We start from the raw sequence: 115,343 nt of genomic DNA on the forward strand, positions 1-115,343 counted from the left end.
TCTTCCAACGCCTGAAACTCGACCCGACCCGCTGGCTCGACGCCCTCGAAGCCATCCAGCGCCCGCGTCCCCCCTCGCGCCTGGGCCGACCTCGCCCCAAGCCCCCGCGACGACTCGCGAGGGCTGCGCGATCTTTTCAACAGGCCTCTCCAGCAGCATTTGTCGCTCAGGCCTGATTCTCCCGTCGGGGCCGCCGTGGATCGGCCTGAGACGCGTCGAGGCGTCTTCCGCCCGGGAAATCGTCCTGATTGCTGCAGGTGGTTTTTCGCCCATAAATGGCGTTCCATTGCCATTCTATTAAGTAGAGGCTTCGAGGTCGTCCGCAGTCGGCGGCAGGCTGAGATGCGAATCAGACGAGTCGACGTTACGTGGGGAGAGGAGGCGGAAAATGGTCGATCGAAGCCAATGGCGCACGCCTTCTCAGCGACACAATTATCGACTCATAAACGACTTGCGCATCACAACCAGCAGTAGCGCACCATGCGGACGAACCCAAACGGAGCCATTGGTTCAGATGGGGTGCGGTCGTCGTAGGGGCGTGGCCGCCGATGGCCCTTCTACGGCGGGATGTGGGCGGCGTTCCAAGCAGAGAGGCGACGGCTCAGGGCGTGCGAAAACGGTCGAACGAAGCCATTCCAAAGGACCAAATATAACCCATACGCCATTACACAAAAACCAGTTGCGTCACCTGAATGGCCATCGAAAGGGAGACGTTCGAAGCCAAACGGAGCCGCCCCGAGGGGTTGTCGTGAAACGGGGGGGTCCGACCGTGGAGACGGGGCGGGCTTCGCGGAGGGTCGAGGAAATTGGGGTTAGGAGAACGCCTAAAGTCGTGTTGACCCTATGGGAGCTTCCTGGTAGGTTCCGCGACCGTCTCCAACCGACGACATCCAACAACGTCGGCGGGACTGCGGTCAGCCATCTGATAGACACCGAGGGAATCGCGACACGGCTCACCGACACGATTCCCCCCGACCCGTATCGACCCCACGGTGGCGCGCGGGTACCGCCCGGGGACGTTCCTCGGACGGCGAGTTATGGATCGACTCGCACGGGGCCTCTCGTGATGCGACGAGCGGCCCGGATCAACCCTGGAAGATCGACTCGAATGAACAAGATCTCGTACGCTCTCGCTTTGGGGGTCAGCCTCGCGCTGGCCTCGGCCGCCTCGGCCGCCCCGATCGTGCAGCAGCTCGACGCCCCTGAGCTCTCGGCCGCGACGTTCAGCAGCCTGTTCAAGCCGATCGACGACGCTCCGGCGATCACGTCGAACTACCAGTTCATGAACACGCCGGTCACCGGCGTGGTTCAGTCGCAGGTGTTCGAGGGGACCGGCGCCTACGCCGGCCTGTACGCCTACGCCTACCAGTTCGGCGTCAATGACGTGTCGGACTCCGCGGGCCAGGCGACCTCGGTCAACAGCGCCTCGCTCCAGTTCAACGCCACGCCGGTTCGGGCCGACCTGCTCGGCACGGGCGGTGCCGGCAGCGCCGTGTACGTCGTCAAGGACGGCACGGTCGGCAGCCTGAATCTGCCTTCGGCCGCCTCGGGCGGAATCATCGCGACGCCGTCGTCGGTCGCCTGGATGCCCGGCGACAAGACCGGCGCCCTGACGTTCCAGTACCTGGACGCCAGCAAGAACACCGGCCCGGTCGACGCCGGCTCCACCACCGGCACGATCGTCGTGCTGACGACGGAGCCCTGGACCAACAAGCCGGTCAGCCTCCAGAACGCCAACCCCCAGATCGCCTACCCCTCGGCCTACTCGGCCGACGGCGGCGACATCCAGGAAGTCCCGGTCCCCGAGCCGGCGACCGTCCTGTCCTGGGCCGGCATGATCGTCGCCGCCGGCGTCATGCACCACCGCCGTTCCCGCCGCGCCGCCTGAGGCTCGCGGAATCGGCTGAAACTCAAGGCCCCTCGGCGACGACGTCGTCGCCGAGGGCCTCGTCGTTTCGAAAGCCGTCGACGGCGCGCGTACAATGACCTATGAGGGGCCCGAGGACGGGCCTCGTCCCTCAAGGTCCGCCTTCCATGAACTTCCCGCCGATCGCCCGAGTCCGACGAACCTTCGACCAGCCCGAGGTGGCGGACGTCGCCGCTGAGGTCTCCCGCGCCGTCCTGAGCAGTCGGCTCGTCGACCGTGCGCCGGCCGGCGGGTCGATCGCGATCACGGTCGGCAGTCGGGGAATCGCCAACCTTCCGGAGATCGTCCGGACGACCGTTGACGCCGTCCGCTCGCTGGGCTTTCGTCCCTTCGTCGTCGCCGCGATGGGAAGCCACGGCGGAGGAACGGCCGACGGCCAGCGAGCCCTCCTCGCGGAGTTGGGCGTCACCGAACAAACGGCCGGCTGTCCCGTCCGCTGCGAGATGGACACCGTCGTCCTGGGGACCAACGCCTTCGGCCTCCCGATCCACTTCGACCGCAACGCCTTCGAGGCCGACGGGATCGTCCTGCTCAATCGGATCAAGCCGCACACCTCGTTCTCGGGCCGATACGAGAGCGGGCTGCTCAAGATGCTGGCAATCGGCCTGGGCAAGCGCGAGGGGGCGGCGCAGGTCCACAAGCTGGGCCTGCCGGGGCTCGTCAAAATGCTCCCGGAAGTCGGCGAGTTCCTGCTGACGCGAACGCCCGTCGCGCTGGGGTTGGCGATCCTGGAGAACGCCGCCGATCACGTCGCGCGGGTGGTCGCCGTCGAGCCCGACGAGATCCTGGACGTCGAGCCCACGCTGCTCGCGGAGGCGCGAGCCCTGATGCCGGGGCTGCCGTTCCGGGAGTTGGACGTTCTGATCGTCGGCGAGTTGGGCAAGAACTTCAGCGGCACCGGCATGGACCCGAACGTCATCGGCCGCCTCCGCGTGGAGACGACCCGCGATCATCCCTCGCCGGTGATCACGCGACTGGCCGTGCTGGACGTCTCCGAGGAGTCGTGCGGCAACGCCCTCGGCGTGGGCTTCGCCGACCTGACGACCGAGCGATTCGTCCGCGCCATCGACCCGACGCCGGTCCAGGTCAACAGTTTCACCAGCAACTTCCTGGCGAGAGCCCGCGTCCCGCTCGCCCTCCCCGACGACCGCGCGGTCATCGCCGCCTGCCTCGACACCTGCTGGCGGATCGACCCGGCCGAGGCGCGCATGGCCCTGATCCCCAACACGCTGGAGCTGACGACGCTCTGGGTCACCCAACCGCTCGCTGAGGAGGTCGAGGCCCACCCCGAGCTTTCCTTCGAGACCGACTTCCGGCCGATTCCGTTCAAAGTGGGGAATCGGCTGGACCAGAACCGCTTGTTTCCCGAAGGCCACCGCGCCCGCAAGAACCTGCGGTCGGAATTGACGGCTGAGGCCCCCGAGTGATGTCTATGACAGGACGACGTCGTAGGCATCTTGGCGAGGTCAGCGGAAATCGGCCGATGAGTCATCGGCGATCCTCTTCCTCGGCGAGACGTGGCCCTCATAGGCAGCGAGCCCTCCGAGGATAGTCCCCACCGGTGCAATCACGAAAAGGCCGACGAAAATCCCTGCCTTCGGGCCGCCATGGTTCCCCCCCGCGAGCAATCCAAGCAGAAAACCGAGGGCCACGCCGACGACCGTTCCCACCAGCATTCCCTTGATCGTCGTGGCCTTTCGCCCTCGGATCTCCACTCCTCCCCAGACCATCGCCATAAGCGCGAACGCGGCGATCACCGCTCCGAGGGCCATATGAAACCGCTTGAGCCCCACTCGCGAATCTCGGTCGAGCCTGAGTATCGCGAAGGCGATGAGCAAGGCGATGCCGCCAAAGAACAGTCCAGCGAAGGCCCCGACCAGGCCGCGGCCCACGAGTACGACGAGGGTCCAAGCGAGTTCGCCCCACCTTCGTCGATCACCCATGGGCCGCTCCTGATCGGTGACTCGTCAGCTCGTCGCCTGCATCTTGACCGGATCCCAGCCGATCAACCGGCTCTCATACAAGCTGGTGTTGCACAGGAGGGCCGGGGCGGCGGCGCGGAAGCCGAAGACGGCGTCCTCGTAGACCGGGTCGCCCTTGCGGACGGACGAGAAGAACTTGACGAAGTGGTCGAAGCGAGGGTCGTAGCCCGCGGGGGGCTTGAAGGTCTCGGCGCCGGTGTAGGCCGAGGACTTGGGGCCCTTGCGAGGCTCGCGAGCCAGCTTCTCGGCGATGGCGTCGCGCTGGGCCTGCGAGAAGGTCTGGACGGAGTTGTAGCCCTTGACCTCCTGATCGGCGGTCGGCCAGGAGATGCCCTTGCGCTCGAGCTTGAGCGAGGCCAGGTCGGTGGAGATGACGCCCTCGTCGCCGACGAACCGGAACGAGGTCGCGTCGCCGCCGCCGTCTTCGAAGTCGCACTGGAGCGAGACCGTGAAGGCCGGGTGGGCCTGCGTGGCCGGGTAGTCGAGCAGGCTGAGGATGACGTCGTAGACGTCGCGGCCGTCGTCCCAGTAGCGGAGCCCGCCCATCGCGGCGACCTTGTTCGGCCCCGTCGATCCGGTCGCGTGGTGGATGGCGGTCAGCAGGTGGACGAACAGGTCGCCGGCGACGGCCGTACCGTAGTCCTGGTAGTTCCGCCAGCGGAAGAAGCGGGTCGCGTCATACGGCCGCTTGGGGGCCTTGCCGAGGAAGCGGTCCCAGTCGACGGTCTCGGGCGAGGCGTCCAGCGGCAGGGTGTACTGCCAGGCGCCCAGCGAGGAGTTCCGGTTGTACCGGGCCTCGACCACGTTCACCTTGCCGATCGCCCCGGCGGAGATCATCTCGCGGAGCTTGTCGATGACGATCGAGCTGGCGAACTGGCTGCCGACCTGGAAGACGGCCTTCCGCTCCTGCTGGACGGCGATGACGCCCGGGCCCTCGGCCAGGGTCTGAACCATCGGCTTCTCGCAGTAGACGGGCTTGCCCGCCTTCATCGCCTCGATCGACATGGCCGCGTGCCAGTGGTCGGGGACGCACAGCAAGACCGCGTCCACGTCCTTGCGGTCGAGGATCTCGCGGTAGTCGACGTGCGTCGAGACCTGATCGCCGTACTTCTCCTTCGCCCGGACGCGACGCCCCTCGTAGAGGTCGGCGGCGGCGACCAGCTCGACGCCCGGGACCTTCAGGGCGCAGTCGGTGTCGATGAAGCCGATGATCCCCATGCCGATCGTCGCGATCCGCACCTTGTCGTTCGGCCCCGGCGCGGCCGCGGCGAGCGCCTCGGCGGCGGCCCCGATCTCGGGGTTCAGGGGCAGGATGGTGGCGGCGGTCGAGGCCGCAGCGGCCGTCTTCAGGAATCCTCGGCGCGAATTCAGGTCGCGACGTCGCATCTTCAGGCTCCGTTGACTGAATGGGTAGTCGCAATCGGTCTCGTCCCCGACTGCATTCGTTCTCCAGCATAACCTTCTTGGCCGTCGTGGGCGACTCCTCCTCGACGCCGTCTGCCGGTCTGTTCAGTCGCGTCTGAGGGCCTGTTACCATGGCCCGCGGACTCGACCTCGGATCGTGCGAGGCCTGCCCCGTCAGCGGGAGACTCTCCATGAAAGCGACTGCCAATCTCACAGCGTCCTTCCTCCTGATCCTATCAATCGCCAGTCCGCGAGCGATCGCGCAGGCGGAAGCCCCGGCTGCGACCGTGGCGCCGGCCGACGACGCGCGGTTCTCCTGGAAGAAATCCGACCTCCAGGTCGAAGGCGTCTTCCCTCACATGGCGATCATGACCCCGGGGACGGGGAGCAAGTCCGAGACCGGCATCGGCGGGCTCATCGCCTGGGGGGATCGGCTCTGGGCCGTCGGCTACGTCGCCCACATCTCGGGGTCGGGCCTGGGCCTGTACGAGATCCGCGAGGACATGGCGTTCCGGATGCACCCCGAGTCGGTCACCGGGACGTTCGCCAACCGCATGATCCACTGGGAATCGAACCAGGCGATCATCGGCCCCCACTTCATCGACGAAACGGGGAACGTCCGCACCAGCAAGGAACTGTCCAAGCATCGGCTCACCGCGACCGCGCGGCACCTGACCGACCCGAAGAACAAGGTCTACTTCATGACCATGGAAGGCCTTCTCTTCGAGACCGACGTCCACAGCCTCGAATCCAAGCTCCTGTATGATCTGATCAAGGAGCTGAAGATCGACGGCTACAAGCACTTCAAGGGGGCGTACACGTCGCAGGGCCGGCTGGTCGTCGCCAACAACTCATACGATGAGAAGGAGTTCCTGGAGACCCGTAAGGCCGGCCGGCTCGCCGAATGGGACGGCAAGACGTGGACGGTCCTGGAGAACAACCCGTTCGTGGAGGTCTCCGGCCACTCAGGGCAGGCGCTCTACGCGGTCGGCTGGGACAAGCGGTCGGTCATCCTGCGCGTGCTCGACGACGGCAAGTGGACGCGTTACCGCCTCCCCAAGGGGAGCCAGACGTTCGAACACCAGTGGTGCACCGAGTGGATGCGCATCCGCGAGGCTTCCACCGAGCGCTACCTCATGGACGCCTTCGGCCTCTTCTACGAGATGCCGCTCTTCAATTACGACGGCAAGATCTGGGGCGTCCGGCCGATCGCATCGCACCTGCGGGTGATCCCCGACTTCGTCCACTGGCGGGGTTTCTTCGTCATGGGGAGCGATCAGGGGGACAACGCCGTCGGCCAGCCGCAGTCGGGCCTCAAATTCGGCAGCATCGACGACCTCTGGAAGATGGGCAAGCCCACCGGCTGGGGAGGTCCCTGGTGGAACGATGCCGTCAAGGCCGGCGAGGTCTCCGACCCGTTCCTGATGACGGGCTTCGACAAGAAGGTCGTCCACCTCTCCCACGAATCCGACCAGCCCGTAAGCTTCAAAATCGAGGTCGACTTCCTCGGCGACGGTTCGTGGAAGACCTACCAGACGGTGATCGTCGGACCAAAGGGATACTTCCCTCTCTCATTCCCAGACGCCTTCTCCGCGCACTGGGTGCGCGTGACGGTCGACCGCGACTGCACGGCGACGGCCCATTTCATGTACAACTGAGGCGGCGACCACAGGTCGCCCGCCCAAACCCGAGGCTTGTGCGGGCGACAGAGTCGACCTGAATCTCGAACAAGGCTCGAAGAGGTGGGACCGCACACCCGAGGGGCTTCCGATGACAGGAGTGGATCCTTGCGAGGCGGTGGGAGAGCCGATTCGTATCTCGACTGTTCGGTTATTGTTCATCGCGTCGATGTGCATGACGGTTGCGCTGATGAGCGCGAACGTCACGCTCGTGAGCGGCGACTACCGAGGCGCCCTCGCGATCGCCCTCGTCGGCATCATCGCCGCGGACCTGTGCTGCGCGGTCGCCTTCGCTCGCGGGGGCTGGGCGAGTTGGGTGTCCGTCGTCCTGGCTGCTCCGTCGCTCTGGATCTTCGCCGACCTCGCGCGTCGCGGCCCTCACGTCTGGTGACGCGCCCGTCCTCGCCCTCAACGGCGGCCGACGGGTCGGTCCGTCACGGCGAAGCCGGCTCCGCCTCCTGGACCAGGCGATCGAGCGTCGCCAGTCGCAAATCTCGGGTCTGAGCGACGAGCGCATAAACCATCGCTTCGCGGAAGAGGCGCTGAGCCGGGTGCTCGATGCCATTGGCGGCACCGCCGCTGGCGGCCACCGACCCGTAGGAGGCTCGCACGCCGAGGTCGATGCAACCGGCCCTCAGCTTGGTGGCATCGCCGCGCTGGTCTGCCGGGGTCTCTGGATCGTCCCAGCGGTTGACCGCCGTCCGCATCGAGTCGACCTCTTGTTCGAAGACGTTCGCCGCATTCGCCAGGCGTTCGTCGCGGCCGTCCGACCGTAGCAGTCTGACGGCGGCGCGGGCGACTCCGAGGGACAAAGCCGTGAAGAAGATGTTCGCTCGATCGGTATCCGCCGCCAGTTCGATCGGGGTCATCGTCTTCACGTGGCGCTCGGGCTCGACTCGCAAACCCCGACACTCCAGGGCGACGGTGGCCGAGGCGTTCATCGCACAGAACCGCGCAGGAGGACTCGCGCGGAGGCTCTCGCTTTCGACCAACGGAGCGACCACCCAGGCCGAATGTCCATCAGGCAGCACGCCGGCCAGCAGGACCTCGTCGGCCAGGCCCCAGCCGGTCATCCATGGCGCTGCACCGTCGAAGACCCACGCCTCACCGTCCGATCGGACGCGAAGCGGCGGCGGCCCTGGACGTCGAAGGTGCGAGAAGGCCAGCGAGCAGAACCGCCTGCCGGCCGCGAAGTCCGGCAAAAGCCGCTCTTTCAGGTCTCCGTTGGAGCAGCCGCCCAGATGCCGGCAGCCCACGATATGCTGAAAGTAGACGAATGCCGTTACGCCGCATCCGGAGGCCACGGCGGCGAGGCAATCGCGGACGACGCTCGGCGGCGCGCCCTTGCCGCCGAACTCCGCAGGCGTCGTCAAGCCAAGCAGGCCGGCTCCCGCGAGAGTGCGGATCTGCTCAACGGGCGGCGTCGTCGCCAGGTCGGCCTGGGCGGCGCGGGGCAAGAGATACTCATCGGCTATGGTCTGCGCTTGCTCGACGATCGGGTCGTTCGGCATGACCTGTCCCCGGACGCGGGTCGTACAGGAAGCGTGTCCGCGGGGATTGTAGCACCAACAGCCTCAACGATCCTCTAGCCTGCGAAGTTCGATTCGTTGCAAGCCCGAGTGCAGCGCCTTCCGAATCGCTCAAGGACGAGGCTCGCTCGCCGGCCGCTCGATGATCGCGCGGGCGATGGCCCCAGCCATGATCTCAATCCCCTGCTGATTGAAGTGGCAGCAATCGTCGACGTAGAGCGATTCGGGGTGGTCGCGGAAGAGGCCGGTGAGGTCGGTGAAGGCGACGCCCCGGTCGCCTAGAGCCTTGCCGTTCCGGACCAGCAGCGGATAGCCCTTTTCGACGCCCCGGCGGTAGGGGTGCTCTTCCTTGTACGACAGCCGCTTCTCGGCGGCGTCCATCGGCTTGGAATCGGCGACGTACTGGTTGGGCTGGAGGAAGTGGAAGTAGCGGGCCCCGTTGCGACGGCAGAGGGCGTCGATCGACAGGGAGGCGTTCGACCAGATCGAGGCCAGATACTCGTACAACTCGCCGCGATCGTCGAACTTGCGCAGAGGGCCGGTCGCGACGTACGGGCCGGGCTTGTCCTGGAGATCCTGATGCCGCATGACGATCTGGTAGCGCTCCCAGTCCAGGCGGCGGTCGCGGAGCTTCCAGAAAACGTTGCAGAGGATCGACCACCGCCAGGGGGGTCGAGACACCCAGCGAGCCAGGGCGTTGCGGCTCTCCTCGATCTCGTTGAGCTTGGTCCTGATGACGCCCAGGAACGGATCGTCGCCGCCAACGCGGGCATACCAGCTCCGGGGGAAGGCGGGGAAGACCTGATGCGGCTCGTTTTCCAACTCGTAGAGGGCGACCTCATTGAAACCGTCGATGTTGACCACGAGGTCGAACTCGGCCCCCAGCGCCATCAGGTAGGCGAGCGTCGCCAACTGCTGCGGCTCCTTGTAACCGCCCAGGGCGAGGTTCACAAAGACGAACGTCTTGTCCGCGTACTCGGGCGACTCCTTCAGAGCCTCCTCCAGCCGCTTCGTCCCGTTGAGGCCGAAGTAGCAGGCGACGGAGCCTCCCGTCACGCCGACGATCACCTTGCCCGGCTCGCGCTTCTGGATGGGCTCCTTATCGTCGAGATATCCATAAGCGGAGGCCGACGCCTGCCGCCCGTCGGACGCCCGCACGAACCCGCTCGGGACGCTGGGGTTCTGGACGTAGCCGACATACGGATGGACGTCGGAGACGATCGACGTGCCGACGCTCTCAGGGCGGTTGGCGCGCTCGCGGCGTTCCTCCTGCATCCCAGCCCACGAGAAGGGCTGGCGAGTGGCCGCGGAATACATCAGCCCGGCGAGGACCTCGCAGGCCAGCCAGGTCAGCAGCAGCAGAATCGCCCCGAACGCCAGTCTCTTGCCCATTCCCAGGCGTTTCCGCCGGCGCGGAGCGGCCGCAGCGGGCTCATCGCCGATCCTGAACACGTCGTCGGTCGCCACCGGCGGGCCCTCCCTGGTCCTGATCTCCGGCCATAATCGCCCGCACCATACCCGCAAGCCGGCAATCCGGGCAACGTCGATCGGGCCGCCCCTGGACTCGCCCTCGACCGCCGGTTATACAGGCGTTGAACAATCTTCAACGCCTCGAGGACAGCTCATGGACCCGTTCGAGCCCGCCCCCGCGACGTTCACCCGACGCGCCGCGATCGGCGCGATGGCCGCCGGCGCGATCGCCGCTCCGCACCTCCACGCCGAGGAGCCGCCCAACTCCCCAAGCCCGCCCAAACGCCCCCGAATCGCCGCCGTCGTCACCTGCTACTGGAAGACCTCCCACGGCCAGGGGATCATCGACCGCTTCCTCGACGGCTACGGCTGGCAGGGCTCGCACCATCGGCCGGCGCTCGACATCGTCTCCCTCTACGTCGATCAGCGGCCCGACAACGACCTGACCGACGAGCGGCTGGCTCGCCATCCGGGATTGAAGCTCTACCCGACAATCGCGGAAGCCCTCACCCGGGGCGGAAACACCCTCGACGTCGACGGCGTGGTCCTGATCGGCGAACACGGCAAGTACGCCCGCGACGACCTGGGACGCGTCCACTACCCGAGATACGAGTTCTTCAGCCAGGTCGTCGACGTCTTCCGCAAGACGGGCCGGACGGTTCCCGTGTTCAACGACAAGCACCTCTCCTGGAACTGGGAATGGGCCAAGGCGATGGTCGCCGCCTCTCGCGAGTTGAACTTCCCGTTCCTCGCGGGCTCGTCGCTCCCCGTAACCTGGCGGATCCCCGAGTATGAGACGCCCCCCGACGCCGTCATCGAGGAAGCCGTCTGCGTCGGCTACGGCGGTGTGGACAGCTATGACTTCCACGGCCTGGAGTCGCTCCAGTGCTTCACCGAGCGCCGTCGCGGCGGTGAGACGGGGGTCAAGGCCGTCGAAATCCTCCGAGGCGCAGACGTCTGGAAGGCGATCGACCCGGCCTCCGGCGGCTCGGCCCAACTCCGATCGCTGTTCGACGCCTGCCTCTGCCGGAGCTTCCGCCTGACCTCCCCCCTGCCCACCTACGGCAACGCCTTCCCGACGCTCGAACAGGCCGCGAAGGTCGTCCCCGACCCGATCCTCTACCGCCTGCACTACAACGACGGCCTCGTCGGCAGCCTGTTCATGATGTCGGGCCTGGTGCAGGATTTCACCGTCGCGCTCAAGCTGGCAGGCGATCCCGCGATCCGGTCGACGCAGCTCTACCTTTGCGGGATCTCGCCCAACCAGACCCTCCCCAACTTCTTCAGCCCGCTGGCCAACCACATCGAGGCGATGTTCCTCACCGGCAAGGCGCCGTACCCCGTGGAACGAACGCTGCTGACGTCGGGCGTGATCTGCACGGCGGTCGAGTTGATGGCCGAAAAGCGACGCCAGATCGACACCCCCGACCTGGCGGCAATCTCCTACCGCGTGCCTCGCGAATCCCAGTACATGAGGAGCTGACGCCCCGATGCGGAACCCCAAGACGACCGACGAGGCCGCCCAGCCCTCCCCCTCGCCTGCCCCCGGCCGCAAGCGACTTGCGATCATCACGACCGTCTGGAAGTACCTGACCCACGCGCAACACATGGGCGACCGCTTCCTCGTCGGCTATCCCCTGGACGGCGCCTGGAAACGACCGGCGATCGACGTGGTCTCGGTCTACGTCGACCAGCGCACGGCCGGCGATCTGTCGGGAGAGCGCGCGGCCGCTCACGGCTTCACGGTCTATCCCAAGATCGCCCAGGCCCTCCGCTGCGGGGGGGACAAACTGGCCGTCGACGCCGTGCTCATCATCGGCGAGCATGGCGATTATCCCCACAACGCCAAGGGGCAGATCCTCTATCCCCGATACGAATTCTTCGAGGTTGTCGCCTCCGTGTTCGAGGCCGACGGCCGTTCCGTGCCGGTCTTCAATGACAAGCACCTCTCGTACAGCTTCACCAAGGCGAAGGCGATGGTCGACGCCTCGAAGCGGCTGAAGTTCCCGTTTCTCGCGGGCTCGTCGTTGCCGGTGACCTGGCGGCTTCCGTCGGTGGACCTTCCGTTCGGCGCGGTGGTCGAGGACGCCCTGATGGTGGGCGTCGGCGGTTCGGACGCGATGGACTTCCACGCGCTGGAGGCCATGCAAAGCGTCCTGGAACGCCGCAAGGGGGGCGAAACCGGCGTGCGACGGGTCGACATGATCCAGGGGGACGCCGTCTGGCGGGCTCGCGACGCCGGCAAGTGGTCGCGCGAGTTGCTCGGCGCGGCGCTCTCGCGATCGGACTCGCTTCAGGGGCTCTCGGTCCAGGACGGTCGACCGCAGGCGCTCGCCGAAGGGGACGAGATCGCCCGGATCGCCGAGAAACCGGCCGCGTACTTCATCGAGTATCGCGACGGCACGAAGGCGACGTTGCTTATGCTCAACGGCGTGTTGCGAGATTACAACCTCGCCGTGAAGGTTCAGGGCCGTCCCGAGCCCCTCTCGATGCAGTTTCTGTTGCCGCCAGACCCGAACGTCGCGTACTCGGCGCAGTTGATGAACCACGTCGTGACGATGATCGAATCGGGCCGCGCTCCCTATCCCGTTGAACGCACTCTGCTGGTCTGCGGCGTGCTGGACGCCTGCCTGGACGCTCGAATGAACAACCTGGGGCCCATCGAAACACCCCAACTGGCCCTTCGCTACGAGCCCCCTCGCGAGTCGCTGTTCGCCAGGACCTGAAAGGAACGGCTCGCCCCGATTGCGCCTGTTGTCGACTTCCCCTCGTCTTCCCCGCCCTTTCTTTCGAAAGCCTGACCTAGGCTTTCAATAGAGACCGGGACTGGGACCCGGCGACCCAAAATGGGAAGAGTCGCACGAACCGGACGAGCCGCCGATGTTTAGACCTTCGCGACAGCACTTCCGGGGGGACGCCCCCCAGCTCAACACCCGCGTTTTCGACCGTCGATGCGCTCCGCGACGAGAGGTGCGTTCTCCAGGCGGCTGGCTCTGCTGGTCGTCGCGGCTGGACGACGAGGCGGTCGAAGCCCACATCGTCAACCTGAGCCGGGGCGGAGCCGGCCTGCTAGTGAAGAAGGTCCCGCCGGAGGACTCAATCCTCCGGCTGGTCCTCACCGGAGCCGGCGGTTCGGTCGTCGAGGGCTGGGCGGTCGGGTCCCGCGAAAGCTCGATCGAGGGCTGGACCTTCCTGCACATGCGGTTCTCACACCCCTGCCCTCAGTCGGCCCTGGAGCGGCTGTTGAATCAGACCGCGACGAGCGAGTGACCTTCCTCGCTTAGCCCGCCTGCGACTCCGAGGACGCGCCGTCATCGCCCCAGATGACGGGCCAAAAAGGCGACGAGCTCGCCAGGCACCGCGTCTTCGGGGTCGCCGTAGTCGTCGTTGTGAAGCAGGATGCACTCGACCCCCAGCGGGTCGAGTCGTTCCTTGAGCGCGACGCCGAACTCAGGGTGATGGATCCCCCATCCGCGAGCGGCGTCCGGGGGGATCGGCTTCCTCGGTTCGGAGTACGCCATGACGACCGGCGGCGCGCCCGGCGCGACGTGCGTCAGCGGCGAGGCGTCCTCGTACTTCGCCGCCATCGACGGGTCATCGAGCTTTGCGTCTTCAGGCAAGCCGAAGAACGGCCGGATGGCCACGTGCTCGTGCGCCCGGCCGCCGATTCGCGACCGGATGAACCGCGGGTCGTACGAGGTCTGCGCGCCGATCACCGCCAGACAGGACAGCCGAGACGACCTGCGACCGAGCGGATCGGGAGCCTCCGGCCTGGCAAGGTCCGTGTGGAACCCCAACCAGAGCGCGATCCCCGCGCCGGCTGAATCTCCACATCCGGCGATCCGGTCGCCGTCGAGCCCGAATTCCGCGGCGTGCTCGCGCAGATACTGAACGGCACGGGCCCCGTCGAGCATCGGCGCGGGATACGGAGCCTGCTTCGAAAGCCGGTAGTTCGCCGAGGCCACCGCGATCCCCCGTTCGCGACAGCGCCGAATGAGCCAGGCCGGAACGCTCGACTTGTCTCCCCCCATGAAGCCGCCGCCATGGAAGAAGACCACCACGGGCGCCAATTCCGGAGGACCGACCGCGGGCCCCGAGGGGAGCCAGAGGTCCAGCACGTTGCGATCAAAAGGGCCGTAGCGGAGGTTCCCTCGATCGGGCCTGCGCGAGACGGCCGCCGCCGCGGCCAGCCGGTCGCGCAGGCGCGCCAGGACGTCTCCGGCCAGGGGGAGCAGAGCCAGCGAAAGCGCAATCGCGCCGGGCGCGAATTGTCGAAGGGTCCGGAACATGGAGCAGCCTCAAGGGTGTTCGTCAGGCCGGGACGGGCCGACTCCGCACGCTCCCCGTTAGAGCACGCCGCGTTCCAAACGGCTCGGGCGTTCAAATCGCCTTGACCGTCTCGTCGGGCCTGCTAAAAGAGCGGCGTCCGCCCGCACCTCCAGCATCGCGCTCCGGCCGCATCGGCAATTCTTGCCGGCCCGGAGGCGGAAGTTTGTCGAAATTACAACGGACGGCCGCCCCGTCGCGATAGGAAGTCGCGCGGGATTTCAGCAACCAGGGACGGGGGCTCCTTTCGTGAGCAAGTCGAAGAAGACTCATCGGTCGACGGCCGAGAAGAAACCGCTGCTTCGCCGAATCATCTATTTCGTGGTCATGATCATGACCGGCGGCGGGGCGGGGATCGGCGGCTGGCTCTGCAAGGATTATCCCCAACTGCAGCCGATCGTCACGATGCTCCTGGGCAAGCCCGGAGAAGAAGGCGACGGATCCGGCGAGGGGCTCCCGAACATCAAGGCGGCCGTGAAATCGGCCGTCGCCGGCGCGTTCTCAGCCTCGGAGAATCGACCGGGCGTCTATCAGGTGACGATCGACACCGTCCAGCTCGACCCCAAGTCCTTCACCCCCGGACGGACGGTCGACATCCAGGCCCGCGTCCGCAAGATCGACGCCGACGGCATCGAGTCGCTCGTCTGGGAAAGCAAGACCTTCGGCGAGAACCTGGCCGTCGTCGGCCGCGACGAACTCTCGGCGCACTGGACGAACCGGCCGTTCGAGGTCGAGTGGCGAAGCGGCGACCGCTTCATGGTCGAGGTCTACGACCGGAAAGCCGGCTTCTTCTCAAACCAGGAATTCCGGATGGCCCGCCGGGACGCGAACGTCTTCCCGCTCTCCGCCGGCGAATTCGCCCTCGAAGCCGACGGCCGTCCCAAGCCGGGGACCGACCCCTCGCGCAACCGCGTGGTCCTCGCCTCCCGGCGCACCGGCGATTCAGCGACCCGCCCCAGCCAACCCGCGCGAGACTCCGCCCCCGCACGCCGGGGCCCTGACCAGCCTACCGACGTGGCCGAGCGCCCCATCATCATTCGCTGACTTTTTGACCTGATGGAGGTCTCGCCGTGCCCGTCCAGCTCTCGGTCGATCGTTTCGAAGGCGACCTCGCCGTCCTCGCCACGGAGGACGGCGCGTCGATCGACGTCCCCCGCGCCTGGCTGCCGGAAGGGGCCAAGCCCGGAGACGTCCTGACGCTCTCCCTCCAGCGCGACGACGCGGCGACGGCGAAGCTCGCCGCCGACACGAAGAAAGTCCAGGACGAACTCAAGGCGACCGATCCGGGGGGGGACATCACGCTGTGACGGCCCTCCACGTCCTCCGCCGCCGGTTCCTCGCGTTCGTCGCCATGGCCGCGGCCGTCGCGACGTTCTCCGCGCCGGCTCGTCCCGAAGGGCCCGGCGGCCGCGCGACCTCAACCGGGCGGCTCGTTATCGACGTCCTCGACGTCGGTCAGGGGGACGCGATCCTGATCCGATCGCCCGAGGGGAAGGCCGTCCTCGTCGACGCCGGCCCGACTCGCGAAGGGGCCATGAAAGCCCTTCGCGCCCGGGGCGTCGAGGCGATCGACCTGGTGGTCGTCACTCACCATCATCTGGATCACCACGGCGGGATGGAGTCCGTGATCCGAGAGTTCCACCCGCGATACTTCCTGGCCACCAACTCGCCGCACACCACGAAGAGCTGGCTCAGCCTGCTGGAGACCGTCAAGGCGGAGGGGATCACGGCCGTCGCGCCGACGGAAAAGGCGCGCCGGATCGAGCTGGGCTCGACGACGATCACGATCCTGCCGCAGGCCCCCTACGACGACAAGGACGAGAACGACAACTCGATCGGCCTCCGCGTACAACACGGTGGGTTCTCGATGCTGATGACCGGCGACAGCGAACCGCTATCGCGGAAATGGTGGCAGAGCAACTGCCCCGACCTGCTCCGCGACTGTTCGGTGCTGAAACTGGCCCATCACGGCAGCCACAACGGGACCGACGTCGCCTGGCTGGACATCGTCCGCCCCGAGCTGGCCGTGGTCAGCGTGGGAACGGGAAACAGCTACGGGCACCCCCACGCCGAAACCCTCGATCTCCTCAAGCGGACCCGGATCCCCCTGGTTCGGACCGATCAGTGGGGGACGATCACGATGGTCAGCAACGGCGAGACGTGGAATCTCGTCTCCTCGGGGCTCGCCCGACGCAACGCGGAACGCAAGGGATCGGCGGTCGCCGCCGGCGACTCCGGGCGGTCCTCGTCGCGTTCGGCTTCGCGTCGACGATGATCGCCCTTCCCCGATTGGGGTCGTCCGTGTAGGATTCCCCACCCGCCCCATGGAAGGGCCGGGGCGATCCGGCGTCGCAGACGGAGGGAGCCGGCGATGTCACTCTCGATGCACCCCGCTCAACCGGCGCCGAGACCGGACGACCGCCGATTCGGCGCGCTCCGCGATCCGCGGGCCTTCGTCCGCGTCTTTCTCGGCGTCTTCTTCCGCGACGTCGAGTCGTTCTATCCCGCCTGCCGTATCGAGGCCGTCACGGCCCCGACGATCGGCCTCGACGAGTCGTCGGTCCGTTCGCGACCCAGCGGCGGCATGGATTTCCGACTGGTCGAGGAAACCTCCGACGCCCGCTCGGGAGGCGTGGCGGTCTCACTCTTCGGGTCATGGTACCGGATCATCCCAGAAGGCCCGATGGGGCTGGGGGACGAAGACGTTCAGATGCTCCGCGCGATGGGCGCCGTGCTGGATCTGAACTACCAGATCCTCTTCCGTCGCTCGCGGATGTCGATCCTCCAACTGCTGCGAGGCATGCCCGAGGATCATTACATCGCCGCCCGGCTTGAACCCTCCGCCTACGGTCCCTCGGCGGACGCCCCCAGTCGAGTCGCCGAAGCGATCCTGACCCTGCGCACGATGGCCCTGGCCACCTACGAGAACCGGCGCGTCACCACCGGCGTCCTGATCCTCGGCGCTGAGAGCGACGAGCCGGAGCCAGGTTCTCGCCCCGCACCCGTCGACGCGCCGGGGTTCGGCGTGGACCTGACCAGCCTGAAGAGTCTGCACCGGCTCTGCGACGGCCGCCGCACTCTGTTCCTCGTCGATCGCGACGGCCGGCTCTCGGACGTCGTCGACGTGCGTCAGTGGGTGAGGAGGCATCGAGTCGACAAGGGCGAGGAATCGGGCCTCGACGTCCCGTGCGCCCGCATGTACGAGGCCCACGCCAGAGCCACGCGCGAGTGGGGCCACGTCTGCCTGGTCCTCAGCCCGCATCAGGAAATCAAGGTCTTCGCCGGCGGCGCCCAGACGTTCGCCTTCGGCCACGGCCGCTGGCGGGTCCTCGACCCCGCCTCCAAATTCGCCCTCTGGCGCGACGCCGTGGCCGACGAGAGGCTGGCCAGAGTCCTCTTCCAGACGGCTCTGGAACTGTCCGAGGAACGGCAGGGAGGCCTCCTCGTCGTCGTCCCCGATCCCGATCTGGTGACCGGTCGGCTGATCGCGCCGGAAGACGTCCTGGATTTCGAAAGCGAGGAAGTCCCCGCGCCGGTCGTCTCGACCTCGCCTTCGCTCCACGACCTCGACGACGATTGGACCGCGATCCTGGGCGCCGGACGCCGAGGCGAGCCTCTCTCCAAACGGACGATCCACTACCTGGCCGCCGGTCGATCGCTCCTGACGATGGACCCTTCGGTCGTCGAGGCCCTCGCGTCGCTCGACGGCGCCCTGGCGGTCGACGGCGAGGGGCGGCTCCTCGCCTTCGGCGCGATTCTCCGCCACGACGTTCCGGCCTCCGGCGCCGGCCCACGCGTCCCTTCGCGCGACGTGGCGGAAGGCGCCCGGACGACCGCCGCGATGGTCGCCAGCCGCTTCGGGCCCGTCCTCAAGATCAGCGAGGACGGCGTCGTCTCCTGCTTCCTCGACGGCGACCGCGTCTGGGATTTGTGACTTGCCGCCGCCCGCCGACTTCCCCGAAAATAGAGCCGATGCGACAAGGCGATTTCGGAAGCAGGCGGGAGACGCGATGACGGACGCGAAGGATTACGGGAAAGAACTCGAATTGGCGAAGAACCTGGCGCGCGAGGCCGCGGAACTGGCCCTGAAACGCTCCCACTCCGTGACGCCCGTCGAGAAGGCCAACCTCAGCTACGTGACCGACCTCGACCGCGACCTTGAACAGCTTATCCGCCGTCGACTCGCGGAGGCCTTCCCCGACGACCGGATCACCGGCGAGGAATACGCCCCCCAGGGCGCCGAGGGCCCCCGGCGCTGGTCGATCGACCCAATCGACGGCACGGGCAACCTCGTCCACGGACTGCCGCTCTGGGCCGTCAGCATCGGCCTCATCGACGACGGCGTCCCGGCGGTCGGCGTGATCATCGTCCCGCCGCTGAACGAGCTGTACTGGGCCGTCCAAGGCCACGGCGCCTGGCGCGACGGCGAGCGACTCCACGTCCGCGACGCCGACGCCTTCCACGAGCAGGACAACGTCTGCCTGGGGACCAACGCCATGCGCAAGGTCGACCCGCGCACGATGCCTGGCCGGCTCCGCGACCTGGGGAGCGCCTGCTGCGAGCAGATCTTCGTCGCCGCCGGCAGGCTCCAGGCGTGCGTCTTCCTGGGCGAGCAGACTCACGACGTCGCCGCGGGCGTGGTGATCTCGTCGGAGGCCGGCTGCGCTTACGGGACCCTTGATGGAGAGAAGCTCACGCCGGCCGACGTCGTCGCGCGGACGCCGATTGCTACGCCGACGTTCGTCGCCCCGCCTCGGCGACTGGAAGCCCTCCTGAAGACCGCGCGGGCCTACCCCGCGCCGAAGCTCTCCTGAACCGAACACCGCGAGAGAACGACGACGATGGGAAGCTGGGGCGTTAAGAGCTACGAGAACGACGACGCGCACGAAGCGCTCGACCGCGGGTTCGAGCGCGTCCACGGGGACGTCTACGACGACCTCATGGACGACCGCAATCCGATGACGTTGGAACAGGTCCAGAAGAAGCTGGCGAACGCCGAGACGCTGGCCGCGGCCCTTGACCTCTTTGAGTTCGAGGCCGGCTCCAATCGCGCCCACTGGGACGACCTGGATCGGCTGGGCTATGCGGGGATCGTCGTGCGCCACGTGGAACTCGGCGTGCCGACCCCGGCCGACGTGCTGGCGTCGGCGATCGCCTTCCTCGAAGGCGAAGACATGGACTGGGACGACGACGAAACCACCCGCAAACTCCGCCGCGAAAAGGAGCTTGCGCTGCTCCGGCGCGGGGCCGAAGGCTGACCGTCGCGGATTCTCCGACGGCCCTCGATCTGTACGTTATATTACATCCAACAGCCGGCTTCCCCACCGTGGGCGGCCTGCCGTCGGTTTCTTCGGGGCTCGCCTCGGGGACAGGCTGGACATGATCTTTTAGGACCTTGCCGCGTTGCGGCGGCAGCGATTGCACCTGCGAACGACCACGAACCGCAGCCGGCGGGAAACAGCCGGGATTTTCACTCTCGATCGTCAGTCCGGTTTTTCAGGAGCCTGCGACCGGGCCTCTTGATCTCGACTTCCCGGGGCGGCCACGCTATGGGAAAATCGGGCGAGGGAGGCCCGGGCCGACGTTTTTGGAACATTCATCGCCCGCCCTCGCGCCTCTTCCTTCTCCGAGAGAGCGGACCGATCCCGAACGTGACGCACCTTCACAACTCCGTGGAGCTTGAACCCTCCACCGCGTCGGCCCCTGGCGACCACCTCGCGGCTGCCTGGCGGCGCGAGTCGATGTTGGTCCTCCTGATGCTGGCGCCGACGCTGGCGGCGATCTGGACCGTCCCCTGGTTCACCACCCAGGACGGCCTGGCCCACCTCTACAACGCCACGATCCTCGTCGACTCCCTCCGGGGCGGCCCCGTCTTCGGCGACTCCTACGAGGTCCGCTGGGATCCGCTCCCGAACTGGGGAGGCCACCTGACGCTCATCGGCCTGCTGGCGATCGTTCCCCCCCGAACGGCCGACCGCATCATGACCAGCCTCACGCTCATCGGCGTGGCCCTGGCCGTGGCCTGGCTCCGGCGTCGGACGGTCTCGGATGCCGAGCCTCCCTCCAGGATCGCGACCGCTCTCGCGGCCCTGTCAGCCCTGAGTTTCTCCTGGCTGATGGGGTTCGCCAGCTTCCAGCTCGGCGTCTGCCTCTTCGCCGTCACGCTGGGCGTCTGGTGGCCGTACCGCGACGAACTGCGGCCCGGGCGGATTGCGGCGCTCGCCGGACTGCTGACGATCGGCTACTTCTGTCATCTTGTCAGCGCGGGGCTGACCGTCTTCGCGATGGGGTTCCTGGCAGTATCGGCCCCCGCGCCCGATCGCACCGTATTCTGGCGGATGCGCGTCCGTCGGCTGGCGGTCTGCTTCGCTCCGCTGACCGTACTCGTGCTCGTCTATCTCCGATTAGCCCAACGCGGCGGAACGATGGCGCCGAGGTTCGCCAAGCCCGGGGATCTGCTGACCCTCTCCGGCTGGATGGGACGCATCGGGTGGGTCGACCCCGTCTCGTTCGCGGTCAAGAACATTCTCCCCTTCACCGAACGCGCGGGTGCGGCGTTCCTCGCGTTCAGCCCCCTGGTCTGGTTGACGGGAGCGGCGGTGCTGCTGATGCTGGCCGCGATCTGGTCACGCATCGGCGACGGGACGCACGTCGGCGAGCGCCGGGCTTGGCTGGGACTGTCAGCCGCTCTGCTCGCGGCCGGGATCTTCGGTCCCGACTCGATGGGGGCCGGCCACGGCGACTATCTGCCCCAGCGGATCACGCTCCTTGCGCTGGTCTCGGCCGTCCCCACGATCGGCCCGTACTCACGGTCGCTGCTCGGCCGGCTCGGCGGCGGCGCGATCTTCGTCGCCCTGGCGATGCAGGCCGTGAGCGTCTGGGACTATGCCGTCCATGCCCAGAAAACCGTCGCCCCGATCACGGAGTCGGCCCCCCAGGTCGGCCGCGGCGTCCGCATCGCGGCGCTGCTCGGCGATCTTCGAACGCGGTTCCGGGTTAATCCCGTGCTGCACGCCCCCGACTGGCTGGGAGTCGTCGGCGGCAACGTGGTCTGGAACAACTACGAAACGCGCCACTACTACTTCCCCGTCCAGTTCAAGCCGGGCCTCGTCCGACCGGACTCGATCCAGTTGGAGGAGATTGCGCTGGCCGTCCCACCGCGTCGGCAAGAGGGCGTGTCGCTCTGGGATGGGGAGTTGAGCCGCGCCCATGACGCAGTCGACGTCGTCGTCGCCTGGCGCAGCTATCCTGAGTTGGACGCCGTCACGGCCCGCTGGTTCGAGCCCGCCGAACGTCTCGGCGACGTGACGATCTGGCGTCGCCGAGACGTTCGCTGATCGAGCATGCCGGATTACTTCGAGTCCTTCTGCTTCGTCAGCTCGAACAGGTAGATGTCCGAGCCGTACGGGTTGAAGTCCACCGGACGGTCCTGCCCCGGCGCACCGATGTTGACGGTGAGCTTCTCGCCCTCCAGCTTGTAGACCCCCTTGGCGGACTTCCCCTTGGCCTCGCCGGGGCCGTCGTTGATCTCGATGGTGAGGGCCGGGTGGGGCTTCGCGGCGGCGTCGACGACGACCTTGCCCTTGTACTCTTCACCGTTGACGTTGACGTTGATCGACTCGCCCTTGATGATCCATTTCGCCTGGATCTGGGCGTCGTCGCGGGCCGACCAGACGCCCTGAACCGACTTGAGCGCCGGCGGGAGCGGAGCGTCGTCGCCGCGCGTTACGACGACCGCCGAGGCCGCAATGGTCGTGAGCACGGCGAGCCGAAGGGACTTCGTAATCGAGAGCATTTGCTGAATCTCTCCGAGGGTCGGGAGGGGAAATGCACGGCGCGCTGCGCCGAGGGGGGATTGGACCACGTCGCGCGGGATGTTGACAAGCCCGCACTCCGATGTGGCCTCGGGTGGACGGGTCTCGCCAGTCCGGGCAATGACGGAGTATCCTTGGAGAAGATCCCGAAGGGCGGACCTACGCCCGGCGCCCCTCGTTTGCGAGTCTCCTGGGAGCGGCCGACCATGCGGCGAACCGAATGCGTTCGACGAATCCTGGTCGTCGCGGCGGTCCTCATCGCCGGGACCGCAGGAGCGCGCCGCGTCGAAGCCCAGACGCAACGACGCTCCGGTCGCAACGACCCCCGCGTCGGCGCAGCCCGCGCCACGCCCTCGTCGCGACCTCCCGCGACCGCCGCGGAGCCAACGCAGCGCGACCCCGTCCGACCCGGAGACGACGACACCTTCCGACCCACGGTGATCGTCCGACGCGGTCATTCCCAGGGGACCGGAACGATCATCGCTTCCGAGGCCGGCCAGAGCCTGGTTCTAACCGCAGCCCACGTCCTCCGCGACGAGGGCCCGATCTCGGTCGAGCTGCACCGTTACAACATCGGCCTTGAGAAGACCACGGGAGGAGCCTGGCCGCTGGTCGCCGCCGCCGAGGAGGCCGCTTCCGACCCGGCCGCGGATATCGCCCTGCTCCGCTTCCGGGAGCACTCGCCGGTCCCCTTCGTCGCGCGGCTCTACGACGGCGATCCCGAGAGAATTCCTCCCGAGTCGCTCGCCACGTCGTTGGGGGTCGACCTGGGCGCCCGGCTCTCAAGTTGGAACACGAAGATCGTCAAGTCGACCCGGCTTCAAATGGAAGGCGAGGGCTGGGGGCGGCCGTTCCTGATCACCCTGAAGATCCCCGAGCACGGCCGATCCGGAGGCGGTCTCTACCTGGAAGGGGGGCGACTCGTCGGCGTCTGCGTTGGCCACGCCGAACTGGTCGAGGGCCGGCGAATGGGGATCTTCTCCTCCATCGAGAACATCCGCCGACTGATCCGCGAGAATAAGCTGGACGCCCTTGTCGACCGTTCACAATCACGGCTCGCAGCCCCGCCAGCTCAAGAAGGCGAGGACAAACGGCCGCCGACCGACCCAGCCGGCGCGACGGCCCTCAACGGCCGCCAATAGCGATCCGAACGACGAACATGATCAGAGCGGCCACCGCCGCCAACGAGGAAACGGTCGAATTCTGGTCGAGATAGCCGACCAGCATGATGAACAGGGCGCTAGCCAGGCCCACACTCGCAGCCGACCGGATCGGTTTCCACCGAACCTCCTCCGTCGACCTGCGTCGAACCTGCTCCAGCTCCCTCGACCATCGCGGTTGCTCGTCGCCGTCGACGCTGCGGGAACCGTCCCAGGCCTGCGGCTTCAGCTCGGCCGTGTTGATCGGCGAGGGTTGGAGCCCCGGCATCACGAGCCTGGGCGCCGGCGGCCGACCGGGTTTGCCGCACGAGGGGCAGAGCACCCACCCGCGCCAGGCTCCGGGGGTCCAGGCCAGCGCGGCACGGCAGAATGGGCAGTCGTAGCGTACGACCGTCTCCCACTGCATGTAAGCCATGCGTGGTCTCCCGACTGAAATCGACATCCAGCATTCATCCGCACGACATCAATCACGATACCCGGTTCTCGCCTTGATAGGAAGGTCCCGACGAGCCTCTTTCGAAGCAGTCGCCGCCGCGCGTACGATGGACGCTCCCCCAAACTCAGGAGACGACCATGCGCAGACCTCTCGTCGCCGCGGCCCTGGCCGCTGTCGCCCTCGCGTCCGCCGCGCGTGGGGCGGAGTTCCCCCGTTTCGAGACCCAGGAGATCGACCCTCACGTCGGCCAGGTCTGCTACGCCCTGGCCGTCGCGGATGTGGACGGCGACGGAAAGCCCGACGTCGTCGCGGCCTCCGAAGACGCCGTGGTCTGGTACCGCAATCCCACCTGGGAGAAGCACACCGTCATCCGCGACCAGACGCGTCGCGACAACGTCTGCATTCAGCCCCACGACATCGACGGCGACGGCCGGGTCGACTTCGCGCTGGGAGCCGGCTGGAAGCCGTCCGACACGACCCACGCCGGGACCTTGCAGTGGCTCGGCCGCAACGCCTCGGGCGAGTGGCAGGTCCACCCCATCGAGTGCGACGAGCCCACGATCCATCGGATCCGCTGGGGCGACCTCAAGGGAAACGGCAAGGAGCAGCTCGTCGTTCTACCGCTTCAGGGACGAGGAACGAAAGGGCCGAACTGGGGAGCCGGGACTGGCGTGAACGTGCAGGTCTACGATGTTCCTGGCGACCCGACCCATCCGCACTGGATGTCGGAGGTCGCCGAGCACCGGCTGCACACCGTCCACAACGCCCAGGTCGTCGATCTGCTCGGCAAGGGCGGCAACCAAATCGTCGCCGCCGCCTGGGAAGGGGTCTTCGTTCTCGACCGCGACGCGCAGAGGACCTGGACCCACACGCGGATCGGGACGGGCGATGAGGCGGGGGAACCGTTCAAGGGCGCCAGCGAAGTCAAGGTCGGCCGCCTGGCCGATGGTTCGCGGTACGTCGCCACGATCGAGCCCTGGCACGGTAATCAGGTGGTCGTCTACACGCCTCCCAAACAGGCCGACGCTTTGTGGACCCGCAAGGTGGTCGCCGCCCCTGTGACCTGGGGCCACGCGATCTGGTGCGCCGATCTCGACGGCGACAAGAACGAAGACGTCGTGGTCGGTCAGCGCGACCCGAACCCGGCGGGCTCTTCGACCCCGAAGGGGCCGGGCGTGTTCGTCCTGTCGCCGCGCGTCGGTGCCGAGGGCCTCGCCTTCGACCGCCACGCGATCGACGACGGCGGCATGGCCTGCGAGGACGCACTCGCCGCGGATCTCAACGGCGACGGCCGCCCCGACCTGATCGCCGGCGGACGAGCCACCCACAACGTGAGGATCTACTGGAACCGTCCGTGACGTTCCTGTGAACCGACCCCTCGGACGGTTGAATTCGGGGGAGGATCCGCGACAATCAAGCCCTTCGGAAGATCCTCCCCCAGACACAACCCGAGGCGAACGCGGATGGCCTACTTACCCAGCTTGCTGGTGATGCTGACGATGGCGACCACCTCCCAGACCCAAAGCGCGCACCCGACCGTGGAATTCGTCGCGCACCGCGGCGAATCGGCCGACGCGCCCGAGAACACCCTGGCCGCGTTCAACCTGGCCTGGAGCCGGGGCGTCAAGGCCATCGAACTCGACGTTCACCTCTCGCGCGACGGCGTCCTCGTCGTCACCCACGACCCCGACGTCAAGCGCGTCACCGGTCTTCAGCGCAAGATCAAGGAAGCCGACTGGAGCGAGTTGAAGGACCTCGACGCCGGCCGCTGGAAGGACCCCAAGTTCGCCGGCGAGAAGCTGCCGACGCTCGAACAGGCGCTGGCCACCATCCCTGACGACGCCCGCTGCTACATCGAGGTCAAGACCGGCCCTGAGTCCGTCCCCGCCCTCGTGAAAGCCGTCCGCAAATCCGGCAAGAGGCCCGAGCAACTGCCGGTCATCACCTTCCACGCCGACACGCTCGCCGAGGCCAAGAAGCAGCTCCCCGAGCTGAAGATGTACTACCTCGCCAGCTTCAAGACCGATCCCAAGACCAAGGCCGTCACTCCCACCCTCGACGAGCTCATCGCCAAGGCGAAGGAGATCAAGGCCGACGGACTCGACCTCGACTTCAAGGGCCCGATCGACAAGGCCTACGTCGATCGCGTCAAGGCGGAGGGCCTGGGCTTCCTCGTCTGGACCGTCGACGACCCCGCCGTCGCCCGCCGAATGATCGAGGCCGGCGTCGAAGGGATCACGACCAACAAGGCCCAGTGGCTCAAGGACCAGGTCAAGTCCGACTGAATCCTGGAACGAGGCCACTCCGCCGACCGTTGGGCGGAGGAGAACAGGGACGGGCGTTCGGCCGCCGTCGTCCCCCCATCGTCGTAGGGGCGCCCCTCGTGGGCGCCCGATCGCCATCAGATGTCTGGCTGCCGTTGGATGTCGCCGACGATCAGGGCACCCACGAGGGGTGCCCTACGAATTGGGACCACCCGATCGGTTGGTACCCTGTACCCTAGACACCCGCCCTGGGCTCGGCCTTCCAGCCGTAGCCGTGCCACTGGAAGTCGTGCGAGCCGTCGTCGTACAGGTCGTAGACGCCGTACCCTTCGCCGAAGCCCTGGTAGGCTCCCCACCACCACGCGGCGCAGACTGCGGCGTTGCAGTAAAAGTCCACGTTGCGGATGCGGCAGGAATCCATCAGGTGGAGATGCCCGCTGAGGCAGACCTTGACATTCGGGTGCGACGACAACAGGTCGAGCAGTTCCGTGCCGTCGGTGTGCATGTCGCCACAGTTGACGAAGCCTCCCGTCGTTGCGTCCTTGCGTCGCTTGTAGAGAGCCATCGCCGAGAAAATCGGCACGTGCGACATGTACAGGATCGGCGTCGTTGGGGGCGTGTCTCTGAGCTCGCGCTTCAGCCAATCGAGCTGGGCCTCATCAAGAAAGGCGGCGAAGCTGACGGGCGTCGGTCCCGGCTGGATGCTGTCGATGACGAGGAACTTCCAGCCCGCCTTCGTGAAGCTGTAATACCGGTCGGGCATGCCGGCCGCGTCGATCGTCCACTTCTTGCCGAAAAGCGGTTCGTCCCCCCGGGTTTCCGCCTTCCCCTTATCCCATCCCCAAACGTCGTGGTTGCCGACGCATGAATAGACGGGGATGGAACACTCCGCCTTGAGAACGCTGCCGTAAAGGTCCCAGATGACCTTCGTCCGGTCGTATTTCTGCTTGAAGCAGTCCATCACATGGTCGCCGCCGAGCAGGATGAAGTCCGGTTTCGGATTCAGATCCTGGACGTGGTGAAGACAGGCGGCCATCCCCTCCGCGCCTCGATCTTCCGGCTTGACGTGGACGTCCGTCAGATGGGCGACTCGCAACACGCGTTTGCGGTCCGGGCCGGGTGGCGCTGCGATCAACGCTGATCCGCCCAGGATCCCCGCCGCCCCCAGTCCGCCCGACGCCGCCAGGAAGCCACGTCGCGTCTTCGCTTCGCCGGGCCGAATGATCTCGTTCGCCATCAAACCGGATCTCCTCTCCCGAGAGCCAGGGCCCAACTGAGCCACTGTCGCGGAGACGATGTTAAACCTCCCCTGCCCGCCTCCACGAGAAAAAACCGGAGATCTGCCTGGCGGCCAATCAAAAGGTGCGATCTTGGACCACGTTATGAGTAGAGGGCGCGTGCGGCCGCCCCTCGATCGGAGATTCAGGAGACATCCGATGTCTGGGCTACCCCAGCACTCCTCGCTCAACTCCATCGAAGCAAGACGGCGCTGGGCGCCATCGCCACGCTGGCGTGGCCATGAACCGACATGGGAGACTGCGCGACCGTCGCCGAGTGCATGGCCACGCCAGCGTGGCTATGGCCCCCGAGTCCAACCTTCGATCCAGAAACGGCGTCTGGCGGGTGCTGCCGGTGTTGAGCAAGCAGCATCCCTTTTCCTGGCGAACGAAGCCGTCGAGCGATGCGTGGCAATCCCTGACGAGGAAACCCTTTACGGGCCTGCGGCATCGCCGGCGAGGTTGAAAACGAAGCCATTTCGGCTTCGCCCCCACCGTCCTTGCATCTTCGAAAGGGCGGCAACGGCTGAGGCGACCATCCTCCATCCGAAGACGGGTTCAGCGAGCCGGAGCCTGGTCGCGCGGCGTCGACTCCAACGATCTGTCGCTCGGAGTCAGCGGGAGACCGGCGAAATCGTAAAGATGTGTGGAGTTGCGTCGGAATTGGTCGATCGAAGCCAATCCCACGAGGCGGAAATTACGGCTCAGATCGCTTCCGCGAAAGGGTTTGCGTCGATCGGGTTCGTCCCGTCGTCCGGTGAAACGAACCCGATCGCGAGGGCCGGGTCAATGCTTGCCGTGAAAACCCCGGCGGCGTTGAGCGCTGTAGCGCTGAAGCGCGTCCTCAATGACGTTCCGGGTGCAGTCGGCGGACTGGATCTCGTCGACTTCAACGCTCTTGCCTTCGAGGTACTTGTAGTCCTGGAAGAAGCGGCGGAGCATCATCAGGCGGTGGGGGGGGAGCTCAGCGGCTTCGTGGAAGCTGTTGAATTCCGGGTCGCCGACCGCGACGGCGAGGATCTTATGGTCCTTCTTGCCGGCGTCGACCATCGTCATCAGGCCGATCGCCCGAGCCGTGACGAGGGTCATGGGTGCGACGGCTTCCTGACAGAGGACCAGGACGTCGAGCGGGTCGTCGTCCTCGGCGTAGGTCTGGGGGATGAAGCCGTAGTTGGCCGGGTAGTAGACCGCCGAGTAGAGCACCCGGTCGAGGCGGAGCAGACCAGTCTGCTTGTCCAGCTCGTACTTGACGCTCGATCCCATGGGGATCTCGATCAGGGCGTTGAACTCCAGCGGCAGGTGCTCGCCGGGTGTGACGTCGTGCCAGGGATGCAGCATGAGACGGGAATCCGGATTGTGGGTAGAACGTTATTCGAGCGTGGGGTCGGTTCAGTGGCGTTCGTCGAGGGCTTCGGCCTGGTGACGAGGGTTGAAGGCGTCGTCCTCGGGAAGATACCCGAGAATCTCGGCGGCGTCGGCGAGATCCCAGAGTCCGCCGTGATTGCGCGAGACGCCGTTGACGACCAGAAACAGGCGGTCCTCGATCTCGGCCTCGACGGCGGCGTCGAAGAGGCGGACGAGGTCGCCGTTGGAGAGCCAGAGCTTCTTCTCCCAGTCGTCCTTGAGCCCCTCGGGCCGGTTCGCCCCGTGCTGGACCCATCCCAGACGAAGGGCGATGAAGGTGACGTCAAAGGCCTGGGCCAGGCTCTTGCCGAACCGCTCGCCGGCGTACTTCATCGCTCCGTAGATCCCCGAAGGGCGAGGCGGCTCCTCGGCCGTGATCACCTCGGGTTCCTCTTCGCGAAGTCCCGTCATGACATGGACCGAACTGGCGTAGACCAGCCGCTCGACGCCGGCCAGTGCGGCGGCGTTGAAGACGTTCGCCAGGGCGTCGAGGTTGGACTCGCTCAGCTCGGCGAGGGAGGCGTGTTCGTCGGGGTTCGCGGCCAGGTGGACGACGGTGTCGACGCCGTGGAAGTGGGTGATCCATTCCTCGTCGAAGACGCTCAGGTCGACCTTGAAAACCTCGGCGTCGTCCTCTCCGGGCTCGGCGTCCAGGAGGATCAGGTCGTAGACGTCCTCCCAGGCGGCGCGGAGTTTCCGGCCGATGTTGCCGCAGGCCCCCGTGATGAGGACGGTCCTCGGTTCGTCGTCGATGTCGAACTCTTCGAGTTCTTCCTCGGGGTTGAAGCCTTCCTCGTCGTCGAGCAGGTCTTCGGGGTCGATGATCGGCAGACCGCCGTGGAGCGGGGGCATGAACCGCGGGCTTCCGGGCTCGGGGCCCCGGGTCGGGTCATCCATGGGGTCGGGCTGCATGGTCCGCTCCTCATCTCGGCCCGGGGCGCGGCGGCCCCCCGCCGCGGGGGCGCTCCGCCCGGTCGGGGCGAAAAGCCTAATCTACCATCTTCCCGCCCCCTCCGCACCCGACCGGCGAAGTTTCGGCTTCGGATCCAACCCCACGGCGGCCCCTTCCGCCGGTGGTGGTCAAATGTTATCATTCATGGAACGACCTCGGCCGGAAGCGGTCGTCTCCAGCGAATCCGCTCGATCCGAACTAATAACGGCGTGCGGCGATCGAAAGGCATGTCGAGGAGGTATCCTGATCATGTCATACGGCGGAACGAGCGATCCCTCGGGCGTGCAGGTGACGTTCTTGGACCAGACCGGCGCGAAATCGGTGAAGGCGGTGATCGCATTCAGCGTGCCCGTCAGTCGGATCATCCCGAACATCATCACCAAGATGAACCTGCCGGCCACCAGTCCCGACGGCCAACCGATGAGTTACGCGCTCGATCATAAGGAAGGCGGCCGGCGGCTGCTGGAAAACTGGACCCTCGTGGACGCCGGCATCCGTGACGGCGATCACCTGATCGTCTATCCCGAGGTGGTGGCGGGTTAGTCCGCCTCGGCGGCTCAACGCGACGAAGGCGGAGGGAGCAGGCGACCCAGCCCAGCCGATACGGACCCACGACCATGCACGACTCGCCGCGACTGCGACGGCTTCGCAACGACCTGGCAGCCCTCGAAAGGCTGAAGGCCGAGAGTTCGGTCTTTGAGTTCAAGGCTCAGGGCGACCCGCCCCACGCCTACCGAATCCGATTCAAGGGAAGAGGCCTGCACCGCGAGGGGGGCCGCGTTCGGCCCCAGACGATGCACGAGGTCGAGATCAAGCTCGGCTCCTCGTATCCTCGAACGATCCCCGAAATCCGCTGGCTCTCGCCCATCTACCATCCGAACATCTCCGAGATCGGGATGGTCTGCCTGGGGGGCTACGGCACTCACTGGGTCCCCAGCGTGCAGCTCGATGAGCTCTGCACGATGCTCTGGGACATGGTCCGGTACCACAACTTCGACGTCCGCAGCCCGTACAACCGCGACGCCGCCCTCTGGGCCGGCAACCAGACGGCCGTCCCCTTCCCGACGGACCCACGGCCCATCCGCGACCTTCGCGAGGCCATGGGCCGGATCGAAGGGACCTCCGGCGGTCCTCAGCGGTTCGCAACCCCTGTGCAAGCGCGTGGACTCCTCGGCGCTGCGGCCGCCGCCGGAGAGGCCGTCGACCGGGTCCGGCGATTCCTTGAACGTCGCAACCGACCGGCCGACGACGAACAGGCTCCGACCTCGCTCGCGTCGATGACGCAGCCGCTCGACGACGGCGTCCTGATCCTGGAGTCGACCGTCGACGAGGCCGTCGCCCCCATCCCGCCGGCCCCGGAGCCCGAGGCCGACATCCTCTTCATCGAGTGAGCCGGCCGGCCGGACCAACAGACCCATGACGACGCAGCCGCCCCTCGACGAAGCCCCCCTGCGCATCGACGACGACGACCGCTACAGCCGGCTCCGCCTGATCCCCTGGTGGCGTCAGGAACGGCTCGCCGCGGCGAAGGTTCTCGTCGTCGGCGCGGGAGCGCTCGGCAACGAGGTCCTGAAGAACCTCGCCCTCGTCGGCGTCGGAACGACCTACGTCATCGACCTGGACTCGGTCGAACCGTCGAACCTGTCGCGGTCGGTTCTCTTCCGGGCCGAGGACGGCGGGCTTCCCAAGGCCGTCGTCGCCGCTCGTCGGGCCGGCGAGTTGAACCCGGAAGTCGCCTTCATCCCGATGCATGGCGACGTCATCACGGATCTCGGGCTCGGTCTGTTCGCCCATGTCGACCTGGTCATCGGCTGCCTGGATAACCGCGAAGCCCGGCTCTGGGTCAACCGCCAGTGCTGGAAGGTCGGCCGGCCCTGGATCGACGCCGGCATCCAGGAGATCCAGGGGGTCGTGAAGGTCTTCACGCCCCCGGCCTCGGCCTGCTACGAATGCACGATGACCGAGCGCGACTACCAGCTTCTGAACCTCCGCTATAGCTGCCCCCTGCTCCGTCGGGACGACATTTTGGCCGGCAAGGTTCCGACCGCGCCGACGATCGCCTCGATGATGGCCTCGCTCCAGGTGCAGGAGGCCCTCAAGCTGCTGCACGGGATGGCCGTCGCGGGGGGGACGGCGATGGTCTTCAACGGCGTCGGCAACCAGTTCTACACGACCAAGCTCCCCTTCCGCGAAGACTGCCTCAGCCACGAGACCTACCCCCAGCCGATCGAGCTGGCGATTGGAAACGACGCCACCGTCCGCGACCTGTTCAACGCGGCGGCCGACGAAGGGCTCGAAGGGCCGGCCTCGCTGGCCCTCGATCGTGAGTTGGTGGAGGCCGTGGAATGCCCGCGCTGCGGCGGCCGCCGCGAGCTGATGCGGCCCCGGACCACCGTCCGTCAGGCCGAGGCTGAGTGCCCAGACTGCCGTCAGCCGGGTCGGCCCGTGGTCGTCAGCGCGATCGGCGAGGATTCTCCGCTGGCCTCGCGGACGCTGGCCCAGGTCGGCGTCCCCCGGTTCGACGTCGTTCGGGTCGACGGCGGCGGCTCGTCGCGGTTCTTCCTGCTGGCCGGCGACCGCGACGGCCTGGGCTCAGGATGGGGGGAACGCCCTTGAGCCAGGACGGCGGCGACGAAATGGTCTTCGGCGAGGTCCGGTTCCGCGAGCCGGCCAAGATGCGCCGGCCCGACCGCGATCCCAGGCTCGCCTGCGTCGCCTGCCAGACCCCCGGCCCCGGCGACCTGCCTGTCTTCCTCGACCTCGCTCCAGCCGACGCCATCGAACGCCACGCCCTCTCCGACACGACCGTCGAACTGGGCGGCGTGCTGCTGGGCAAGGAGTGCGTCGACCCGACCGACGGCGCCCCCTTCGTCTGGATCACCCAGGCGCTGGAGGCCAAGCATTACGCCAACACTCAGGCCAGCTTCACCTACACTCACGACTCCTGGGAAGAGATCACCCGCGAGCGCGACCGGCTCCACCCTGACCTCGACGTCGTCGGCTGGTATCACACGCACCCGAACTTCGGGATTTTCCTGTCGCATCACGATCTGTTCATTCACAAGAACTTTTTCGACCAGCCCCTTCAGACCGCGTACGTCGTCGACCCCATTCAGGGGACGCGCGGCTTCTTCCAGTGGTCGGACGGGGGCATGGTGCAGGTGGGCGGCTTCCACCTCTGCGCCGAGCGTCACGAGCGGGCGGCGCTCTCGCGGTTGGCGGACCAGTTGGAGAACCTCCCCGGTTCGCCGGCCGGAGGCATCGGCGCGTCCCTATCTCCTCGCCTTGAGGCGGAGCTGATCAAGATGCTGAATCGACCCGCCCCCTCCCGCGTCGCGCCCGGCGACGGACTGGCGTTGGCCGCGTTCCTCGGGTTCCTCGGAACGATGGGCCTGCTCATGCTCGCGGGGCTGGGGCTCTGGCTCCACTACGTGGACACTCGCCTGAGCGAGCAGTCGCACGCCCTGACCGTTCTGGCTCGGGAAGTCGAAGAATCGTCGGCTGGCCGCCGGGCTGCGCACGACCTGATGCTGGAGAAGATCGGCGACGCGAACCCCGAGACGTTCCTGGCACGCTTTGAGAAACTCGCCCAGGCCCGTGATGAGGCCCGCAAGCAACTGGCCGATCAACGTTCCGCCACCGAGGTTCTCGGCGCCCGGCTGAAGGAACTCTCCGAGAAGGCCGGCGGCCTCGAGGCCGAATTGGCGGCGACCCTGAAATCGCGAGAGGTCTTCGAGTCCGAGGCCAAGGAGGCTCCCAAGCTGCGGGATGAGGTCGAGGAGCTGAAACAGGCCCTCGACGACGACAAGCGTGAACTCACCGATCAGCGCGCGATCCTCAAGTCGGCCGAAGGCGAGCAAGCCGCCAAAACGTATAAAGACCTCAAGTTCTATACGCTGACCACCTGGATCGGAGCCCTGACCTCGGCCTTGCTCGCGGTGACGGCCGTCTGGCTTTATGTTCGTCCCCAGCTCTCGACGTCGGTCGACAATGCCGACGCCGCCCGGCGTGCGCTCTGACGACGGCCGACTGGAATCAACCGGCGAGAGCGGACTCGGTCTCGTGGATCAGCTCGTCGAGGACGGGATCGCTCGCCCCTTGGTCATCACGCCAGCGGACGGCCTGCGCCAGCCAGGGTGCGGCGTCGGCCTTCCGTCCCAGCCGGGCGTCGGTCAGGGCGAGCACGACGAGGTCGAATCCGTTCCAGGCTTCGTCCAGTTCCATCGACCGCCGAGCCGCCGCCTGGGCGTCCTCGAAGGCGCCTACCCGACAGAGGGAGAGCCCGAGAGTATTCCAGTAAGTCGGGCTGTTAGGATCGCCCTCGGTCGCCATCCGGGCCAGGTCGACGGCCTCCTCCCGATCGCTCGGCGCGGGGTCGGGACGAACCGCGAGCAGCCAGGCGAGATCGTTGGCGCAGTCGAGTCTGCGGCGGCGCCCCGAGGGCGTTTCCCGCCCTGAGTCGGCCAGGCCCGCGAGCAAGTCGTAGGCGTGTCGACGGGCGCCGGCGGCGCTCTCGAAGTCCCCGCTCTGCCGAAACCCTCGCGCCAGGTCGATGTAGCGCGCCGCCATCTTCTCCTCAGCCGGCGCGAGCTCCAGAGGCGTCGTTCCGGGAAGGTCTCGGCTGAACGCATCGGTGAAATCCGCCCCGTCGCTGAAATAGACCGTGGGCAGCCGGAGAACCGAGCTCAACGCCCCAGCGCCGACGAGAATCGGCATGATCGAGAAGCCGTTGAACATAATGTCGCCGAGATAGAGCGTAATCGAGCCGACCAGCGCTGCGAGACTTCCGACGTCTGGCTCGAACCATCGCCGCGCAGGGAACTTTCGTATGAAGACAAGGCACGGCAGCACGCTGATCATGAGAAAGGACAACACGCCAACGGTGCCGAACACCCCGAACATGATGATCCAAAGGCCGTCGGTGATGGAGATGTCTCTTCCGTACTCGTCCATCACGCGCGACCGCCCGAATCCCCCCCAACCGAAAACGGGCCTCTGAACGGCCTTGGCGATCAAGATGTCCTCGTTCTGGAATCGGAATTCCAGCGACTGCGCCCTGTCTTCGCTGAAGTTCTTCGCGAGAAAGGTGATCAGGCCGTTGTAATCCCAGTAGTTCCCCACGCGGACGCCGATATATGCGAAACACGCCAGGGTCCAGAGAACCATCAAGACCCGTCGATTCATCCGGGCGCTCAACCACAAGATGGAGAGCGTGAATCCCAGGAGAAAGGTCGCACCGCTCGAACGGCAGAGGAGGGTCGTCACGATCAGGATCGGGAGGAGGATGGACCCGAAGGGAATCCCCATCACACGCTTCAGAACTCCCACCCGCCAGAGCCAGATCGAAATGAAGCAGGCGATCGCCATCCAGAGGCCCAGTTCCAGGCCGGTGTTCAAGAAGACGCGGGGTCGGAATCCCCCCAAACGGACCTCGGTATGGGCGTAGATCGTGTAGATCTTGACGGACAGGAATGGGCCGACGGCCATCTCCAGAAGACACAAGGGGACGTAGATGAGCCCCCCGACGGCGATCGCCACGCCGAGATTTCGTATATCCCGGGCCGAGTCGAAACACGCCCGCCCGATCAGGTAAGGAAGCCCTATATAGGTCAAGTTCCCATTCGCTGATGCGACGCCGTCGTAGAGACCGAGATCGTTGGCCAGCGAAGTGACGATTGGACAAAGCACGAAGATCGACGTCGGCAGATCCATCCAACTCGGCTTGAGGCGGGCGAATCGGTCCGGGACGAGAATCATCAGCGACAGGATGATCCCGTAGGAGAAGGCTGAGGTTTTCGTGTAATCCGGCAAACCGGAGATATTCAAGCCTGCCGAAGGAAGGAAAAGCCAGGACACGATGATCGCGATCTGCAGCGCCCGCCGCCACGGGAACAGCAAGAACAAGACGAGGCAAGCGGGTATCCAACCGATCAGGGCGAGGGGGATGAATATTTGCACGGTCGATCGATCCTGCTTCCCGCGGAAGGGAGCCTTGAGCCGGCGCGTTCCACAAAGTCGACGCCTCGTCCGACTCAAGCCTAGTTTCTCAAGTCGCTACTTGTGAAGCACGTCGTAGGTCGTCCCCCGCGAAAAGCCAGATGTCGCCCCCGTTGCGGCCGTCCACGCCTTCAATTGCCTGGTCGCCGAACCGATGCTATCTTTGGAATGAGACGGTTTTATCGATTCGGCGACCTCCCATTGCGACCGTTTTCAAGCCGTCGGCCGCCCTGCGTTGCTCGCATCGCCGGCCCCCCCGCCCCCCCTCGTCTGGAGGTTTGATGCAGCCGACGCGTGACAGCGGACGTTGGCCCGAGTTGGATGTTCTGCGAACTCTGGCCGTCGTCCTGATGGTCGGCAACCACACTGCGACCCGCGTGGCCGCATCCCCTCCCCCTTGGCTCGTCGACGCAGCCGATTTGGTCGGAAGCATGGCGCCCGTCGCCTTTTTCTTCCTGACGGGATTCGGCAACGGCATCCAATCGATCGGAAAACAGCCCGGAAACCGACTGCACCAGTTGATCAAGGTCGGGCTACTTCTGTTCGCCGACGTCTTCCTGTGGGTGTCGCCGTCGACCCATCTGGGACTCGACTTCCTCGCCTTCATCGGCCTCAGCGTTCTGCTCCTCAAGGAGCTTTCCAGACTGCCTTACAGCGGCCGCATTGCAGCGGCGGCGGCCGTCGCGGTGGGACTCGCGAGGTTTCTCCTGGGTCCGCTCGCTCGGCCGATGCTGCCCGATACGATGCTCGGCCACTCGGCGGGAGCTCTTTTGGGCGTTTCAGGACTCGCGGGACTGTCTTACCCGCCGGCCCCCTGGTTGTGTTATCCCTTGCTGGGCTATGCCTTGGGTCGTCTGGCGGCGCGATGGAGAACCCGGTTCGTCGATCACTGGAAAGGGGTCGCGTTGCTTGCCTCGGCGATCGGGATCGTCTCGACGGCTGCCGCGATGCTCCTGGCCTCGCGCGGGCTCATCATTTTCCGATGGGGGACCGTTTCGCTCACCTTCTTCATCGCCAGCCTGGCGGCCATCGGATTCCTCGCGGCGATCGCGATCGTCGCTGGCCGATCACCGGCGGCGAAGTTCCTGTCGACTGAGGCGCAGGCCAGTTTCGCCGTGGTCCCGCTGCACTATATGCTCCTGCACCTGCTGGACGCCGCTCTCGGTCCGGCGACAGGGTCGGCCTCCTACCTCGTGCGGTTCTTGACCGTCCTCGCGCTGAGCCTGATCGGAGCGTCGCTGGCGTCTCAGTTCAGTGCTCTGCTGAGAAGGCGAGGGGACGCCGCCGTCCAGACGGCCTGGCTGACGGTACTCGCAGCCTGTGCAGCCACGGCGATTCTCCTTGCCGTTCACCCCATGTCGGAGGCGTCCTCGACGGCGCTCCGCTTCGTGGCGCAGTCGATGCTATGCATCCTGCTGGGGCTTCCGATTCCCTCTCTGTCACCCAGTCGTCCAGAGCCACGCGTCTACGCCGAAACCGCCAGCCGCCACAATCCGGACAACCAGTAGAGCCGCCCTCGCCCCGACATCGCGCATTCCTTGGACCGGATTGTAAACTTGTTATGATGAAGCTGAGCGGCCCTGGCATGAAGCCGCGGTGGTTCACCGGGGCCCCGTCGAGCATCAACAGAGGAATACAACGATGCGATCCCGCGGCTACTGGTCGCCCTTGCTGGCGGCGGCGCTCCTGGCGATAGGAGCCGGACGCGAGGCCTCGGCGTATGACGTCTGGGTCGAGACCGTCGACTGGGTGCCGACGTCGAGCGTCGTGAGCGTCCCTTCGTACCTCGCGACCTCCTACGTCGTGCCGACGTCCTTCTCCGTGCCGACCTACTACGCAACGGCCTACGTGACCGAAACGGCGGCCGACGTCATCGTCCCCACGAGCTACGTCGCCAGCAGCTACGTCGTGCCGACCTATTACGAAACCCGCTTCCGTCGCAGCCTCTTCGGCCGACGTTGGATCCCAACCGGGACGCGGGCCGTTTACCCGACGACCTACACCACCTCCAGCTACTTCCCGACGACGCTGTATTACCCGTCGTCCTACGTCGTGCCGACGACGTTTTCCTCCGCGCCGGTGGTCGTCGACCGCGGCGTGGTTGCGACGGCTTACACGGCGCCCAGCACCTGCTGCGCCGACTCCGTGATCGCCTCGCCCACGTCGGTCCGCGTGGTCGCCCCCGAGTCGCCCTCAATCCGTCGGCCGGCCCCGTCGGCGAGCGCCGAGGACGATCTGAACGAAGCGCCCGCCCTCCCCTCGAACGTTCAGCCGCCTCCGGCTGCTCCGAAGTCGAACCGGCCGGCTCCCGTGCAGTCGCAGCCGAAGGCCGTCTTGCCCGAACCAGGCGAGATCAAAGGCGGCGAGCCCCCAACCCCGCCGGCCGCTGAGCGCCAGCAGTCGACGGTCCGCCCCAGCGCCGAAGAGCCGCCGGCTCCGACCACCCCGGCCAACTCCGAAGAGGTCTCCCCCGCCCCCGGCGATCTTGGGCTGAACACCCGTCGCGAGGCCATGCGGCCGGTCTACGATCCGGCTCGGAGTGTCGACCCGGCGCGTCGGAACGTCCTGTTCGGTCGGGTCCGTTCTCGCGACACGGGCGAGGTGGAAGAAGGCGTCCGCATCGTGGTCAGCAGCCGCACGGGCGTCTTCGAGGATCGGCCCGCGCACACGGACGCCTTCGGCCGCTTCGCCGTTCGCGTCCCCGACGGCGATTGGACCGTCCGCGTCACGATGCCGAGCGGTCGCATCTACGCGGTCAGCGAGATCACCGTCGACAAGGGCCTGATCGTCGACGCCGAGGGCCGGGACGTCCCGAGCCTGACCATCACGCGCTGACCGATCCCACCGTCGCCGATTCAGGCGGCCGACGCCCCCGTTAATGCGGGGCCGTCGGCCGTCAGGCTTCTCTCTCCGAGGTGCAGGATGTCCGACGAACTCGACATCGAGCCGGTCCGCCTCTGCGTGGCTTCCAGCGAGGCCGAGGCGACCTTGATCGTCAATCTTCTTCAGGACGACGGTATACCCGCGCGCTCCGACGCGACGCCGGCCAGCGGCGTCTTCGGCGGCCTCCCTTTCGAGTCCGGCCACAGCGTCTACGTTATGCCCTCCAACGCGCGCAGGGCTCGGGAAGTCCTCTCCAACTACCCTCACTTCCAGGACCTGAAGAACGTCCACGAACCGACCAGCGACTGACCTCGATCGCCCCCTCCGCGTCGGACTGGTCGTCAGCTACTTCCACCCCTTCGCCAGCGGAGCCGAGCGCCAGGCGCTGGCGCAGGGGGTCGAGTTGGTTCGTCGGGGGCACTCCGTCCGCGTCATCACGCGGTCGGTCCCCGGCTATCCAATCGATGACGAGGAGTACCGAGGTCTCCAGATCCACCGTTGGATCCGGACGTCGAATCGAGGGCCTCTCTTCGGCCTCTCGTTCGTCGCGGGGTTTGTCCGCGCGCTGCGGAGCCTCCGCGGCGAGTTGGACGTCGTCCACACTCACCAGGCGCTCTGGGAGGCGGTCTCGACGGGCCTGGCCCGACCGTTTCTGCGCGGGATTCCAACGCTCGTCCAGCCCGCCGCCTCGGGATACTACGGCGAGGCCCAGGAGTTGATGCGGACTCGCGGAGCCCCGTTGCTCCGACGCCTGATCCTGCGGAACACCCACTTCGCGGCGATTTCCGACGACATCGCCGGAGAGTGGTCCGCCCTGGGTGTTCCGTCGGACCGGATGACCCGAACGGCCAGCGGCGTCGACACCGAGGTCTTCCACCCCGGCCCGAGCGCCGTCGAGGCCGACCTGCTGCCGCGACCGCGAATCGTCTTCACAGGCCGGCTGCATCCGCAGAAGAACCTGCCGCTGTTGCTGAACGCCTGGGTCGAGGTTGCCCGACGCACGCCGGCGAACCTGATCCTCGTCGGCCCCGGCCCCGACCGCCAGCCGCTGACCGAGCTGGCCGAGTCCCTCGGCATCGCCGACCGCGTTCAGTTCGCGGGAGCCGTCCCCAGCCCCGCCGAGCATCTCCGCGCCGCCGACCTGTTCGTCCTCCCCAGCCTGGCCGAGGGGATGAGCAACTCGCTCCTGGAAGCGATGGCGACCGCCCTCCCCTGCGTCGTCTCGGGCGTCGGCGGCAACACTGATCTCGTCACCCCCGGCTCAACCGGCGTCCTCGTCCCTGCCCCCACCCCCGAAGCCTGGTCCTCCGCCCTGATCCGCCTGCTCGAAGCCCCAGAAGAGGCCCAACGCCTTGGCGCGAACGCCCTCACCCGCGTCGAGTCCGAATACTCGCTGCGGGCGGTGGTGGATCGTTACTTGGGGCTGTACCGTCGGCTGATTGCAGAGGCTCACTGATTGGGAAGGGCCATGTCTGGCAGCGAAGCGTTTGCGGGGAGTTTTTCGACGCGACACGCGGGCGACGACCTCAGAAACCCTTTCAATCTCCTTGTCGATCTGAGCTCGTTTGGATTTCAGAGCTTCCAGAGCCACCTGAGTCTTGGCCAGTTCGGCCTCCACCTGGGTTATGCAGCCGACTGCTCGCGCGATCCCGAAATCTCCGAATCCCGTATTCGCCGAAGCCCCTCTATCCAGCCGCAGCCCCCTCAAACCGTATGACCGGCACTTCTAGAATCTGGATTGGAGATTCTTCTCCTTCACCTCAAGATCCGTCTTCTACAATCTCCTTAACAGACACGCGCGGCGGTCCGGCGAGCATCGCCGCTCGCCTGCATGAGATTGCACCCTGATTGGCCGCAAGGCGCAACGAGATCAAACCTGCCATGATCGGGCGGCTGAAAGCTCCCATCGTCCTGGCCCACGGACTGTTCGGGTTCTCGCGGATAGGGTTCGGGCCGGTGACGCTGACCTCCTACTTCCGCGGCATCCCGGACGTGCTGCGCGCGGCGGGGAACCGCGTCCTGACGACGCGCGTCCATCCCATCGCGTCCATCGACTTCCGAGGTCGTCGCCTTGGGTACCGAATCGACACCTACTTCCCAGACGAGCCGGTCCACATCATCGGCCACAGCATGGGCGGGCTGGACGCGCGTCGGCTCCTCGCCGAGCCAGGCTGGCGAGACCGGATCCTGAGCCTGACGACCGTCGCCACGCCCCACATGGGGTCGATCCTCGCCGACTTCGCCAAGCTTCGGGCGGGACGGATCTATCGTCTCTTGAATGCACTCGGGATCGACTATCGCGGCTTCCTCGACGTCACCCGGCTGTCCATGCACCGTTTCGCCCGGAAATACGGGGCGATCGACGGCGTCCCCTGCTTCTGCGTCGCGGGCGAGCCCGAGGCGACCGACGTCTCCTGGCCGCTGCGAAGGCTCTACGAAGCGCTCGGCGAGATGGAGGGGCCCAACGACGGTCTCGTCCCGGCCGCGTCGGCCCTGGCCTTCGGGGAACCGCTGCCGGCGTGGCCGCTGGATCACCTTCGCCAGATGAACTGGCTGACCCACGCCCGCGAAGAATCGGACGCGGCCTACGTGCCGGCATACTACGGCCGGATCATCGCCAACCTGATCGACCTGGGCTACGGCGCCGATGAAGACGTCGAGGCTGTCGGAGCAGTCCCAGCCGCTCGAACCTCAGCCTGAGGCAGATCATCGGGAACGAGGAGAAAATGCGAACCCCCATCGCCTCGACCTCAGGTCGCGACGATGGGGGTTCGGTGATTTCTCGCGCTGAGCCGATCAGTTCGAGCCAGCGGCCCAGAAACCGAGCGCCGAGGACGACCGGCCGACTTTCCTGGTCGTGGCCGTGGAGGCGAACGCCTCGGCCATCGCCAGCGAGTTGATCGACGTGCTCGACGAAGTCCCAGTCGTCGGCGCGATCGTCGAGGTCTTGACGGCGATGGAAGCGGTCGCCGACTGCGCGGGGGTGACATTCAAGGTGTAGACCCCGCTGCTGGCTGCGTAGAGTTCGGGATTCCCGAGGAAGACGAACTGGAACTGGTGGGTCATCGCGGACAGGGTCGACGTCGTGTAGGTCGCCGTCGTCACGCCGTTCGACGTGGTCAACTGCGGGAAGGCGATCGGGATGCCGTTGTCCAGGATCATGACGCCGCCGGCGTTGTTCGAGATGTTCCCGGTCGCAGTTAACGTCGCGGTGAGCGTCACCGACTGGCCGAGGGTCGCCGACGTGGGGACGCTGGCAGTCAACGCGGACGCCCCGCGAACGACGACCTGCTTCGTGGTGGCCGTCGCCGAGCCGAAGTAGGGATCGTTCGTCCCGTCGTAGGTCGCCGTGACGACGTAGGTCCCCAGCGGCACGGGGGGGATGTTGTTGAAGACGGCGAGCCCATTGACCATCGTACCGCTGTAATTCACCGTCCCGATGTTGATCGAGACCTTACCCCCGTTGGGGACGGGAAGCCCAGCCATCGACGAGGCGGCGTTCACCGTAATCTTCAAAGCACCGCCGATCGCCCGCGGGTTGACGCTCGTCGAGACGGTCAGGACCGGCAACGCCTTGGCGACGCTCAAGGTCGTCGGCGTCGTGATCGAGTATCCGCCCGTGTAATTCGTGAACACGGCTCGATACTGGTAGCCGGACAGATTGAGCGTGGGGGTGAAGGTGTACCAGGTCTGGTTGGCGTTGTAGATATCGGCCCAGTTGGTTCCATCGCTGCTGAGCTGCCACTGCACGCCGCTGCCGACGATGGCGGTCGGGAGGGAGGCGGTCAGCGTCAACGGCACTCCGACGTAGGCGTTGGTGGTCGTCGCCGCCGCGGATTGGTTCGTCCCGCTGGTGGTGGCGCCGCTTCCGGCGGGCGTCGTCGTGGTCTTGGAAATCGAAGCGGAAGACGTCGCACCGGCGGCGTTAACGACGAGCTGGTAGACGGTGGAGCTGGCCGCGAAGAGCTCTGGGTTGCCCAGGAAGACGAACTGGAACCAGTGCGACCCAGCCGTCAGAGCCGACGTGGTGTAACTGGCGGTCGTGACGCCGTTCTGCGTGCTGAACTGCGGGAAAGCGATCGGCACCCCCGTGTCGAGGACGACGACGCCGCCTTCCATGTTCGAGATATTGCCCACGGCGGCCAAAGTGACCGTCAAGGTGACGGCCTGGCCGACCGTCGATTGGGCGGGGACCGAGGCTGTGATCGCGGACGTCCCTCGGACGACGACCTGGCTCGTCGTTGTGATCGCCGAAGCGAAATTCGCGTCGTTCGTCCCGTCGTAGGTGGCGGTGACCACGTACGTCCCCAGGGCGAGGGTCGGGATGTTGCTGAAGACGGCCTGGCCGTTCGTCAACGGCTGCGACAGGTTGTTCCCGCCGAAGTTCAGCGTCACGGTCCCGCCGTTGGGCGATCCGACTCCGGAGGCCGAGGCGGCCGTGACGGTGATGGTCAGCGGATCGCCGATGCGGCGGGGCTGGGCGCTGGTAGCGATGGTCAGCTTCGTCACGGCCTTGACCACCGTAAGCGTCGCGGCCGTCGAGGTCGCCGTGCCGCCCGAGCCGTCCGAGAAGACGACGCGGTATTGCTTGCCGGAGTCGGCCATCGTCGGGACGAGGGTGTACCAGGCGTTCGTCGCGCCGCTGATGTTCGACCAGTTGGAACCGTCGGTGCTGACCTGCCACTGGGCGCCGAGATTGAGCGCCGCGGTCGAGGAGGCCGTGAACGTGGTCGACTGGCCGACCGTCGCGGTGCGACTCGTCGGGTTGGCGGTCACCTGGAGCACGGGGGCTTCATAGAAGAAGTAGGCCGCCCCCTGGTAGGGCTGCAGCGGGTTGACCGTCGCCAACGGCGCGCCGGCGAGGACCGTGGTCGCCGAGACCGCCACGCCCTGGCCCAGATGATCGCTGGCGGCGCCGTCGGAAGCCGTCAAGCGCGCCGTCTGCGTCCAGGTCACGCCCGAAAGGTGGTCGAACACATAGACGACCCCCTGATGGGAGTTCGAGCCCACCGCGGCCTGGGCGGCCCCCACCGCGGCGCGACGACCGTCGGGCGAGAGGCTCACATCCAGGCCGAACTCGTCGCCGGCCTGACCGTCGGAAGCGGTGATTTTCGCGATCTGAGTCCAGTTGGAGAGCGAGCGGAAGAAGACGTAGGCCGCTCCCTGGTTCGCATTGCCGCCAACGTCGACCAGAGGGGCGCCCACCAGCAGGGTCGAACCGTCGTCGTTGAGCGCCACCGCGGCTCCGAGGCCGCTGTCGGCGGCGGCGTCCGAGGCCGTCAAGACCTTGATGACCCCGTTGTAGTAGGCGTAGACCAGCCCTTGCGTGGTGTTCGTCCCCACGTTCGCATTGGGCGCGCCGACGGCGAGCGTCGTCCCGCTCGCGCTGAGGGCCACGGCGTATCCGTAGTACGACGAAGCCGAGAGCGTGCTCTGCGTGAGCTTGGAAGCCTGAGTCCAGGTCGAACCCGACTTGCCGAAGTAATACACGGCCCCCAGGTCGGTCTTGCCGGCCGAATCGGCGTAGGGCGTCCCAACCACGAAGACGGACCCGCTGGCGTTGGCCGACACGGAGAAACCGAACATGTCGCCGGCGGCGCCGTCGGAAGAGGTCACCTTGGCAGCCTGCGACCAGGTCGACCCGCTCAGCGTGAAGACGTAGGCCGCCCCCTTCTGAACGTTGCCGACGGTCGCGTCAGGCTGGCCGACGACGAGCGTCGAACCATCAGCGCTGAGGGCCACCGAGTAGCCGAAGCCGAAGTCATCGGCGGGCGGGCTGGAATCGACGGTCAGGCGGCTCGTCTCCCCCCATGACGCTCCGTTGGAGCTGAAGATGTAGACCGCGCCGGGAACCGAAGCGACGGAAGAGCTCCGGGCGCCGATCGCCGCGGTCTTGCCGTCCGCGGAGAGTGAGACCGCGTTCCCGAAATACACCGCCGTCCCGCCGACCGAGGGGTTCACCTTCGACTGCTGCACGAAGGGGTCGATGGTCAGCGGGTACTGCGCCTTGGCGTCGTCGACGACGATCGAAACCTCTTGTCGGCCGTCGGTCGACGTGGTGACCACCATCCGCGCCGGGACCGTCGCGCCGGTGGCGTCGTAGGCGATCAGACCGCCGTAGACCATCGACGAGGAGCCGTCAGCGCTGGCCAGCGTGACGCTGGTGCCATCGGACGAGGCGGCGGCCTTGTAGTCGCCGCCGAGGGCCAGGTCGATCGTCAAGAGTCCGCTCGAAGCCCCTCCCGCCGGCCGCGCGTCCAGCGTGAAGCCCTGCTGCAACCCCAGCGGGCCGTTGACGAACCACTGCGAGATCGCGCCGTAGTCGTATTCCACCCGGTTGGACGAGGCGACGGTCGTGGCGGCTCCCAGGGACGTCTGATTGTCGCCGTAACCGATCCCAACCACGTCGAGCGACCAGGACGATCCGGCGCCTGCGACCTGGAAACCGCCGGCGTCCACGTAAGCCGTGTAGGAGTTGGCCCCGTTCGAAAGCGAGTAGCCCCCGGTCCCCGTCGCCGAAACCGCGTACGACGCCTCCCCGGCGCCCAGAGCCGCCGACGCCGCGTACTGAAGCCCCAACGGAAGCTGCTGGGTCTCGGCGGACGCCGATGAGGAGACCGAATCCGCCCCGATCGCCGCCGACCAGGCGCCCGTCGCCGGTGCCAGTCGGTCTTCCAGCAGCTCGCGTTCCGGACGCCAATCTCGGCGTCGTCGCATGGAAGAGCTCCGGCCGGACTTACTCGCAGGGGCCGAACGGCGATGCGGATCTCGGTTGCGGTCGACGAACATGTGGCGATTCCCGTGGTTGCTGTTGCTCGTGGCGGTGGAAGCCGTTGTTAGGCGCAGCGCCGGCCCGGCCGCCTCAGGAACGCCTCTCAGGGCCTCCTATGAACGACGGCTTCCAGGGAGGGGCTTTTTCTTGCCCAGGCAATCTAGCACCCTTCATCCTCCAGTTTCCACCCATTTGATTCGTTGACGCGCCGCGGCCGCCCGTCGATCGTCGATCTGGCACGAATCCGTACGTGAACTCCCTTGGTTTTCCTGAACTTGAGGACTTAATCGCGCTTAAATACGCACCAACGGTGTCGCTTGCTGTCAACAACCTCTGTGGCACGGACGCGACGATCGCGACCAGCGAAGGACTTGCGAGTCCTGTCCGGTCGATACATAGTAGTGGTCGCCCCTCCCTCGCCGACATCCCCCCCATGGCAGGAGCCCTCCGCGATGACGCGCCCCCCCGGCTGGAATCGACGCGACTGGATGAAAACAGCGACGGCCGCCGGCCTGGCCTCGGGACTCCCCGCGGCGCGGGCCGCGACCCCCGCCGATCCCGACCGTATCCGCGCCGAAAACGCCAAGCCCGGAAGCCGCGACTGGATCAACACCAAGGTTCGGGTCGATCCGAAGACCAAATTTCGGAGCCCCGGGATCGAGGGTTATCTTTCGCGCAGCAGCGTCCGGCCCGGCGAATCGCTGACGCTCCACGTCAGCACCAACCCGGCCTCTCGATTCACCGTCGAGTTGTATCGGATGGGCTTCTACCAGGGCCATGGCGCCCGGTTGATGGAGAAGCTCGGCTCGTTCCCCGGCCAGGTCCAACCCGACCCCGAGATCGGCCCGATGCGGCTCCGCGAGTGCAAGTGGGAGCCCTGCGTCACGATCACCATCCCCGAAGACTGGGTGAGCGGCGTTTATATCGGCAAGCTCAAGGCCGAGCGCGAGGGGCTGGAGAGTTACGTCGTGTTCGTCGTCCGCGACGACCGCAAGGCCGACTACCTGTTGCAGGTCTCCGACCACACCTGGAACGCCTATAACCGCTGGCCGTCGAACTTCGCCCTCTACGACGACGGCAAGAAAAGCTGGTACTGGGGACCGGACGTCCAGACGAGCTTCGACCGGCCCTACGGCAAATACTGCCAGATCTTCGATGCGCCGCTCTCGGTGGGCTCGGGCGAATGGCTCCTCTGGGAGTTCCCCTTGGCCTTCTGGATGGAAGAACAAGGCTACGACGTCACCTACATCTCCAACTTCGACACCCACTTCGACCCCGAAGGGCTCCGCCGCGCGAAGGGGTGGATCTCGATCGGCCACGACGAATACTGGTCGCTGGAGATGTTCGAGACGATGAAGAAAGCCCGCGACGAGGGGCTCAACATCGCCTTTCTCTCCGGCAACGCCATCTGCGGCGTGGTCGACCTGCACCCCTCCAGCGACGGTCGACCGGGACGGATCATCGAGCGCGTCGGCCGATTCGGCTCGCCCCGCCAGGGGGAGTTGGAACACGGCTTCCCGGAGGAGGCCCTGTTCAAGAAGAACGGCCCCAACGAGGCCACCCTCATCGGCGCGCAGAGCACCTATCCCGTCACCGGCGGCGGCGATTGGATCTGCCGACAACCGGCCCACTGGCTCTTCGCCGGCTCCGGGATGAAGGAAGGCGACGCGATCGGCGGCCTGGTCGGCTGGGAATGGCACGGTGAGCCCTGGCAGATCCCTGGGCTGGAAGTCGTCGCCAGCGGCCCAACCACGAGCCCGCGCGGGGAGGGGCTCTACACGGCCACGATCTATCCCGGGCCCAAGGGGAACATCGTCTTCAACGCTGCGACCATCTGGTGGGCGACTGGCCTTTCGGCCCCGCCGGGCTTCATCATGCCCAACGTCTACACCCAGCCCAAAGGCGTCGACCCTCGCGTCCAGAAGATTACGGCCAACCTCCTCGAACGCCTCCGGAGCACCGCGTGAAGCGTCTCATCGCCTCGTCCCTGGTACTCGCTCTCTACCTTGCGGCTTCGGTCCACGCCGAGGAGTGGACCAAGCCGCAGCCGCTCCGCACCGGCGATCTCATCCGGTTCGTCGCCCCGGCCGGCCCGGTCGACAAGGAACTCGTCGACCACGCCCGGACGCTTTTCGAGTCGATGGGCTACAAGGTGTACGTCCCCGAGGGGATCGAGCGGAAGTGGATGTACCTTGCGGGGACCGACGACCAGCGCGTGAACGAACTCAACGAGGCGCTCCGCGACCCCAACGCCCGCGCGGTCTTCTCCTGCCGAGGCGGCTACGGGCTCACCCGCATCCTCGACCGGGTCGACTATGAGGCGCTGCGGAAGCATCCCAAGATCGTCGCGGGGTATTCCGACCTGACGGCTCTCCATCTGGCGATCGGCCTGAAGTGCCGGCTCGTGACGATCCACGGGCCGATGCCGATGTACTCGCTGGCGAAATCAGGCGAGGAACACCGGTACGCCAACGACCTCTTCTGGAGGCTGCTGCGCACGGGCAAGTACTCGGACGACCCGGCCGCCGCCCTGACCGTTCCTCTCCCTTCGCCGTCCGAGCGGCCGAAGGCCCTCGTTTCCGGCAAGGCGACGGGGAGGCTCACCGGCGGGAACCTGACGTTGCTCGCGGCCACGGCGGGCACGCCCTACCAGATGGAGACCAAGGGACGCATCCTCTTCATCGAGGACACGCACGAGGAAGGCTACAGCGTCGACCGGATGCTCAGCCAACTGCGGCTGGCCGGCCTGCTCGACGGCCTCACGGGAGTCGTCCTGGGGAGCTTCGACGGCGCCGACGAGGCCGAGCTGGCCCAGGTCTTTCGCGACTACTTCGTCGGCAAGGGATATCCCGTGGTGACCGGCTTCCCGGTCGGTCACCTGCCGCCCAACGCCGTACTCCCTTACGGCGTGCAGGCGGAACTCGACGCCGACGCCGGGACGCTCCGCCTGCTGGAATCGCCGTTCGCCGCCGATTGAACACGGGGCCCGTTACGGGCCCCGGATCACATCAGACCTGCGCCTCGACAGGCTCCGGCGTCGGCGGAGTGAGCTTGTCGAGGAGCACGGCCACCGTCATGTCGCCCAGGACGTTGGACGTCGTCCGGCAGCGGTCGAGGAACCAGTCGATCGTCAGCAGGATGGGGATCTTGTCCGCCGGCAGCCGGACCGCGGCGAAGATCAGGGGCATGGTGACGAAGCTGCCTGAAGGGATGCCGCCAGCGCCCACGCTGGCAACAAGCGTCGTCAGCATGATGATCACCTGATCGGTGAGGCTCAGCGAGTACCCCAGCGCCTGAGCCATGAACAGCGCCGCCGTCGCCTGGTAGAGCGCGGTGCCGTCGTTGTTGAAGTTGGTGCCGATGCAGGCGCAAAGCTGGCTCGACTGACGGGTCACTCCCAACCGCCCCAGCGACTTGAGCGTAATCGGGATCGTGGCCGCAGTGCTCGCCGTGCTGAAGGTGTTGGCCATCACGTCGGCCGCCCCCTTCAAGAACCGGACGGGAGACATCCGGGCGAGAAACGCCATCTGGAGCAAGTACCAGGTCACCTGGCAGCAAAGCCCCAGAACGACGACGCCAATGAGCTTGACGAGCGAGCCGAGGATCCTCATCCCCTCCGCATGACCGACCTGCGCGGCGACGATCCCCAGGACCGCCAGCGGCACCAGGGCCACCACCCAGAGCAAGACCTTCATCATCAGCTCGAAGGCGATCGAGAGCAGGTCGACGACAGTCTGGAACGACTCCTTGCCCTGGGCGCGGTGGGCGTCTCGGATCTTGACCAACCCGATCCCCAGCGCGATCGTCAGGACGACGAGTTGGGCGATGTTGTTGGTGGCGAACGCCTCGCCGATGCTCTTGGGGACAAGCTCCGTGACCAGCTCGGAGACGGTCTTCTTCGCGATCGTCCGGACTTCGCCGGGCTCCTTCAACTCCGCGCCGGCGCCCGGCTGGATGAGGTTCGACAACCCGAGGCCGATCATCATGGCGACCAGCGTGTTGATCAGGTAGAGGAACATCATCATCGCCCCCTGCCGTCCGCGAATGTCGTTGGCGACAATCGCGTGCAGGATCGCCAGCACGACCAGTGGAGCCGCCAGCGCTGTCAGGGCCCGCATGATCAGGTTGGGGATGATTTCGAGCGACTTGGCCCCCTCTCCCCAGAACCAGCCGAGGGGAATCGCGATCAAGACGGCGATGATCACCCAGACGTAGAGGGGCAGTCCGCCCAGTGAACTCTCAGGTTCGTCCTCCACGGGCGGGGCGCCGATCGTTGGATCGAGTTCCGAGTTCAACAGGTTTGTGGCGTCGTCGCGGTCGTACTCGCTCGGCGGCATCGCGGTCTCCGGGTCTCGTCGGGGCGGCGCAGGGGCGATCCGAGGGGATTCGCCGTCCAAGGAGAGGACCCACGATTATGCCGACCCGCCGCCTCGACTGCGAGAGCGCGACGCTCGGTGGGTGTGCCTTTGGATTTTGGCCGAGTTCTGGGCAAGGACGGTCTTCCCCTCTGGCGGGGGAAGACAGATCGCGCAGCGATCAGATGAGGGGGACGACCGGCGCTGGATACGCATTCGGCGGCTGGTTCAAGATCCGCCGCCGATCCCCCCTCATCCGGCCCTGCGGGCCACCTTCCCCCGCGAGGGGGGAAGGCCGTTACGGCACCAATCCAGGGCGAGCCGACGCCCCGGTCACTTCTTCTCGGCCAGGGCGGGCTTGCCGTCCTCGTCGACGTAATGGACGGCGGCCCCGTCGGGGAGTTTCTTCAACTCGGGCTCGATCGCCGCGCGGTCGCCGACGATCAGGGTCGTCATCGTTTCGGGCTTCAGGTAGACGCCCGCGAGCTTCTGGAGCGTCTCACGGTCGACCGCCTCAATCCGCCGGATCGTGTTGGCCAGATAATCATCGGGCAACTCATATGCGGAGATGATCGAGAGTTGATCGGCCACGTCGAAGGTCGTCTCGAACCGGCCCGGGAAACCGTAGATCGAGCGACGGCGGGCGAACTCGACCTCGTCGTCGGTCAGCGGCTTCGGGCCCTGGAGGATGGACAGCTCGCGATGGACCTCTGCCACCGACTGGCGCGTCACGTCAGTCTGGACCGAGCCCTGGATCTCGAACCACCCCGGCGCGCGGAGCGGGCGGAATTCGGAGCCGATCCCATAGCTGTAGCCTTTCTCCTCGCGCAGGTTCATGTTCAACCGGCTGGAGAACTGGCCGCCGACGATCGCGTTGAGCAGGCTGAGCGCCGGGACCTCGGGCGACTTCCGCTCGATGCCCAGCCGGCCGACCGCCAGCACCGACTGCGCGGCCCCCGGCTTGTCGACCACGTACACGCCCTTCTCCGCGGGGTCTTGCGGAGCACCCGGCACGACCTTGCCGGGTGCAGGAGTCGCCTTCCACTCGCCGAACCGGGCTTCGAGGGTCTTCGCGATCGCGTCGGGCTCAACGTCGCCGACGACGATCAGGGTCGCCGCCGAGGGAGTGAAATGGGCCTTATGGTAGGCGGCCACGTCTTCCCGCGTGATCGATTCAACCGTCGCTTTCGTCCCAAGCTGCGGCCTTCCGTAGGGGTGCTTGCGACCGAAAACGAGCGTGCGGAAGAGGTCTTCCGCCACCTCGTCGGCCGAGTCCCGGCGCGACTCCAGGCTGGCCAGGCGGAGGATCTTGCGGCGGTCGACCTCGTCCTGAGGGAAAGTCGAGTTCCGCACCACGTCGGCGTAGACGTCGAGCGCGCGGTCGAGGTGGCGGAGCAGCGTCGTGAGGGTCGCCGCGCTCCATTCCAGGCTGCAGGTCAGGCCGAGCTCCGCCCCCATCTCCGAGAGTTCACCTGCGATCTGGAGCGAGGTCCGCTTCGACGTGCCGGCGTCCAGCAGGCCCACGGCGAGCGAGGAGAGCCCCTCCTTGCCGTCGGGCGCGGAGGTTTCACCAGTGGGGAGGACGAGCCGGAAGCTGACGATCGGCAATTCCCGGCGCGGGACGATCCAGACCGTCAGGCCGTTGGAGAGCGTCCGCCGCACGAAGCTGGGGGGCGTGAAGGCCGGCGGCGGGCCGACGGCTGGAATCTTGGCCGAGGTCTCGGTGTCGGCCGCCTGCTGAGTGGGCTCGAACGGCGAGGGCGCGGGTCTGGCGACTTCGACCTCGGCGGGACGCGTCGGCGGCGGGCCGGGGACGACGTCGAGCCGGATGAAGGCGTCGGTCAAATACTGGTTCGCAACCCGCTTCACGTCGGCCGGCGTGACGGCGAAGAGGCGGTCCAGCTCGCCGCGATACGCAAGCGGGTCGCCGCCGATGGCCTCGTACGAACTGAAGGTCTCGGCCTTGGTGAGCACCGATTGAAGGCCGAGGATCAGCCCGCTCTCGCGGCCGTTCTGGCTCTTGGCGACCTCATCGGCGGTCGGCCCCTCGCGCTTGAGGCGGTCGATCTCCGCCAGGGCGATCTTGACGATCGCGTCCAGGTCCCCGCCCGGAGGGGCGAGCAGGTCGACCTCGAAGGTCCCGGAGAGCTTCATCGTCGGGTGCTGGGCGCTGACGTGGGCGGCCAACTGGCGGTCGTGCATCAGGGTGCGGTAGAGCCGGTTCTCCTTGTCGAGACCGCCCAGGACCGACGCCAGCACGTCGAGCGCCGGCTCGTCGGGGTGGAAGCTCTGGACGGTCGGCCAGACGAGCTGGGCGCGAGGGAGCGAGACGCGGTCGGTCTGGCTGATCTTCACCGGGCCTTCGAGCTTCGGCACCCAGACCTTGGGCCGCTCGATCGCTGGGCCCTTCGGGATCGGACCGAACGCCTTCTCGATCCAGCCTTTCACCTGGGCCTTATCGATGTCGCCGGCCACGCAGAGGATGGCGTCGTCGGGGGCGTAGTAGGTCCGGAAGAACGCGGAGACGTCGTCGAGGCTGGCGGCGGAGAGGTCGGCCATCGAGCCGATGACCTCGTGGCGGTAGGGGTGGCCTTCCGGGTAGAGGGCCCGCCGCAGGGCCTCGTCGGCCATGCCGTACGGGACGTTCTCCACGCTCTGCCGGCGCTCGTTCTTGACCACGTCGCGCTGGTTGTCCAGCTTCTCCTGGGTCATCGCCGGAATCAGGAAGCCCATGCGGTCGGCCTCCAGCCAGAGCGACAGCTCTGTGGCGTTGGAGGGGACCGACTCGAAGTAGACCGTGCGGTCCTCGGTCGTATTGCCGTTGATCTCCGCGCCGAGCTTCTCCAGCGGCTCGAAGTAGTCCTTGTCGTGGTGCTTCGACCCCTGGAACATCATGTGCTCGAAGAGGTGCGCGAAGCCCGTCCGTCCCTTCTTCTCGTCCTTCGACCCGACCTTGTAGAGCACGTGGACGGCCGCCACGGGCGTCTTGTGGTCCTCGTGCAGCAGCACGGTCAGCCCGTTGGGTAGCGTGTACTTCTCCACGTCGAGCGAGGGGACCGCGTGGGTCCTCGCCGGAGCGGGCTGCTGGCCGAACGCGGGGTGAGTCAGCACGAGAAGCGCGAGGGACGAGACGGCGGCAAGTCGCATGCGGGGGATCCTTCCTGTCGGCATGAGTCCTGGGCTTCAGAATATTCGTGGCAATCTTCCTTCTCCCCTTGTGGGAGAAGGTGCCGCGTAGCGGCGGAAGAGGGGTGGGATCGCCGGGAGCTTGGCGGCCCCGAGAGCTTCCTTTGCATTCTTTACCGGTCGTTTTCTCCATCCGCCCTCGGGAGACGATGAAGATCGCCAGAGGCCGGCACGATCTCCCATCTTGAGAAACTGGCGAATCCGAGAAAATCGCCGAAAGGGATCCGAGGCGCTCCAGATTGCGCACCGATCGCATTCAACGTGCAGGATGCCAACCTTTGTAGGATCGCCCAGGAAGTGTCGTACGGTCCCTGTACCAAGGACACGTTCTTATCGATTGCCCAGTGATATTCTGATGACAGATCCAACATCATTAAAATTAACGATTGGATCTCGACAGCGAGTTTTTTGACCGAATCGTCTTCGATCCGATGGAACATTTCGTGGATCAGCGATGCGCAGGTGATGGCGACGGCCTTCGACGGTATCGGGATGTCCTCGTAGAATCCGTCCTCATCTACACGCCGATAGAGGATGCTTTCCTCATATCGGGGGCAATAGGATCTCAGGCCATCCGCTGATTGCGCCAGAACCCTGAAGGCTTCCGTCAATTCGGCGGGGATCAAGATCTCGGCCCTTCGTAATTCACGCGGCAACGGATGACGTCCCGAGGTCTGACGGCGTCATGGCGAGCTGCCGGGGAGCGTGTAGCCGTCGGCGACCGCCCCCCTCATCTGACCGCTTCGCGGTCTGTCTTCCCCCGCGAGGGGGGAAGACGTCGGACAACCCGCGCTCAGAAGCCTGGTCAATCGGCCGGCCGGGTCCCTGCCGGGACTCCCGTCACCGACGAGCGCTGGAGGACGTTGACCCACAGGTCGTTTTCGACGCGGATCTGGCACGAGAGGCGGACGTTCTCCGGGAGGTCGGGGATCGTGATCAGCTTGGCGGCCTCGTCACCCTCGGGCGGGGGGACTTCGCCGGCGACGATCTCGACGCGGCAGGTGGTGCAACGGGCGTTGCCGCCGCATTTGTGCATGATGTCGATCCCCGCGTCCTCGATCGCCAGCACGAGCTTCTTGCCCGCTTCGACCTCGAACGCCTTCTCCCCTTCGACCGTCACCATGGGCATGGACTGGCTCCCGTAAGCGTCGCCGATGTGATAACTCCCTCTGCGGCCCCGATCATCCCACACGGCCGACCGGTGCGGCAAGGGTGCCGGGGGCTTGCGTCGGCGGGCCTGGTGTGCCATAGTTCACCCTCCATCAACGCCCCCTGAACGGACCCGAACCCGCCGCCGCAGCGCTACGAAGGACGTCTGAAAATGCCCTGGCAGGTGGGTCTCTACGCCGCCGCCGTCTTGATCCCCCTGGCGGCCTTTCTCGTCGAGATCCTGTTCATCCGACAGCTCGGCCGACGCAACGCCTGGATCGCCACCGGCGCGATCGCCGCCTCATGCCTCCTGAGCGCGATCGGATTCCTCGACTACTTCCTGATCGAGAACCGCGCCGCACTCGCGGAACCGGCTCATCATGAGGCCGCCGAGGCCCACCACGAACCGCTCGCCTGGCGGGGGAGCTTCGACTGGGTGCTGCTGGACGCCCCCCAGGAAGGGCGTCGGCTGTCGATCCCGCTGGGGGTCCACATCGACAACCTCGCGGTTGTCATGTTCCTGATGGTGACGTTCGTCGCGACGCTCGTCCACGTCTACTCGATGGGCTACATGGCCGAGGACGCGCGATACCCGCGGTTCTTCGCGTTTCTGTCGCTCTTCTGCTTCTCGATGCTCGGGCTGATCGCCGCGCCAAACCTCTTCATGATCTTCGTGTTCTGGGAGCTGGTCGGCGTCTGCTCGTATCTGCTGATCGGCTTCTGGTATGTGGAGAAGGCCAACGCCGACGCCGCCAACAAGGCGTTCATCGTCAACCGCGTGGGCGACGTCGGCATGCTGATCGGGCTGGGGATTCTCTGGTCGGCGCTGGGCACGTTCGACTTCCAGGAGATCGCGGCGAGAGCCGGGACGATCTCCCCTGGTCTGCTGACGCTGGCCGGACTGGGCGTGTTCGCGGGGTGCGCCGGCAAGAGCGCCCAGTTCCCGCTGCACGTCTGGCTCCCCGACGCCATGGCCGGGCCGACACCCGTCTCGGCGTTGATCCACGCGGCGACGATGGTCGCGGCCGGCGTGTATCTCGTCGCCCGGTTCTTCCCGGTCTTCACGCCCGAGGTCTTGCTGGTCATCGCCTACACCGGCGGCGCGACGCTCCTCATCGCGGCGACGATCGCGATGGTTCAGACCGACTACAAGAAGGTGCTGGCGTATTCGACGGTCAGCCAACTCGGCTTCATGATGCTGGGGCTGGGGGTCGGCGGCTGGTCGGCGGGGGTGTTCCACCTGCTGACGCACGCCTTTTTCAAGGCCCTGCTCTTTCTGGGGGCCGGCAGCGTCTACCACGGGGTGCACACGTACGACATGGCGGAACTCGGCGGCCTGCGGAAGAAGATGCCCGTCACCGCCGTGACGATGCTCGTCGGCGTGCTGGCGATCTCCGGCGTCCCCTTCTTCAGCGGGTTCTACTCCAAGGACGCCATCCTGGCCGCCGCGCTGGCTCGCGTCTGGCAGAGCCCGCAACACGCCTTGCTCTTCGCCCTGTCCGTCGTGGGGGCGGTGCTGACGACCTTCTACATGTTCCGCATGTGGTTCCTGGTCTTCGCCGGCGAGCCCCGGGGCTTCTCCGACCCCTTCACGGCCCGCGTCGTCCACGCTCACGACGAGGAGCACGTTTTGGCCGAGGAGGAAGCCGTGCACGGCGTCGGGGCCCCGCAGTACGCCCTGAACCCGGCCGCCCGCGCCCATGAGAGCGAGCCGATCATGACCTGGCCGCTGGTCGTCCTGGCGGCGCTCAGCGTCTTCGCCGGCTGGACGGTCTGGCTGGGCCTGCCGTTCGGGACGCCGCTGCTGGAGCGGATGCTGGCCCACGGCGAGCCCGCCGGCGCGATCGACTCGCACGCGGCCCACTGGTGGGCGGTGGTCGACTCCCTGGCCGTCACGACCATCGGCTTCCTCTTCGCCGCCCTGTATTACGCTCCGACCGGAGTGCGCGGGCTTCGCCTGAGCCCGGCCCGGACTGCGGCGCGGTTTCGGCCGCTCCACACGCTTTTCACCAACAAGTGGTATTTCGACGACCTTTACGCCCTGGCCTTCGTTCGTCCCTGCCTGCGGCTGGCGAAGGCCTGCTCGACGTTCGACAAGGTCCTGATCGACGCCCTCGTCGACGGCTCGGCTCGGTCCGTGGAGTGGCTCAGTCGGGCGGGCGGCCTGTTCGATCGCGTCGGAGTCGACGGCCTGGTCAACGGGTTCGCGCAGGCCTTGTACCTCCTCGGCGATCGCGCCCGGTCGATTCAGACGGGGCGGATTCGCAGCTACCTGATGTTCCTGGTCCTGGGCCTGCTCGGCCTGTTCGCCGGGCTTTACGCCTGGGTGGGTTGAAACAAATAGACATCGCCATGAGTGACCTCTTCCTGCTGACCTCCCTCTGGCTCGTCCCGCTCCTCGGCGCGGGGGTCGTGCTGCTCTTGCCGAAGGGGGCGGAGCGCCACGCCAGGTACGTCGCCACGGCGTTCACCGGGCTCGCCTTCCTGCTGACGCTCGTCGCGCTGGCGGCCTACGTCTCGGGCGGCTCGGCGTCGGCGCCTCTGGCGGAGCGGGCCGGGCGGAACGTGTTGACCCATGAAATCGGCGTGGTCGGCGTCGATGAGTCTCGGGGGCTGGGCGACCTGGTGGTCCGTCGGGCCTGGATGCCGGCGTTCAACATCGAGTACTACCTGGGGCTCGACGGCGTCAGCGTCTCGCTGGTGGTGCTGACGGGGCTGATCAGCCTGCTGGCCTGCCTGGCGTCCTGGGGGATCGAGAAGCAGCCCAGAGGCTATTACGCGCTCTTCCTGCTGCTGGTCGCCAGCATGACGGGGGTCTTCCTGGCGCTCGACCTGGTGCTGTTCTACGTCTTCTTCGAGGTCATGCTGCTGCCGATGTACTTCCTGATCGCCCTCTGGGGGGGCGAGGACCGGGAGTACGCGGCGATCAAGTTTTTGCTCTACACGCTATTCGGCTCGGTCTTCATCCTGGTCGCGATCCTGATCCTCTACTTCTGGAGTCCCGGCGACGCTCCCGTCGCGGGCTTCCAGGCCGGGACGTTCGACCTGGTGACGCTGACCTCGATCGCCTCGACGACGGGCTATTACGGGCGCTGGATCCAGGACTGGGTGTTCGTGCTGTTCCTGATCGGCTTCCTGGTCAAGCTCCCTTCGTTCCCGTTCCACACCTGGCTGCCCGACGCCCACGTCCAGGCGCCGACGCCCATCAGCATGATCCTGGCCGGCGTGCTGCTGAAGGTCGGCGGCTATGGGCTGATCCGGCTGGCCTGGCCGCTCGCGCCGGCGGGGGCCCTCGACTGGTCTTACGCCACGGCCGCGGTGGGGGTCTTCAGCATCATTTACGGCGCCCTGGCGGCGATGGCGCAGACCGACTTCAAGAAGCTGGTGGCCTATAGCTCGATCAGCCACATGGGCTACGTGACGCTGGGGATGGCCGCGATGAACCTGGCGGGCGGGGCCGGCTATTACGCGTACGGCGTCAACGGGGCGATGTACATGATGCTGGCCCACGGGATCACGTCGGCCGCGATGTTCTTCCTCGTCGGCGTGATCTACGACCGGGCCCACACCCGAGACCTCGACAAGCTGGGGGGGCTCAACGACGTGATGCCGGTGTACGGGGCGGTCTCGTACGTGATCTTCTTCGGCTCGATGGGACTGCCGGGCCTCTGCGGCTTCGTCGCCGAGATCTTCGTGGTCCTGGCCGCGTTCCACTACAACGTCTGGCTGGGCGTCCTGGCCGCCGCCGCCGTGGTGCTGACGGCCGGCTACATCCTCTGGACCATCCAGCGCGTCTTTCTCGGCCGCAACGACCGCTGGCAGGGCCTACCCGACCTGACCCCCCGCGAGGTCGTCATCGCCGCCCCGCTGGTCGTGCTGACGGTCCTGATGGGCGTCCTCCCCCAGGCCCTCGTCCTGAGCTGGATGAGCCCGTCCGTCGACCGGACCGTCGCCGGCATCGCCTCCGGCACCCGAACGGCCGGCGGACCGATGGCGAAGCAAGACGACGGCGTTCCGCCGCTGGTCGTCGAGGCGCGATAAACCCTTGGAGCCCGGAGGTCGGGTCGAGCCCCAGCCTTCCTGGCTGCCGGGAGTGCGGGGTCGGCGCCGGGAGACGATTTATCGTCTACCAGCACACTTAAGCCCCATGACGCCAGCACTTTAAGACCAACTGCCGGGAGTTATGAGTCATTCCCCCCCTCGTTGGGGGAAATGAATTTACTCTCCGAGAGAGCCTGAACGCCCTCCCCCTCCCCCCCAGCGGCCTGATTTTGACCCGGCGTCTACCAGCACTCCCGGCGCCTGCCTGAGAGTTATGGGGCTCATGACGGTCATTCGGCGGCCTGGCGTCCGTCGGATGGGCGAGGCCCACCCGACGAAAGCCTCGGTCAGGAACTCACTCCTTGACGTCCACCCAACCCTTCGCCTTGGCGGAATCGGCGATGGCTTCGCAGATGCGGACTTCGCGGTCGCCGTCGGCGAAGGTGGGGAAGTTCGGGGTGCCTTTGCAGCCGTTCTGGATGAACGTGTAGAAGGCCAGGTCGAGCTGCTTGAAGGCGTCGGGGAAGCCTTCGGCGTGGCCGCCGGGGTAGTGGCTGAAGTTGCCGGCTTCGGCCGAGAGGATGGCCGGGTCGCGGTTCATGATCTGGTTGGGAGCGCCTCGGCGGCCGAGCCAGAGCAGCTCGGGGGACTCGCTGTCCCACACCATGGAGCCCTCGGTCCCGCAGACTTCCAGGTACAGGCGGTTCTTGCGGCCGCCGTGCATCTGGTTGACGTGGAAGACGCCGCGAGCCCCCTGCGACAGGTGCAGCAGCACCGCGCCGTAGTCCTCGGTCTCGATCTTGACGGCCTCGGACGCCTTCTTGGTCGAGTTGGGGCCGGTGAAGGTCTCGGCGCCGCCGACGGGGCGGTTGCGCTCGGGGTGGAACGTCGCCAGGTCGGCGTTGACCTTCTCGATGTGCCGGCCGGTGATGAACTGGGCCAGGTCCATCCAGTGGGTGCCGATGTCGGCGATGGCCCGCAGGTTGGTGTGGCCGTCGGGCTCGACCCGCCAGTTGTAGTCGTCGACCATCAGGAGCCAGTCCTGCGTGTACGACCCGGTGACCGTCAGGATGCGGCCGAGATCCCCCCGGGCGACGCGGGCGTGCATCTCCTGGGCGAGCGGGTAAAACCGCAGGTTGTAATTGACGCCGGCCGCCTGCATCGGGTGCTTGGCCGCCAGCTTCACCAGCTCGGACGTCTCCTTGGAGCTGACCGCCAGAGGCTTCTCGCAGAGGACGTGCTTGCCGGCCTCGAGCGCCGCCTTGGCGTGCTCGAAGTGGATGTTGTTCGGCGAGGCCAGGTGAACCGCGCCGATCTCGGGGTCGGCGAGCACCTCCTCGATCGTGCTGTAGACCCTGGGGATGCCCAACCGCTCGGCCTGGGGCCTGGCCTTCTCCGGGGTGATGTCGAGCAGGCCGGCCACCTGCACGCCGATCCGGCGCAGAGCCTCGGCATGGACGGGACCGATGAAGCCGCCGCCGATCAGGGCGACCTTGGGGGGGTTGGTAAGGACGTAGGGAGCGCCCATCGCAGGATACCTCTCGCTTCGCTTCAGAACTGGGAGTGCATACGGCAAGGCTGCCGACGACCTCCCTTCTCCCCTGGTGGGAGAAGGTGCCGCGCAGCGGCGGATGAGGGGGGTCGTCACCGTCAGCCGGTCGGGGTCCCCCTCAACCGGCCTTCGGCCACCTTCTCCCACCAGGGGAGAAGGGAGGAGTTTCGGACGTTGTTGCTTATCAGAGGGTCGATATTCACTTCACCTCGTCGATCGTCACCGGGCGGCGTTCGACGGCGGAGATCATGGCGGCCTCCAGCACGCGCTGGGTCTGGTAGGCGTCTTCAAAGTCGGGGATCGGGACGATCGGCTCCTGGCCGCCGAGGACGCGGAGGATGTCGAAGGCCTGGTTGGTGAATCCGTGCTCGTAGCCCAGGACGTGGGCGTCGGGCCACCAGTGGGCGGCGTAGGGGTGGTCGCCGCCGTGGGTGCACATGATGGTGGTCCAGCCCTGGACGGCCCTGGGGCGGGTGGCGTCGTAGAACTGCAGCTCGTTCATGCGCTCGAAGTCGAACTTGATGGCGCCCTTGGAGCCGTTGATCTCAAAGCCGTTGCGGTTCTGGTTGCCGGTGGCCTGGCGAGCGGCCTCAAAGTAAGCCACGCCGCCGCCGGAGAGCCTCGACAGGAAGAGCACGGCGTCGTCCACGGTGACCGGGCCGGTCGCCGCCTCGGAGCCTCCCACGCCGGCCGCGATGCCGCCGGCGGTGGGGCCCGTCATGAGCTTGCGTTCCTTGATGAAGGTCTCGGCGATGGCCCCGGCGATCTCGGTGACCTCCTCGCCGGTGACGAAGCGGACCATGTCGATGATGTGGGCGTTGAGGTCGCCGTGCGACCCCGCCCCGGCGCCTTCCTTCTGGAACCGCCAGATCAGCGGGATCGACTCGTCGGCCCAGTCCTGGAGGTAGAACGCGCGGGCGTGGCGGACCTTGCCGATCGCCCCTTCCTTCACGAGCTTGTAGGCGAAGGCCACCGCCGGGCATCGGCGGTAGTTGTACCAGATGAACGTCTTGCCCTTGGACTCCTTGGCCGCGGCCACCATCAGCCGGGCCTCCTCGATCGTCCGGGCGATCGGCTTCTCGCAGGCGACGTGCTTGCCCGCCTTGAGCGCGGCGAGCGAGACCTCGGCGTGCATGTTGTTGGGCGTGACGACGTCGACCAGGTCGACGGCCGGGTCGGCGACAGTCGCCTTCCAGTCGGTCGAGGAGTGGGCCCAGCCCCAGACCTTGGCGAATTCCTGCGAAGCGGCGGCGTCGCGGCCGAAGACCGTGTGCATCACCGGCGCGACGGGGGGCTTGAAGAACCGCGGCACCTGCGACCACGCGTTCGAATGCGTCCGTCCCATGAACCCCTGGCCGATCATGGCCACGTTGATCACACTCATGATCCACCCTCGACGAACGGGAAGTGGGCCGACGCTCACGCATGTGGCGGTCGGCGGGCACGATCGCAATCCAGACCGGCGGAACCGGGAGGCGGGCGGACGGCGGCCTCGCTCTCTGGGTCGTCCGCGCAACGACGCAGGCCACTATAGCCGTGCCCCAAACCCCATCCAAGGGCCGACCGCCCCTTGCGAGGGTTCCCGCCGCCCCGCTACGCTCGACGATCGTCGCACGTCGGATCAGAGTCGAATTCGCCCTCGTCGATCGGAAGGCCGTCGCCGATGAAACGAAGAAAGCTGCGCGTGGGGATGGTCGGTGGTGGCGGGTCCAGCAGCTTCTTCGGGGCGCCGCATCGCCGGGCGATCCTGATGGACAATACGTCCGAGCTGACCGCCGGCGCCCTGCGGAGCAAGCCGGCGGAGGCCCTCGCCGCGGCCGAGGATCTGTTCTTCACCCGGGGCTACGGCCACTGGAAGGATCTCGTCGACGGCGAGGCCGCCCTCCCGGATGCCGACCGGATCGACTACCTGACCATCGTCACCCCCAACGACGCCCACGCCGGCCCCGCCGAGGCCGCCGCGGAGGCCGGAATCGCCGTCCTCTGCGAGAAGCCGCTGACCACGAACCTCGACGAGGCCCGCCGGCTGCACGCGGCCGTCCAGGCGGCGGAGGTCCCGTTCGTCGTCGCGCACACGTACACGGGTTATCCCATGGTCATGTTCGCCCGCGAGCTTGTGCGCGACGGACTCATCGGCGAGATCCGCAAGGTCGAGGCCTGGTACCCCCAGGGCTGGCTGGCCACCAAGCGCGAGGACGAGGGGAGCAAGCAGGCGTCGTGGCGGACCGACCCCGCTCAGGCGGGCGCCTCCGGCTGCGGCGGCGACATCGGCTCGCACGCCTACGAGTTCATCCGATTCGTCGCCGGCCTGCGGGCCGTGAAGCTCTCCGCACGGATGAAGTGCATCGTCCCCGGACGCTCGCTCGACGACGACTTCTCCGTCTTCGCCGAGCTGGACAACGGCGCCATCGCCACCGTGACGGCCTCGCAGATCACCGTCGGGGCCGAGAACGACAACGGCTTCCGGATCATCGGCACCGCCGGCACCCTCCAGTGGCGGCACACTCACTTCGCCCAGCTTGAACACTACGTCGCCGACAAACCGGTCTCGATCTACCGAGCGGGGATCGACTACGGCTACATGCCGGCCTCGATCAAGCCCTACCTGCGAATGCCCAGCGGCCACCCGGAGGGCTTCCACGAGGCCCTCGCCAACCTCCACCGAACGCTCGAATGGACGATCCGAGGCCGGCGCGGGGAGACCGTCCCGAAGCCCTTCGACCACCCCGGCATCGTCGACGGCGTGGCCGTCATGGCGTTCCTGGAGACGGCCGTCGCCAGCGCTCGCCAGGACGGGGCCTGGGTCGAAATCCCCTTCCACGCTTGACGAGCGAGCGAGGTCCGACCGTGAAGGAAACGCTTGTCCGCTTCAGCGTGGCCATCGGCGGCGAGTTGCTCCGGCTGTTCGACGACTACCGCGAGCGCCACCGATACCCCAACCGCTCCGAGGCCGTCCGCGGCCTGATGCGCTCCGCGCTGATCGACGAGGCCGTCTGCGACGAGGAGACCGACGCCATGGGCGTCGTGACCCTCATCTACGACCACCACTCCTCGCGAATCTCCAAGCGGCTGACCGACATCCAGCACGAGCACCTGGAGATGGTCGTCACAACCACCCACGTCCACCTGGACGCCGCCCGCTGCCTGGAGGTGATCCTCCTGCGCGGCAAGGCCGCCGCCGTCCGCAACCTCTCCGACGACCTCATCGGCACCAAGGGCGTCGAGACCGGCCGCCTCGTCCTCGCCGCCGCCTCCGCCGTCGTCGACGGACAGGGGCACGCCCACGGGCATGGGCATGCTCATCCGCATCCTCATTGAGGCTCGAGTTCTTGATGCCTGAAGAAGAGTCGACCGAGGCACCAAGGCTTCACGCGAAGCTATTCCCGTCGGAGCCGATCATCGGCGGCCCGTTTCTGAATGCCTTCCACAAGGTCTTGAAGGCGACCTTGCCGGAATGGACCTCTCGCCTGACTGTCCGCGAGGGCGGCGTCGATCGTTGCGTAGTCGGGCCCGACGACGATCTCGCCGCGGCCATCCCGATCGTGCCGAGGATCTCGCCGAGGGGCAGGCAAGGTGCCCACCTTTACGGAGCCTATCGGGGCCTTAGCTTCCTCCTGATTTCCTCGCCCGACAGCCTGCCGCCCAGCCATAACGTGATCAACATCTGCTCGGACGGCCGTCCCGAGATCGAAGGACGGTCTACCCACGAGTGGATCCGAACTTTCTTCGAAGCCGTCGTCGCCGCGATTCCGATCCGGTACGGCCTCGCCTGCGACGGCGAGGAATTTAGCGCGCAGAACAGCATCGCCGACGAATGGAGCGTGGAATTGGTCGGCCGGGACATGACGAAGTCGCTTCCGGGGCTGTACTGGCTCAACTACTTCGGCGAGCCCTACGTCGACTTCATCGGCGAGACTCGCCTGACGACCGCACCTGGCCCGATCGTCCGCAAGGTCGACCACGGCGTGTTCATCGAACTCGCCGAATCCCCCTGGGACTGGCGATCCCCGGCGTACCAGTCGCTCCGGGAGGATGTTCTGAGCCATCTCGGCCCCGAATACTTTTACTCCCTCCAGAACCCCGACCGCCCCACGATCGCCCCGACCTTCACCAGGAGCCAGTCGGCGTTGCCTTGAATCCAACAAGCGACCGGTACAACTCTTCAGCGCCGACAATCCTTTTCCCCACCTGACCGCACACCCGCGAGCATTTCGACGTACAGACTCTTGGATTCGGCCGTCGATCCTTCACATCTCACGACAGATCAGTCGGATCTCGCTTCGATCGTACAACTTGCGAGGACACGTTATGGGCCTCACGTCTCAAGCGGCTTCTTCCATGCGCCGATGCTTCCGTCCCGGCCTCTTCGTCGCGGCGTTCGTGAGCATCCCGGTAGGATGCGGTCAGGGCGAGCAGGCGGGGGAAAAAGCAGCCGCCCTGGCCGAACCGGCAGCCGCCCCCACTGGGCACATGGTTTCCCAGGATGCTTTCATCGCGCCAGATCCAGCGCCCCAGAGTTCCTTTAAGGCAGCAGCCAAGGTTGAGCCTGTCGTCAACGCCGAGAGCTACGCGAAGATCGTCGACAACGGATTCCTTCGCGCCGATCAGCAGCCGCTCTCCACGTTCTCGATCGACGTGGACACCGCATCTTACGCCAACGTGCGCCGCTTCCTGACCCAGGGGATGAGGCCGCCGAAGGACGCCGTGCGGATCGAGGAGTTGATCAACTACTTCCCCTACAACTATCCTCCGCCGAGCGGGGACAACGCCTTCGCGGCTAACGTCGAATTCACCGGGTGCCCCTGGAACGCCGACCATCGCCTCGCGCGGATCGGGCTGAAGGGCAAGGAGATCAAATCCGAGAAGCGTCCGCTCGCGAACCTCGTCTTCCTGCTGGACGTCTCGGGCTCGATGAACAGCCCTAAGAAGCTGCCGCTCTTGAAGTCGGCCCTGAGCATGCTCGTCGAGCAACTCGGCGAGAACGACCGGGTGGCCGTCGTCGTCTATGCCGGCGCCGAGGGCCTCGCGCTGCCGTCGACCTCGTGCGAGAATAAGCAGGCGATCCTCTCGGCGCTCGAGGGCCTGGCGGCCGGCGGATCGACCAACGGCGGTGCGGGGATCGTCCTGGCGTACGAAACGGCCGTCCGCAACTTTATCCCGGGCGGCACGAACCGCGTGATCCTCTGCACCGACGGCGACTTCAACGTCGGCGTCACCAGCCGTGAGGCGCTGACGAGCCTCATCCGGGAGAAGGCCCGCAGCAAGGTCTTCCTCAGCGTCCTCGGCTTCGGCGACGGGAACCTCAAGGACGCGACGATGGAGCAACTCGCCGACCTGGGCAACGGCAATTACGGCTACATCGACTCCCTGGCCGAGGCGAAAAAAGTGCTCGTCGAGCAGATGAGCGGCACCCTCGTCACGATCGCCAAGGACGTCAAGATCCAGGTCGAATTCAACCCCTCGAAGGTCGGCTCGTATCGCCTGATCGGCTACGAGAACCGCGTCATGGCCGCCGAGGACTTCAACAACGACGCCAAGGACGCCGGCGAGATCGGCGCAGGCCACACGGTCACGGCCCTCTACGAAATCGTCCCGCCCGGCGCGCCCGTCGATCCGAGCGTCGACCCGCTCAAGTACGCGAAGCCCGACGTATCGGCCGTCTCGCTCGGATCGCCGGAGACGCTCACGGTGAAGGTCCGCTTCAAGGCCCCTGAGGGGGACGAGAGCAAGAAGATCGAGCAAGGGTTCGTCGACGAGGGGCGCGGTCTCCCCGAGGCTTCGGCCGACTTCCGATTCGCCGCCGCCGTGGCCTCGTTCGGGATGTTGCTCCGCGACTCGCCCCACAAGGGGGCCGCCACCTTCGGCAAGGTCGCGGAGTTGGCGGAGACGGGGCTGGGGGACGACCCCTCGGGATATCGCAGGGAATTCCTCGGCCTGGTTCGGACAGCGTCCGACCACCCCGATCGATCCGGGCCGCACTGAGGCATCCCCGCGCCGAAGGGTTCGACCCGCCGGGACTCGCGTGGTATACTGAACGTGGACGCCCGTGCACGCGCAACCGGCGTCATCGCTGCCACGGGAGCAATCGGGAATGTCGAGCCGACCGTTCTGCCATCTTCACTGCCACAGCCACTACAGCCTGCTCGACGGGGCCAACAAGCTCCCCGACCTGGTGAAGCATGTGAAGTCGAGCGGCATGTCGGCGGTTGCGGTGACGGACCACGGCAACCTCTTCGGCGCAGTGGAGTTTCTCCGCGAGGCCAAGTACGCGGGCGTGAAGCCGATCGTCGGCATCGAGGCCTACGTCGCGCCGGGCAAGCGGACGGACCGTTCGAACAGCGGCTCGGGCGAGGAGAAGTTCGCCTACCACCTGACGCTGCTGGCGAAGAACGGCACGGGCTTTCGCAACCTGCTGCGGCTGTCGTCGCGGTCGTACCAGGAGGGCTACTACTACAAGCCCCGCATCGACAAGGAGTTGCTGGCCCGCTACAGCGACGGGCTGATCTGCCTGTCGGGCTGCGTGGGGTCGGAGTTCTCCCAGCACCTGCTGCACGACCGCTTCGAGCAAGCCGAAAAGCTGGCGATCTGGTATCAGCAGACCTTCGGCGAGGGGAACTTCTACGTCGAGATCCAGGACAACGGCCTTCAAATCCAGCGCGACGCCCGCGAGCGCCAGGTCGACCTCGCCCGCAGGCTGGGCCTGCCGATCGTCGCCACCAGCGACGCCCACTACCTGAAGCAGGAAGACCACCTCTCGCACGACGTCCTGCTCTGCATCAACACCGGCAAGACGATCGACCAGCCGCTGGACAAGCCGCGGTTCGTGGACGACTCCGGCAACAAGATCTCCGACCAGTTCCACGTCCGCACGCCCGACGAGATGTACGCGGCCGCCAAGGGGTATGAAGAGGCCCTGAAGCAGTCCACGCTCATCGCCGAGATGGTCGAGGACAACTACGCCAGCGCCGAGCTGGGCAAGCGGCAGTTCCCCTCGTTCCAGCCTCCGGACGAGAAAACCCCCGAGCAGTATCTTCGCGACCTGTGCGATCAAGGACTCCGCGAGCGATACCCATCTCCCACCCCGCCGGAGGTCCTGGAGCGGCTCGACCACGAGCTGGCTACGATCAACCGGATGGGCTTCGCCTCGTACTTCCTGATCGTCTGGGACTTCGTCCGCTACGCCCGCGAGAACAACATCCCGGCGTTGGCGAGAGGCTCGGCGTGCGGGGCGCTCGTGGCGTACGCGCTGCGGCTCAGCGACGTCTGCCCGCTCAAGTACGACCTCCTGTTCGAGCGGTTCCTGGACCCAAACCGGTCGGAAGCGCCTGATATCGACATCGACCTCTGCCAGGAACGGCGGTACGAGGTCATCGAGTACGTCCGGCGCAAGTACGGCGACGCCAACGTCGCGCAAATCGGCACGTTCGGCACGATGAAGGCCAAGGCCGCCATCAAGGACGTCGGCCGGGCGATGAACATGCCGCTGTCGCGGGTCGAGGAGATCAACAAGCTGATCCCGACCCGCCTGAACATCACCCTCGACGAGGCCATCGCCGAGGAGCCGATGCTCCGCAAGCTCAGCGAGTCCGACCCGGAGGTCGAGAAGCTCCTGAATTTCGCCCGCCGGCTGGAGGGCTCGGCGCGCAACGCCAGCACGCACGCCGCCGGCGTGGTGATCGCCGACCAGGCGCTGGAGAGCCTCGTCCCGCTGCAGGTGATCCGCCGCGGCGACAAGGAGGAGGTCGTCTGCACCCAGTGGGACATGGGCGACGTCGAGAAGGCCGGCCTTCTCAAGATGGACTTCCTCGGCCTCCGCAACCTGACCACGCTCCAGGCGGCCGTGAAGCTCATCACCGAGCGCCACCCCGAGGACAACCTGGACCTCGGCAAACTCCCGCTCGACGACCCCGAGGCCTTCGCGCTGCTCCAGCGCGGCGAGACCAAGGGCGTGTTCCAGCTCGAATCGGCGGGCATCCGCGACCTGCTGGTGAAGATGAAGCCCGACCGCTTCGCGGACATCATCGCCACCAACGCGCTCTATCGTCCCGGCCCGCTCAACGGCGGTATGGTCGACGAGTACGTCGACGTCAAGAACAAGCGGAAGGAAGCCTCCTATCTGCATCCCGTGCTGCGGGAAGTCCTGGAAGAGACCTACGGGGTCATGGTCTACCAGGAACAGGTCATGCGGATCCTCAACCGCCTGGGGGACATCGAGCTCTCCAAGGCGTACGCCTGCATCAAGGCCATCTCCAAGAAGAAGATGGAGACCATCGCCGAGGGCCGCGACCAGTTCATCAAGGGCGCCATCGCCAAGGGGCTGGAGAAGGACAAGGCTGCGGGCATCTTCGAGCTGATCGTCTTCTTCGGCGGCTACGGCTTCAACAAGTCGCACTCCACGGCCTACGCACTGGTGGCCTACCAGACGGCCTACCTCAAGTCGCACTACCCCACGGAGTACATGGCGGCCGTCCTCTCGTCCGAGATGGGGGGCGCCGAGCGCGATAAGTTCTTCGTTGAACATATCGATGACTGCCGCCGCATGAACATCGAGGTCCTGCCGCCCAACGTCAACCAGGGCGAGGCCACGTTCACCGTCCACACCGAGGGGAAGATCGAGTTCGGCCTGGAGGCCATCAAGGGCGTCGGCGCCAAGGCCGTCGAGGCGATCATCAAGGCCCGCGCCAAGGACGGGCCGTTCAAGAGCCTGGAAGACTTCTTCGAGCGGATCTCCAACCGTGACGTCTCCGCCGCCGCCGCCGAGACCCTCATCCGCGCCGGGGCGTTCGACTTCCTGGGCGCCCGGCGGTCGCAGTTGCTGGCCATCCTCCCCCGCGCCATGCAGGGGGGCCAGTCCAAGCAGGAGGACCGCAAGCGCGGCCAGCGCGGGCTGTTCGACGACGACGACACGGCCCCGGCCTCGAACGGCCCGGTCGCGTCCAACCTGCCGGACGTCCCCGAGCTGCCGGACGTCGAGCGGCTCCTGGGCGAGAAGAAAGCCCTGGGCTTCTACATGTCCAGCCACCCGCTCTCCCGCTACGCCGACAAGCTGGAGGCCCTGGCGACCCACCGCGCGGCGGACATCGCGGCGGCGGCTGCGAAGCTCAAGGAGTCTTCCGGCGGCTCGTCGGGCGGGGGCGGCGGTCGGGGCGGGTTCCGCGGCGGCGGCGGCGGCGGCGGCAACCGGATGGAGGTGATCCTGGGCGGGCTGGTGACGAACGTGCAGGTCCGCAACGTTCAGAAGAGCCGGTCCGGGCTCACTCGCATGGCCAAATTCACCTTTGAAGACCTGAGCGGCTCCACGCCGGCCATGCTCTGGCCGGAGGAGTTCGCCAAGATGGGCGACGTCATCAAGGACGACGCCATCGGCTTCATCAAGGGGACCATCGACCTCAGCCGGGAGCCCGCCGAGATCGTCGTCAGCCGATTCATCCCGATCGAGAACGCCGACGCCGAGCTGTCCAAGGGGGTTGTCGTCACGCTCCGCAAGGGGGTCCAGCAGCAGGAGGACCTGGAACGGCTGCTGCGGATCGTCCGCGTCCGCCCGGGGAACCTGGACCTCTACCTGGAGATCTTTGGCATCGAGAACGTCCGCCGCGTGATCTACCGCGCGGGGGCGTCGATGAAGGTCAAGTACGACGACCGGATGGTCTCCGAGATGGGCTCGGTCGTCGGCCCGGCGAACGTCCGCCTGCTGGGCGCCCGCGGCGCCACCGCCCGCGCCGAGGTCCTCACCGCGTCCGCGCCCTCGCCCGCCGTCGGCCGCGACGAGCCGATGGAAGACGGGATGGAATCCGGGGACGACGATTGAGCTTCTCGCGTGCGAAGGCTCTTATTTCTGTCCCCTCTCCCACCGGGAGTGGGTGGCCCGAAGGGCAATACTGTTCGGCACGACTTGCATATAAGCCATCGGAGGCGATTGCCTCCCTTCTCCTCTGGTGGGAGAAGGTGCCCCGTAGGGGCGGATGAGGGGGGTCATAACCGTCGGCGGACGTTGGGATCCCCCTCATCCGGCCTTCGGCCACCTTCTCCCACCAGGGGAGAAGGGAGGTTTCCATCGCTTCTTCTGAAGCTCAATTCCCGTGCCGAACAGTATTGGCCCGAAGGGCCGGGTGAGGGTCGTCGGACTGTAGGCATAGCCTGATATCATGGCTGGCCGCGTCCAGCAGGCCCTCCGCGCTCCCACAACCCTCACCCGCCGCTGCGCGGCACCCTCTCCCGGTGGGAGAGGGGACTTCAATCGCCGCCTGGCTCGTCTTCGTCCATCGGCAAATCCTCATCCTTCGGCTCCGGGCGGCGGAGGGCGGGGAGTTCGATGGTGAAGGTGGAGCCTCGGCCCAGCTGGGACGTCACCTGGATCGTCCCGCCGTGCTCGCGGACGATCTTCTGCGAGACCGGCAGGCCCAGGCCGGTCCCGCGCGAGCCCTTGCTGCTGGCGAAGATCTGGAAGATGCCCGCGATATCGTCCTCGGCGATCCCCTTGCCGTTGTCCTGCACGCGGATGCGGACCACGCCCGTGTCGGCGGCGTTCTCGATCGAGACGGCCACTCGGGGCTGGTTCGCTCCTTCGGCGGCGTCGATCGCGTTGGTCACCACGTTCAGCACGGCGCGGTGGATGCCGTCCGGGTCGACCCAGATCTTGGGGAGAGCCTCGCAGGGGGCCCAGTCGAGCTTCACCTCGAACTCCGCGGCGCGTGACTGCATCAGCTCCACGACGTCGCCGACGGTCTCGTTCAGGTCGGTCGGCTCCAGGGCGGGCTCGCGGTCCTTGCTGAACGAGAGCATGTCCATGACGAGGTTGTAGATCTTCGTTTGGTTCTTCTCGACGATCGTCCAGCCCCGGCGCACGATCGACTCGTCCTTCTCGTTGAGGCCCAGGTCGATCAGGTAGCTCCCCCCGCGCACGCCTTGAAGGATGTTCTTGATGTGGTGCGAGAGCGTGGCGATCGTTTGTCCGACGGCGGCCAGGCGTTCGGCCTGGATCTTGTCGTTGTAGAAGGTGGTGTTCTCGATGGCCAGCCCGGCCTGGTGGCCGATGGCGACCATCAGCATCAGGTGGTCCTGCGAGAACTTCCCGCGACGCCCCGGCTTGCCCACGGGGATGAGGGCGGAGCCGTCGGACTGGATGTCGGCGTAGAGGACGCCCAGCGTGGTGTGGCGGCCCTGGACGGGGACGCAGATGGCCTCCCGGATGCGGAAGTCCATGATCGATTCGGCCGGGCCGAACCGCTTGTCGCCGGGGGCGTCGGACGTGATGACCCCCTGCCCTTGCTCCAGCACGTAGTCGGTGATCGTGCTGGAGATCGTCATCCGCTCCTCGGCGTCGGCCGGGATCCGCCAGCGGACGGCCTTGGGGACGAGCGCTCCGGATTCATCACGCAGCAGGATCGCGCCCCGGTCGGCGCCGATCGACTCGAAGACCAGCTCCAGCACCTGCGGCAGCAGCGAGTCCACGTCCAGGATATTGCTGACGGCCTGCGTGGCTCGGTACATCACCGAGAGGTTCATCAGCCGCTCGCGGAGCCATCCCGCAGCGCCGTCGGGCTGCTGAAGGACCCGCGAACCCTCGTCGGAGGGGATGCTGCGGAGGATGGCCGAGCGGTCCTCCGGGCTGCTCTTGCTCAGCAGGTCGACCCGCGTCGTCAGGTCGCGCCGGCTGTCGAGCACGCCCTCATTGTAGAGCATGACCGTCTGGCCGAGCTGCAGCCGGTCCCCGGAGCGCAGGGGGGCCTGATCGACCAGGTGGCCGTTGATGAACGTGCCGTTGGCCGACCCCAGGTCGACGATCCGGAAGACGTCGTCCTCCAGCCGGATCTCCGCGTGCCGGCGCGAGACCTCGGTGTCGTGCAGGCGGATCGGGTTCGAGGCGTCCCGGCCCAGCCCCACGGCGCTGGACTGGAACTCGAACCGCTTGCCCTGATCGGCCCCCTGGATGACGAACAAGGAGGCCACGGGGTTCAAGCTCCTCGGCTGGGCGTGGAAGAGGAAGAGGCGGACGGACGGCGATCTCAGAAAGACACCCCGTCACCGTAACCCATGCCTCCGAGCCCGTCAACCGCCGGCGCGAGCGTCACTCATCCAGGACCATAACGACCTTCCCTCCTCGCGGGGGAGGGCGGCCGCTCAGGAGTTGCCAGTTGTCCGTTGTCAGGAACAATCGTGGGTTGTTCTGGCTAAGAACTGAGAACCGGCAACTGAGAACTCCCTGTCAGTCGTCCCGACGCCTCATTAACCGACGCCCTCGCAGCCCGGCCGCCCCGATGACCGCGATCGACGCCGAGACCCACGCCGAGGGCTCCGGCACCGGCGCGGCAACCACGTTAACCGTGTAGTTCGCGCTGATCGTCACTCTGTCGCCGGCGGCGGTGGTCACGCCGACATCGAAGGTCGCCGGAGCACCATTGATGTTCACGCTATACAGGCCCACCGCGGACGTTGGGTCGATCGTCACCGTGAACAAGGCGCCCGTGTACGTTCCCCCGCTCGGGAGCGTGAAGAAGATGGGACTCGCCTCCAGGCGCGTCGAGGTCCCGGCCAGATAGGGGAAATAGACCCCCGTACTGGCGAGGCTGGCGCCCGGGTCCAGGTGCAACGTGCCCGTGAACGTGTAGGAAAACGAGTCGGAGGCCAGGGTGACCGTCGGGTTTGGGACGTCCAGCGTGACGGTGCTCGCCGCGTCGGCTGGGGCGGCGAGGCCGCCGATGAGCAGGGTGGCGGCGAGGGCGGCCGCGATTCGGGACTTGAGGCGCATCGGCTTCATCGCTCCTGAGGGTTCCGCGCGATTCGACTTCGAAATCGAACAACCCCCAGAGATATAACCGATCTCCCAGGCCTTTTTAAGGTCATATCCAAATGTTGACAATAATCACCGCGTCCCGTGCTAACGCTTCGGGGGGTGAGGAGGATGATCTCGAAGCGGGGGCGGGGCCGGGCCTCGTCGCCGATCGCACGCCACCGGCATACATCCCGAAGGCTGGGTCGAGACCCAGCTTGGAAAAGGCGACGTTCGCGCGTGCTGGGTCCGGCCCCAGCCTACCAGCTTATCGGTCAGGCTGATCAGTTGCGGAGGAGCCGACGCCCTCGCAACCCGGCCGCCGCGACGACCGCCATCGACGCCGAGACCCACGCTGAAGGTTCGGGGACGGCATCCAGTGCGCCCGGACCTGACCCCGAGGCCGAGACCAGCAGCGAGTAGTTCACGTAAATGACCTTGCTGTCGCCGGTCGTGAAGTTGCTTTCCATGATCTGGAAGGTGGGCGCAGCGGTGCCCGAGGAGTTCTTGTCGTAGAGCCCCGCCAGCGTGGTGGGGTTGATCGTCACGCTGAAGAGGACGCCGGCGTAGGTTCCGCCGGTTGGATTCAGCGGCAGGCTGGCGACAGTGCCGATCAGGCCGACCTTAGGCCCGGCGTAAGGGTTATACAGACCGAAGCCAGCCAGACTGTACCCCTCGTCGAGCGTGAACGTCCCCGTGAACTCATATTGATACGACGACGACCCCAGAACCGTCGTCCCGTTCGGCTGGTCCAGCGTCAGGCTGAAGCCCGCACGCGCCGTCCCCGAGCCGGCGGCCGCGAGCGCGACGGCCGCCAGGGCGACGCCTAGTCGCAATCCCAAACGCATCAGCAAGTCCTCCCGGGTGTTCGAGTGCGCGCCGTCGTCCCGCCGCCGCAGGGGATCGACCCCGCGGCGACCCGCCAAAGTTAACCGGCCCCCAGGCGCTCTTCAACCAAAATCAGGCCAGCCGATTCAGATATCCGAATCTGTTTGAATGGTTGAAAGCGAGCATGAGCCGACGCCGTCTCGCGAGCGAGAAGGGGCGGAGCGGGGCGGTCGACGGGCGACTTTCAGGCCTGGGGCGTGAAGAGAATGATCTCCACGCGGCGGGAGGGGGCGGGCTCGGCCGCAGCGGCGACGGTCGTCGGGGAGTGGCCGCCGAAGCCGACGGCGGCGACCTTGCGACTGCGGAACCAGCCGGCGGAGGCCAGGCTGTGGGCGTCGATCAAGTATTTGCGGACGGCGTCGGCCTGTTCCTGGGTGAGGACGTCGGCCTTGTCGGGATCGTCGGACGGGTCGGTGAAGGCGGCGACGACGACCTCGGCCTGCTTGCGCCCGGTCGCCTGCGACCAGCGGGCCACCTCGTCCAGCCGGGTCTTTCCCAGAGGGGTCAGGAGCGCACCGCCGGGCTCGAACAGGTCGGACGCGGGCAGCATGCGACTCTCCTTGCGCGAGCCCGGGCGATAGAGCACGCGGTCGCGCTCATAATACGAGCGGGCGTCGAAGTACCGTGAGATCGGCCAGGTCTGCTTCACGGCCAGCATGTTCTCATCCAGATCGGCGACGGCCTTCTCTCCCTTGTGGGTCAGAGCGATCAGGTCGTTGTAAACGGCGTCGTCCTTGATCAGTTTGCCCAGGCTCCCCTTCCCCTCGCGGACCTCCGCCGAGAGTGCGGCGAGGTGTTCCAGCCCCTGGCGGGCCTGTTCGGCGGTGGCGTCGAACCGGCGCAGGGATTCGCCGGCCTTCGCCATGAGGTCGGCGAGGTCGGCGGGAGGCTCCGATCGGATCAGCGACCCCTCGGCGGCGGGGGGGGCGTCCGGGAGGCCGGGCTTCAGGTCGACGACGCGGGCCCCGATCATCCCCTCCAGAGCGATTCGGGCCGTCGTATCCTCGCGGACAAGCCGGTGCAGGTTCTCGTCGATCCGGAGCACGAGTTCGACGGGGTCCCCCGGCCGGGCCGGCGGCACAACCTTCTCCACGAGCCCGGCGTCGATGCCCTGGAACCTGACGCGATGCCCGGGCTCCACGCCGACGACGCTGTCGAACTGGGCGCGAACGTGGAACGTCGGCTGCACCTGCCAACGACGATGCGCCACCTGGAACAGCCCGAACCCAGCGACTGCCAGCACGACCGCCGCAAACCCGACGTTCGCCAGCAGCCGCCACCGCCCCATGCTCGCCCTCATCTTCGGCCGCTCCCCGTTGAAGGTCCCGTCATTAACGGACAGAAGAGAAGATGCTCCTCGTTCCAACCCTCGACAAGTTGTTCGTCGGATTGCGGCGGAAATCTCCAGGCGGTTGGAAAGTTTGGGGCTCGCGATCTCAGCGTCGCGAACCTTGGCGGCTCGATTCGGATGCTCCCTCTCCCGCCGGGAGACGGCAGCCGCGCTGCGGCGGGTAAAGGTTGTGGGATTTCGGAGGGCGTGCCGGACGCAGCCGGCCACGAAGTCAGGCTATGCCTACAGTCCGACGACCCTCACCCGGCCCTCTGAGCTACCTTCTCCCGGCGGGAGAGGGGACCTGGATCCGCTCCGTCGTTTGGACTTGTTGCGGCTCGCCAAACAACATCAGCCTTAAGGCAGCGGCGCGGCGGCGGGATAGCCGTTCATGGGGGCGTAGCCGTGCCAGTACTGCGAGTAATAGTTGCTGCCGTAGGGGCCCATGCCGTAGGCCTGGCCGTACGTCTGGTAGCGGGCGAAGGGGGAGTACGTCGGCACGCCGGCCGGGAGTTGGTTCAGGTCGGTCAGACTCCCCCGGGGGAGTTCGCGGCTGAACGGCGCGGGGGCCTGCTCGTAGCCTCGGGCGTAGGTCCGCTGGGGCTTCTTGTTGCGGGCCGCTCGCCTGGCTGAGGCTGGTTCAACAGTCTTGCCGGCCGGCTTGTCGGCCCCGTCCTCGTCGGCCTTGGCGTTGGCGTCGGCCTGGGCCTTCTGGACCGGGTGGACGCCCTCGTGGGCGGCGTTGGCGGCGTCGATCGTCGCGGCCTCAACGGGGGTCTCCGCCACGATCGGCGGGATCACCGGAGCCGAGAAAAAGGTGCCGAATCGCGATTCGATCACCCCCGGGAACGGATAGTACAACGTCGGCGCCTGCACGTACTCGCCGCCGAACCCGCCGTACTCCTGCGCCCAGGCCGAGGAGGCCGGAACCGTTATCAACAACGCCGCCGCGCCGATCAGTTGCCGCCTCATCGTGGTCCTCTCCTGGTGTGTTGAAACCTTCTCTATCTTAGTGTGCCGCCTGGGAGGGCGTGTCGAAAAAAAATCATCCGGAATTTCTCAAGTCGAATTTTTTGGTTGACCTAAAACCAACTTTAGCCCATTGTGGTTCCATCAAGAAGTGGGCAATGCCCACTTACAGACGTCTTATGATTCCAGCCAGGGACGTAAGGCAAAGCCGGCGCCACGAGCGCCCGGGAAGCGAGGGCGTGAATGGCCGTGGTGGAGGACGTGGGTTCGGAACGGCGGTCGCTGGAGGAGGTTCACGGCTCGGTCGAGGTTCCGACGGACCCGGGGCGGCTGGGCCGCTTTCGTCGGCTCTTCACGTTCCTGGGGCCGGCGTACCTGGTAAGCGTCGGCTACATGGACCCAGGCAACTGGGCCACCGACCTCGAAGGCGGGGCCCGGTTCGGCTACGCCTTGCTCTGGGTCCTCTTGATGTCGAACGTGATGGCGCTGCTCTTGCAAACGCTGGCCGCTCGACTGGGCGTCGTGACCCGCCGCGACCTGGCTCAGGCCTGCCGCGAGGAATACTCGCCGAAGGTCAACGCCGTCCTCTGGGTGCTCGCCGAGATCGCCATCGCGGCCACCGACCTGGCCGAAATCCTCGGGACGATCATCGCCCTGAAGCTGATGTTCGACCTCCCCATGCTGCTGGGGTGCATCGTCACGGCGTTCGACACCTTCCTCCTCCTGTACCTCCAGCGCTGGGGAATGCGCAAGATGGAGGCTGTGATCCTCGCCCTGGTGGCGACGATCGGGGCCTGCTTCCTGATCCAGGTCTTCATGGCGAGGCCCGACATGGCCGGGATGGTCGCCGGGCTGAGGCCGTCGCTGCCGCCAGGCTCATTGGTGGTGGCGATCGGCATCCTGGGGGCGACCGTCATGCCCCACAACCTGTATCTGCACTCGGCCCTGGTACAGACGCGGAAGATCGGCACGGACTCGCTCAGCAAGGCGTCTGCCTGCAAATTCTACCTGATCGACTCAACCGTCGCGCTTAACGCGGCCTTCTTCGTCAACGCGGCCATCCTGGTCCTGAGCGCGGCGGTCTTCCACGCCAACGGCCGCGAGGTGGCGGCGATTGAGGAGGCCTACCACCTACTCCCCAGCTTCCTCGGGGGCGCTGCGCCGATCCTCTTCGGCGTGGCTCTGTTGTGCGCCGGGCAAAGCTCGACGCTGACGGGGACGCTGGCTGGGCAGATCGTGATGGAGGGCTACCTCCACCTGCGGATCGCTCCGTGGCTGCGTCGACTGATCACGCGGCTGATCGCGCTGATCCCCGCCGTGGTGGTGATCGCCCTGGCCGGCGAGCGGGCGACGCAGTCCCTGCTGGTTCTCAGTCAGGTGATCCTCAGCCTGCAACTCTCATTCGCGGTGATCCCGCTGATCCACTTCACGTCCAACCGCCGCAATATGGGGGCGTTCGCGACCCCCTGGTGGGGGCAGATCCTCGCCTGGTTGGTCGCCGCGGTGATTGTGGGCCTGAACGGGTACCTCGTCTTCGACCAGGTCGGCGAGTGGGTGTCGGCGGCGGCGGAGTCCGGGATTCGACTGGGTCCAGTCCCGCTGGCCTGGCTGGTAGCCGTCGGGCTCTGGTCGCTGGTCGGCGGGGTGGCGGGCCTGCTGGGCTGGGTGCTGGTGAAGCCGATCGTGAAGCCGTCGCCCGGATGGTCGCCCCCCTCGCGGACTGAGATGGACTGGACCGAGGCCCTGCGTCCCCGTCCGCTGGCGACGATCGGCGTGGCCCTGGAGCATACCTCGGCCGACGTGGAGATCCTCAACCGGGCCCTGGGCCTGGCGCAGTCGCAGACGGACCGGCCGGAGCTGGTGCTGCTCCACGTGGTCGATTCGCCGGTGTCGGCCCTGCACGGCGACATGACGGCCGACCTGGAGACCGACGCCGACTCCGACTACCTGGACAGCCTCGTGGCGACGCTCCGCCAAAAGGGCTACCGGGCCGTCCCCGCCCTGCTCCACGGCCCCGACCCGGCTCGCATCCTGATCGACCACCTCCGCGAGAAGCCCGTGGACATCCTGGTGGTGGGCTCGCACGGCCACGGCTGGCTGCGCGACATGGTCTACGGCCAGACCGTGGACCGCGTCCGCCACGGGCTGGAAATCCCCATGATGATCGCCCGTCCGACGACGGACGCCTGATCGCCTGTCGACCGGGCGTCCGGGGTTTTCGGGGTGAATCGGGCGGAATCATTGGGCTTGACCCGCCGTTCCGGCCGATCCTGTAAGCGAACAAGAAGCCCGGCGGCCGTGACGCGAGCCATCGCGAAGCGGTCGTCGAGAGCCGGTCGCCCCGCGGTTCGCCCGCGTCATCGCATCCGGTCGCCGGGCTCTTTCTTAAGACGACTCCCCGCGGCGGCACGCCCCCCTTCACCGAACGAAGGGGCCAGGAAAGGCGAGCCGGCCGAGAACGCCAAGGAGGGTGGAAGCTATGGGGTTGCCCGGCATGAGTTCGCCGCGAGGAGCCACGCGCCGACGGGCGGCGCTCTGGTCGGCGCTGGCGATGGGCTTCGTGTTGCCGTCGGTGGGCTGCCAGGTTGAATACGCCGGCATGACCCTCCCCTCTGGCAAGTACATGCACGACGACGTTCAGTACTTCCCCCGAGGACCTGAGTTCCCCTGGGCCAACACCCAGGCCGCCACTCAGCGGGCTCGGATGCGGGCCATGGGGATGGACGTCCCCAACAACATCCAACCGATCACCGATCAGCGGCCCGGAGCGGGCATGCCGACGGGCGCCCAGAACACGTTCGGCAACCCGACCGACGTGAACGTCAGCCCGATGAGCGAACTCCCCGCGCCTCCGGCCCCCGGCATCGCCCCGGCCGCCCCCGAAGCGGGCGTCCCGGCCCCGCCGCCGCCAGGGAACCCCTGACACGACCGCCTCAAAACGGTCGCCCGCATGTGGGCGACGCCTCCTGACGACTCCGGCACCCAGTCCGGCAGTCTGAAAGAGGCGTCGCCCTTCATTTTTTTGCGCTCAAGTCTCCGGCCGAGTCGCTCCCAACTGAGACGCAAAACAGAATCGATTTCGCACGACCATCCCGTTGATTCGGACCACACCGACAAAACCGTAACTTCTTGATCCGTCAGTGACCTTGGTTTTTTTTCGACGCAACACCTCCGGCCCCCTCTGGTGTTGAATAGGATGTCGATAGGGAATCTCGCCGATCGTCGTCCTGGACCGGGGAGTCGACTGCTATGCAAGCAGGCATGACAGAGCGTCGTCGAGGGATCGGGTGGGTGGCGTGGGCCGCGGCCGGGTGCCTTGGGCTCTCGCCGATCGCGATCGCCGACGAGCCGGCGAAGGAGAAGCCGGCGACGAAGCCCGCCGCCACGGCCGAGATGGCCGCCGACGACGCCTCCGCCCGCGAGATCGCCCAGGCGATCCAGGAGCTGCGCGCCGCGGCCGCGAGAAAGGCCGCCCGCAACCCCAAGGCCCCGGCCGAGCTGCCGAAGCGTCCCGAACGCAAGGTCGTCGCGCCGACGATCACCTCGGCAAAGATCGACGAGCTGGTCGCCGCCCGGCTGACGAAGGCGACCCCGAGCGTCGCCCCGGCCCCCCCGACCAACGACGTTGAGTTCGTCCGCCGCGCCTACCTGGACGTCACCGGCGTCCCGCCGACGCCCGCCCAGGTCCGCGAGTTCGTTGAGGCACGCGGCTCCGACAAACGGGCCCGGCTGATCGACGAACTGCTCAAGACGCCCGACTACGGCCGCAACTGGTCGCGATACTGGCGCGAGGTGATCCAGTTCCGCGCCTCGAACGCGTCCCTTCAGCAGGTCCGATTCGACCTGCTGGAAGACTGGCTGGCCGGCGAGTTCGAGAAGAACCGTCCCTGGGACGAGATCGTCACCGACCTGATCACGACCACCGGCCCCACCGATGAGAAGGGCGCCGCCAACTTCACGGCCGCCCACGCCGCCTCCCCCGTGCAACTGGCCGGCGAGGCCTCGCGGATCTTCCTGGGCGTCCAGATCCAGTGCGCCGAGTGCCACAACCACAAGACCGATTCGTGGAAGCGCGAGCAGTTCCATGAGCTGGCCGCGTTCTTCGCCGGCGGCCGGGTCCAGCGGACCGAGAAGCCCATGCCCGGCGTGAAGGCCCGGTTCGCCGTCATGGAGCAGCCCCGCGCCCGCTACGCCATGCCCGACCTGGCCGAGCCGACCAAGACGATCCCGGTGAAGCCCAAGTTCTTCCTGGCCTCGTCCACGTCCCCGTCGGAGTCGATCGCCGACGGCTTCACCCCGGCTCAGCTCCGCTCGCTGGCGGCCTCGTACATCACGGGTCAGGACAACCCCTGGTTCGCCCGCGCCTACGTGAACCGGATCTGGACGGTCCTGATGGGCGAAGGCTTCTATGAAGCCATCGACGATATCGGCCCCGAGCGCGAGGTCAAAGGTGAGGAGATCCTCTTCCCCCTGGCCGACCAGTGGCGAGAAGGGGGCTACGACGTCCGCTGGCTCTTCCAGACGATCCTGAACACCAAGGCCTACCAGCGGAAATCGAAGGCGGCCAGCCAGTCGCAACTCGCCGCCGTCTGCCCCAGCCGGCTCCGCGCCGACCAGATCTTCGAGGCCCTCGCCGTCGCCCTGGATCTCTCCGCCATCGGCGGTCCGGACGGCTCGCCGAGGAAGGCCGACGGCTCGCTGCTCAAGCCGACGCAGACGTCCAACGGCGCGAAGCCTCAGGCCTCCAAGAAGGCCGTCGAGGCCGCCGGGTTGGCCGGCGGGGTCGACAAGCGGAAGGTCGGCCCGGGGGGTCTCCGCCAGCCGTTCGACAAGCTCTTCGGCGTCGACCCATCGGCGATGCCGGATGAGGTTCTGGGGACCATCCCACAGGCCCTCTTCCTGATGAACGGCCCGATAGTCCACAACCGGACCCAGGCCCGCCCCGGCACGCCGCTGGGAGCGATCCTCGCCCGCTCGACGAACGACCGCCAGGTCCTCAACCAGCTCTACATGCTGGTCCTGTCGCGGCTGCCCAATCCGCAGGAGGTCGAGACCTGCGTCCAGTACATCACCAAGTCCGGCAACCGCAACGAGGCTTTCGAGGACGTTTACTGGAGCCTCGTGAACTCGACCGAGTTCCTGTCTCGGCGGTGAGTTCGATTCCGATCCGACGTCTTCCCCCCTCGCGGGGGAAGACAGACCGCGAAGCGGTCAGATGAGGGGGACGACCGCCATCGGACGCGCATCCGACGGCCGGTCTTCAAGGCCACGCCGATCCCCCCTCATCCGGCCCTGCGGGCCACCCTCCCCCGCGAGGGGGGAAGGCCCCACGAGACCGTCCCTGTCCCATCAACCGGTCCCACACGCCCGATCCATACGGAGCGCCTTCCCATGCTGACCGAATCGAGCATCGTCCAGGTGGCCATGGATCACCGGGGAGTGGTCGGCCGCCGCGGTTTCCTGAAGAGTTTGGGCCTTGGCGCCGCCGGGCTGTTGGGGGGAGGCGTCGCCCCGCTGGGCCTCGGCGACCTGATGAGCCTGCGGGCCGACGAGCTTCGCAAGCGGGACACCGCCTGCATCCTGCTCTGGATGGCTGGCGGTCCGAGCCAGATGGAAACCTTCGACCCCAAGCCGGGGACCGCCAACGGCGGCGAGACCAAGACGATTGAGACCGCCGTCCCGGGAATCCACATCGCCCAGGGCTGGGAGAAGCTCGCCGGCTCGATGAACGACATCGCGCTGATCCGCTCCATGACCAACAAGGAGGGGAACCACCAGCGAGCCGACTACCACCTCCACACCGGCTACATCCCCACCGCGACGATCCGACACCCGAACATCGGCAGCATCGCCGCCGCTGAACTGGGGGACCCATCCTTCGACCTGCCGCACATGGTCGCCATCGGCGGCGCAACGACCGGCGCGGGCTTCCTCGGCGCGGCGTACGAGCCGTTCCTCATCCCCAACGTCCAGCGCCCTCCCGACAACGTCGCCGCCAAGGTGGACACCGGCCGCTTCGAGCGCCGGCTGGGCCTCTTGAATCGCCTGGAGAAGGTCGGCTTCGAACAGGCTGGGGGCTCTGACCGCGTCCGCGACCACCGCGCGCTGTACAGCCAGACCTCGAAGATGGTCCTCTCGCCCCGGATGAAGGCGTTCGACCTGGAGCAAGAGCCCTCGCCGGTCCGCGACGCCTACGGCCGGACGCCGTTCGGCCAGGGCTGCCTGCTGGCCCGCCGACTGGTCGAGGCCGGCGTCACGTTCGTCGAGGTCCGCCTCGGCGGCTGGGACACCCACAACCAGAACAACGAACGCGTCGCCAACCTCGCCGGCCAGGTCGCCCCGGGCTTCTCCGCCCTGCTCAACGACCTCAAGGAGCGGGGCCGTCTCGACCGCACCTTGATCGTCTGGATGGGCGAGTTCGGCCGCACCCCGAAGATCAACAATACGGCCGGCCGCGACCACTTCCCCAGGGTCTTCAACGTCGCCCTGGCCGGCGGCGGGATCAAGGGGGGCCAGGTCGTCGGAGCCTCCAGCGCCGATGGCACCGAGGTCAAGGACCGTCCCGTCGCGGTCACCGACCTTATGGCGACCATCTGCAAGTCCCTCAAGATCGACGCCACCAAGGAAAACCAGACCGCCATCGGCCGTCCGATCCGGATCGTCGACGGCGGCAAGCCGGTCACGGAACTCTTCGGCTGACAGCGCACGCCTCTGAAGTCTTCCCCCCTTGCGGGGGAAGACGTCCCGCTCCGCAGGAGTCCCGCCCATCGTCCCCTCTCCCGCCGGGAGAGGGTGGCCCGAAGGGCCGGGTGAGGGTCATCGGACCTGTAAGCATAGCGGGGGTTTGCGGCCTTCTGAACCGACACGCCCTCTGAAATCCGACAACCCTCACCCGCCGCTGCGCGGCACCCTCTCCCGCCGGGAGAGGGGATCTAGTTCATCGCTGTAGCGTCCGGCCGTCGGCTCGTGATCCCGGCCGGGTCCCTCATCACTTCGGAGCCGTCGCCGGCTTCACTTCCTTGAGCGACTCCAGATAGGCGATCAGGTCGGCGAAGTCGCCGGGGCTGATGCCTTCCACCAGCCCGGGGGGCATGATCGAGACGTCGCCGCGCTTGCGGTCCTCGATCTTGTCGGCCGGGATGCGGATGGTTTTTGCATCGGCGTCCTGAATCTCCAGGGCCTCGGGCGTCTCGCTCTTGAGGACGCCGGTGACGACGCGGCCGTCTTCCAGCGCCAGAACGACGGGCTCGAATCCGCTGGAGATCTTGGCCGAGGGAAGCAGCACCGAAGTGATGATCTCGTCGCGGGGGTACTTGGCGCCGACGCTCGACAGCTCGGGGCCGACCGTCGCCCCGCCGGGCGCGACCGCGTGGCACTTCACGCAGGCCGGCCCCTTGAGGTCGTGGAAGAGCGCCTTGCCGTGATTCACGTCGCCGCCCCCCTTCGCCGCGCGGGCTCGGTAGGCCTCGGGATCGAAGGCGACCGTCGTGGGAGCCTTCAGGAAGGCGTAGTCCAGCGCCCCCGAGATCGCGACCGAGAAATCCCACGGGCCCGAGTTGTTCCCACAGCGGACGACGACCCGATTCACGCCCTGGCGCAGTGGCGCATCGAAGTGGTCGGCCTCGGGCCTGAAGCCGCGGCTCTTGTCGAAATCATAAGCCTTCTCGCCGTTGACCCAGACCGCCAACGTGTCGTCCGAGCCCACTGAGAACGTGGCGACGCGATCGGAGGGGCTTTGAACCTCGGCCACGCCGAAGACCGCCTGCTTGTCGCCTGAACCGTAGAGCCGGGCCAGGTTGATCCGGCCGCGACGGTCGCGGGCGTCGGTCTCTCGCCAGCGGACCTTCTTGCCGTCAAAGCCTTCCATCTCTCCCTGGGTCTCGACAGTCCCGGTGAGCGGGAACGGCGGCTGGGCCGCCTTCTCGAACGGGCCGATGAGCTTCCACGTGCGGATCGGCTCCAGCAGACCAAAGGCAGTGCGAAGGTCGGGGACGGCGCCGGCCGGAAGTTCGCGGCGCCCCGCTAGCTGGTCGAGCTGCGGAACGGACTCGTTCTTGAGCTGCGCGAGCGCCTCGGCGGCCTTCTTCCGGAGCGTGGGATTCTTGACCGCGAGCGCCTCGATGAAGACGGGCATCGCCTCTTTCACGGGCGCCTCGGCGAGGGCCTCCGTCGCCTCGGTCCGCAGCTCGTCACGACGTGCAGCGGCGATCAACGTGGCCGAATCCTCCAGCGTGCCGAGGGCTTCCACGGTCTTCTTGCGCACCGACAGATCGGCGTCGTCGATCTTCGCTCGGAGCGCCTTCAGGGCCGAATCGGAGCGGCCGTTGCGACGAGCGGCCAGAACGGAGCCCAAAGCGCCGACGGCGGCCTCGCGGACGGAGGCCGCGGGGTTTTCCAACGTCTTGACCAGAGCCGCCACGGCGGCGTCGGCCTGGAATCGACCGAGGGCGGCGACCACGCTCTTGCGCCGGTCGTCGTTCAGCGAGGGGTCGTCCAGGACTGCGAGCAGTACGTCGGTCGCCTCGCGCCCGCCGATCGCTTCCACGGCTTGAAGGGCGGCGTCGCGGACGACGGCCGGCCCCTTGGAGTCGCGGACCGACGCAGCCAGCGCCGGCAAGGCCTCGCGATCGCGCAGACCGCCCAATGCGCCGGCGAACGCGGCGCGGGCTTCGGCGTCGGTCTCGGCGGCGAACCGGGCACGCACGAGGGACTTCGACGCCTGGTCGTCGACCTCGGCGACAGCCCCGGCCGCGGCGATCCGCACGGCGGACGCGGGGTCTTCCAGCCGGCCGCGGAGGGCCTCCAGCACCATCGGCGTCCCCTCCCAATCGACGGTCTTCGCCGGCGGCTTGCCCTTGGCGGGCTGAGTCCCCCACCACTTGCCGTCCCAGGGCGGAGCTTCACGAGCCACCGACGCCAGCCGAACCACCGCCCGCGCGCGTTCGGCCGGCTCGCCGCCGCCACCGGCGAACGCCGTCAGCACCTTGACGGCCTCCTTCGAATAGGCTCCCTCCAGCGTCAGCAAGATCCCAGCGCGGACCTTCGGGTCGGTCGATGCGAGGCCGGCCGCGACCTTGTCCCAGTCGCCGATCCGGGCCATCGCCTTGCGAGCGGAGAAAGCGAGATAGACGTCCGGATCGGCGACGGCCGGGATGAGCGCCGCGACCCCCGAAGGGTCGGCGATACGGCCCAGGGCGATCATCGATTGGAGCCGGACGGCGGGCTCGGCGTCGGCCAGCGCAGCGATGAGGGCGTCTGTCGCGAACGGCCCGAATTCGAGGCCCAGCGCACGAGCGGCCTGGGAGCGGACGTCGGCCGAGGGGTCCTTCAACGCCTTCGTCAGAGGCTCCGCACCCTTCGGCGACCGAGCCGCGATCCCGGCAACCGTCCATACGAGGTGACGGCGGGCCGTCTCGGGCGTCTGCGGGTTAGCGAGAGCGGTCGTCGTCACGTCGTAAGCCGCATCGCCGCGACGAATCAGCTCGCGCTGGGCGCGGATGCGCTCGGTGCGGGCGGGGTGGTCGAGAGCCGCGATGAGCGTAGGGGCGTCGTCGCTGTCGGCCCCTCTCGGCTTGCGAGCGATCGGCTCGCCGGCGTAGGTCACGGCGTAGACGCGGCCGAGTTGCTCCTTCTTCTCGCCCCAGCCGCCCATCGACCAATCGGCGACGTACATCGTCTGGCCGTCGTGCGAGAGGGCCAGGTCGATCGGGCGAAAGTTCTCGACGTCCCCCGGCTGGACGAAGTCGACCACGTCCGCGACCTCGAAGGTCGCTCCCTTGGGCTTGAACCGGAAAGCCCGGACGGCCCGCTTGCCCCACTCGGCCCAGAAGGCGCGGCCGCGGAAGTCCTCGGGCCAGGCGTCCTCTTCATAGACGACCCCGCCGCACGGGGAGCCGCCGCCGTACTCGGCCATGTGGGGGAGGATCTTGTCCTTGCGGTCGTGGTAGTCGTACGGATAACCGAAATAGCCGCCGTCGATGTGATGGACCACCCGCGTCCACCAACCGAGGCCGTCGTCGGTGTTGTCATAGGTGAAGAGCTGGTCGCGGGCGTCGAGGTTCGGTTCCAGGTGGTTGCGCGTCCCGGACGAATAGACCTCCAACTCCGTGCCGTCGGGCCGGCAGCGAATCACGCCGCCCCCCTTGAGCTGGACCGTCCGGCCGTCGGGCCCCGTCGCCTTCGGCACGCCCTTGTCGCCGACCGATATATACAGATGACCGTCCATGCCGATCTGGATGCCCGAAACGATGTGATCGTTGAGCATGTTGGGCACGCCCGGGCCGACGCCCATGTCGGTGAAGATTTCCCGACGCTCGTCGGCCTTGCCGTCGCCGTTGGTGTCGCGGAGGACGGTCAGGTTGGGCATGTTCATGACGTACAACGAACCGTCGCGCCAGAGCATGCCGAAGATCGCGTTCAGCCCCTCGGCGAAGACGGTGGGCTCGTCATGCCCCGGCCGAAACAGGAGGATGCGGTCGATCGGCTTGTTCGCCGGCCCGATCTGGTCCATCGGATCCTCGCCGACGAACAGCGAGCCGTCCGGAGCCGTCGCGAGCTGGCACGGATACGAGACCGCCGGCACCGCCGCCACCAGCCGAATTTTGAACCCCTCGGGCACCTTGGGCATCTCGCCGCGTACCGCGGCGACGCACCAGACTCCCGCCAAAGCGAGTGTGATCACGAAACGTGGTAAGGAACGGCGTGCGGAGGAGGTCCGCGAGGCGGGTGCCTGGGGCATGGAGAGTAATTCCTCTTCAGGCAGCAGTGGCGCGATCGACAAGGAGTGGCGGCGATTGTACAACCCTTGCTCAACGACCCGCAACCTTGCGACCAACGATGGCGTCCCTTCTCGCCAACGTATAAACTGCTACAAAACCGCCATATTCGGTCTCACCGGCGGATCTCGGGATTGGTCCAATCGGAAACGGCGTCCATGGCGAATCTGAAGCTCGTCATCGAGGTATGCGACCAATCCGTTGGAGGGACGGGACAGTGGTGGAGCGGAACGGACCGGATCGGCGAACCCATTCGGTTCTCTGCATTGGACGCCCAGCGTCAGGCCGAGATGGGCCGACGCTTCCTGGAGCTGTTCGAGTCCGGGACCGCGTCAGGTCGCGGCGTGCGTCCTTTGGTTGAGCCGGAACTCCTCGCCGCAATGGGACGCCTGCTGTCCGAAACCTGGTTCCGGCCGGTGTGGGACGGCGTCAAGAGTCGGATCGCATCGACAACGAATCAGTTGATGATCCAGAGCTCCCATTCCGACGTCCTGAACCTTCCCTGGGAGCTGGTGGAGCTTGAGACGGGTGCGTCGATCGGCTGCGATCCGAGTTGGTCGCTCTATCGGTCTCCGTTGAACGCGCCTTCCCCGACCGGAGGGCCGCTCCGTGCGGGCCCGCTCCGGGTCCTCTTCCTGGCCTCGGCACCCGTGGATCAGGGGCAGCTCGACTACGACCGCGAAGAAGACGCCATCCTTCGGGCGACGTCCCGGCGCAAGGACGTGAGTCTCTACATCGCCGAGATGGGGAGCTTCGAGGCCCTCCGCGACCTCGTGGCCGAACACCGGCCGCACGTCGTCCACCTGTTGGGTCATGGGACGCTCGGAGAGAACGGCGTGGGCTCGTTCGCGTTCGAGGACGAGCGGGGACGTACCGACCTTCGGGGGGCCGACAGGATTGTCGCGGACGTGTTTCGGGGCGGTCGACACGGGGTCCGTTGCGTCTTCTTTAACGGCTGCCAGACCTCGCAGGCGGCGACCGCAGGCCTCTGCCAATCGCTGGTCAAGGCGGGGGTACCGCTCGCGGTTGGTTGGTCGGCCAGCGTGGCCGACGATCGCGCCCTTCGATTCGCCGAGGAGTTCTACCGGAGCATCGGCCTTCGCGAGCCTGTCCCGATCGCCGTCGCCCGGGCCCGCGAGACGATCCGACGCGCCGGCCGCGTGGGGCAACAGGGTTCGGAACTTCAGGACGCGACGTTCGCCCTGCCCCAGGTTTACGCCTCGCTCCCGGACGGTTTGCTGTTCGATGCCTCCCTGCCGCCGGAACCCGACGCCCCGCCGCGGACGACCTACATGGTCATCGGCAACGGCATCAAGGGCCTGAGAGAGGGCTTCGTCGGTCGTCGACGCGAACAACAGAGGCTGGTTCCCGCGATTCGCGACGGCGAAATTACGTTCGCCGTCCTGACGGGACTCGGCGACGCCGGGAAGAGCACGCTCGCGACCCGCGCCGCGAATCGCCTCAAATCGGCCGGCTTCGAGATCGTCCCGATTCGCGCGGTGAAACACAAGGACGGCCCCGAGGCGGCCGGCCGCGAATTGATGAGCAGCCTCAAGGACGGGTTGGGCGTTGCGTTCATCCGGGCCGGCCGCGAAGACCTCCGAGGCCAGATCACAAACGGCCAGATCACCGAGCCGGTGCGACTCGACCTGGCGGTTCGAGGATTGAACGAGGTGCGGGCGCTCCTGGTCGTCGACAACTTCGAGGACGTCCTCGATCCGGAGACACGTCGCATCGCCGATGCTACCCTGGCCGAATTTTACTGCAAACTGGCGTACAACCTGGTGGGCGAGTCCCGAGCGATCGTGACCTGTCGCTATCTCCCAGAGCAGACCCCGATCGATCAGCCGACCGTCGACCATTTGCCACTTCCCGATTTCACGGAGTCGGATTACCTCAAATTCCTCCGCAGAGACCCCGTGGTCGCTGACCGAATCGCCTGCGGCGATCTTAAGCCTCTCCTCCTCCATCAACTCCACGCCGTTTTCGGCGGCACTCCCGGCTTCTTGGTGACGATCCGCAAGATCCTTCGAACGGCCGACGCCGACGAGCTGCGCGACGAGCTGGACGAGCTGGGAGACCCCGCCGGAGTCCTGGCCGGGGCCCGCGAAGCCTATTACGAGAACCTCGTCGCCGTTCGCCTTTACACAGCCCTCCATCCCGACGCCCGCTCGCTCGTCAGCCGGCTGGCGGTCAGCGAGCTTCCCCTCCCTCCCGTCGCCGTTGCCCAACTCACCGATCTCGAGGACGACGTCATCGAACCACACCTGGAGTCCGGCGTCGCCTTCGGCCTGCTGCAGCGTTTCGACGACCCCGTCCATCCCCCGCTCTATCACCCCCCCGGACTTCTCCGGCCCTGGCTCACGGACGCGAGCCGGCTCTCCGACGAGGTCGCTCGCGACATCGACCGTCGTCTGGCCGCCTTCTGGAAGGAGTATTGCGAAAACGACCGGGAGAACGAATATCGCGTGTCCATCGAGTCCGAACTCCTGGCCTGCCGACGCCACGCCGACCGCGGCGGCGATCGAACGACCTTTCGATGGGCGACGCTTCGTCTTAGTCACAATATGGAAAAGCGATCCGACTGGCTCGCCGCACACGCGTTACTCCAGGAGATCCCTCTTCAGGAACAGGAGACCGGGGTTCTCCTTGATCTAGCCAGGGTGGAAGCCAAAATTGGAGCTTTGAAGTCGGCCAGAGAACGGCTGGAAAACTCGCTGGCAATTAACTCGACAGACCGAGCCAGCGAGGCCGCCGCATTGCACAGCCTCGCCACGATCGACCTAAACGAGGGCTCGTACGCGGCGGCCCGCGAGAAGTTCGCCCGCTCCCTCGAGATCCGGCAGGCGGTCGGCGACCGCGCCGGCGAGGCCGCCGTATGGTACGACCTCGCCTCTCTCGACCTTGAGGAGGGCTCGTACGCGGCGGCCCGCGAGAAGTTCGCCCGCTCCCTCGCCATCGAGCAGGCCGTCGGCGACCGCGCCGGCGAGAGCGCCGCGTGGCGTCAACTCGCCAGGATCGACCTTGAGGAGGGCTCGTACGCGGCGGCCCGCGAGAAGTTCGCCCGCTCCCTCGCCATCGAGCAGGCCGTCGGCGATCTCGCCGGCGAGTCCGGATCGTGGCACGGCCTCGCCAGGATCGACCTTGAGGAGGGCTCGTACGCGGCGGCCCGCGAGAAGTTCGCCCGCTCCCTCGAGATCCGGCAGGCGGTCGGCGACCGCGCCGGCGAGGCCGCCACCTTCGCCCAGTTGGGCGTCATCGCATTTTCGCTGCGAAGACTGGAAGTCGCGGCGGAGCTGACAGCCATCGCCCTGTGGCTCCTCGAGACTGTTGGTCATTCCGATCGGGCGATCACTCGCCGGAATCTCGACTACACGTGCCGCATCCTGGGTTATGACCAGGCGCAGTACGATGCTTTGCTGGAATCGGCCGGCGAGGAGTACCGCAAGGATCGCGGAGCCGGCCTGATCGCACGAGCGTTCGAGGGTGATCCGGACGATGCTTGATGAGCCTCGACGAGTTCGAGTCATCGCCTCGGCCTTCACCGCCTGGGCCTCGTCACTCTTTTCGGATGGCTCCGACAACTTCGACGCGGATGGGGACGCCGTCGATCGAGCGGGGAAGGTCGACGTCGGGAGGAGGAGGAGACTGGAGGTTGATCTTGAGGCCGAAGCCACCGTCGACACGCTGGATGCCGACGCCGACGACCTGAGTGCGAGCGGCGAAGAGGATCCGGGCGCGATCCTTGACGGCTCGGGCTTGCTCCAGGGTGACATCGGCCATGAGAAGGGACCTCCACCCCTGGATTATAGGCTTCCGACCGACGTTCAACCAAGAAAGAGATCGACCTTCAGCTCGTCGAGCACGGTTCGGAGCGGGTTTGCGTAGGTCAACCCCTTGCCGTTGGAACCGCCCAGATCGCCGCCGGCGAACAGCAGAGCCACCGCGCGGCGGTCGGCGCCGACGATCAGCGAACCGCTGTCGCCCCCCCGGCTGAACGGCTCGTCCCCTTCTCCCTCGATCTCGATCTGATCGTTGAAGGTGAGCAGGCCGAGATCGTATCGAATGACCACGTCGTCAACCTCGAAAGCCGTGACGCGGCCCCGGGTCAGGCCGGTCGTTCGACCGATCTTGGCCACGGCGTCGCCGTCCATGAGCGCGGCGTCACCCAGGCCGGCGAGCTTGCCCAGTCCGGTCAGCGTCCGAGCGTCATATTCGATCTTCTCCGCGATCGTGGCGACGGCGGCGTCGACGAGATTGGTCCCCTCACGCTTGAGGCGGATGAAGCGGAGCAATTCGCCGACCTTGGAATCCGGCAGGCTCCCGCCGTCGTACTTGCCCGGCTGGAGGATCGCGTCCCCCTTTTTCGCCTTGTTCTCATTCGCAAGAACGTGGTTGTTGGAAAGTATGAGCACTTCCCCGTCCGCCCGAGCTTGAACGAACGCCCCGAGGGTACCCGCGGTGACCTTGATGTGGCCGATCGAACAGCCGATCTTCAACGGTCGAACGGGTTTCCGCCCCCAGGGAACCGCGGCCCGCTTGACGGGAACGCCGATGTACTGGACGTCGACCTCGCCCTTCGCTCGTTTGCGAATCGCCGCAACCTCACGGCTGTTCTCCAACCCCCGGTTCTGGATGCGGACGGCCAGGACGAACTGACCCTTGTCATTCTTCGGTGCGACGCCCAGGGCGATCGTCGGCGGCGCGGCCGGAGCATCGGCCGCCGGCCCGACTTGCATCCCCAGAGCCCGCACCTCGGCCGACTCGTTCATCGGCCCGATCACCGAGGCCTTGATGTCCGCCTTCAGGCTGCGAACCGATCCGAGTTCCATCTTGAACCTCTCCTGCGACCGACAAGCCGCAACATCGCGTCACACCGCAGGGGTATCATAACTCACGTTCGGCGGCCGATCATCGGGATCAAATCCGCAAATCCTGCGTGCCGTCTGCCGAGGAGGCTTGCGCATGTCGGCGGAGAACTACGACCGCTTCCGGGTCGAGACCATACCGAGAGGCGAGGTCGACCTGGCCCTGGAAGCCGCGGCGGCTGAGGGCTGGAATCCTGGGCTGCACGACGCTGATTGTTTCTGGGCGATCGACCCGTCGGGCTTCTTCATGGGGGTTCTGGATGGTCGCGTCGTCGGCCGTGCGTCGGCCGTGGCGTATGACGACCACTTCGGGTTCTTCGGCCTCTTCATCGTCGAGCCCGAACTCAGGGGACGCGGCTGCGGGAGTGCTATCACCGAGGCCGCCCTGCGTTACAACGGCACACGCAACCTGGGGCTCGACGGCGTCGTGGCGATGGAGGCGAAATACGCCGCCCGCGGCTTTCGGGCGGTGCATCGGAGCATTCGCCACGCCTTCACTCCCAGACGCGCCGTGGAACCCCGCGCGGGGATCGTTTCCGCCGCCGGGGTCCCGTTCGAGGCCCTGGTCGACTACGACGCCCGCCACTTCCCCGCTCGACGGCCGGGCTTCCTCGCGCGCTGGATCTCCCAGCCGGATGCCACGGCCCTGGCGTTCGTCGAGGGCGGCTCGATCGGAGGCTTCGGCGTGATCCGAGCCTGTCGGAAGGGTCGCAAGATCGGCCCCCTCTTCGCCGAGGACGACCAAGTTGCGGAGGCGCTTTTCCAGGCCCTGTGCAACGCGGGAATCGGCGAATCGGTGTACCTGGACGTTCCCGAACCGAACGCCGCCGCGATGGCGCTCGCCCACCGTCACGGGATGACGCCCGAGTTTGAGTGCATTCGCATGTACCTGCGCGGCGATCCCGGCCTGCCGCTCGATCGCATCTACGGCGTCACTGCCTTCGAGGTCGGCTGAGATGCTCGACAACCCCATCTGGGCCTCGCTGACGACTCGACAGTCCCACCTCGGTTGGGGAAACGACCTCGCTCGTCGCTACCCCGCCGAGACGGCCCCCTTCCTGGGCGTCCGAGACGCCGCTCCCGAAGCCTCGGCCGCGATCGCCGAATTGGCGGACTTCGGCGAGATCTTCTATCTCGTCGGCGTCGCGCCCGAGGCTCCCGTGGGATGGTCGATCACGCCGCTTCCCCCCATCGCGCAGATGGTCTTCGACGGCAGCACGCCTCCAGCCGCCAGCGATGAGGGCGTCTTCCGACTCGGTCCGGCCGACGTTTCGGAGATGCTCGCCCTGATGGGGGCCGTCTATCCGGGATACTTCCGGCCGAGAACGCCCGAGATGGGACTCTATCTCGGGATTCGCGACGAGGGTCGGCTCGTCGCCATGGCCGGCCAGCGGATGTGCCTGGAAGGCTTCCGCGAGATCAGCGGCGTGGCGACGCTCCCCGAGTTCCGGGGGCGAGGCCATGCTCGCCGCCTCGTCTCCCTGCTCGTCGGCGAGATCCTCCGCGAAGGGCTCACGCCTTTCCTCCACGTCGACGCCGACAACGAGACCGCCAAGGCCGCCTACGAGAAGTCGGGCTTCGCCGAGCGACGCGACGTGGCCCTGTTCAAGGCGCTTCGTGAAGCACCCGAGCCGCTCGGTTAATCCGCGAGAACCTCCCCGAACGCCAGCCGGAGGCCGTGGGCCACCACCAACGCCGAGGCCGCGCAGCCGGTCAGAATGACGAACCGCCCCAACCCGGGTCGCTTGCGCTCCACGACCTCGCCGACCGTCACCACGAAGGCGACGACCGAGAACTTGAAGATCGCCATCCCCGCGATGTTCCAGCGGATGAAGATCAGCCGGGCGATCGGGTTCGACTCGTAGAACTTCGGATGCGTCCGCAGCAGATGATGCGTCGTCAGCAGGTCGGCCAGGCTGAGAGCCAGCAGCGCGACGATCTCCGCCGCCAGCACCGTGTCGCGACGCGCCGACTCGTGGAAGAACCGTGACGCGAAGTCGCGAATCGCACGGCGCGGCTGGGGCGTTGGGGGATCGGCGGGCTCGCGCGCGGGCGTGGGCGGCTCCTCGACCAGAGCGTACGTCCCCCGCTCCGGCGACTGCAGCGCGGCCCCGCAGTGCGGGCACCTCCCCTGCTCGGCCCGTTCGATCGCCAGCCCGCACCAGGGGCAATGGACTCCATCTGCATTCATCGCCATCGCCTCACCCCTCCGACCGCTCATCAGACCACGCGCTCGCCGAGGTCGTCCAGTGGATTCTCCACGCCGACGCTTGACGCGATATTAATTGACGCGTAAACTAATTGCAGATCAACAAACGGCAGATCGACGAAGGGAGGCCGGACGTGGCCAGCGGCGACCTGGAACGAAGAATTGGGAAGCGAAAGCCGTTCGGCACTCGAGAGGAAGCCGCGCTGCTGAACCTGGTCCGCACGGCGGATCGGGTTCAGTCGACGGTCTCCCGGCTGCTCAAGGAGCACGGCCTGACGCCCGCCCAGTACAACGTGCTGCGGATCCTCCGCGGCCTGGCGGCGCCCACGCCGATCCTGGAGATCGCCGAGCGGATGCTCACGGAAACTCCCGGGATCACCGGGCTGATCGACCGCCTGGAGAAGCTGGAATTCGTCAAGCGAAAGCGATGCGAGGAGGACCGCAGGGTCATCTACGTCGTCCTCGACGCGAAGGCCGAGACGGTCCTCGGCGGGCTCGACGCTCCCATGAAGGAGTTGCAGGCTCGCATCTTCAAGGGCCTCACTCAGGCCGAACTCACAACGCTGACGAGCCTGCTCGACCGCGTCCGCGAACCGCTCGAAGGGCCGTAGACCGGCTCCGCCCGCGAAAGCATCCCGAGTGGTTCGAGTCGACGAGCACGAGTTCCCAAACGGAGATCCAACGATGATTACCGTCCGCAAGGCCGCCGAGCGCGGCGGCGCCGATCACGGCTGGCTTCAAACAGCCCACACGTTTTCGTTCAGTAATTATTACGATCCAGCGCACATGGGATTCCGATCCCTGCGCGTGATCAACGAGGACGTCGTCCAGCCGGCTCACGGGTTCGGTGAGCACGGACACCGGGACATGGAAATCGTCACCTACGTCCTGTCCGGCGAACTGGGCCACCGCGACAGCATGGACCACGCTTCGGTCCTGCGGCCCGGAGAGTTCCAGCGGATGACGGCGGGCCGAGGGATACGCCACAGCGAGATGAACGCGTCGGACGAACAGCCGGTGCATTTCTATCAGATCTGGCTGCTCCCCGAACGCCCGGGGCTCGACCCCAGCTACGAACAGAAGGCGTTCCCCGAGTCGGAACGCCGGGACGCCTGGCAGGTCGTCGCTTCGCCGGACGGCCGAGACGGCTCGCTGAGAATCCATCAAGACGCGTCGATCCACCTTGCGACGCTCGACGCCGGCGCCGAGTTGACCCGAACGCTCGCCCCCGGCCGCCACGCGTGGCTCCAGGTCCTCAAGGGCTCCGTCGAGTTGAACGGACGAGCCCTGGAAACCAGCGACGGCGCGGCGGTCAGCGAGGAATCGTCGCTCTCGATCAAGGCCGGCGCCCCCGCCGAGGTCATGCTCTTCGACCTGGCGTGACCACGGGCATTCGCCCCGTCCCACCGCCCTCGCGGTGGGACGGGGAACATTTCAGAATTCACACGGTTCTCAATCCAACGGAGGTTCTCATGGTTCCGGCATTGCAGGTTCTTGTCAGCGTGGTCGGGCGTGTGGCGCTCTCGGCGATCTTCCTTCTCAGTGCGGTCGGCAACAAGATCCCGAATTTCAACGGCATCGCGGAGCTGTTGGGGTCGAAGGGGATGCCCGCGCCGAAGTTCATGCTGCTGGGGGCCATCGCGTTCCTGGTGGCCGGCAGCCTGTCAGTCATCCTCGGTTACAAGACCCGGCTGGGAGCGCTTCTGCTGTTCATCTTCCTGCTGCCCACGACGTACCTGTTCCACGACTTCTGGAACCTCTCCGGGCACGAGGCGATGGAGCAGAACATCCAGTTCATGAAGAACGTGTCCATGGCCGGCGCGATGCTCTTCCTGGTCGCCAACGGCGGAGGCGCCTGGAGCCTGGACGCCCGCCGCAGGCCCTCGGTGCGGACGATGACGCTCGAGGAAGCCGCCGCCTGAGCGTTCCCGGCGACGGCCCCTCGGTCACTTGCCGCGGAGTGGGTCGTCGACCCCCGTCAGTCCAACCTGACCACTAATGATCACCCCCAGGTTCCCGGAGCCGCCGCCGCGACGGCCTCGGGTGCTGGGGGTGTAGATCAGTTGCAGCGTGCCGGAGCCGTCGCTGCTGCTGTACTGTGCGGCGCTGTCCTTGTTGAGCGTCCAGGTGAACTCCGTGGGACGGCCCGCCTTGTCGACCTTGCCAGGAATCGAATGCAGGTCGAGGACCATCTGCGAGCCGCTCTGGATGGCGCTCTTCGGAAGGATCAGCACTCGTCCGACGACCGACTTGGTGGTGTCGGTCGGGACGTAGTACCCGACCTGGATGTTGCCGTGCAGGAACATCGAACTCATGCCGCCGCCGTTCATGTAGAGCATCGTCGAGAAGCCGTCGAGGCGGGCCGGCGAGGTAAGGTAGCCCCCCTGAAAGCGGGCCGAGAATTTCTGATAGCGGAGGGGGTAGACGGAGACGTCGACTTCAGACGCGGCGTCGGAGGTCGTGGTCGGCGTGAAGCTGAGCGCGGCGTTGCCCACGGCGTTGACCGCGAGCGCCAGGCGAGCCTCGAGGCCTTCGCATCGAGGGGAGAATCGCGGCAGACGGCGACGGTCGAGCGAAGGCCTGGGGCGTTCCATCGGCGGACGTACTCCGTGCGGGGTCTGGATCAGTCCTGGATCTTGGTCAGGGGAGGACTCGCGCGCCGACGGCCGTGTCGAGGTCGAGGACCGCTCGGCGATGGCGGACGATGGAGTCGCGATAGTCTCGAACGCGTTCGTTGAAATCGCGCTGGGCGTCCAGGAACTCAACGATGTTCGATTCCCCCCCCTGCCAGCGGCGGTAGGCGGCGTCGCGGACGCGTCGAGACGAGGGGAGGATACGGGTTTCGGCCTCGATCATCGCCAGCCGGCTCAGCTCGAACTCGTTGACGGCGTCGACGATCTCGTCCTGAACCACGCGCTCCATTTTGGCCGCCTCAAGGTGGGTCTGATCGACGTTGAGTTTGGCGCGGGCGATGTTCCCCTGGTTGCGGTTGTAGATGGGCATCGGCGCCGTCAAACCGACGGCCCACGACATGGCGCTCTTCACGCCGCTGGGCCGGTTGTCCTGCAGCGTGTACGGCTGGTACAGCAGGAAGAAGTCCGAGAGCCGCTCCCGCTGGGCCAGGCGGACGTCGGCGTGGGCTCGCTGAAGGCCCAGACGCATGGCGATCAGGTCCGGGCGACGCTCCATCCCCATCGCGATCAACTCGTCCTGCGACATCGGGAGCGGACGATCGTCGCGAAGCTTGTCCTTGATTCGAAGGGTCGGTGCCTGATCGCGCGGCACGTCCAGCAACTGCGCGAGCTGGCGGGTCGTACGAGCGAGCGACTGGGTGGCCTCGCGGATCTGGACCTGAGCCATTTCGTGCTGGGCGCGAAGCGCGAAGACAGGGTCCTCGGCGATCTGCTTCTTCTCGTAGAGGTCCTCGTTGATCTTCAGAAGCTGACCGATCCCCTGAAGGTACTTTCGGCTGTATTCCAGGGTGAGGTCCGCGGCGGCGACGTCGACGAACGCCGTGAAGAGGTTGTCGACCTGAAGCCGGATGGCGTCCTGGAACTGGGCCTCGACGGCGCGTTGGGCTGCTCGGGCCACCTCCTTGCGCACCTTCCGCTTGCCGTTGGCGTCAATCGGGTGGGTGATGTTGACGTCGTACTGCGTCTGTCCGCCAGGCCGGGACGATGAATAGTGCCCGTACGGGACGAGCTGGGCGTCGGCGTAGAAGATGGGGTTCGCCCAGAGGCCGGCGGTGAGAACGTCGGCCTCGGCCATCGGGATCTCGTACTTCATCGCCAGCAGCGTGAGATTCCGCTGCAGCAACGTCTGGATCGTGTCGTCCAGCGTAAGGCCGTTCTCATCGCCGATGACGACGTCGGAGCCCGGCAGGTCCAGGGCCCCATACGCCGGCACCGACGCTTCAGGAAGGGCGCGAACTCGGAAGTCCGGTCCCCCTTCCTGACGGCCTCGCGCCGACCGGGGGTTTCCCGAATCCAGCGGCGCTCGTGTCACCGACGGGCCAGCGCGGCCGCCCACGACCGGTTCTGGAGCCTCCCCGAAGGGGGAGATCCCCGACGCTCCTGGCGCCGGACCGAGCAAGCTTCTGCCCTGGGACGTCCCGGGAGGATCGGGGACGTCGAACTGCGCGTTCTGGCCGAGGCATGTCGAAGCCATCGTCAGGCCTAACGCCGCGAGCGTCAGAACACGGACGACGGCGACCCGAGCGGGGCGGTGATTGAGGAATCCCTGGCTCATCCTGAACGAACTCCTTGGACGGCTCCGCCGCCCACCGCATCACAGCGGATCTCCAACAGCCCGATCGGCTGCGGCACGTCGTTTCGGTTCGTTCCAGGTATCGGCCCGTCCCGGCTACCGGTTTAACGGCTTTCTCTCGGATCCGGATCTTACGCATGCAAGCTAGAACCAGCAAATCCCCCAATTCCTCAGAACTTGCCCCCTCGCCCGCGACGAAGGCCAACCACTCCAAGGGCCCCGATACCGAGCATGACCCAGGTCGACGGTTCGGGAACGGCGGGGGCGTCCATCGTCGTCAGGTTGTCGATCGCGGCGTAGGTCGGAACGATCGGCCCATACGCGTTGGCCACATTGGTGGAGAAGACGAAGTTGAGGCTTCGCGACGCCCCCAGCGATGTCAGGTCGATCGTCTGCCAGGCGGTGAGGATCGCCAGCGACGTCCCGTATCGGGCCAGGTCGATCGAGACGCTCCCCAGGAGCGAGCCCGTCGCGCCGGCCGCCGAATAGCCCTGGATGGTGAGGGTCAGGTAGTCCCCCTCAGCGAACTTGGTATCGAAGCCGTTGATCCCCTGGGTGACAGCGTTGTAGACGTACTCGACGTTGGTCACGTCGAGCGACTTGATGTAGCGGCCGGCGGCGAGATCCACATAACCGAGGCTGTCGTAGATCGGATTCGGCGACGTGTATGAGGTGACGACGGCGTAAGTGTTTCCCGCAGTGGTTTGCGCGACCGCGGAGAACTGGCCGAAGTAGGCCCCTGCCGAAGCCGTGGTCTGATTTGAGAACGCCCAACCGCTCCAGTACGTGCCGTAGGTCGGGTCGGACGCGTAGACGTTGTTATAGAAATTGCCGTCGACGGTGTACCCGGCCGCCCCACCCATCGGCGAGGGGAGACTGGCGCTGTTGATGACGAAGCTCTCGGCGGAGCCGATCGGGACGTTCGAGTAGGTGGAGACGATGTCTCCGGCGCGGACGGCCGGGGCCGCGAGGACCAGGACGAGTATCAGCAGACGAGTCGAGGCGGGCGCGAGACGCATGGGTGGGACTCCTGGAGACGAGGCGCGCGGAGCGAGCCCGCGCGGGGATGGGGGTCGTCAGTTTCCGGTGAGTCGCTGTGAGCAGATCGCCTGCGTTCGCGCTCGCCCGGATGCTCGCGGCCGAAGCATCCCAAGCAAAAGAATCTCGACGGGCAGGTCTTCTGGCTCACGGCCTCGCATCGAGCGGCCTTCCCACCTTGCGGCAGTGGCTCTGCGGCTCGTGCTTGCGACCGTTTACAGCGGCGGCCCCGCGCCGGAATTTCACCGGCTTCCCTATTCTTCCCATTGATCAGAGTCGAACTCGCCGACTCCTGGGACGCCCGTCGAGGCGATCGATTAGAACACCGTCGCGAGCGGGGAGTCAAGCGACCGCGCGCCAGGGACGACTTGCGTCCCACGACATGAACCACGCAACCACTTAATTCGATTCCCGGTCACCCGACCAAGGAAGGCGGGTTTGACGAGTGAGATTCCTGGCAGCCAGGACAAAGAAGGCACTTTGTGAGTAAGTTCATTCGTAGAGGGAACCAGCGCACGCGGACTCTTTGACATCTCGGTTGGATCGTGAGAAGGGCCGATCGCGAGGCCGCCACTGCCGCCTCGGCGAGCCCGCCGACACAGCATTCATCCACGCAGTTAATCACCGACCTGATGTTCTCGGCCGACTGAGTTGGTTGGGGCGATCTGCGTTTTGGATGCTCGTCACACGGCACCACCGAAGAAAGGGGGACCTGGGGGTCACAACCGCACATGCATGCATTTCGATTGATATTGGTAGCGTTGAGCGAGAAGTGCTCAGGATTTCCAGCGATTGCGCGCAAACGAAGCCGTTGGGTTTTCAGACGCAACAACGGTAGCTGTATTGATTTGCAATCAGGACCGGGTTGTGCTTCGAGCGCAAACGAACCCATCGTCGGGGGCCTCGACGATCACGCTTCAGGAAGCATGACAGGGGCGAGGCCGCTGTCTGGGACCCGCCGCGGTCCCTGGTCGGCGGCCACGTTGAAGAGCGAACAAGGAGTGGTGTCCGGGAATCTCATCCGCCACCCAGAGTCTCGCGCGGCCGGACTCTCGGCCGCGAGACGATTGGACTTGAGCCCTTTTTCGAGGTCTGCTAGGTTTCGCCTCGATTGATCGCGGCCGGCGCGTCGGCGTCGCCGTTCGGTCGGCTCGCCGTCGGATCCGCCCCAATCGGCAAGGAGGCCTCGTGGCATGGATCGCCGCACCGCGCTGAAGCTGACGTCGCTGCTAGGCGGCCTCGTCCCATCGAAGCTCCTCGCCCAGGAAGGGACCAAGGCCGCCCGCTCGCGGCCCAAGGAAGACGTCGGATTTCGCCCCGCGGGTTCGACCGCGAAGGCGGCTGAGTCCGAGGCCGATCCCCAACCGGCCCGTGAATCCGCCATGGACCCGGACGCCCAACCGCCGGCGGGGTTCGTCAACGAACCTGGGTTCCAGTGGCGGCGCTTCCCGATCGGCCGTTACACCCAGGCGGCCGCCGACCAAAAGACCCCGCAGAAGGCCATTATCGACTGGGTCTTCCGCCGCACGGGAACGGCCGACTGGCACGGCGACAAGACGGCCGTACTGACCGCCAGCAAGACCGAATTGCGGGCGTACAACAGCCCCGAGGTCCTCGACCAGGTGGAGTCGGTCGTCGAGCGCTTCACCGACTCGATGGAGGACGTCCTCTCGCTGCATATCCAGGTCGTCGCGGCCGTCGACACCCGTTGGCGGCACACCGTCTACTGGCGGCTCAAGCCGGTCGGCGGCGGCCCTCAGGGCCAGCAAATCTGGACGCTCCGACTGGACGACGCGGCTCTGGTGCTCGCTCAGATGCAGAACCAGCAGGGGTTCCGACGGCTCGTCGATCAGACCGTGGAGGTCGTCAACGGCCAGACCCTCACCGTGCGGACATTCGAGCCCCGAACCTACTCCGGCGGCATCCAGCGCGAGAGCGCCGCGGGGACCGGCTATCAGCCCCGCGCCGACAAGCTGGAAGAATCGATCATCCTGCGGCTCTCCCCCTTGCTCTCTTACGAAGGGGATTCCGTGGATGCGGCGGCCGAGCTTTCGGTCAACTCGGTCCAGGCGTTCCAGCGGACCAAGATCATCGCCCCCCGCGAGGTCGGCCCCAGCGAGATGTCCATCGACGTCCCCATCGCCTACCAGACGCGGCTCGACCAGACGATCAAGGGGTGGCCGCTGGGCCAGACGCTTCTGATCAGCGGCGGGATCCACCCGGGTGTAATCGACAAGAAGGGAGGATGGCTGGGGACCCCGCTGGGAGCCCCCACCAGCACGGAAGTCCTCGTCTTCCTGGACATCGAGGTCGCCAGCCGGGCTCGAGGCCGAGACGGCGGGGCCGAGATCGCCCGCAAGCCGGAAGACGCTAGCCGCGAAGGCACCCGCTCCTCGGCCGCCATCGAGGAAGCCGAACCCGAACCGGAGCCCGAACCGTCGCGAACGCGAGCCCGCAAACCGGGTGGGCGAGCCGTCCGCGGCCCCGACATCGACTCGGAGGACCCTTGATCGCCGGGGGCCCGATTCTCAGCCTCACTTGAGTGAGTTCCAAGCCCAGCGTATCATGGCGCGCTGGATGATCATCCGACGAATGATCCGCGGCGGAGGCCCCTCACGGGCCGGCGGGAGGCGAGGATCGCCCCTGACTCGTCCGCGGCGGCATCGACATCAGGAGGTTCGCATCGTGACGCTCGATACCGCTTCCGTCTCGTCCCGCGCCCACGTCAGCCAGCTTCAGGCCGGCGAGGCGAACGCCCCCGTCGGCCCCAGCTTCCCGATCGACGACGAGCGTCGGGAGTGGCTGCTGAACAACCTCGGCGAGGCCACCTGCCGCAAAATCGGCGTCTACCGCATCCCTCCCGATTTCGTCCTCTCCGTCGTCATCCCCGTCTACAACGAACGCAAAACCATCCACGAAATCCTCCGCCGCGTCCGCGCCGTTCCCATCCGCAAGCAGATCATCCTCGTCGACGACTGCTCCAAGGACGGCACCGCCGACATCCTCCGCGATCTCGCCAAAACCGACGACGACCTCACCGTCGCCTTCCACGAGGTCAACCAGGGCAAAGGCGCCGCCCTCCGAACCGGCTTCAAACACGCCACCGGCGACGTCGTCATCGTCCAGGACGCCGACCTCGAATACGAACCCGAGCAGTTCCCCGAACTCCTCCAGCCCATCCTCGAAGGCAAGGCCGACGTCGTCTTCGGCTCCCGGTTCGTCGGCGAAACCCACCGCGTCCTCTACTTCTGGCACTCCGTCGGCAACCGCGTCCTGACCATCCTCTCCAACATGTTCACCAACCTGAACCTCACCGACATGGAGGTCTGCTACAAGCTCTTCAAACGCGAAATCATCCAGAGCATCCCCCTGAAGAGCAACCGCTTCGGCTTCGAGCCCGAAGTCACCGCCAAGGTCGCCCGCTACCAAATCAAAGACGAAAACGGCGGCACCCGCGCCTGCCGAATCTACGAAATCCCCGTCTCCTACCACGGCCGTACCTACCGCGAAGGCAAGAAAATCGGCGTCAAAGACGGCTTCCAGGCCCTCTACTGCATCGTCCGGTTCGCCTTCGGAGACTAAACCAGCACCCGAGCGAGGCCCGCATGACCACGACCGGACGACTCCTGGCGGCGGCCCTCCTCACGCTGCTGGCCTCTCCCGATTCGCGAGGCCAACAGCCACCCAAGGAGCCGCCCGCCGAGTCGAAACCCGATCAGGCGAAGGCTCGACGACCGGTCCGCTCCAGCCGCCCCGGCATGTACAAGGGGCGGCGGATCGCCGACGTCATGTCATGGCAGGGCGCTGAGTGGCTCTTCCGCGAGACTCGCGTGGAAGAGGAACAGCCCGAGGCCATGCTCGACGCCCTGAAGATCGAGCCCGGAATGACCGTCGCCGACGTCGGGGCCGGTGCGGGCTATCACACAGTCCGCCTCGCCCGTCGCGTGGGTGAGAAGGGCTTGGTGCTGGCGACCGACGTCCAGCGCGAGATGATCGACATGCTCAAGGACAACGTGCGCGACGCCGGCGCACGCAACGTCCGCCCCCTGCTCTGCACCCAGCGCGACACCAAGCTCCCCGCCGGCGAGGTCGACCTCATTCTGATGGTCGACGTCTACCACGAGTGCACCAACCCCGAGACCCTCCTCGACGGCCTGCTCGCCGCGCTCAAGCCGGGGGGCCGTCTGGTCCTCGTCGAGTTCCGCGGCGAGGACCCCCAGGTGCCGATCAAGCCCGAGCACAAGATGACCCTGGAACAGGCGCGTCTCGAAGTCGAGCCTCGCGGGTTCGCCTTCAAGACCTCGCACGAGTTCCTGCCCTGGCAACACGTCATCGTGTTCGAGAAACCCCTCACTTCGGACGCTCCTGCCAGACCGACCCCTCCTCAGCCAAGCGGATCGCCCGGCGGTGATCCCAAGCCTTGAAGTCGGCCGACCGCACGGCCCCAGCCTCCACTCCTCGATCCCGGCACACCCGACGCCATCGCGTGAAAACCGCCGGTTTTGATCTCTCTCGGTCGCAACCACGACCTACGGTTTTCCTGGAGACCAATTCACGTCCACGCCATCCGGCCGCTCTGGAGATGGACCTGCCGCCGTGGCGAGGATGTGATTCATAGTCACCTGGAGATCGCCCATCGTGCCGCCAGCGTCAAGTTCGCCGAAATCGTCCTGTTCGCCAAAGTCCCATTTCGGCTGTATTCCCGAAGCCGAGAAATTGGCAAGAGGCGACGACGAGCGTCGGGAGTGGCTGCTGAACAACCTCGGCGAGGCCACCTGCCGCAAAATCGGCGTCTACCGCATCCCTCCCGATTTCGTCCTCTCCGTCGTCATCCCCGTCTACAACGAACGCAAAACCATCCACGAAATCCTCCGCCGCGTCCGCGCCGTTCCCATCCGCAAGCAGATCATCCTCGTCGACGACTGCTCCAAGGACGGCACCGCCGACATCCTCCGCGATCTCGCCAAAACCGACGACGACCTCACCGTCGCCTTCCACGAGGTCAACCAGGGCAAAGGCGCCGCCCTCCGAACCGGCTTCAAACACGCCACCGGCGACGTCGTCATCGTCCAGGACGCCGACCTCGAATACGAACCCGAGCAGTTCCCCGAACTCCTCCAGCCCATCCTCGAAGGCAAGGCCGACGTCGTCTTCGGCTCCCGGTTCGTCGGCGAAACCCACCGCGTCCTCTACTTCTGGCACTCCGTCGGCAACCGCGTCCTGACCATCCTCTCCAACATGTTCACCAACCTGAACCTCACCGACATGGAGGTCTGCTACAAGCTCTTCAAACGCGAAATCATCCAGAGCATCCCCCTGAAGAGCAACCGCTTCGGCTTCGAGCCCGAAGTCACCGCCAAGGTCGCCCGCTACCAAATCAAAGACGAAAACGGCGGCACCCGCGCCTGCCGAATCTACGAAATCCCCGTCTCCTACCACGGCCGTACCTACCGCGAAGGCAAGAAAATCGGCGTCAAAGACGGCTTCCAGGCCCTCTACTGCATCGTCCGGTTCGCCTTCGGAGACTAAACAGCAACGCATCGATCGCTCGGTCTGATCGCCCCGTCAACAGGCCGACGCCGAAGTCGGCAAGGCTCCTGCCCCATCGCGGTGGTTCCGTCGTTGAGGACCCATCGGCGTCGCCCGCAGCAGGGAAGATGATCGCCCGGATCAAGAGGCCGATTCATCACAAGGATGAGGACCAACGAATCTCGTCCCCGTCTTCGCCCGCTTCCCTGAATCGCATCCCGGAGCCCGGCCCATGTGGATCTTCCATCACAACTGGACTCTACCCATCGCTGTAATCGCGTTGCCATTCTTGCTGACGAAGCGTCGCTGGGTTGGCGCCGAGCGAGCGCTCTTCGCAGCGGCCGTCGCAACCCTGATTGTACGGCTGGCCGCGCAGCACCTCGGAGGCGGCTTCTCGGCGGACTTCCACCACTTCCATGAGTCCGGTCGGCTGGCGACAGCCGGGGAGAACCCTTACCCCCCTCGCGAGACTCCCACGCTCAATCCGCCGACGTTCCTTCCCCTGGCCAAGGTCATCGCCCTCATTCCAGACGAAACCGCTGCCCCGTGGTGGGGGCTGGGAATCGTGATCTGCTCAGCCGCTTGCACCTGGGCGGCGTGGAAAGCGCTGCAGTCGGCAAGCAACGAGGCTCACCAAGACGCAGAGCCCTTTCCCTGGGGTCTCGCCGCGCTCGTCCTACTCTCGCCGCCCGTTAACACCGCCGTCGCGCTGGGGCAGATCAGCGCCCTTGTCGGTCTCGCGATCTTTGGAGGGATCTGGCTTCAGAACAGCGGCCGGCCCGTCCTCGGAGGGCTCTTGCTCGCGACGGCCACATTCAAGCCGGGCACGCTCATCCCTGCGTTGACGCTGCTCCTCAACCGTAGAGGCGTCCGGACGTTCATTGGACTGGCCGCGGGCGTCCTTGTTCTGATGCTCCTCGCCGCTCCACCCTCCCGCTGGGTCTTCCTCTGCCGCGAGGAACTCGTCAGGATCGCCGAGTGCGAGCAACCGGGGCGGGTCAACGATATCGACTACACCACCGGCCGCGATTTCAACGAGATCCTCAGCGCGGGCCGGATCATCCAGGGCCTAGGCGTCCACGACCTTCAAACCCGCAACCGGGTCGAGCGAGCTGTCGTCCTGGCGCTGACGCTGGCCCTCGCCGGGGCCGCTTTCTCGGCAAAACTCCGCCCGCCCGCCGCGATCGCGACCGCTGCCAGCCTGGGGTGCCTGTTCCTCTACCATCGACTCTACGACTGCATCATCCTGGCTGCTCCCCTGTACTACTGTTCGACGAAATCGCTCCAATCGTCAGGCGCTCGAAAAATCGCCTTCACGGCCGGGGTCATGGCTATCCTGTGGGTCCTTTATCTCCCCGGGGGGCGCATGTTGGGCTCACTGGCCCGATGGTCGACCGATGCGGGGACCGCCGGCAGGCTCGTTCAGGCGGTCGTCCTCCCCGTGGCAGCCTGGCTCCTCGTCTTCATCATCGTGCTGATCGTCGCCGATGAATTCGTGCACGGGTCGGCCCCCCGAACGGTCCGGTTCAGGCGGATGGCTGGTGCAAGGCATCCGAATTCCGTCCGTGCGATTCGATCCGACTCCCGTCAGCCCGACGCTCCAGAACGGCTGGCGACCGCGACCCGAAAGACGGAGAAGTCCGAATCGGCCGAGGGGTGAAACGGCGGCGCATTCGAGTGCGTTCAGGACAGGACCGGGATCACGCCACGTCGTCGTTGCGGCTGCGACGACCGCCGAGCGCCCCGGTGCGGATCAGGAAGTATAGCAACTGCGAGACGCCCGTCAGCGTCGCCGCGACGTACGTCAACGCCGCGGCGTTGAGAACTTTCCCGACCACGACGTCCTCCTGCGCCGAGACCAGGCCGGATTCCTGGAGCATCGCCCGCGCCCGCCGGCTCGCGTTGAACTCCACGGGGAGATTCACCACCTGAAAGAGGACGGCCAGCGAGAAGAGGCCGATGGCCAAATACATCAACGCCGGCCATTGCAACGCCACACCGCCGATCAGCAGGAGGGTCGAGGCGTTCGAGCCCAGGCCCGCCAAAGGGACCATCAAGTTGCGAACCACAAGCAGCGGGTAGTGCGTCGCATCCTGAATCGCGTGGCCCGCCTCGTGCGCGGCCACGCCGACGGCCGCCAGCGAGTCCTCCTGAAAGTTCCCCGCCGAGAGCCGCAGCACCTTGTGCGAAGGGTCGTAGTGGTCGGTCAATTGCCCGGCCACCGGCTCGATCGGCACGCCCGAAACGCCCCCCTCCTGCATCACGATCTGCGCCGCCTGCGCCCCGGTCACTCCGGAATGGGCCCGGTACCGCGACCCCTCCCGGTAGGCCGACATGATCCGAGCCTGGGCCCAGCCAGCCAACGCAAGTGCGGGAGTCACCAGCAACAGATACAAAGGGTCGGCGCCGAAGAACATTGGCCTGGCCTCGTGCGAGTTCGGAGGGAGCTGCGTCGACGCAAGCTCCACCGCAATTCCATTAGCAAATCACAAGCCGGAAGCCGCCGCAATCGACCTCCCGCGGCGTGCCGGATCAAAGCCTACGCGATTTCGGCCCCATCACCGACCACCGGCTGCCACTGGCGGAAAACCGGGGGCGGACATTAGAGTATCCAGGGCCGCTGTTGCACCTTTGTGCAACACCCGGCGATCGCCGCCGCGTTGACCATTGGGAAGACGAGTATGGTCCGTTCCCCTCGATCGCCGGCCCTGATCCTGTTGCTCGTAGGACTCGTCCGAGTTTCTGGGGTCGAGGCGGCCTCGGATCCCATCGACTACACAGGCCAGGTCAAGCCGATCCTCAAGGCCCGTTGCTACAGCTGCCACGGCTCATTGAAACGAGAGGCGAGACTTCGACTCGATACGGGCGAGGCGATTCGTCGAGGAGGAGACGGCGGTCCCGCCGTCGAGCCGGGCCATGCCGGCGAAAGCCAGCTCATCGATCGGGTGGTCGAGGCCGATCCCGCGCAGCGAATGCCCCCCGAAGGTGCTCCGCTGACCCCGGACCAGATCGAGATCCTGCGCGCCTGGGTCGACCAGGGAGCCGGTTCGCCGAATGACGAGAGGCCGGAGGTTGATCCCAAGAAGCACTGGGCGTTCTTACCCCCGGTGCGCCCCTCGGTTCCCTCGATTCCGAATGCCTCCTCGGTGCGAAACCCGATCGACGGCTTCCTGGCGAAGGATCAGGAGCGGCGCGGTGTAACGCCGATCGGGCCTGCCGAGCCGCACGTGCTGCTGCGACGGCTGTATCTCGATCTGACGGGTCTGCCCCCAACCCGAGCGCAGTTGCAAGAGTATCTCTCCGATCCGTCGCAAGAGCGTTACGAGCGTGTGGTGGACCGTCTCCTGGCCAGTCCGCAGTACGGCGAGCGTTGGGCGCGGCACTGGATGGACGTCTGGCGCTACAGCGACTGGTACGGCCGCCGAGCCGTCCCCGACGTCCTGAACAGCTACGCCATGATCTGGCGATGGCGGGACTGGATCGTCGGTTCGCTCAACGAGGACAAGGGCTACGACCAGATGGTCGTGGAGATGCTCGCGGCCGATGAGGTCGCGCCGACGCGTCCGGCCGATCTTGCGGCCACCGGCTTCCTCGTTCGGAATTTCTACCGGTGGAACTACAACTCCTGGATGAAGGACACCGTCGAGCACACCGGCAAGGCGTTCCTCGCCCTCACGTTCAATTGCGCCCATTGCCACGACCACAAATACGACCCGATCCGGCAGGAGGATTACTTCGCCCTCCGCGCCGTCTTCGAGCCGATGGAACTGCGGCACGACCGCCTGCCGGGAGAGCCCGACCCAGGCCCGTATCCCAAGTACGACTACGGAAAGGCCTACCCCCCGATCAAGTCAGGGATGGTTCGGGTGTTCGACGAGAAGCTCGACGCCCAGACGTTCCTCTACACCCGGGGCGAGTCGCGGAACATCGTCCCCAACCGTCCGCCCGTCCCTCCAGGGATGCCCTCGTTCCTGGGCGGGAAACCGTACCAGGTCGTCCCGGTGGAACTCCCCGCGCAAGCGGCCTACCCGGCGCTTCAGGCTTTCGTTCGAGGTGAAGAGACGGACGGGCTGGCGACCGCTCTCGCCAAGGCTGAGAAAAACCTCGGGACCGTCCGGGAGCAGACCGGGAAGCCGGAATCGTGGTATCGCGCTGCCGAGATGGAGCGGGACGACGCCCTGGCCCAGGCGGCTTCGCTCCGCGCGAGGATCGCCGCGGACGACGCACGTCACGGCCTCGCTTCAGGGGATGTCGAGGCGCTCTCCCGCGAAGCCTCGCGCGCCGAACGTCTGGCTGCGAAGACACGAGCCGAGACCGCGTTGGCGAAGGCGGAGTTGGCCGTGGCCGAGGCGAAACCACCCGCGGAGCAGGAGAAAGCGAAAAAGCTGAGGGAGAAGGCTCTCAAGTCTTTGGAGACGGCGCGAGTCGAAGCGGAGAAGGAGTCCGCGGACTACACGCCGATCGGCCCGAGCTATCCGAAGCGCAGTACGGGCAGGCGAACCGCGCTGGCGCGCTGGATCGTCGATCGTGGGAACCCTCTGGCCGCGAGGGTCGCGGTCAACCACATCTGGAGATGGCACTTCGGAACGCCGCTCGTCGCCACAACCTCGGATTTCGGCCGCAACGGAACGGCCCCGACGCATCCCGAATTGCTCGATTGGCTCGCCGTGGAATTGATGGAGCCCTCTTCGCCCGGCACGCCGCCCTGGTCGATGAAGGCGCTCCACCGGTTGATCGTGACGAGCGCCGCCTATCGATCCGCATCGCACAGCAAAGACCCCGACAGCCGTAACCTCGCCGGCGATCCGGAGAATCACTCGCTCTGGCGATTCCCCACATCGCGTTTGGAGGCCGAGGAGGTGCGCGACGCCGTTCTCCAGGCCGCCGGCGGGCTCGATACGGCGATGGGAGGCCCGGACATCGACCTCGCCCAGGGGATGACGTCTCGAAGGCGAACCCTGTACTTTACCCACCACGCCGAGGCTCGGATGACGTTCCTCGAACTCTTCGACGCCCCCGACGCCTGCGACGCCTACCGCCGGACGACATCCGTCGCGCCGCAGCAGGCTCTCGCTCTGGTCAACAACAAGCTGCTCCTCGATCTGAGTCGTGAATTGGCCGATCGACTCTGGGCTGAATCAGCCACACGCGGCGAACCGGAACGCGGCCAGGCGTTCGTGGCAGCCGCGTTCGAGCAATTGCTGACGCGTCCCCCTTCGTCGCGAGAGCTGGAATTGTCCGCGACGTTCCTCGACCGGCAAACCACCCTGCTCCGAGCTGAGCATCCCTCGACCGAAGCCGGCGCAGCCGAGGACGCGGCCTCTCGCGCCCGACGAGACCTCATCCACGCCCTGTTCAGTCACAACGACTTCATCACCGTCCACTGATCCGACACCAGCACAGCGGGAGGCACCCCCTTGAGAGGCCGAAGACCCTCGAACAGCGGCCCCCCGTGCGGCCGGATCCGCCGACGAACCTTCCTGTCCGACGTCGGCCTCGGCTTCACTGGCCTGGCTCTCGGGGCCATGATGCAGCGAGAGGGCTTGGCTCGCTCAGAGCACGAGGGTGCCGGAGCGGTCGTCGGGCCGCACTTCGCCCCCCGGGCCTCCAGCGTCATCTGGATCTTTCTTTCGGGGGGCGTCAGCCACCTGGAGACCTGGGATCCCAAACCGCTGCTGAACCGATACGCCGGAAAAACTTACGACGACACGGGCATGCCCAGCCCGTTCAAGTCCCCCCTGTTCCGCGAACGCTCCCGGGCCGTCGTCGGCGAGGACCGGACGCATTCGCAGATCTTTCCGCTCCAGGTCGGCTTCAAGAAGTACGGCGAGGCGGGCGTGGAGGTCAGCGACTGGTGGCCGCAACTGGCGACCTGCGTCGACGACATCGCCTTCGTGCGCTCGATGTACACGACCGACAACGACCACGCCGCCGAATTCCAGATGCACCACGGCCGCCACAAGCTCGACGAAAAGCAGCCCGTGCTGGGGTCGTGGATCCATTACGGCCTGGGGACTCTGAACGAGAACCTGCCGCAGTTCGTCTTCCTCGGTCAGTACAAGGATCCACGCGTCCGGGAGAACTTCTCCGCCGATTACCTGGGCCCGCAACACTCCGGCGTCGAGTTGTCGCTCGATCCCAAGAACCCGCTCGCCTTCGGCCGACGGCTCGACTCGGTTTCCGTGGAGGAGCAGGCCGCTGAGTTCTCCTTCATCCGAGACCTGAACGGACTCGCCGCCGTCGAGTACCCCGAGGACGACGCGCTCCGCGCCCGGGTTCGGGCTTACGAGCTTGCGTTCCGGATGCAGCGCTCGGTCCCCGAGGCCATGAGCCTCGATGAGGAAAGCCCCGAGACTCAGAGGTTGTACGGGATCGACGAGGAGAGTACGGCGATCTACGGCCGTCGCCTGCTCGCCGCTCGCCGCCTGGCCGAGCGAGGCGTTCGATTCACGCTGGTCTATCTGAGCGACTACGGAGAGTGGGACTCGCACAACCAACTCAAGGACCTTCACGCCCGCTCGTGCGCCCGGGTCGACCGACCAATCGCGGGCCTCCTCAAGGACCTCAAGCGCCGAGGGTTGACCGACGACGTAACCGTCGTCTGCTGCACCGAGTTCGGCAGGACTCCCGGTTTGGAAGTCCGCAACGGGGTCGTCGCCGGCGCCACGGGGCGCGATCACCATCCTCACGCCTTCACGGTCTGGTTCGCGGGAGCCGGAATCCGGGGCGGGACCGTTCACGGGGCGACCGACGAGTTAGGGTTCCACGCCGTTGAGTCTCCCCACTACGTGACAGACATCCACGCAACAACCCTTCACCTCCTGGGCCTCGACCCTCGCCGACTCGACGTCCCCGGCCGCAAGCGGCTTGAGATCGACTACGGACGCCCCATCCAGGAAATCCTCTCCTGAACGGTATCGATTGAGAGGCCGCGAACGATCGCCCCGCCAGGCCCGATCCATCCCGGCGCTGATTGCGGTCATGTCGGCCGGGACAGACCGAGCGGTTTTTCCGAAAGCCCGGGCCGGGACGTGCCGATGTTAGGGGATGTATCGGGAGGGCCCGGCGCGGGGCGTTGATCACCGCGCCGAACCGTCCGAGGGGCCGGAGGCCCCTGGGCTGGACTGGTCAGCCGTCTCAAGGAAGGCCGCCCCGGTTTCGACCGCCACGTTCGGATGCCGCCGCGCCTGTCGAGGACAGCGGCGGCCGACGCGGCCTCATAAGGGAAAGGAGTTCCCGCATGCGTTCCCCCTCACGGTTGGTCCCGGGCCTGCTCGGACTGGCTCTGGCCGCGCCGGTCGCCGGCGTCTCCGCTCAGGAATACTATCAGCCCCAGGCCGGCAAGCCGGCCCCGATCCTGCTGGAGCAGGGTCAGGCCCCCGCTCAGGCGGCTTCGGCTCGGCCGGTCGCCGCCGCGGCCCCCAAGCACGAGCATAAAGGTCTGCTCGGCCGGATGAACTGCACCGAATGCCAGCGTCAGCGGGCCATGGAGCGAGACGGCATCAAGGTGCCGCCCCCGCCGGCCATGCCTGCCGCCGTCGCGGCCCATCAGCACAGCCACGGCCACGTCCACGCCCAGCCCGCCCCGGCGGCCGCTGCCCCGGGTTCGACCGGCTGCGTCGCCTGTGAGGCCGACGCCGCCGCGATGGGCGGGACCATCGTTCCCGGCTCGATCGTCGTGACCGATTCGGCCGCGATGCCTCCGGGCCGTGCGGTCGTCGGCGGAACGGCCGTCGCCTCGGAGTTCCCCACGGGCCGAGCGGTCGTCGGCGGCGCCGAGCCGACCCCGGTCGGCATGGCTCGGGCCAGCCAGGGGAATTTCACCCCGGTCGCCGGCGCCCTCGCCGCCAACCGCGGTGCCCAGGGCGCTCCCCGAGACCCGTCGGTCATGCCGTCCAGCATGATCCCGCCGGCGCAGACGGCCGTCGGAGCCGACTCCGGCGTTCCTCGGCCCCACATCATCAAGCACGCGCTTGACCTGCCCGATCTCGGCGGGATCCGGCGCAGCGTCCGCCAGAACCGCGAGCGGGCCTCCCGCGAGTCCCACGCCTCGATCTCGTACGACGCGCCCAACGGCAAGGTCGACGAGCTGCCGGCCTCGATGGTCTACGGCAAGGGCGGCCGCTGAGGCCTGTCCTTCCTCGGCGAATGCCGACGAAAATTCCGAATGGTCCGCTCCCTCGGTCTGTAACGGGGGAGGCGGGCCGTTCGGCCGTTTCGAACGTGGGTTTCGATCGAGCCTGGGCCGCCCGCAGGCCGATTCCCTTGTGGCAAGGCCAGAGATGGCCAAGAAGATCGGCGGCAAAGCCCCGCGCAGGACGCCGGGGCGCCACGATCCTCAGCCCGCTTGCTTCCGGACGATTCAGGAGGATTCATGCGACATAGGTAAGGGATTGACCATGCGTTGCTTCGGAAAACGGCGAGGTTCTTGGATCGGCCTGGGTCTCGCGGCGGTGCTCGGGATGAGCCTGGCCGCGTCCGTCAGGGCGGATCTGTTCCATTCCACGCTCCCCAAGGAAGTCCCGGCGTACGACTTCAACACGGGCGGCGAATACTTCGCTCCCCCGGTTCCCTACGGCCACTACGCCAAAGACCCCCACGGCGACGCCGCCAAGGCCCTGGGGTACGTCACCGGCCCGATCCACGGGCTGAAGGGCAAGTTCATGGGCCTGGGCCACGGCGCTGGCTGCGGTCACGGCGACGGCTGCGGGCATGGGCTGGGTCACGGCCTGGGTTCGGGCTGCGGCCTGGGTCACGGGCTCGGGTCGAAGTGCGGCCTCTGCTCGGGCCTCGGCGGCTGCAAGCACGGCGGACCGGGCATCGGCTCCGGCCTGGCGGGCCTCTGCGGCTCCGGCGACGGTTGCGGCCTGGGCGCGAAGGTCAAGAACTTCGGCCCCTGCCATCCGACCGGAGTCGTGGCGACGTCTCAGTCGGCCCCCTCGCCTCAGGTGATCGTTGATCCTTGCGGCGTGAAGGGATGCGGGATGGGCGGTCTGCACAACCACCTGTCCGGGCTCGCGGGCAAGCTGAAGTGCAAGCTCTGCGGCGGCGGTGGCTGCGGCGGCTGCGGCGGGGCCGGCTTCGGCGACCCCTGCTCTTCCTGCCACGGTTCCGGCTGCGGCCTCTGCGGCGGCTGCGGACTGCTCTCCAAGCTGAAGAAGTGCATGCACTGCGGCGGCGCGGGCTGCAAGCACTGCCTCGGCCTGCTCAAGGGCAAGCTCGCCGGCCTGTTCGGCCCCAAGTTCGAGTACTTCGTCGGCGCCGGCGGTCCTGTGCCGCTGACCCCCGGCTACGTCCCCTATATCGTCACGACCCGTTCGCCTCGCGATTTCTTCGCCTTCCCGCCCCGCAACCCGGACGGATTCTGACCGATCATCTGAATCAGGAACCGTGACGGCTGAAGGCCCGACGCGCGACCCGCGTCGGGCCTTCGTCGTCGCCGGCCTGTCCGGGCCGGTTCATCGGACGTCAACTCATCAGGATGGAGAGGAACGCCATGCCCCGTCCCGAAACTCGACGCGCCCGCCTGGCGGGCCTCGTCGTTCTCGCCCTGGTTGCGGGCCTCGCCCAGGGCGTCGCCCGAGCCCAGGCCCCCCCGCCCCGGGTCCCCGAACTGAGCGAGCGCAGCGGCCTCGTCATGCGGTTCGCCGACATCCCCGGCAGCTTGCCGCCGGACAAGTATCGCGACAACTTCTACGCGTCCCGATACGCCGACCACGGCACGGTCAACCAGGCGCACCTGCGGATCAACCCCAAGACTCAGGGGCTTTACGGCCTGGGATGGAAGGGAGCCGACACCGAGAGCGTCTACCCCTTCTTCTACGGCAACCCCGGATCGTCGACCGTGAACGAGTACAGCAAGCCCTGGCACCCCTCGCTTCGACTCTTCCAGTCGATGGCCCATCCGTTCAAGCCAGTCGGGATGTACTACTCCAACGGCAGCTACGTGCCGATTTACGACGTCGACCCCGTGGTCCCCGGCCCCGGCCCGTATCCTTACCCGTTCTTCTTCAACTGGAACAAGGGGGGCTGATCCCCCGTCCACGCGAAGACCGCCAAGGCCGGCCGACTTCTCGTCGAGCCGGCCTTGTTCGCGCGCTCACGCACACTTGGTTTGCCTATCTTATCCAAACCGGCGAACCGAAAGTCCTTCCAGATGAGGACTTGGGGGGCGGAGCAGGATGCGAGGGGATTCTTGACAGGCGGACGACGATGATATAAGTTGTCCAAACTTGTTACAAGGCAAGGCGTCTTCGTGCGCTCGGACCGAACCGCGAGCCGTCTGTCTCCTCCGATCATGGGCGACGCCCTCGGCCCCGCCGGCCGGTCTCGCCCCCATCGCCGTCGACACACCATTGGTGCAGAGTAGGGGCTCCATGGACAACCCGATTCAGGTCGACCTGGGCCGAATCGCGCAAGACCTGCAGATCCGGCGCGTCCAGGTGGAGAGCGTCGTCCAGTTGCTGGACGAGGGCAACACCGTCCCCTTCATCACGCGCTACCGGAAAGAGCGGACCGGCAACCTCAATGAGGTCGTGATCCGCGAGATTCAGGTTCGGGTGCAGCGGCTGCGCGACCTCGCCGAACGCAAGGAGACGATTCTCAAGGCGATCGAGAAACAGGGCAAGCTCACGCCCGAGCTGGAAGCCGCCATCCGATCGGCCGAGAATCTGAAGCGCCTGGAAGACCTGTACCTCCCCTTCAAGGCCAAGAAGCGGACCAAGGCGTCCGAGGCCCGCGAGAAGGGGCTCGAACCGCTGGCCGCTCGGATCTGGAACCGAGACGAGACTCTCACCGACCTGCACGCCGCCGCCGCCGAGTTCGTCGACGCCGAGAAGGGGTTGGAGTCCTCCGAGAAGGTTCTTGAAGGCGTCCGCTACATCCTGGCCGAGGCCGTCAGCGAGATGGCCGCCGTTCGCGAGGCCGTCCGACGGGCCGTCTGGAAGACCGGCAAGCTCGTCACGACCAAGGGGGAAGTCCCCGAGGGCCAGGGCCTGGAATACCGCGACTACTTCGACTACAGCGAGCCTGTTTCTCAGGTTCCTCCCCACCGCGTTCTGGCGATCAATCGCGGGGACAAGGAAGGGCCGCTCAAGGTCAAGCTGGAAGTCTCCCGCCCCGACCTGGAGGCCGCCTTCTTCGG

At 66.7% G+C, this 115,343-nt stretch carries 87 protein-coding genes and 1 riboswitch (1 of these 88 running past the window's edge); of the genes, 56 read left to right on the forward strand and 31 right to left on the reverse strand.

Annotation, left to right across the window (positions count from 1 at the left end; genetic code table 11):
- Nucleotides 1-1,108: 1,108 nt before the first annotated feature.
- Together G5C50_RS23420 and G5C50_RS23425 are read left to right on the forward strand one after the other, a co-directional pair.
- Complete coding sequence (locus G5C50_RS23420; RefSeq protein WP_165073393.1) at nt 1,109-1,888, forward strand: hypothetical protein; 780 nt, start codon at nt 1,109-1,111, stop codon at nt 1,886-1,888.
- Nucleotides 1,889-2,034: 146 nt separating this feature from the next.
- Nucleotides 2,035-3,354 (forward strand): nickel pincer cofactor-dependent isomerase, group 22, encoded by a 1,320-nt coding sequence (locus G5C50_RS23425; protein ID WP_165073394.1) that lies wholly within the window; start codon nt 2,035-2,037, stop codon nt 3,352-3,354.
- 39 nt (nt 3,355-3,393) lie between these two features.
- Here G5C50_RS23425 and G5C50_RS23430 read toward each other — a convergent pair whose 3' ends face one another.
- Nucleotides 3,394-3,870 carry a hypothetical protein gene (locus G5C50_RS23430; RefSeq protein WP_165073395.1) on the reverse strand — a complete coding sequence of 159 codons (477 nt, stop codon included), beginning with the start codon at nt 3,868-3,870 and terminating at the stop codon, nt 3,394-3,396.
- A gap of 24 nt (nt 3,871-3,894) precedes the next feature.
- A complete protein-coding gene (locus G5C50_RS23435) occupies nt 3,895-5,295 on the reverse strand; it encodes a Gfo/Idh/MocA family protein (protein WP_165073396.1) in 1,401 nt (466 codons plus the stop codon).
- 209 nt (nt 5,296-5,504) lie between these two features.
- Here G5C50_RS23435 and G5C50_RS23440 point away from each other — a divergent pair, with 209 nt between their 5' ends.
- Both G5C50_RS23440 and G5C50_RS23445 read left to right on the forward strand, forming a co-directional pair.
- Entirely contained in the window at nt 5,505-6,971 is a 1,467-nt protein-coding gene (locus G5C50_RS23440) for a hypothetical protein (RefSeq protein WP_206107826.1), read from the forward strand.
- A gap of 211 nt (nt 6,972-7,182) precedes the next feature.
- Complete coding sequence (locus G5C50_RS23445; RefSeq protein WP_165073397.1) at nt 7,183-7,383, forward strand: hypothetical protein; 201 nt, start codon at nt 7,183-7,185, stop codon at nt 7,381-7,383.
- 43 nt (nt 7,384-7,426) lie between these two features.
- Here G5C50_RS23445 and G5C50_RS23450 read toward each other — a convergent pair whose 3' ends face one another.
- The gene (locus G5C50_RS23450; protein WP_165073398.1) at nt 7,427-8,503 is read right to left on the reverse strand and encodes an acyl-CoA dehydrogenase family protein; all 1,077 of its coding nucleotides are present in this window, start codon (nt 8,501-8,503) and stop codon (nt 7,427-7,429) included.
- Nucleotides 8,504-8,632: 129 nt separating this feature from the next.
- Entirely contained in the window at nt 8,633-9,988 is a 1,356-nt protein-coding gene (locus G5C50_RS23455) for a hypothetical protein (protein ID WP_165073399.1), read from the reverse strand.
- A gap of 157 nt (nt 9,989-10,145) precedes the next feature.
- Here G5C50_RS23455 and G5C50_RS23460 point away from each other — a divergent pair, with 157 nt between their 5' ends.
- The 3 genes from G5C50_RS23460 (at nt 10,146) to G5C50_RS23470 (ending at nt 13,261) form a co-directional block, all read left to right on the forward strand.
- The gene (locus G5C50_RS23460) at nt 10,146-11,474 is read left to right on the forward strand and encodes a hypothetical protein (protein WP_206107827.1); all 1,329 of its coding nucleotides are present in this window, start codon (nt 10,146-10,148) and stop codon (nt 11,472-11,474) included.
- A 7-nt stretch (nt 11,475-11,481) separates the two neighbouring features.
- On the forward strand, nt 11,482-12,717 hold the full coding sequence (locus tag G5C50_RS23465; RefSeq protein WP_165073400.1) for a hypothetical protein: 1,236 nt from the start codon (nt 11,482-11,484) through the stop codon (nt 12,715-12,717).
- Between the two features lie 154 nt (nt 12,718-12,871).
- Nucleotides 12,872-13,261: a PilZ domain-containing protein gene (locus G5C50_RS23470; RefSeq protein ID WP_165073401.1), complete on the forward strand. Its 390-nt coding sequence runs from the start codon at nt 12,872-12,874 to the stop codon at nt 13,259-13,261.
- A 41-nt stretch (nt 13,262-13,302) separates the two neighbouring features.
- Here the strand turns inward: G5C50_RS23470 and G5C50_RS23475 are convergent, their stop codons facing one another.
- Nucleotides 13,303-14,280: an alpha/beta hydrolase fold domain-containing protein gene (locus G5C50_RS23475; protein ID WP_165073402.1), complete on the reverse strand. Its 978-nt coding sequence runs from the start codon at nt 14,278-14,280 to the stop codon at nt 13,303-13,305.
- Between the two features lie 286 nt (nt 14,281-14,566).
- On the opposite strand from G5C50_RS23475, the gene G5C50_RS23480 reads away from it, so the two are divergent.
- From G5C50_RS23480 to G5C50_RS23510, 7 genes are all read left to right on the forward strand, one after another.
- Nucleotides 14,567-15,361 carry a hypothetical protein gene (locus G5C50_RS23480; protein WP_165073403.1) on the forward strand — a complete coding sequence of 265 codons (795 nt, stop codon included), beginning with the start codon at nt 14,567-14,569 and terminating at the stop codon, nt 15,359-15,361.
- Between the two features lie 26 nt (nt 15,362-15,387).
- The gene (locus tag G5C50_RS23485; RefSeq protein WP_165073404.1) at nt 15,388-15,624 is read left to right on the forward strand and encodes a DUF3006 domain-containing protein; all 237 of its coding nucleotides are present in this window, start codon (nt 15,388-15,390) and stop codon (nt 15,622-15,624) included.
- Nucleotides 15,621-16,592 (forward strand): ComEC/Rec2 family competence protein, encoded by a 972-nt coding sequence (locus G5C50_RS23490; RefSeq protein WP_240907328.1) that lies wholly within the window; start codon nt 15,621-15,623, stop codon nt 16,590-16,592. Before G5C50_RS23485 ends, G5C50_RS23490 begins: the two co-directional genes overlap by 4 nt.
- Before the next feature lie 96 nt (nt 16,593-16,688).
- Nucleotides 16,689-18,251 (forward strand): hypothetical protein, encoded by a 1,563-nt coding sequence (locus G5C50_RS23495; protein WP_240907329.1) that lies wholly within the window; start codon nt 16,689-16,691, stop codon nt 18,249-18,251.
- 76 nt (nt 18,252-18,327) lie between these two features.
- Nucleotides 18,328-19,131 (forward strand): inositol monophosphatase family protein, encoded by an 804-nt coding sequence (locus G5C50_RS23500; protein ID WP_165073405.1) that lies wholly within the window; start codon nt 18,328-18,330, stop codon nt 19,129-19,131.
- A 27-nt stretch (nt 19,132-19,158) separates the two neighbouring features.
- Complete coding sequence (locus tag G5C50_RS23505; protein WP_165073406.1) at nt 19,159-19,575, forward strand: hypothetical protein; 417 nt, start codon at nt 19,159-19,161, stop codon at nt 19,573-19,575.
- 393 nt (nt 19,576-19,968) lie between these two features.
- On the forward strand, nt 19,969-21,654 hold the full coding sequence (locus G5C50_RS23510) for a hypothetical protein (RefSeq protein WP_165073407.1): 1,686 nt from the start codon (nt 19,969-19,971) through the stop codon (nt 21,652-21,654).
- Between the two features lie 14 nt (nt 21,655-21,668).
- Here the strand turns inward: G5C50_RS23510 and G5C50_RS23515 are convergent, their stop codons facing one another.
- Nucleotides 21,669-22,112 carry a TIGR03067 domain-containing protein gene (locus tag G5C50_RS23515; RefSeq protein ID WP_165073408.1) on the reverse strand — a complete coding sequence of 148 codons (444 nt, stop codon included), beginning with the start codon at nt 22,110-22,112 and terminating at the stop codon, nt 21,669-21,671.
- 225 nt (nt 22,113-22,337) lie between these two features.
- Here G5C50_RS23515 and G5C50_RS23520 point away from each other — a divergent pair, with 225 nt between their 5' ends.
- Nucleotides 22,338-23,273, forward strand: coding sequence for a S1 family peptidase (locus tag G5C50_RS23520; protein WP_165073409.1), 936 nt, complete (start codon nt 22,338-22,340; stop codon nt 23,271-23,273).
- Here the strand turns inward: G5C50_RS23520 and G5C50_RS23525 are convergent.
- Entirely contained in the window at nt 23,257-23,706 is a 450-nt protein-coding gene (locus G5C50_RS23525; protein WP_165073410.1) for a hypothetical protein, read from the reverse strand. The genes G5C50_RS23520 and G5C50_RS23525 overlap by 17 nt on opposite strands.
- Nucleotides 23,707-23,864: 158 nt before the next feature.
- Here G5C50_RS23525 and G5C50_RS23530 point away from each other — a divergent pair, with 158 nt between their 5' ends.
- Together G5C50_RS23530 and G5C50_RS23535 are read left to right on the forward strand one after the other, a co-directional pair.
- Entirely contained in the window at nt 23,865-25,085 is a 1,221-nt protein-coding gene (locus tag G5C50_RS23530) for an FG-GAP repeat domain-containing protein (RefSeq protein WP_165073411.1), read from the forward strand.
- Nucleotides 25,086-25,190: 105 nt separating this feature from the next.
- The gene (locus G5C50_RS23535; RefSeq protein ID WP_165073412.1) at nt 25,191-26,012 is read left to right on the forward strand and encodes a glycerophosphodiester phosphodiesterase; all 822 of its coding nucleotides are present in this window, start codon (nt 25,191-25,193) and stop codon (nt 26,010-26,012) included.
- Between the two features lie 214 nt (nt 26,013-26,226).
- Here the strand turns inward: G5C50_RS23535 and G5C50_RS23540 are convergent, their stop codons facing one another.
- The 3 genes from G5C50_RS23540 to G5C50_RS23550 form a co-directional block, all read right to left on the reverse strand.
- Entirely contained in the window at nt 26,227-27,228 is a 1,002-nt protein-coding gene (locus G5C50_RS23540; protein ID WP_165073413.1) for a metallophosphoesterase family protein, read from the reverse strand.
- Nucleotides 27,229-28,054: 826 nt separating this feature from the next.
- Nucleotides 28,055-28,606 carry an inorganic diphosphatase gene (locus tag G5C50_RS23545; protein ID WP_165073414.1) on the reverse strand — a complete coding sequence of 184 codons (552 nt, stop codon included), beginning with the start codon at nt 28,604-28,606 and terminating at the stop codon, nt 28,055-28,057.
- A 51-nt stretch (nt 28,607-28,657) separates the two neighbouring features.
- Nucleotides 28,658-29,584, reverse strand: coding sequence for an NAD-dependent epimerase/dehydratase family protein (locus G5C50_RS23550; protein WP_240907330.1), 927 nt, complete (start codon nt 29,582-29,584; stop codon nt 28,658-28,660).
- 289 nt (nt 29,585-29,873) lie between these two features.
- Here G5C50_RS23550 and G5C50_RS23555 point away from each other — a divergent pair, with 289 nt between their 5' ends.
- From G5C50_RS23555 to G5C50_RS23570, 4 genes are all read left to right on the forward strand, one after another.
- Nucleotides 29,874-30,167, forward strand: coding sequence for an EsaB/YukD family protein (locus tag G5C50_RS23555; RefSeq protein ID WP_165073415.1), 294 nt, complete (start codon nt 29,874-29,876; stop codon nt 30,165-30,167).
- Between the two features lie 74 nt (nt 30,168-30,241).
- A complete protein-coding gene (locus G5C50_RS23560) occupies nt 30,242-31,015 on the forward strand; it encodes a ubiquitin-conjugating enzyme E2 (RefSeq protein WP_165073416.1) in 774 nt (257 codons plus the stop codon).
- A gap of 25 nt (nt 31,016-31,040) precedes the next feature.
- Complete coding sequence (locus G5C50_RS23565; protein WP_165073417.1) at nt 31,041-32,240, forward strand: ThiF family adenylyltransferase; 1,200 nt, start codon at nt 31,041-31,043, stop codon at nt 32,238-32,240.
- Entirely contained in the window at nt 32,237-33,643 is a 1,407-nt protein-coding gene (locus G5C50_RS23570) for a Mov34/MPN/PAD-1 family protein (protein WP_165073418.1), read from the forward strand. Before G5C50_RS23565 ends, G5C50_RS23570 begins: the two co-directional genes overlap by 4 nt.
- 16 nt (nt 33,644-33,659) lie before the next feature.
- Here the strand turns inward: G5C50_RS23570 and G5C50_RS23575 are convergent, their stop codons facing one another.
- Entirely contained in the window at nt 33,660-35,582 is a 1,923-nt protein-coding gene (locus tag G5C50_RS23575) for a tetratricopeptide repeat protein (RefSeq protein ID WP_165073419.1), read from the reverse strand.
- Between the two features lie 320 nt (nt 35,583-35,902).
- Between G5C50_RS23575 and G5C50_RS23580 the strand changes: the two genes are divergently transcribed.
- From G5C50_RS23580 to G5C50_RS23600, 5 genes are all read left to right on the forward strand, one after another.
- On the forward strand, nt 35,903-37,129 hold the full coding sequence (locus tag G5C50_RS23580) for a heparan-alpha-glucosaminide N-acetyltransferase domain-containing protein (RefSeq protein ID WP_165073420.1): 1,227 nt from the start codon (nt 35,903-35,905) through the stop codon (nt 37,127-37,129).
- A gap of 133 nt (nt 37,130-37,262) precedes the next feature.
- On the forward strand, nt 37,263-38,456 hold the full coding sequence (locus tag G5C50_RS23585) for a carboxypeptidase regulatory-like domain-containing protein (protein WP_165073421.1): 1,194 nt from the start codon (nt 37,263-37,265) through the stop codon (nt 38,454-38,456).
- Between the two features lie 87 nt (nt 38,457-38,543).
- On the forward strand, nt 38,544-38,813 hold the full coding sequence (locus tag G5C50_RS23590; RefSeq protein ID WP_165073422.1) for a putative signal transducing protein: 270 nt from the start codon (nt 38,544-38,546) through the stop codon (nt 38,811-38,813).
- 25 nt (nt 38,814-38,838) lie between these two features.
- Entirely contained in the window at nt 38,839-39,960 is a 1,122-nt protein-coding gene (locus G5C50_RS23595) for a glycosyltransferase family 4 protein (RefSeq protein WP_165073486.1), read from the forward strand.
- 425 nt (nt 39,961-40,385) lie between these two features.
- Nucleotides 40,386-41,204: an esterase/lipase family protein gene (locus G5C50_RS23600; protein WP_165073423.1), complete on the forward strand. Its 819-nt coding sequence runs from the start codon at nt 40,386-40,388 to the stop codon at nt 41,202-41,204.
- Between the two features lie 96 nt (nt 41,205-41,300).
- On the opposite strand, the gene G5C50_RS23605 is transcribed toward G5C50_RS23600, so the two are convergent.
- Nucleotides 41,301-45,221: a beta strand repeat-containing protein gene (locus G5C50_RS23605; RefSeq protein WP_165073424.1), complete on the reverse strand. Its 3,921-nt coding sequence runs from the start codon at nt 45,219-45,221 to the stop codon at nt 41,301-41,303.
- A 507-nt stretch (nt 45,222-45,728) separates the two neighbouring features.
- On the opposite strand from G5C50_RS23605, the gene G5C50_RS23610 reads away from it, so the two are divergent.
- Together G5C50_RS23610 and G5C50_RS23615 are read left to right on the forward strand one after the other, a co-directional pair.
- On the forward strand, nt 45,729-47,243 hold the full coding sequence (locus G5C50_RS23610; RefSeq protein WP_165073425.1) for a N,N-dimethylformamidase beta subunit family domain-containing protein: 1,515 nt from the start codon (nt 45,729-45,731) through the stop codon (nt 47,241-47,243).
- Nucleotides 47,240-48,253, forward strand: coding sequence for a S66 peptidase family protein (locus G5C50_RS23615; protein ID WP_165073426.1), 1,014 nt, complete (start codon nt 47,240-47,242; stop codon nt 48,251-48,253). The genes G5C50_RS23610 and G5C50_RS23615 overlap by 4 nt, the downstream gene beginning before the upstream one ends.
- A 31-nt stretch (nt 48,254-48,284) precedes the next feature.
- Here G5C50_RS23615 and G5C50_RS23620 read toward each other — a convergent pair whose 3' ends face one another.
- The 4 genes from G5C50_RS23620 to G5C50_RS23635 form a co-directional block, all read right to left on the reverse strand.
- The gene (locus G5C50_RS23620) at nt 48,285-49,613 is read right to left on the reverse strand and encodes a dicarboxylate/amino acid:cation symporter (protein WP_165073427.1); all 1,329 of its coding nucleotides are present in this window, start codon (nt 49,611-49,613) and stop codon (nt 48,285-48,287) included.
- 351 nt (nt 49,614-49,964) lie between these two features.
- Nucleotides 49,965-52,778 (reverse strand): M16 family metallopeptidase, encoded by a 2,814-nt coding sequence (locus tag G5C50_RS23625; protein ID WP_165073428.1) that lies wholly within the window; start codon nt 52,776-52,778, stop codon nt 49,965-49,967.
- 152 nt (nt 52,779-52,930) lie between these two features.
- The gene (locus tag G5C50_RS23630; RefSeq protein ID WP_165073429.1) at nt 52,931-53,443 is read right to left on the reverse strand and encodes a hypothetical protein; all 513 of its coding nucleotides are present in this window, start codon (nt 53,441-53,443) and stop codon (nt 52,931-52,933) included.
- A gap of 179 nt (nt 53,444-53,622) precedes the next feature.
- Nucleotides 53,623-53,946, reverse strand: a complete 324-nt coding sequence (locus G5C50_RS23635; protein ID WP_165073430.1) for a 2Fe-2S iron-sulfur cluster-binding protein — start codon at nt 53,944-53,946, stop codon at nt 53,623-53,625.
- A 192-nt stretch (nt 53,947-54,138) separates the two neighbouring features.
- Between G5C50_RS23635 and nuoL the strand changes: the two genes are divergently transcribed.
- Entirely contained in the window at nt 54,139-56,301 is a 2,163-nt protein-coding gene (gene nuoL, locus G5C50_RS23640) for an NADH-quinone oxidoreductase subunit L (RefSeq protein ID WP_165073431.1), read from the forward strand.
- Nucleotides 56,302-56,318: 17 nt separating this feature from the next.
- Nucleotides 56,319-58,007 carry a complex I subunit 4 family protein gene (locus G5C50_RS23645; protein ID WP_165073432.1) on the forward strand — a complete coding sequence of 563 codons (1,689 nt, stop codon included), beginning with the start codon at nt 56,319-56,321 and terminating at the stop codon, nt 58,005-58,007.
- A 355-nt stretch (nt 58,008-58,362) separates the two neighbouring features.
- Here the strand turns inward: G5C50_RS23645 and G5C50_RS23650 are convergent, their stop codons facing one another.
- Both G5C50_RS23650 and G5C50_RS23655 read right to left on the reverse strand, forming a co-directional pair.
- Nucleotides 58,363-59,535 (reverse strand): Gfo/Idh/MocA family protein, encoded by a 1,173-nt coding sequence (locus G5C50_RS23650; RefSeq protein WP_165073433.1) that lies wholly within the window; start codon nt 59,533-59,535, stop codon nt 58,363-58,365.
- A gap of 223 nt (nt 59,536-59,758) precedes the next feature.
- Nucleotides 59,759-60,943 carry a Gfo/Idh/MocA family protein gene (locus tag G5C50_RS23655; protein WP_165073434.1) on the reverse strand — a complete coding sequence of 395 codons (1,185 nt, stop codon included), beginning with the start codon at nt 60,941-60,943 and terminating at the stop codon, nt 59,759-59,761.
- A gap of 279 nt (nt 60,944-61,222) precedes the next feature.
- Between G5C50_RS23655 and G5C50_RS23660 the strand changes: the two genes are divergently transcribed.
- From G5C50_RS23660 to dnaE, 5 genes are all read left to right on the forward strand, one after another.
- On the forward strand, nt 61,223-62,386 hold the full coding sequence (locus tag G5C50_RS23660) for a Gfo/Idh/MocA family protein (protein ID WP_165073435.1): 1,164 nt from the start codon (nt 61,223-61,225) through the stop codon (nt 62,384-62,386).
- 20 nt (nt 62,387-62,406) lie between these two features.
- On the forward strand, nt 62,407-62,877 hold the full coding sequence (gene nikR / locus G5C50_RS23665; protein WP_165073436.1) for a nickel-responsive transcriptional regulator NikR: 471 nt from the start codon (nt 62,407-62,409) through the stop codon (nt 62,875-62,877).
- A gap of 14 nt (nt 62,878-62,891) precedes the next feature.
- Nucleotides 62,892-63,695, forward strand: coding sequence for a hypothetical protein (locus G5C50_RS23670; RefSeq protein ID WP_165073437.1), 804 nt, complete (start codon nt 62,892-62,894; stop codon nt 63,693-63,695).
- Nucleotides 63,696-63,897: 202 nt separating this feature from the next.
- Nucleotides 63,898-65,541 (forward strand): vWA domain-containing protein, encoded by a 1,644-nt coding sequence (locus G5C50_RS23675; RefSeq protein WP_240907332.1) that lies wholly within the window; start codon nt 63,898-63,900, stop codon nt 65,539-65,541.
- A gap of 109 nt (nt 65,542-65,650) precedes the next feature.
- Nucleotides 65,651-69,367, forward strand: a complete 3,717-nt coding sequence (dnaE, locus tag G5C50_RS23680; protein ID WP_165073439.1) for a DNA polymerase III subunit alpha — start codon at nt 65,651-65,653, stop codon at nt 69,365-69,367.
- 425 nt (nt 69,368-69,792) lie between these two features.
- Here the strand turns inward: dnaE and G5C50_RS23685 are convergent, their stop codons facing one another.
- From G5C50_RS23685 to G5C50_RS23705, 5 genes are all read right to left on the reverse strand, one after another.
- On the reverse strand, nt 69,793-71,508 hold the full coding sequence (locus G5C50_RS23685) for an ATP-binding protein (RefSeq protein WP_165073440.1): 1,716 nt from the start codon (nt 71,506-71,508) through the stop codon (nt 69,793-69,795).
- Between the two features lie 256 nt (nt 71,509-71,764).
- On the reverse strand, nt 71,765-72,307 hold the full coding sequence (locus G5C50_RS23690) for a hypothetical protein (protein ID WP_165073441.1): 543 nt from the start codon (nt 72,305-72,307) through the stop codon (nt 71,765-71,767).
- Nucleotides 72,308-72,612: 305 nt separating this feature from the next.
- Nucleotides 72,613-73,176 carry a hypothetical protein gene (locus G5C50_RS23695; protein WP_165073442.1) on the reverse strand — a complete coding sequence of 188 codons (564 nt, stop codon included), beginning with the start codon at nt 73,174-73,176 and terminating at the stop codon, nt 72,613-72,615.
- A 224-nt stretch (nt 73,177-73,400) separates the two neighbouring features.
- Nucleotides 73,401-74,516, reverse strand: a complete 1,116-nt coding sequence (locus G5C50_RS23700; protein ID WP_165073443.1) for an MlaD family protein — start codon at nt 74,514-74,516, stop codon at nt 73,401-73,403.
- A gap of 387 nt (nt 74,517-74,903) precedes the next feature.
- On the reverse strand, nt 74,904-75,518 hold the full coding sequence (locus tag G5C50_RS23705; RefSeq protein ID WP_165073444.1) for a hypothetical protein: 615 nt from the start codon (nt 75,516-75,518) through the stop codon (nt 74,904-74,906).
- A 240-nt stretch (nt 75,519-75,758) separates the two neighbouring features.
- On the opposite strand from G5C50_RS23705, the gene G5C50_RS23710 reads away from it, so the two are divergent.
- From G5C50_RS23710 to G5C50_RS23725, 4 genes are all read left to right on the forward strand, one after another.
- Entirely contained in the window at nt 75,759-77,705 is a 1,947-nt protein-coding gene (locus tag G5C50_RS23710) for an Nramp family divalent metal transporter (protein ID WP_165073445.1), read from the forward strand.
- A 304-nt stretch (nt 77,706-78,009) separates the two neighbouring features.
- The gene (locus G5C50_RS23715) at nt 78,010-78,438 is read left to right on the forward strand and encodes a hypothetical protein (protein ID WP_165073446.1); all 429 of its coding nucleotides are present in this window, start codon (nt 78,010-78,012) and stop codon (nt 78,436-78,438) included.
- Nucleotides 78,439-78,764: 326 nt separating this feature from the next.
- Entirely contained in the window at nt 78,765-80,669 is a 1,905-nt protein-coding gene (locus G5C50_RS23720) for a DUF1549 domain-containing protein (RefSeq protein ID WP_206107828.1), read from the forward strand.
- A 237-nt stretch (nt 80,670-80,906) separates the two neighbouring features.
- A complete protein-coding gene (locus G5C50_RS23725; RefSeq protein WP_240907333.1) occupies nt 80,907-82,214 on the forward strand; it encodes a DUF1501 domain-containing protein in 1,308 nt (435 codons plus the stop codon).
- 289 nt (nt 82,215-82,503) lie between these two features.
- On the opposite strand, the gene G5C50_RS23730 is transcribed toward G5C50_RS23725, so the two are convergent.
- A complete protein-coding gene (locus tag G5C50_RS23730; RefSeq protein ID WP_165073448.1) occupies nt 82,504-86,253 on the reverse strand; it encodes a PVC-type heme-binding CxxCH protein in 3,750 nt (1,249 codons plus the stop codon).
- Between the two features lie 195 nt (nt 86,254-86,448).
- Between G5C50_RS23730 and G5C50_RS23735 the strand changes: the two genes are divergently transcribed.
- Complete coding sequence (locus G5C50_RS23735; RefSeq protein ID WP_165073449.1) at nt 86,449-89,796, forward strand: tetratricopeptide repeat protein; 3,348 nt, start codon at nt 86,449-86,451, stop codon at nt 89,794-89,796.
- Nucleotides 89,797-89,848: 52 nt separating this feature from the next.
- Here G5C50_RS23735 and G5C50_RS23740 read toward each other — a convergent pair whose 3' ends face one another.
- Together G5C50_RS23740 and G5C50_RS23745 are read right to left on the reverse strand one after the other, a co-directional pair.
- Nucleotides 89,849-90,073, reverse strand: a complete 225-nt coding sequence (locus G5C50_RS23740) for a hypothetical protein (RefSeq protein ID WP_165073450.1) — start codon at nt 90,071-90,073, stop codon at nt 89,849-89,851.
- 44 nt (nt 90,074-90,117) lie between these two features.
- Nucleotides 90,118-91,122 (reverse strand): Nal1-like putative serine protease, encoded by a 1,005-nt coding sequence (locus G5C50_RS23745; protein WP_165073451.1) that lies wholly within the window; start codon nt 91,120-91,122, stop codon nt 90,118-90,120.
- A 133-nt stretch (nt 91,123-91,255) separates the two neighbouring features.
- Between G5C50_RS23745 and G5C50_RS23750 the strand changes: the two genes are divergently transcribed.
- Both G5C50_RS23750 and G5C50_RS23755 read left to right on the forward strand, forming a co-directional pair.
- Nucleotides 91,256-92,113 (forward strand): GNAT family N-acetyltransferase, encoded by an 858-nt coding sequence (locus tag G5C50_RS23750; protein WP_165073452.1) that lies wholly within the window; start codon nt 91,256-91,258, stop codon nt 92,111-92,113.
- A 1-nt stretch (nt 92,114) separates the two neighbouring features.
- Entirely contained in the window at nt 92,115-92,801 is a 687-nt protein-coding gene (locus tag G5C50_RS23755) for a GNAT family N-acetyltransferase (RefSeq protein WP_165073453.1), read from the forward strand.
- Here G5C50_RS23755 and G5C50_RS23760 read toward each other — a convergent pair.
- Nucleotides 92,798-93,355 (reverse strand): DUF5658 family protein, encoded by a 558-nt coding sequence (locus G5C50_RS23760; RefSeq protein WP_165073454.1) that lies wholly within the window; start codon nt 93,353-93,355, stop codon nt 92,798-92,800. The genes G5C50_RS23755 and G5C50_RS23760 overlap by 4 nt on opposite strands.
- Nucleotides 93,356-93,501: 146 nt before the next feature.
- On the opposite strand from G5C50_RS23760, the gene G5C50_RS23765 reads away from it, so the two are divergent.
- From G5C50_RS23765 to G5C50_RS23775, 3 genes are all read left to right on the forward strand, one after another.
- Nucleotides 93,502-93,978: a MarR family winged helix-turn-helix transcriptional regulator gene (locus G5C50_RS23765; protein ID WP_165073455.1), complete on the forward strand. Its 477-nt coding sequence runs from the start codon at nt 93,502-93,504 to the stop codon at nt 93,976-93,978.
- A gap of 73 nt (nt 93,979-94,051) precedes the next feature.
- A complete protein-coding gene (locus tag G5C50_RS23770; protein WP_165073456.1) occupies nt 94,052-94,750 on the forward strand; it encodes a pirin family protein in 699 nt (232 codons plus the stop codon).
- A gap of 89 nt (nt 94,751-94,839) precedes the next feature.
- Entirely contained in the window at nt 94,840-95,289 is a 450-nt protein-coding gene (locus G5C50_RS23775) for a DoxX family protein (protein WP_165073457.1), read from the forward strand.
- 24 nt (nt 95,290-95,313) lie between these two features.
- On the opposite strand, the gene G5C50_RS23780 is transcribed toward G5C50_RS23775, so the two are convergent.
- From G5C50_RS23780 to G5C50_RS23790, 3 genes are all read right to left on the reverse strand, one after another.
- Entirely contained in the window at nt 95,314-95,961 is a 648-nt protein-coding gene (locus G5C50_RS23780) for a hypothetical protein (protein WP_165073458.1), read from the reverse strand.
- Between the two features lie 46 nt (nt 95,962-96,007).
- Nucleotides 96,008-97,615: a TolC family protein gene (locus tag G5C50_RS23785; RefSeq protein WP_165073459.1), complete on the reverse strand. Its 1,608-nt coding sequence runs from the start codon at nt 97,613-97,615 to the stop codon at nt 96,008-96,010.
- Between the two features lie 188 nt (nt 97,616-97,803).
- Nucleotides 97,804-98,652: a DUF4465 domain-containing protein gene (locus G5C50_RS23790; RefSeq protein WP_165073488.1), complete on the reverse strand. Its 849-nt coding sequence runs from the start codon at nt 98,650-98,652 to the stop codon at nt 97,804-97,806.
- A 134-nt stretch (nt 98,653-98,786) separates the two neighbouring features.
- Nucleotides 98,787-98,991: riboswitch (cobalamin riboswitch) on the reverse strand.
- 873 nt (nt 98,992-99,864) lie between these two features.
- Here G5C50_RS23790 and G5C50_RS23795 point away from each other — a divergent pair.
- The 5 genes from G5C50_RS23795 (at nt 99,865) to G5C50_RS23815 (ending at nt 105,860) form a co-directional block, all read left to right on the forward strand.
- Entirely contained in the window at nt 99,865-101,181 is a 1,317-nt protein-coding gene (locus tag G5C50_RS23795; protein WP_206107829.1) for a hypothetical protein, read from the forward strand.
- Nucleotides 101,182-101,449: 268 nt separating this feature from the next.
- Entirely contained in the window at nt 101,450-102,253 is an 804-nt protein-coding gene (locus G5C50_RS23800; RefSeq protein WP_407673587.1) for a glycosyltransferase family 2 protein, read from the forward strand.
- A 23-nt stretch (nt 102,254-102,276) separates the two neighbouring features.
- Entirely contained in the window at nt 102,277-103,095 is an 819-nt protein-coding gene (locus G5C50_RS23805) for a class I SAM-dependent methyltransferase (RefSeq protein WP_165073460.1), read from the forward strand.
- Between the two features lie 292 nt (nt 103,096-103,387).
- A complete protein-coding gene (locus G5C50_RS23810) occupies nt 103,388-104,200 on the forward strand; it encodes a glycosyltransferase family 2 protein (RefSeq protein ID WP_240907335.1) in 813 nt (270 codons plus the stop codon).
- Between the two features lie 232 nt (nt 104,201-104,432).
- Nucleotides 104,433-105,860 (forward strand): glycosyltransferase family 87 protein, encoded by a 1,428-nt coding sequence (locus G5C50_RS23815; RefSeq protein WP_165073461.1) that lies wholly within the window; start codon nt 104,433-104,435, stop codon nt 105,858-105,860.
- A gap of 40 nt (nt 105,861-105,900) precedes the next feature.
- On the opposite strand, the gene G5C50_RS23820 is transcribed toward G5C50_RS23815, so the two are convergent.
- Complete coding sequence (locus G5C50_RS23820) at nt 105,901-106,617, reverse strand: zinc metallopeptidase (protein WP_165073462.1); 717 nt, start codon at nt 106,615-106,617, stop codon at nt 105,901-105,903.
- Between the two features lie 264 nt (nt 106,618-106,881).
- On the opposite strand from G5C50_RS23820, the gene G5C50_RS23825 reads away from it, so the two are divergent.
- From G5C50_RS23825 to G5C50_RS23850, 6 genes are all read left to right on the forward strand, one after another.
- A complete protein-coding gene (locus G5C50_RS23825) occupies nt 106,882-109,587 on the forward strand; it encodes a DUF1553 domain-containing protein (protein WP_165073463.1) in 2,706 nt (901 codons plus the stop codon).
- Between the two features lie 30 nt (nt 109,588-109,617).
- A complete protein-coding gene (locus G5C50_RS23830) occupies nt 109,618-111,111 on the forward strand; it encodes a DUF1501 domain-containing protein (RefSeq protein WP_165073464.1) in 1,494 nt (497 codons plus the stop codon).
- 329 nt (nt 111,112-111,440) lie between these two features.
- Nucleotides 111,441-112,328: a hypothetical protein gene (locus G5C50_RS23835; protein ID WP_165073465.1), complete on the forward strand. Its 888-nt coding sequence runs from the start codon at nt 111,441-111,443 to the stop codon at nt 112,326-112,328.
- 271 nt (nt 112,329-112,599) lie between these two features.
- Nucleotides 112,600-113,568 carry a hypothetical protein gene (locus tag G5C50_RS23840; protein WP_165073466.1) on the forward strand — a complete coding sequence of 323 codons (969 nt, stop codon included), beginning with the start codon at nt 112,600-112,602 and terminating at the stop codon, nt 113,566-113,568.
- 128 nt (nt 113,569-113,696) lie between these two features.
- On the forward strand, nt 113,697-114,233 hold the full coding sequence (locus G5C50_RS23845) for a hypothetical protein (protein ID WP_165073467.1): 537 nt from the start codon (nt 113,697-113,699) through the stop codon (nt 114,231-114,233).
- A gap of 343 nt (nt 114,234-114,576) precedes the next feature.
- Nucleotides 114,577-115,343, forward strand: partial view of a Tex-like N-terminal domain-containing protein gene (locus G5C50_RS23850; protein WP_165073468.1) — the 5' portion only. 2,653 nt of this gene lie beyond the right edge of the window; the window shows 767 of its 3,420 coding nt (coding positions 1-767); its start codon is at nt 114,577-114,579; the stop codon falls past the right edge of the window.

Source organism: Paludisphaera rhizosphaerae (assembly GCF_011065895.1).
In the GTDB taxonomy this organism is placed as follows: Bacteria; Planctomycetota; Planctomycetia; order Isosphaerales; family Isosphaeraceae; genus Paludisphaera; species Paludisphaera rhizosphaerae.

Coding starts and splice junctions, on each gene's coding strand:
- G5C50_RS23750 (WP_165073452.1), top strand. CDS start 91,256: ATGTCGGCGGAGAACTACGACCGCTTCCGGGTCGAGACCATACCGAGA.
- G5C50_RS23470 (WP_165073401.1), top strand. CDS start 12,872: ATGTTTAGACCTTCGCGACAGCACTTCCGGGGGGACGCCCCCCAGCTC.
- G5C50_RS23820 (WP_165073462.1), bottom strand. CDS start 106,617: ATGTTCTTCGGCGCCGACCCTTTGTATCTGTTGCTGGTGACTCCCGCA.
- nuoL (WP_165073431.1), top strand. CDS start 54,139: ATGCCCTGGCAGGTGGGTCTCTACGCCGCCGCCGTCTTGATCCCCCTG.
- G5C50_RS23460 (WP_206107827.1), top strand. CDS start 10,146: ATGGACCCGTTCGAGCCCGCCCCCGCGACGTTCACCCGACGCGCCGCG.
- G5C50_RS23700 (WP_165073443.1), bottom strand. CDS start 74,516: ATGAGGGCGAGCATGGGGCGGTGGCGGCTGCTGGCGAACGTCGGGTTT.
- G5C50_RS23515 (WP_165073408.1), bottom strand. CDS start 22,112: ATGCTCTCGATTACGAAGTCCCTTCGGCTCGCCGTGCTCACGACCATT.
- G5C50_RS23560 (WP_165073416.1), top strand. CDS start 30,242: ATGCACGACTCGCCGCGACTGCGACGGCTTCGCAACGACCTGGCAGCC.
- G5C50_RS23540 (WP_165073413.1), bottom strand. CDS start 27,228: ATGGCGAACGAGATCATTCGGCCCGGCGAAGCGAAGACGCGACGTGGC.
- G5C50_RS23715 (WP_165073446.1), top strand. CDS start 78,010: ATGAGTTCGCCGCGAGGAGCCACGCGCCGACGGGCGGCGCTCTGGTCG.
- G5C50_RS23650 (WP_165073433.1), bottom strand. CDS start 59,535: ATGGGCGCTCCCTACGTCCTTACCAACCCCCCCAAGGTCGCCCTGATC.
- G5C50_RS23585 (WP_165073421.1), top strand. CDS start 37,263: ATGCGATCCCGCGGCTACTGGTCGCCCTTGCTGGCGGCGGCGCTCCTG.
- G5C50_RS23780 (WP_165073458.1), bottom strand. CDS start 95,961: ATGGAACGCCCCAGGCCTTCGCTCGACCGTCGCCGTCTGCCGCGATTC.
- G5C50_RS23845 (WP_165073467.1), top strand. CDS start 113,697: ATGCCCCGTCCCGAAACTCGACGCGCCCGCCTGGCGGGCCTCGTCGTT.
- G5C50_RS23420 (WP_165073393.1), top strand. CDS start 1,109: ATGAACAAGATCTCGTACGCTCTCGCTTTGGGGGTCAGCCTCGCGCTG.
- G5C50_RS23815 (WP_165073461.1), top strand. CDS start 104,433: ATGTGGATCTTCCATCACAACTGGACTCTACCCATCGCTGTAATCGCG.
- G5C50_RS23705 (WP_165073444.1), bottom strand. CDS start 75,518: ATGAGGCGGCAACTGATCGGCGCGGCGGCGTTGTTGATAACGGTTCCG.
- G5C50_RS23760 (WP_165073454.1), bottom strand. CDS start 93,355: ATGGCGATGAATGCAGATGGAGTCCATTGCCCCTGGTGCGGGCTGGCG.
- G5C50_RS23735 (WP_165073449.1), top strand. CDS start 86,449: ATGGCGAATCTGAAGCTCGTCATCGAGGTATGCGACCAATCCGTTGGA.
- dnaE (WP_165073439.1), top strand. CDS start 65,651: ATGTCGAGCCGACCGTTCTGCCATCTTCACTGCCACAGCCACTACAGC.
- G5C50_RS23805 (WP_165073460.1), top strand. CDS start 102,277: ATGACCACGACCGGACGACTCCTGGCGGCGGCCCTCCTCACGCTGCTG.
- G5C50_RS23625 (WP_165073428.1), bottom strand. CDS start 52,778: ATGCGACTTGCCGCCGTCTCGTCCCTCGCGCTTCTCGTGCTGACTCAC.
- G5C50_RS23550 (WP_240907330.1), bottom strand. CDS start 29,584: ATGCAGCCCGACCCCATGGATGACCCGACCCGGGGCCCCGAGCCCGGA.
- G5C50_RS23835 (WP_165073465.1), top strand. CDS start 111,441: ATGCGTTCCCCCTCACGGTTGGTCCCGGGCCTGCTCGGACTGGCTCTG.
- G5C50_RS23720 (WP_206107828.1), top strand. CDS start 78,765: ATGCAAGCAGGCATGACAGAGCGTCGTCGAGGGATCGGGTGGGTGGCG.
- G5C50_RS23620 (WP_165073427.1), bottom strand. CDS start 49,613: ATGCCGCCGAGCGAGTACGACCGCGACGACGCCACAAACCTGTTGAAC.
- G5C50_RS23430 (WP_165073395.1), bottom strand. CDS start 3,870: ATGGGTGATCGACGAAGGTGGGGCGAACTCGCTTGGACCCTCGTCGTA.
- G5C50_RS23675 (WP_240907332.1), top strand. CDS start 63,898: ATGCGCCGATGCTTCCGTCCCGGCCTCTTCGTCGCGGCGTTCGTGAGC.
- G5C50_RS23605 (WP_165073424.1), bottom strand. CDS start 45,221: ATGCGACGACGCCGAGATTGGCGTCCGGAACGCGAGCTGCTGGAAGAC.
- G5C50_RS23825 (WP_165073463.1), top strand. CDS start 106,882: ATGGTCCGTTCCCCTCGATCGCCGGCCCTGATCCTGTTGCTCGTAGGA.
- G5C50_RS23635 (WP_165073430.1), bottom strand. CDS start 53,946: ATGCCCATGGTGACGGTCGAAGGGGAGAAGGCGTTCGAGGTCGAAGCG.
- G5C50_RS23500 (WP_165073405.1), top strand. CDS start 18,328: ATGACGGACGCGAAGGATTACGGGAAAGAACTCGAATTGGCGAAGAAC.
- G5C50_RS23655 (WP_165073434.1), bottom strand. CDS start 60,943: ATGAGTGTGATCAACGTGGCCATGATCGGCCAGGGGTTCATGGGACGG.
- G5C50_RS23725 (WP_240907333.1), top strand. CDS start 80,907: ATGCTGACCGAATCGAGCATCGTCCAGGTGGCCATGGATCACCGGGGA.
- G5C50_RS23555 (WP_165073415.1), top strand. CDS start 29,874: ATGTCATACGGCGGAACGAGCGATCCCTCGGGCGTGCAGGTGACGTTC.
- G5C50_RS23695 (WP_165073442.1), bottom strand. CDS start 73,176: ATGCGTTTGGGATTGCGACTAGGCGTCGCCCTGGCGGCCGTCGCGCTC.
- G5C50_RS23465 (WP_165073400.1), top strand. CDS start 11,482: ATGCGGAACCCCAAGACGACCGACGAGGCCGCCCAGCCCTCCCCCTCG.
- G5C50_RS23745 (WP_165073451.1), bottom strand. CDS start 91,122: ATGGAACTCGGATCGGTTCGCAGCCTGAAGGCGGACATCAAGGCCTCG.
- G5C50_RS23475 (WP_165073402.1), bottom strand. CDS start 14,280: ATGTTCCGGACCCTTCGACAATTCGCGCCCGGCGCGATTGCGCTTTCG.
- G5C50_RS23565 (WP_165073417.1), top strand. CDS start 31,041: ATGACGACGCAGCCGCCCCTCGACGAAGCCCCCCTGCGCATCGACGAC.
- G5C50_RS23755 (WP_165073453.1), top strand. CDS start 92,115: ATGCTCGACAACCCCATCTGGGCCTCGCTGACGACTCGACAGTCCCAC.
- G5C50_RS23525 (WP_165073410.1), bottom strand. CDS start 23,706: ATGGCTTACATGCAGTGGGAGACGGTCGTACGCTACGACTGCCCATTC.
- G5C50_RS23770 (WP_165073456.1), top strand. CDS start 94,052: ATGATTACCGTCCGCAAGGCCGCCGAGCGCGGCGGCGCCGATCACGGC.
- G5C50_RS23435 (WP_165073396.1), bottom strand. CDS start 5,295: ATGCGACGTCGCGACCTGAATTCGCGCCGAGGATTCCTGAAGACGGCC.
- G5C50_RS23775 (WP_165073457.1), top strand. CDS start 94,840: ATGGTTCCGGCATTGCAGGTTCTTGTCAGCGTGGTCGGGCGTGTGGCG.
- G5C50_RS23840 (WP_165073466.1), top strand. CDS start 112,600: ATGCGTTGCTTCGGAAAACGGCGAGGTTCTTGGATCGGCCTGGGTCTC.
- G5C50_RS23530 (WP_165073411.1), top strand. CDS start 23,865: ATGCGCAGACCTCTCGTCGCCGCGGCCCTGGCCGCTGTCGCCCTCGCG.
- G5C50_RS23590 (WP_165073422.1), top strand. CDS start 38,544: ATGTCCGACGAACTCGACATCGAGCCGGTCCGCCTCTGCGTGGCTTCC.
- G5C50_RS23450 (WP_165073398.1), bottom strand. CDS start 8,503: ATGCCGAACGACCCGATCGTCGAGCAAGCGCAGACCATAGCCGATGAG.
- G5C50_RS23545 (WP_165073414.1), bottom strand. CDS start 28,606: ATGCTGCATCCCTGGCACGACGTCACACCCGGCGAGCACCTGCCGCTG.
- G5C50_RS23425 (WP_165073394.1), top strand. CDS start 2,035: ATGAACTTCCCGCCGATCGCCCGAGTCCGACGAACCTTCGACCAGCCC.
- G5C50_RS23790 (WP_165073488.1), bottom strand. CDS start 98,652: ATGCGTCTCGCGCCCGCCTCGACTCGTCTGCTGATACTCGTCCTGGTC.
- G5C50_RS23535 (WP_165073412.1), top strand. CDS start 25,191: ATGGCCTACTTACCCAGCTTGCTGGTGATGCTGACGATGGCGACCACC.
- G5C50_RS23505 (WP_165073406.1), top strand. CDS start 19,159: ATGGGAAGCTGGGGCGTTAAGAGCTACGAGAACGACGACGCGCACGAA.
- G5C50_RS23740 (WP_165073450.1), bottom strand. CDS start 90,073: ATGGCCGATGTCACCCTGGAGCAAGCCCGAGCCGTCAAGGATCGCGCC.
- G5C50_RS23730 (WP_165073448.1), bottom strand. CDS start 86,253: ATGCCCCAGGCACCCGCCTCGCGGACCTCCTCCGCACGCCGTTCCTTA.
- G5C50_RS23600 (WP_165073423.1), top strand. CDS start 40,386: ATGATCGGGCGGCTGAAAGCTCCCATCGTCCTGGCCCACGGACTGTTC.
- G5C50_RS23440 (WP_206107826.1), top strand. CDS start 5,505: ATGAAAGCGACTGCCAATCTCACAGCGTCCTTCCTCCTGATCCTATCA.
- G5C50_RS23645 (WP_165073432.1), top strand. CDS start 56,319: ATGAGTGACCTCTTCCTGCTGACCTCCCTCTGGCTCGTCCCGCTCCTC.
- G5C50_RS23710 (WP_165073445.1), top strand. CDS start 75,759: ATGGCCGTGGTGGAGGACGTGGGTTCGGAACGGCGGTCGCTGGAGGAG.
- G5C50_RS23660 (WP_165073435.1), top strand. CDS start 61,223: ATGAAACGAAGAAAGCTGCGCGTGGGGATGGTCGGTGGTGGCGGGTCC.
- G5C50_RS23795 (WP_206107829.1), top strand. CDS start 99,865: ATGGATCGCCGCACCGCGCTGAAGCTGACGTCGCTGCTAGGCGGCCTC.
- G5C50_RS23785 (WP_165073459.1), bottom strand. CDS start 97,615: ATGAGCCAGGGATTCCTCAATCACCGCCCCGCTCGGGTCGCCGTCGTC.
- G5C50_RS23610 (WP_165073425.1), top strand. CDS start 45,729: ATGACGCGCCCCCCCGGCTGGAATCGACGCGACTGGATGAAAACAGCG.
- G5C50_RS23670 (WP_165073437.1), top strand. CDS start 62,892: ATGCCTGAAGAAGAGTCGACCGAGGCACCAAGGCTTCACGCGAAGCTA.
- G5C50_RS23580 (WP_165073420.1), top strand. CDS start 35,903: ATGCAGCCGACGCGTGACAGCGGACGTTGGCCCGAGTTGGATGTTCTG.
- G5C50_RS23445 (WP_165073397.1), top strand. CDS start 7,183: ATGAGCGCGAACGTCACGCTCGTGAGCGGCGACTACCGAGGCGCCCTC.
- G5C50_RS23690 (WP_165073441.1), bottom strand. CDS start 72,307: ATGCGCCTCAAGTCCCGAATCGCGGCCGCCCTCGCCGCCACCCTGCTC.
- G5C50_RS23495 (WP_240907329.1), top strand. CDS start 16,689: ATGTCACTCTCGATGCACCCCGCTCAACCGGCGCCGAGACCGGACGAC.
- G5C50_RS23520 (WP_165073409.1), top strand. CDS start 22,338: ATGCGGCGAACCGAATGCGTTCGACGAATCCTGGTCGTCGCGGCGGTC.